Raw genomic sequence first — 113,672 nt, forward strand, 5'->3', positions numbered from 1 at the left:
AGACGGCCTTGCGTCAACCCATGCTGCGCCCGGACGTGGCCGTCTTGCAGAAGGAGCCCCGGTCCTTTAGGGCCGCGAGGACGTCAACGGCTTCGATTTTCGGTGTCGTCGGCGGCCGAAGAAGTGAAGAATCCGAAACGCGATCTGCCCATCGCCATTATTTCGTCGCTGGCGGTTTGCGCCGTGCGCTATGTGGCGGTGGCGGCGGTGGTGACGGGCATTGTTCCGGCTGCGCAATTCGCCAATATCTCGCATCCGGTTTCGTACGCGCTGCAGGTCGCGGGGCAAACGTGGGTGGCGGGTTTTATCGATCTGGGCGCGGTGCTCGGCATGCTGACCGTGATTCTGGTGATGAGCTACGGCCAGACCCGCATCATCTACGCGATGTCGCGCGATGGCTTGCTGCCGGCGCGTCTGTCGAAGGTTCATCCGAAATTCGGCACGCCGTTCTTTACGACGTGGCTCGTAGGCATTTTCTTCGGGCTGATCGGTGCGCTCGTGCCGCTGAACGTGTTGGCTGAGCTGATCAATATCGGCACGCTCGCCGCGTTTTCGATGGTGTCGATCGCCGTCCTGATCATGCGACGCACGCACCCCGATCTGCCGCGCGCGTTCCGTTGCCCGGGCGTGCCGGGCGTGCCGGTCGTGCCCGTGCTGGCTGTGGCGGCGTGCCTGTTCCTGATGCTGAATCTGCAGGCGGTGACGTGGATTGCGTTCGCGCTATGGCTGGCGATCGGGTTGGCGATCTATTTCAGTTATTCCCGCTGGCGTTCGAAATTGGGGCGAGGGGTGGAGTGATCCGCCGAGCTTGAACCAAGCTGTTTAGCGATACGCCGCCCATCGAGGCGGCGTTTTTACGACCGCCTTCCGCGATATAAAACTCCCGCATGGCGACACCCTGCCCCCACCTTTAGCCCAATAGCGACCGTCTGCATTTTGTGCTTTACTCATTGTCACAACAAATAAACACGAACCCAGCCAGACACTCACAGTCGTGAAGTCCGCAAGGTCAGTGAAACAAAAGCGGTGAGTGAGCTTCGGCTGTTCCATCCCGAAGGAGACAGAAGCATGGCACTCAGCATCAGTCTGACGGTCAACGGCAAAGCCGTCACCGCCACCGTCGAACCCCACATCCTGCTAGTCCAGTTTCTCCGCGAGGAACTCGGTCTTACGGGCACGCACGTAGGCTGCGATACCGCCCAGTGCGGCGCGTGCACGGTCCATCTGGACGGCCGCGCCATCAAGTCGTGCAACATCCTCGCCGTGCAGGCTGACGGGTCGTCGGTGACGACTATCGAAGGGATGGCGAAAGATGGCGAGCTCCATCCCATGCAAGCCGCCTTCAAGGAGTGCCACGGCCTGCAATGCGGATTCTGTACGCCCGGCATGGTAATGAGCGCGACTTCCCTCGCCGCTCAAAAGCCCGATCTGACCGAAGCCGATGTCCGCGAACAGCTCGACGGCAATCTCTGCCGATGTACGGGGTATCACAACATCGTGAAAGCCGTGGTGCAAGGCGCGCAAGCCATGAAGGCTGCGCCCTGAGCCACCGCCCGCGCTTCACTCACCTTTCCGATGACGATAAAGATTCGCGCCTGAACAGGAGTCCGCGATGAATGCCCCCGAGACACCCGATACCCACCGCATGATTGGCGCCGCTGTCAAACGCAAGGAAGACTATCGCTTCCTGACGGGCAACGGCCAGTACACCGACGACGTCGTCCTGCCGCGTCAAACCTACGCCGTCTTCCTGCGCTCGCCGTACGCGCACGCGAAGATTCGCAGCATCGATATCACCGCCGCGAAAGAAGCGCCTGGCGTCGTCGCGATTTTTACCGGCGCGGATATGGCCGGCGAAAACGTCGGCGGATTGCCGTGCGGCTGGCTGATTCATAACATCGATGGCAAGCCGATGAACGAGCCGCCGCATCCCGTGATCGCGCATACAAAAGTGCGGCACGTGGGCGATCAGGTGGCGCTGATCGTTGCGGAATCGGTGAAGGAAGCGAAGGACGCGATCGATCTGATCGAAGTGGACTACGACGTGCTGCCGGCTGTCGTCGATACCGCCACTGCCGCCGATCCAGGTCAGCCGCAAGTCCACGATGAAGCGCCGAACAACCTCTGCTACACCTGGGGCCACGGCGATAAAGCCGCCACCGACGCCGCCTTCGCCAAAGCCGCGCATGTGACGACGCTGGATATTGTGAATCAGCGCCTGGTGCCGAACGCGATCGAACCGCGCGCCGTGAATGCGAGCTATTCGAAGTCCGACGACAGCTACACCGTCTACGTCGCGAACCAGAATCCGCACGTCGAGCGTTTGTTGATGGCGGCGTTCGTGTTGTCGCTGCCTGAGTCGAAACTAAGGATCATTGCGCCGGACGTGGGCGGCGGTTTTGGTTCGAAGATTTATCTGTATGCGGAAGATGTGGCGCTGACGTGGGCATCGAAGAAAGTACGGCGTCCGATCAAGTGGACATGCGAGCGCTCGGAAGCTTTTCTCACCGATGCCCACGGCCGCGATCACGTCACGAAAGCCGAACTCGCGATGGACGCCGACGGCAACTTCCTCGGCCTGCGCGTGCATACGACGGCCAACATGGGCGCGTATTTATCGACCTTTGCGTCGGCCATTCCGACCATCTTGTACGCCACGCTGCTCGCTGGGCAGTACACCACGCCCGCGATCTACGCCGAGGTGAAAGCGGTGTTCACGAACACCGTTCCCGTCGATGCCTATCGCGGCGCGGGGCGTCCCGAAGCGACTTATGTGATCGAACGGATCGTGGAAACGGCGGCGCGCGAGATGAACATCGATCCGGCGGAATTGCGGCGGCGTAACTTCATCCGTTCTTGGCCGTACACCACACCGGTCGGTCTGACCTACGATTCCGGCGATTACTCAGGTTTGCTCGATCGCGCGATGCAACTCGCCGATGTCGAAGGATTCCCCGCGCGGCGCGAGGAATCGAAGAAGAACGGCAAGCTGCGCGGCCTCGGGTATTCCTGCTACATCGAAGCGTGCGGACTGGCGCCATCGAATCTGGCAGGTGCGTTGGGTGCGCGGGCGGGCTTGTTCGAAGCCGGCGAAATTCGCGTGCATCCCACGGGTTCCGTCACCGTGTTCACCGGCTCGCATAGTCACGGACAAGGGCACGAAACCACCTTCGCGCAAGTCGTGGCGGATCGGCTTGGGGTATCGATGGATAACATCGAGATCGTTCACGGCGACACCGGGCGGATTCCGTTCGGCATGGGTACGTATGGCTCGCGGTCTATCGCGGTCGGCGGCTCGGCGATCATGAAGGCGCTCGACAAGATCGAGGACAAGGCCAAGAAAATCGCGGCGCATTTGCTGGAAGCGTCGGCGGAAGATATCGAGTTCAAGGATGGCATTTTCCGCGTGGCGGGGACCGACAGGACGAAGGCGTTCGCGGAGGTATCGCTGGCGGCTTACGTGCCGCACAACTTCCCGCTCGACAAGCTCGAACCCGGCCTCAACGAAAACGCGTTCTACGATCCGAGCAACTTCACGTATCCATCGGGCGCGTATTTGTGCGAAGTGGAAGTCGATCAGGACACGGGCGAAACGCGCATCCAGAAGTTCACGGCCGTGGATGATTTCGGCAACATCGTCAATCCGATGATCGTCGAAGGTCAGGTGCATGGCGGGATTGGACAGGGCATCGGTCAGGCCATGCTCGAGCGCGCTGTGTACGACAACGAAAGCGGCCAGTTGATGTCCGGCTCGTTCATGGATTACGCGATGCCGCACGCCTCCGACCTGCCGAACTTCGATGTGGAGACGTCCAAGGGCACGCCATGCGTGCATAACCCGCTCGGGGTGAAGGGCTGCGGCGAGGCGGGCGCGATTGGCTCGCCGCCGGCGGTGATCAACGCGATCATCGATGCGCTTTCGCCGCTCGGCGTGACCGATCTGCAGATGCCTGCGACGCCGCATCGCGTGTGGGCTGCCATGCAGGCCGCCGCCGATGCCTCGGCTGCCCGTGGCGCTTCGACTCCCGCTTAAGAGGACTTCGACATGTACTCATTCGATTATCAACGGCCGGACAAATCCGATGCAGCGGTGGCGTTCCTCAAGCAGCACGACGACGCCAAATATCTATCGGGCGGGCAGAGTTTGCTGCCGACCATGCGTTTGCGTCTTGCGCAGCCGTCGGCGCTGGTGGATGTGACGCGTATCGGCTCGATGAAGGACATTACGGTTACGGGCGACAAGGTGACTATCGGCGGCGCGGTGTGTCATGCGCAGGTTGCCGCGAACCCCGAGGTGCAGCGTGCGATACCGGGGCTCGCGGATCTTGCCGGTCATATTGGCGACCGGCAGGTTCGGGAGCGCGGGACGATCGGCGGATCGCTTGCCAACGACGATCCGGCTGCGTGTTATCCGGCGGCGGTGTTGGCGTTGAACGCGACTATCGTGACGGACAGAAGGCGCATAACCGCCGATGACTTTTTCCTCGGCATGTACGAGACGGCTTTAGAGCCCGATGAACTGATTACATCGGTGGAGTTTCCGATCGCCGAGCGCGCGGGGTATGAGAAGTTTCGGAATCCTGCTTCGCACTTTGCGCTGGTGGGCGTGTTCGTTGCGAAGCATCCAGGCGGCGTGCGAGTGGCCATCACGGGTGCTGCGTCGAGCGTGTTTCGGGCTTCTGCGCTTGAGGCGGCGTTATCGAAGGATTTCTCGGCGGCGGCGGCGCGCAGCACCACAATTTCCGCCGATACACTCAACGAGGATATGCACGCGAGTGCCGCGTATCGGGCGCATTTGATTCCGATTCTTGCGGGTAGGGCTGTTGATCGGGCCCTTGGGTTCTAGTATCGGCTCGCAGCATCAAGGGTTTTTCGCTCGCGCCGATGGACGGGCTGGGGCTCTGCCGGCGCGAGCGAACAAACACTGACCACAGAGACCCAGGAGCCTCATGGACCCGGCATCAATCGACGAAACGCTCGTCGCCCTGAGCGGGCAGCAATACTTCGCCAGCCGCGAACTGGCGACGGGGCTTTTTCTCGCATTGAAAATGCAGCGCCCGTTGTTCCTGGAGGGTGAACCGGGCGTCGGCAAAACTGAGCTCGCAAAAGCCGCCGCTGGCGTCCTCGGCACGCAAATGCTGCGGCTGCAATGCTACGAAGGCCTCGATACAGCCAGCGCGCTCTACGAATGGGACTACCCGCGCCAGATCATGGCGCTACGTCTTGCCGAGGCAGCGGGCGAACAACCATCGAACGATTCGCTCTACAAAAGCGAATTCCTGCTCAAGCGCCCGTTGCTGCAAGCGCTTATGCCGGACCCGTTGAATCCGGCCACGCGGCGCGTTCTGCTAATCGATGAAATCGATCGCGCCGACGAACCGTTCGAAGCTTTCCTGCTGGAATTGCTGTCTGACTTCCAGGTATCGATTCCGGAGTACGGCACCGTGCGCGCTGAACGGCCGCCGCTGGTCGTGATGACATCGAACCGGACCCGCGAAGTTCACGATGCACTCAAGCGGCGCTGTTTATATCAATGGATCGGTTATCCGGCGCGCGATGTGGAACTGCAAATCGTCGCAGCGCGCGCGCCCGAAGCCAGCGTGGAACTGCAGGCAAGGGCGGTAGCGTTTGTGCATCGGCTGAGGACATTGGATTTGTTCAAGGCGCCGGGCGTAGCGGAGACCATCGATTGGTGTCGTGCGCTCGCTGCGCTTTCCGTCAGCGAGCTTGATCCGCAATCGGTGCAAGACACGCTGGGCGTGCTGCTGAAATACCAGGACGATCTCGCGCGTGTGGACGCTGCCGAAATTGCGCAGTGTCTGGCTGCTCCAGCCTGACCATCATGTCAACGCCAACGCTTGCTCACAACGTCGTGCACTTCGTGAGGCTGCTGCGCGGCGCGGGTCTGGCGATGTCGCCGGCGCACAGCGTGGATGCGCTCGAAGCGTTGCGCTGGATCGACATCACCCGTCGCGACGATGTCCGCGCTGCACTCGCTGCATTGCTCGTTCACGCTCCCGACGAGCGCGAACTCTTCCATCAGGCCTTCGATCTTTTCTGGCGCGATCCCGATTGGGAAGGGAAATTGCGCGCACTATTGCTGCCGAAAGTGACAAACGGCGTGCCGCCGCCGAAACGCAATAATCGCCTCGCCGATGCGCTCGCTGCGAGAGCGGCCGAATCGAAGCGCAGTAGCGAGCAGGAAAGCGTCGAGCATCTCCACGCGCGCATCACGTTCAGCGCCCAAGAGCGCTTGAGTCATCGCGATTTCGATACCCTTACGTCCGACGAATGGCGCACGCTGCGGCATCAAATCCGTTCACACAGAATGCCGCTTGCCACCGAGCCGACGCGTCGTTTAAAAACCGCATCGCACGGCACGCATGCCGATTTGCGCGCGAGCGCGCGCAGCGCCGTGCGCTCGGGCGGCGACTGGACCACGTGGAAATACAAAAAAGTCGTCGAACGCCGGCCGCCGCTGGTCCTGCTGCTCGACATTTCCGGGTCGATGAGCGCGTATTCCCGGGCTGTGCTTTACTTCTGCCATGCCTTGCTGCAATCGCGCGAACGCCTGCAAGTGTTTCTGTTCGGTACGCGCCTGACCAATGCCACGCGAGCACTACGCGAACGCGATCCTGACGTCGCGATCGCCGCGATATCGGATCAGGTAGTCGACTGGTCGGGCGGCACGCGGATCGGCGCGGCGCTGGCCGAATTCAACCGCCGCTGGGCGCGACGGGTGCTCAACGGTCGCGCGACCGTGTTATTCGTCACCGACGGGCTCGATCACGAAGCAATCGATGTCCTCGAAACCGAGATGCTGCGTTTGCGCCGCTTTGCACATCGGCTGGTCTGGCTCAATCCGTTGCTTCGATACGCCGATTTCACGCCGCGCGCCCGGGGCGTACGGGCGATCCTGCCGCATGTCGATGCAATGCTTGCGGCTCATAACCTCGACAGCCTGAACGCTGTCGGCCGGGAACTGGCGGCGGTGACGCGTCGTGAAGACCGGAAATCAGCCGGAGACACGTCATGGACCTGACTGAAACGCATCAGTTGCCTGTGCCGCAGGACGTCGCGTGGGAAGCGCTGAACGACACTGAAATACTGCGCGCGTGCATTCCCGGTTGCGAAAGCATAGAAGCCGATGGCGAGAACGCTTACGCGGTGGCAATGACGGCATCGGTGGGACCGGTGAAAGCGAAATTCAAAGGACGCATGAATCTGGTGGACATCGACGCGCCGCACACGTACACCATTGTGTTCGAAGGGCAGGGCGGAGCAGCCGGTTTCGGCAAAGGTCAGGCGAAGGTGAACCTGGAACCGGGCGACAATGCCGACTCGACCACGTTGTCCTACACGGCCAACGCGCAAGTGGGCGGCAAGCTCGCGCAGATCGGGTCGCGGCTGGTGGATGGGGCTGCGAGGAAGATTGCCGGCGAGTTTTTCAAGCGATTCAGTGCGCAGTTGACGAAGGGCGATGAACCCGAGGGTGAGTCCGAGGGTGAATCCGCGGGTGGCCCCGATCAAGCGGCTGCGGACGGTGAAGGTGAAGTGAAGAAGAGGAAAAGATCATGGACAGCGTGGATCTCGAAGTCCTGAGAAACAGCGCGCGATGGCTCGAACGGGGGCATCGCGTGTTGCTGGTGACGGTTGTCAAGACGTGGGGCTCATCGCCCCGGCCCGAAGGTGCGATGCTCGCCGTGCGCGATGACGGCGCGGTGATGGGATCGGTGTCTGGCGGATGCATTGAAGACGATTTGATCGAGCGGGTCCGGCAACGCGGCATCGAGCAGACGAAGCCTGAAAGCGTGAAGTATGGGATTTCGGCCGAAGAAGCGCATCGGTTCGGACTGCCGTGCGGCGGGACGATTCAACTGGTGCTGGAACCGTTGTCGATGGCGAGCGGTATCGCCCAATTGTGCGAGGCCGTTCTGGCGGGTCGGCTGGTGACGCGTACGCTCGACATGAACACTGGCGCGGTCAAGCTCGAGCCGGCGCTGGCGACGGATGGCGTTACCTTCGATGAAACCACGCTCTCGACTATTCACGGACCGCGGTATCGGATGCTCGTGATCGGGGCGGGGCAGTTGTCGCGGTATTTGTGCAGCATCGCGGTCGGCCTGGATTATCACGTGACCGTGTGCGATCCGCGCGAGGAGTACACGGACGAGTGGGACGTGCCGGGGACGAAAATCGTGCGCACGATGCCCGACGATACCGTGATGGAAATGAAACTCGATGAGCGCTGCGCGGTGATTGCGTTGACGCACGATCCGAAGCTCGACGATCTGGCGTTGATGGAAGCGTTGAAGACGCCCGCGTTTTACGTAGGAGCGCTGGGGTCGCGACGCAATAACGCGGCGCGCAGGGAACGGCTGAAGGAGTTCGATCTCTCCGACGCCGAGCTCGCGCGCTTGCATGGGCCGGTGGGGATTTATATCGGCAGTCGAACGCCGCCGGAGATTGCGGTATCGATTCTTGCTGAAGTGACGGCGGCCAAGAACGGGGTTTCGCTGCCGACTATCTTGCAGGTCGAAGGTGCAAAGGCGGCGCGGGAACTTGAAGGGTCCGGTGAGATTTGCGGGATATAGATGTATGCAGAGTCGCCACGCTTTAAACGATAAGCGCAACAAACTGGCTTAACGCGGTTGTCGCGCCAAAGCTAAATATCAAAAAACCCCGCATTTCGCGGGTTCCACGTTCAAACAGCAACGCAAGTCAGGATCGGCCGCCTCACATCAACCCCATCCAGGCCATTGCGACAATCGACGCCATCACAATGACCGCCCCTACGGTCTTGCGTTTATTCAACTCGGTCCACAACAACACGCCTGTCAACGACAGCAGAATAATGCTGCCGGCGAGCGTATCGATGAGCAGCACCCACCCCACGCTCAATCCCGTGCCTTTATGCAGATTGCTCATCGTCGCGAGAAAACTGTTCTCGGTGCGTTTCACCGATACAAACCCATTCCCCACCCAGTATTCCGCCGATACCGCCCCACTCGGCGATGCCACCGCCACCGTCCACAACTCCGGCTGCATGGTCTTCTGATCGCCCCAGCCCACCGCATGCGCGGGTTCACGTTTCCCTCGACCGATAACGCCGTCGAGCTTGAGTTCTTGCTTGAGCCATTTGCCGAGTTCCATCGGCGACTTGAGACTGTGTGCGGGCAAGGCCATTTGCATCTGCGACACCTGCGGTTCGCCGCTCGATATCTTCAACGGACCGGCGCGATGATTCAGCAGAAAACCCGTCGTACCGAATAGCAGCCCGAGCACAGCGCCCCACAAACCCACCCAACCATGCACCTTGCGCAGCCATTTTATGAACGTCGCGCGGCGCGAGCGCTGTTTGCGAACGATTTGTTCGGCATCGTCGATAACGCGGCCGCCGCGTGGCGCGTACGGCATCGTGGTCACGTTGGACGCGGGTTCAAAAGTTTCAGGCGCGTTCACGCATCTCTCCATAAGGGCGCAGCAAAAGGGGTGTACTGCAGAGGGTTTTCTCACCGATACGGCCAAAAAAGCGCATCGGCTGAGCAAATCATTTCAAATGATAATGGTTATCATTACATGATTGTCAGAATTCTTCAATAGCCGCGTCGGAGGCGGGCTATCGAGGAAATCGACTCAAACCGGCCAGAGTGGCCCTTCTTCCATCGCGCCGACCTGCTCGCGCAATTCGAGAATGCGGTCTTCCCAATACCGCTGCGTGTTGAACCACGGAAACGCGGCGGGAAACGCGGGATCGTTCCAGCGACGCGCCAGCCACGCCGCGTAGTGAATCAACCGCAGCGTACGCAGGGCTTCGACCAGATGCAGTTCACGCGGCTCGAAATCGCAGAAATCCTCGTAGCCGGCCAGCAGATCGCCCAGCGCGCGCGACGCCTCCGGACGATCACCCGGCAGCAGCAGCCACAGATCCTGGATGGCGGGCGCCATGCGGCTATCGTCGAAATCGACGAAATGCGGACCCGCATCCGTCCAGAGCACGTTGCTCGGATGACAATCGCCGTGCAGCCGGATGCTTTTCACATCGCCGGCGCGCTCATAGCATCGCTCGACGCCTTCCAGCGCCATTTTCACCACGGTTTCATACGCTTCGCGAACGTCCCGCGGCACAAACCCGTGCGTGAGCAAAAACTCGCGCGGTTCGTAGCCGAAGGTCTGGATATCGAGCGCGGGCCGTTCCACATACGGCTTGATCTGCCCGATCGCGTGGATCCGGCCGATAAACCGCCCGAGCCATTCCAGCGTCTCCGGCCGGTCGATATCCGGCGCGCGCCCGCCGCGCCGTTCGAAGATGGAGAAGCGAAAACCCTCGAAGTGATGGAGCGTCGCGCCATTCAGCACACGCGCCGGCACCGCCGGAATTTCACGCTCGTAAAGCGTGGAAACGAAAGCGTGCTCTTCGAGAATGGCGTCGTCGGACCAGCGCAACGGTCGGTAGAACTTCGCGACCATCGGCGGCCCGTCTTCCATGCCAACCTGATACACACGATTTTCGTAGCTGTTGAGCGCGAGCATGCCGCCGTCGGTGCGTTCGCCAAGCGGCATCAGGACGCTGTCGAGTGCATCGAGCACGCGCTCGGGCGTGAGATCGGCGAAAGGCGGAGCCGGGGGATTTGCGTTGTCGCCGGAGAAAGAGAGGCTGTCTGCGGGCGCACGCGATGCATCGGAATGGTTCGAGTTCATCCCTGCATTGTGACGCGCATCGCCGGGGGAAGCATCAGCGATGCGCGGTTACAGCAAACAGAGTCGTGAAATGTGCCCGATTCTCAATGCATTAGCGCGTTGGTCGGGCGAACGAGTTCGCCGGTATCAATCAGATCTTCGAGGAAGAACGGTTCCGTATTGAGCAGTTCCGACGTACCGGGCTCGTCGGCGTACCAGGCGACCATGGCCATGTCGCCGAGAATGCGCATGACAATGCCGCGTGCGCCCTGTGGCACAGCGATATGGACGGAGCGAACGATTGAACCGATTTGCATGATGACTCCCCGAAGTGTGCCGGCAGGACAGTGCGCGTGCCGGTCGGTTCTGGATAAAGCACAGGAGGTTGATCCCCTGTGCACGAGATCGAAGTGCCGCGCGTAAATTCCTCGAATGCCTGCAACTCGCAGCGTATCCAGATGATTTCGGCTGAAACGATGTTCTACTTTAGCGCATCAATTCGCCTCGGGTCGAAATCTTGCACCGTATTAAAAAAATGCAGGAGCGTGCGAAGAGGTCTCGAAAGTTGATTGAAAGCGCACGGCGCACCGTCCGGCGAAACCCTGATGATCACGGTATCGTTATGGTCTTCGCCACCGGAGATCCACTTGTGACTTCATCGCCGGCGCCGTCCCGGTCAGCGTCGTCCTCCTCGCTTTCCCCCGATTCCCTGCTGTACCTCGAACGCGGATCGCGCGCTTACTGGCACGCGGCGATTGCCCTGCTGTTTGCAGGCTACGCCACCTTCTCGCTGCTCTACTGTGTGCAGCCGCTCCTTCCGGAATTCACCAAGGCGTTCGGCGTGAGCCCCGCGCAAAGTGCGTTGTCCGTATCGGTGACGACGGCCTCGCTCGCCGTCGCGATTTTTATCGCCGGCTTTGTTTCGGAGGGGTGGAGCCGGCACCGGTTGATGACGTTGTCGCTGACGGCTTCCTCGTTGCTCACGATCATCGTGGCGTTTCTGCCGAGCTGGCATGCGCTGCTGTTCGTGCGTGCGCTAGAGGGGCTCGCGCTTGGCGGCGTGCCGGCGGTCGCCATGGCCTATCTCGCCGAGGAAGTACATCCCGACGGCCTCGGCCTCGCGATGGGACTCTACGTCGGAGGCACTGCCATTGGCGGAATGGCCGGACGCGTGATCAGCGGGATTCTCGCGGACGTGTTCTCGTGGCGGGTCGCTATCGGCGGAATCGGAGTGCTGGGGTTGCTCGCCACGCTGGCGTTTCGTGCGCTCCTGCCGCCCTCGCGACGCTTCGTGCCGCGCGCCGGGATGAGTTTTAGCCATCATCGGACCGCGCTTTCCGGGCACCTGAAAAATCGTGGCCTGCCGTTCCTGTTCCTGATGGGTTTCGTGCTCATGGGCAGCTTCGTCACGCTTTATAACTATGTCGGTTATCGGTTGATTGCGGCGCCGTTCAATCTGAGCCAGGCGGAGATCGGCGCGATTTTCGTGGTGTACCTGACGGGCGTGGTGGCGTCGCCCTGGTCCGGAAAAATGGCCGATGTGTTCGGCCGCGGCCGCGTGCTGATCGCAGCGCTCGTGCTGATGATCTTTGGCGTGGCGCTGACGTTGTCGATGTCGTTGCCCGTGGTGATTACGGGCATCGCGTGCATGACGTTTGGATTCTTCGCCGGCCATTCGGTCGCGAGCGGCTGGATTGGCCGGTTGGCCAAAGGCTCCAAAGGCCAGGCAGCCGCGCTTTATCTGCTGGCGTATTACATCGGCTCAAGCGTGCTCGGTTCGTGGGGCGGGCACTTCTGGACCATCGCCGGCTGGCCCGGCGTGAGCGGCTTCGTATTCGTCCTGCTGCTGATCGGTCTGGGCGGTGCAGAATACTTGCGCCGACGAGAGCGGCACGCAGATACTTAGATCGATTAGCTAAAATCCACGCGCGAACGCAACGAAAGTCTTTTGTAAAGACTAACCAATGAGGGTTTTTCTGTATCCGCTTAAAGCATGCGGGCGGAAAAGCCCGTCACATAAGGCGTTTCGTCTGTTGTTCACCAACGTTTGCGCAAAGCAGCACAAATAAAGCGTAATCCACGTCCTATACTCAAATCGACAGTGCGACGTCTCACGCAGTCAGGTGGACGCTGAGCACGGGCGATGGGAGACGTGTATGACCACCTACTTCACGATCGGCGACTTCATCCTGATCATCCCGATGGCGCTTGCAGGCATTCTCTTCCTGGGCGCCGTACCGTGCGCCACGCAATTCCGGAAAAACACCCTACGCGTATTCGGCGCGCTGCTCGGCGTACTGGTTGCATTTTTGCTGGTGGAAGGATTGCCGGCGCTGGTTTAGCAGTCCAATGGGCTGATTGGCGCGGCGGGCCTAATGGGCTCGACTTCCACGCCTGCTGGACAGGAACAGCGCGCGCGAAACGCGCTGTTCCTGCGTTCCCGGCCATCCTCGGGCATCTCCTACGCTCACGTTCGTTCCGAACGTCGAGCTCTTTGTATTACCGCTTCCAATTCCCTCTCGCTGGCGCATCCGCCAGATGGCAGCATGCGTAATTAGTCCCAATCGCTCCACCAGTCGATGCCAACCGATATTCAACGCAAAAAATCGACATCGAGGACTTAATGCCGCCGCTCACTGTTGCCGTTATTGCTTTTATCGCGCTCGTCGTTGTTTTCACGACGGTCTGGGCGTGGCAAGTTAAATCGAAGAACGCCGGCATGATCGATCCTGTCTGGGCGATGTCGCTCGGCGTGGTCGCGTTGCTGATTGCAGTGCTCGGACAAGGCGATCTGCACACGCGGGTCATTGTGGGAATCAGCGGGTTCGTCTGGGGTATGAGGCTTGGCGTGCATCTGTGGAAACGTAATGCCGGTCACGGCGAGGATCCGAGATATCACAAGTTCCGCGAGCAGTGGGCCGCCGATACCAACAAGAAAATGTTCTGGTTCTTCCAGTTGCAAGCCGTGATTTCGATGCTGCTGTCGCTCGCGTTTTTCGTGCCGGCCTATCGCACGACGCCGCCCGGCGCTGCGTGGGTCGCGTTGGCTGCGGTGATCTGGGTGATCTCGATTGCGGGCGAAGCGCTCGCCGATCATCAGCTACTTATGTTCAAGGTGGATCCATCGAATCGCGGCAAAGTGTGTCGCGCCGGCCTGTGGCGTTACTCGCGGCATCCGAACTACTTCTTCGAATGCGTGCATTGGGTCGCGTACATTCCGCTCGCGATCGGCGTTGGCGGGTGGATTGTCGCGATGCTGCTGCCGCCCGTCCTGATGGCGTGGCTGCTGATGAAAGTCTCGGGCGTACCGATGGTCGAAGCGGAATCGGCTAAAAAACGCCCGGGATATGCCGACTATATGCGTACGACCAGCGCATTGATTCCATGGCCGCCGCGTCATCCTTAAATAATAATAGCGAGGAGTTTTCACATGAGCGAGCTGCCATCGCAAGCGGTTATGTCACAACCACAAGAAAAAGAAGCCCCGCCGGACAGCTGGCTGATCGACTGGTGCGAGCGCGGCCGGATTCCGGACTCGCTCGTGCGCCTGGGGATGCGCCGGCTGATGAAACAGCGCCTGCGCGATGAAGGTGTCGACAATGGCGAAGCGCGTTCGAAGCGCTTCAACCGCCTCGTCGATGAACTGCGCGCAAGTCCGATCGCGATCGAAACGCAAGCCGCGAACACGCAGCACTACGAGGTGCCGGCGGCGTTTTTTCATGCGCATCTCGGCGAGCATCTGAAGTATTCGTGCTGCTTGTATCGGACGGGGGCGGAAACGCTCGATCAGGCCGAGCGCGCAATGCTAGAGGAGTACGCGGCCCGCGCGCAACTCACCGATGGCCAGCGCATCCTCGATCTCGGTTGCGGCTGGGGTTCGCTCTCGTTGTGGCTGGCGGAAACTTATCCGCGCTCGCGGATCGTGGCGTTATCGAATTCGCAGGGGCAGCGGGCGTTTATTGAAGCGCAGGCGGCCGAGCGCGGCATCGCGAACCTGAGCGTGGTGACGGGGAATATTGTCGATTATCAATTCGAGCCGGCGCTGCTCGGCGATGGTTTCGACCGTGTTTTATCGATAGAAATGTTCGAGCACATGAAGAACTACCGGTTGTTGCTGAACAAGATCTCGGGTTGGATGTGCGAGGACGCCAAGCTTTTTGTGCATGTGTTTGCGCATCGCACGCTGGCTTACCACTTCGAGGTGAAGGACGGTAGCGACTGGATGTCGAAGTACTTTTTCACGGGCGGGACGATGCTGTCGGAGGCGTTACTGCTGCATTTTCAGGACGATCTCAAGATCGACCGTCAGTGGTGGGTGAGCGGCGCGCATTATGAAAAGACGGCGAATCAATGGCTTGAGAATCTGGACGCGGCGCGCAGCGAGTTGATGCCGCTCATGGTCCTGACTTACGGTGCTGCCGATGCCTCCGTCTGGTTTCAGCGCTGGCGCATGTTTTATATGGCGGTGGCGGAGTTGTTCGGCTACGCCGGAGGCAATGAATGGGGCGTTGCGCATTACCGGTTTTCCAAGCGCTCCCGCTAACCCAATTAACTAAAGGGTATCGCTCGCGTCTTCGTCGAACCCGTTCACCTTGCCGCCATCAACGCCGGCCGCCGGGCAAACCATGGCCTCGCGGCCTCCAGTTGCGCCGCGAGCCGGAACAGCGTCGCGTCATCGTTCAAGCGTCCGGCGAACTGCACGCCAATCGGCATGCCGCGGGCATTCCAGTACAGCGGCACGGACATCGCCGGCTGGCCGGTGAAGTTGAAAAGCTCCGTGCAACCGGCCCAGTCGAACGCTTTCTTCGCCGATACCGACAACATTCGCCGCACCAGCGGTTCAACAGGAAGCGCAGTCAGCACGTGCATCTGCAAACGCTCGAATGGCGTCGGCTGCTTGGCGCCAATCTTGAACGGCGCGGCAGCAAGCGTGGGCGTCAACAACACGTCGTATCGCGTCATCAACGCGGCCATCTTCGCCGTAACCTGGCGCTGCATTTCAAGCGCCGCCGGTAGATCCCGCTCGCCGATCTTCCGGCCGACATGCGCCATCGCCCATGATGCGATCTCGAAATCGCCGCGCTTCGGCTTCTGACCGCTGATGCGATCGGCGTGCAACACAATCTCCTTGGCCAGCACCGACCACATCACGAGGAACGCATGAGCGATAGCGTCGAAATCGAGCCCAAACGACGCCGGCTCCACACGATGACCCAGCGATTCAGCGAGCTTGGCGGCATCGTCGAGAGCAGCTTTCACGTCCGCCGACAATTCCCCCGCAAGCTGCGGCTCCAGCATATAGCCGATGCGCAACGGCCCGCACGGCTCGCTGACGGCTCGGAAGAACGAGCCCGATTGTCCGGTCGATGTGAGGTCGAGCAGCAAGGCGCTATCGCGGACACTTCGCGACACCGCGTGATCCACCGATAAATCGCCGGGTGACGGCAGCGGTTGCGGCTGGACATCGTTGGATGGCTTGTAGCCGAACAAACCGCAACACGACGCCGGGATGCGGATCGAGCCGCCGCCGTCCGCCGCGTGTGCCAGCGGCACGACGCCGCCCGCAACGGCCGCGGCTGCGCCGCCGCTGGAACCACCCGTGGTGTAGTCGAGTCCCCATGGGTTGCGCGTCGGTCCGAACAACTCGGGTTCGGTGTACGGCATCTGGCCGATTTCAGGCGTGTTGGTCTTGCCGAAGATGTTGAGCCCGGCCTGCTTCGAGCGCGCGATGATCAGCGAATCTTCAGTGGGCGTGTAGTGCTGGAAGTGACGGCAGCCCATCGACATCCGCAAACCCGCAACCGGCGCGCCCAGATCCTTGATGAGGTAGGGAACGCCCGCGAACGGACCCTCGCCGAGGGTGCCGGAGCCATCGCGGCCGCCACGGCTCGCGCGATTGCGAGCCGCCTGATAGTCCTTCAGCACGATGGCGTTGAGCGCGGGATCGACAGCTTCGGCGCGCGTGATTGCCGTATCGATCAATTCCCGCGCGCTGACCTGGCCGCTGCGCACGAGCTCGGCGAGGCCGATCGCGTCGTAGTCGAGATACTCGGACTGCACGGTTCTCCCTTGTTTGATGCGGTTGTGTCCCGTCTTCTCAGGCGGCCAACCGCGCAGTCCGCGGGGTTGTGCGCTGGGTTACGAATGCTCGCCGAGGAACGTGAGCGTGCGGCCGTGCGCCAGTGCCGATGCCGCTTGATTGTACGATGCGCGATCCGTGCAATTGAAGCCGTGATCCGCGCCCGGGTATACGTGGACCTGTGCGTCCTTGCCCGCGAAGCGCTGCTTCACTGAATCGACTGCGTCGGACGGAATGTGGGCGTCGAGTGCGCCGTAGTGGAATTGCATCGGCACCTTGATCTTGTCGGCTTGGTCGAGCTCGTTCTGGATGCCGCCGCCGTAGTAGGCCACGGCGATATCGAACGCACCTTGCGCCGCCGACAAATACGCAAGCCGGCCGCCGAGGCAATAACCGATACCCGCGACCTTGCCCGTGACTTCCGGCAACGCGCGCAGCGCGGCGGCAGTCGCGGTGACATCGGCGACGGCCAGCGTCACGTCGAGCTTGCCGTAGATTTCCATCGCCTTCTCGCGGTCTGCACCGGCATAGCCGAGTTCCACGCGCGGCTGGACGCGCCAGAAAATGTCCGGCGCGAGCGCGACGTAACCATCGGCGGCGTACTGGTCTGCGACGGCGCGGATGTGCGAATTCACGCCGAATATTTCCTGGATGATGACGATGCCCGGACCTTTGCCTGCCTTGGGCAACGCGAGATAACCCTGGAAGGTGTCGCCGTTTGCTGGAATGTCGATCCAACGGGATGTCACGGTCATGATGAAGCTCCTGGCTGATGCCTGAATGATGGGGGCGAAAAAGCAGCGGGTTAGTGTGCCACCATTCGAACCGCCTTGCTGGCAAGGGCTCAGGCTGTAAAGTGGCTGTAGGAAACACCCCCGGCAGCGCGTCTCTTCATGGGCGTTTTCGCGACCCGCGTACGCGTATTCCATAAGGCCCGGAAGCGGCGGCTAGTTAATACTCCTTCCCTGGTCTTTAACCCGACTTCTTAACCCGCCCAATTGACTCCAAACAAGCGGACCGGATAATAACGGCATGGCCCGCTAAAACTAAAGCGACACCTCTAGAATGCCGCGAACGGCGCCATCGGCAGAAGTGCCAATCCGCTGAAGAACCGCATGAACAGGAGCTTTCCGCATTGCACCAGCACACTTTCAATAGCTTCTCAACACATCTCTTATTGGTAGTCGCACCACTATCCTAAAAAACTTCCCCAAATTAATTTGACAACCCTACACTTGCGCGCAGTACGGATGGCGGCTGCCAAAAACGGCCGGCTGAAGGACTAGCCAAGTGCATGACGATGCATCCGGCGTGGTCGTCCACGGGGCTGAGCGATCGTGATGAAGACGGAGCACAGGGCGACACCGTTGTTTTTGGGACCGAAACTGGAGACTTACATGAACACCAAGCTTCACAAACTGTTGCCTATCAGCGCTGCAGCGCTGCTGTTCGCCTCGATGGCAACAACCGCTACGGCCGACGAGACCGTCAAGATCGGTCACGTTGCACCGTTGACCGGCGGCATTGCCCACTTGGGCAAGGACAACGAAAACGGCGCGCGCCTCGCAGTTGAAGAAATCAATGCCAAGGGTCTGACGATCGGCGGCCAGAAGATCACGCTTCAACTCGACCCGCAAGATGACGCGGGCGACCCGCGTACGGCAACGCAAGTTGCTCAGAAACTGGTCGATGACAAAGTGGTCGGCGTGGTCGGTCACCTGAACTCCGGCACGAGTATCCCGGCTTCGAAGATCTATAGCGATGCCGGCATCGTCCAGATCTCGCCGTCGGCTACCAACCCGACCTACACGCAGCAAGGCTTCAAGACGACGTATCGCGTGGTGGCAACGGATGCTCAGCAAGGTCCGGCGCTCGCCAACTTCGCCGCCAAGACGATGAAGATGAAGAGCGTGGCGATCGTCGACGACTCCACGGCTTACGGCCAGGGTCTCGCGAATGAATTCGAAAAGACCGCCAAGGCGCTCGGCCTGAACGTGATGTCGCATGACGCGACGAACGACAAGGCTGTCGACTTCCGCGCCATTTTGACGAAGATCAAGGGTGAGAATCCTGACGCGGTGATGTACGGCGGCATGGACGCAACCGGCGGCCCGTTCGCCAAGCAAGCCAAGCAACTTGGCCTGCGCGCCAAGGTGCTGGCTGGCGACGGCGTATGTACCGAAAAGCTGGCTGATCTGGCAGGCGATGCAGCCGACAACGTAGTCTGCTCGGAAGCCGGCATGGCGCTCGAGAAGATGGAAGGCGGCCCGGCATTCGCAGCCAAGTTCCAGAAGCGTTTCGGCCAGCCGATCCAGATCTACGCTCCGTTCACGTATGACGCGGTGTACATCATTGTTGACGCAATGAAGCGCGCTGGCTCCACCGATCCGGCAAAGATCGTTGCTGCCATGCCGGGTACGGATTACAAGGGCGTGATCGGCGAAACGACCTTCGATTCGAAGGGCGACCTGAAGCACGGCGTGATCTCGCTGTACGACTACAAGGGCGGCAAGAAGACGCTGCTGGACGTGGTCAAGATGTAATTTCGCGGGCGGTCCGGTCTCGTGCTCGTGACCAGGACCGCCTTCGATGATTCTTTGAAAAAACGCGCTGATTTCGGTCAGCGCGTTTTTTTTGCGAGGGCGTTTCGCGAGGGTTTATCGATCCCCCTCTCTGCGCTCAGAGCTTCAACTGCTTCATGATGCGCGGTCCGACGAGCGCGATCAGCGCCGCACACGCTGCAACTATCGATAACCCGATCGGCAGCGTGCTCACCTGCGCCACACCGCCTATCAGCACCGGCCCGAACAGCAAGCCGAAGTATGCGAGCCCGGCGACGTGCGCCAGGCCTTCGGCCGCGCTTACGCCCTCTACGCGCGCGGCCGCAGCGAACAGCACCGGCATCATGTTCGCGAGGCCGAGTCCCATCAGCGTGAAACCCGCCAGCGTGACTACCGCATTTGGCAATAACAGCGCCGCAACCATGCCGATAAACGCCAGCGCCGCACTCGCGAAGATGAGCTGCGGCGCGCCAAAGCGAGCGCGCACCGCATCGCCGCCGAAACGCCCCGCCGCCATGCCGCCGGTGAACGCCGCGTAGGCCGCGCTCGACAACGCGGGCGTGGACAGTACGACGTCGCGCATATAAACCGTGGCCCAGTCGTACATGGCCCCTTCGGCGATCAACGCGATCAAGGCCATGCCGCCCAGCGCCCACAATGCCCTGGAGCGCCAGCGATTCGACGACGACCGTCCGCCATGGTGGTCGTCCGGGTGAGGGACATGCGGCAGCACGGCGGGCATCGACACCAGAACCACGATCAAACTCACCACTGCTGCCAGCACGAGATGCGCGAGCGGCGGCATGCCGTGCGCGAGCATTACGCCGCCGGCTGCCGCACCGGCCATCCCGCCGATACTGAACATGCCGTGCAGCGACGACATGATCGGCCGGTCGAGCGCTTCTTCTACGGCGCTGGCTTCGGCGTTCATCGCGACATCGAGCGTGGCCATGCTGAAGCCGAACAACGCCAGCACCACGAGCAGCAGCCAGTAGAACGGCGCGGCCAGGATCAGCGCCCCGCAAACCGACATGCCGATACCGCTCGCGAGGCACGCGCGGCGCGTGCCGACGCGCGCGATCCACGGGCCGTTAATGAGCATCGCGACGATCGAGCCGGCGGCGACCGCCAGCAGCGCAAAGGACAGCGAGCCCGGGCTCAGGTGAAATTTGTCGCGTACGGTGGGCACGTGAACGCCCCACGAGGCGTACAGCATGCCCGCGATGAAAAACACGGCCATGGTCGCGTAGCGCGCTCGCTCGCGTTTTGCCACGGGAAGCCGGCGATGCACGGCGTTTGGAGTGTCGTGCCCGACGGCACGGGCGCTGGAAACGGATTCGGACACGGGAATCGCTCTCTTTGCTTTCTTTGTTTTGACTGCCGGTCCTTTCACTGACCGGCGAAGCTTTCAATTCTATCGGGTTGCGGACATGCCTGGTTTGAGTGCTTTAAGATCGTAAAGGCTGCTGGTTTCCCTTACGTGTACGGTTCCAGATTCGCTTTTGAGTTCTCTCGTGAGGTTTGCTTTGAATATCCCCTCGCATGCTCCGCTGCATTTATTGCATCAAGTGCCGCACGGCACGCTTGCCACTCACTCGCGCGAGCCGCGCGGCTTCCCTTACCCGACCGCATTACCGTTCGCGCCGACTGCCCGTCACGTGCCTATGGTGCTCATTAGCCATCTGGCCGAACACACCCGTAATCTGCAAGTGGATGCGCGCGCTGGTTTTCTGATTACCCATTCGGCCGGCGATGCCATTCTCGAAGGCCAGCGCCTTACGATGCTCGGCTCGTTTTCTCCGGCGCCGCCTGAATCCGCCGATGAACTGGCGCGCCGTTATCTCCGATATCACCCGGATGCCGCACGTTATCTCGAACTGGGCGACTTCACGTTTTGGGTCATGTCGCTCGAACGCATGCGCTATATAGGCGGCTTTGGCGCAATGGGTTGGCTCGACGCCGCGGCGCTTGATCCACTTGAGCCGTTATCCGAGCAGAATGAGCTTCAACTGCTGGCATTATTTGCCGATTCTCCCGCGCGGCCGGCGGACCTCGAACTAATGGGTATCGACAAATATGGTTGCGATCTGCGGACTCCGGCAGCTCGCAATCGTTTCACCTTCGATAAACCGAAACAAACTCGCGCTGAACTGAATGCCGCGTTGATCGATTGTATTGAACGGCATAGGTGATTGTCTGAATTTGCGAACCCGCGACACGTGTCTTTATGTCGCGAAATTACGAGATGGTGTTACCGCGATGAAGCAAATTTTGGAGAAGCTCGCACGAAATGGAAGTTTTAAGGGACGTGTTTAGGTTTATTTTCATTTCATGAAAGATTTCCCGGCTTAATTTAATGATGTAAGTAAGATGAATGCGGAGTTTTGGCAACGTTCACCGAATCGCACCAATTGTTACGGACGCCCGTTCGACTGATTTGATTTAAATCGGCAGTGCAGAAACGTGCGCAAAATCCTAGTTGTGTTAATCTGCGATCCATTGAGAGGCTTTACCTTATAACCGGAACGAGCGACGACTCGTACACTGCAAACCACAAGGAAATCATCATGCCGTCTTACAAGGAACTTCTCGCGCAGCGCGAAAATCTCGAACGACAGATTGAAGAAGCGAAGTCGCGGGAATATGCTGAAGTTCTCAATGAAATCAAGCAGAAAATGGCCGACTACGGGATCACGCTTGCTGAATTGGCGGGTGGTCGCGGCGGTAAGAATTTGAAAAATGCATCGCGTCCGCGTGCAGGCGTTGCGCCGAAGTATCGTGATCCGGACAGCGGCAGCACATGGTCGGGCCGCGGCAAACCACCAAAGTGGATTGCTGGCCAGGAGCGTGACAACTTCCTGATCCAGAAGTGAGTTTTAGTCTGATTGAAAAAGCCGCACCATTTTAATGGTGCGGCTTTTTTTTGCCTGCGTACTGGCCCGACTCGCCCGGGATTGCTGAAAGCGGCCGGCTCTGCCGAGTTCAGACAGTATTCGAGGCACGACTGAGAACGCGTCGTGTTTAATGTAAATAGATGATTTTTATAGGGTTTATCGTTTTTAGGCGAGTGCGGTTCAGCGCGGCTTGCTAAAATTCGTCACTCAATGACTTCGAGTGATGACATGTCGCTATCAACAGCGCGCGCGGTGGAAAAGCAGGACGTAGCCCGCAAAACAACCTTTGCAAGTATTGCGCTTAATTCGGTGCTGATGGCGGCTCAGATCGTTGTCGGCGTGTTTGCGCATTCCCAGGCCTTGATTGCCGACGGCGTTCATTCACTGGCCGACCTGGTGTCGGACTTCATCGTGCTGTTGGCTAATCGGCATAGCAACGCCGCTCCGGACGACGACCACAATTACGGTCATAGCCGTTATGAAACAGTCGCTTCATTATTTCTCGGCGCGTTGTTAATTGCCGTCGGTGTCGGGATGTTATGGCGGGCGGGTGAACGTATTGCGAATCTTCAGGACATTCCGACAGTTCACGTGAGTGCATTGGTCGTCGCGGTGATCGTCCTGATTTCAAAGGAATTATTGTTTCGCTATATGCTCCGCGCTGCCGAACGCGTGAGATCGGCACTCCTGATCGCAAATGCGTGGCACGCTCGTTCGGATGCCGCGTCGTCACTTGTGGTCGCAATCGGCATTATTGGCAGTATGGCCGGCTGGCGTTTGCTGGATCCTATCGCGGCTGCAATTGTCGGTTTTATGGTGGCGCGCATGGGATGGACTTTCGGATGGGATGCGTTACAGGATTTGTCGGATCGCGCACTGGACCAAGCCGAAACAGAAAAATTGCGAATGTTGTTGGTCAGCACGCCGGGCGTTCGCGACGTGCATGAATTGCGCACGCGGAAAATGGGCGATCTCGCTATTGTCGACGCGCATATTCTCGTCGATCCCCGTATTTCAGTTTCAGAGGGCCATTACATCGCAGAATCGGCGCGAGCGAGCTTGTTGACAAATACCCGTGTCGTCGACGCATTGATTCACGTCGATCCGGAAAATGATGAAGTCAATCCACCTCCGGGCAGAATGCCTACACGTTCGGCTGTGAGTGATGCCGTCAGTGCTGTATTGGGCGCTCACGGTCTGACGTACGACAGTCTGAACCTGCATTATCTAAGCAGCGGCTTCGATATCGACCTGACGCTTCCCGCCGGTTTAAGCGACGAACAGCTGGGCAGCCTGGAGCGTGTCGATTTTGATGCGCTCAAGCGGAAACTCGGCGCGCGCGAAATTCGGCTTGCCCGAGCTGTGCGAAATCCGCCGGGTGTTGTGAATACTGAACATGCTGCCGCTTCTCGCACTCACTAAAGTGTCAAATTAAATTCAGGCAATTGAAGGCCGGTTCAAAGGGGCAATTGGGTATCGAATTTGATCTCGCGCAGCACCACGCTGGTCCGGACTTGTGCGACCGCCGGAATCTTGAAGATACGGTCGTGGAGAAAAGCGTCATACGACTTGATGTCCGGCGCGACAATTTTCAGGATGTAATCGGCCTCGCCCGTGGTGCTGTAGCACTCGGTGACTTCCGGGCACGTGGTGATCTCGCGTTCGAATTGTTCAACGCCGCCTTCTGTGTGACGCGTGAGATGAATATGAGCGAGCGCGCAAACATGCAAGCCGAGTTTTTCGCGATCGAGCAACGCGGTGTACCGCTGAATCACGCCCGATTGCTCCATATCCTTGATGCGCCGCCAGCACGGGGTGCTGGAGAGCCCGACTTGGTCGGATATCTCCTGAACTGAACGGCGGGCGTCCAGTTGCAGAAGTCGGAGGATTTTTTGTGAAAACGTGTCGAGAGTCAACTGCGCCTCCTTTCGGTCGCTACCAACTCCAATAGTAGAGGTGGCAGAAAGGAAGCGCAATGTCAAACGCCTGCCGTGAGCAATATTGCCTAACTCAATGCCCAGACTGCGCGTTTTGTCCTTCGGCGTCTTTGTCGTCCGGCGTTTCACCGGCCGCTTTTAACGATGCCAGCAGCGCCCGCTGAGTCCGCAATTCGGCCAGCATGTTGCAGAAAAGGGCACCTTGTTCGACGGCGTCATCGAGTGCGACGTGCGTGTGCGGAAGTTCGTCGAACCAGTGTTTCGGCAAACGCGGTTTGATGGCTTTCCGGTACGGCAGATCGGTCAGCGCGAATGCGAGTGTCTTGATGTCGAGCGCCGACCATGAGAACGGGCAACGCTCGGCGAAACGCATCATGTACCAGAACATGTACGTGAAGTCGAAACCTGCAGGATACGCAACGAACACGGGCTTGCCGGGCAACGCCTCCACCCATTCAACGTAAGCGCGCAATGCAGTGAGCGGTTGCTGCAAGTCCTTACGGCATGCGGCCCATGCTTCGGGCTGGGTCTTCCACCAGGCGGCCTGAATCGGGTGAGGCGCCGCGCCTTCCAGCGTTTCGAGATTGGCGGAGAACGTGCCGATCAGTTCCTTGTGCTCCGTGTAGGCCGCCGATGCAAAACTCAACATGGAGTGCGGCCCGGGAATGGGTCCATCAGCTTCGACGTCCGTGCTTACGTAGATTTCCGGAATAGCGGTGCTCATGCGCTCATCCGGTCGCCGACGAACGGGTTGGTGCGGCGTTCATGACCGAACGTGGACGCAGGACCGTGGCCCGGCACGAACGTAACGTCATCGCCCAGCGGCCAAAGTTTTTCCTGCACGGAGCGCACGAGGTCGGAATGGTTGCCGCGCGGAAAGTCCGTACGGCCAATCGACCCCGCAAACAGTACGTCGCCGACCAATGCCAGGCGGTTCGCCCGGTTGAAGAAGATCACATGGCCCGGCGTATGTCCGGGGCAGTGATAAACCTCCATGGTTTCGTCGCCGAACTGAACCGAATCGCCTTCTTGCAGCCACCGGTCAGGCGTGAAGACCTGCGCATCACCGAACCCGAAGCGTTTGCTTTGCTCCGGCAACTGTTCGATCCAGAACGCGTCTTCGGTGTGTGGTCCGTGTATCTCCACACCATAGTGGTCGGCAACCGCCCTCGCGCCGCCGCAATGATCGAGATGCCCGTGCGTGAGCAGCACTTTGTCGACGGATACCTCGAGTTGCTCGACCGCGCTGATGATCCGCTCGACTTCACCGCCCGGATCGACGACGACCGCGCGGCCCGTCGCGTCGCACACGACGATTGAACAATTTTGCTGAAACGGTGTCACGGGAATAAGAGTGACCTTCATGGATAGGCGACCGGACGCGTAAAAACGTCCATTGTAACGGGCGAAAACTGGCGCTGCGGCCGCTCGTCAAGCGTTAGCCGAACGGTCGAAATTTGCCTAAAAAGGAGGCGGAATCCGCAATTTTTACGCTTACAGAGAAAATGAGTAACATTTTGTGCATCAATGGTCGGTCCAAGTATGCCTTTGGGTATAATCGGGCCACGTGTGCATGGTTTGAACATGCCATCAATGGGCACTGAGAGACGCGAGTAGCGCGTTTTTACAATTGTCATCAAGTACGCAGTTCGGAGCAGCAGTGCTTCGAAATCGCAATCAAGCATCGGTTTTGGCCGATGTGCACGTCTTGTCCAGCCAGGTGCGATGCGCCTGCCAACGGCCTTAGCTGCCGTCATGCTGGATGGGGCCTACGCCGCCGTTCCTGCGCAATTGAGCGCGCAAGAACGTGTGATCCACGTTCGATGGCGGCATGTGGGGTCTGGTCAGGCTGCCGGGGACAGGTTGCGCCAGACGTGAAAACTAACCGGGCATTTGCGGCGAGGTACGCCGCACCCGAGCACTGGCTCGCCATTCGAATTTTCGAGCGGGGTGTACCTTTGCGCGGAAAAAGCCTTGAGCTGCCTACGCACGTCCGCGTTTTGTCGGACGGTTGAGGCGGCTCGAACCGTTGATTACACGTCTATGAATTTACGACTAACCCGACATCTCGGGAGTCTTTTGGTCTTTGCAATCCTCACGGGTTGCGCGATGCCGCCAAGCGGTGGCGATCAGGCGAGCGCGCTGAAAACCGGCGCGCAGTCAGCCAGCGCCGCGAACACGGGCCGCGGGGCGGGGCGCCTTGCTGCACCGCTCGCTTACGACTCCCGGCTGAATGCATTACCCTCGTCGGCCAGCAATTCCTCTGACACATCCTCGCTGGCGAACGCGGCGCCCATCACTGCCGGTCCGAATATCGGAGACTTCGAGCAGCAGGGCCGCGCCTCTTGGTACGGCCGCGGTTTCCATGGCCGAAAGACGGCCAGCGGCGAACGCTATAACATGCATGCGCTCACCGCAGCGCATCGCACGCTGCCGCTCGCTTCGTGGGTTCGTGTGACTAATCAGGCGAATAACAAATCGGTGGTCGTCAAGATCAACGACCGTGGCCCGTATGCGCGCGGCCGTGTGATTGATCTTTCCTATGCCGCCGCCGCCGTGCTCGGCATGCGTGGCGCGGGTGTCGGAAAGGTGAAGATCGAAGGCTTGACGCAGCAGGAAGCGCGAGCGGCACGAGAGCAAGAGCAATCGCTGGCATCGATCACGCCTGCCGACTGATCATCGTCAGCTTATTGCGTAGCAAAAAAACGGGCCGTTTCGACGGCCCGTTTTTTATTGCCGCACGTCATTCGCGCTCGTTCTCTCCGCGCGCCTTATCCATTGCCAGCGCCCTTGTGTACAGCGCATTGCGCGATGCGCCCGTCAACGTCGCCGCCAATCTCGCAGCGCTGCTCACCGATAACTCCTCCAGCAAGGTTGCGAGCAAGGCGTCATGAGCGTCGTCGGCGGCCTCTTGCTGCGGCGCGCCTTCCACCACGAGAACGAATTCGCCGCGTTGCCGGTTTGCATCGCCGGCGAGCCACGTTGGCCCTTCGGCCAGGGTGCAGCAATGGATGCTCTCATGTAACTTGGTCAACTCACGAGCAATCAGCAATCGCCGCTCGCCACCGAACGCGCGCTCAAGCGCCTGCACCGTTTCCACAATCCGATGCGGCGCTTCGTAGAAAACAAGCGCTGGCGTGTGCGTGAGCAGCGACTGCAACTGCGTGTCGCGCTGCTTCGGTTTGGTGGCAAGAAAGCCGATGAACGAAAACGTGTGAACCCATGCGCCAGCCACGCTGAGCGCGGTGGCGAGTGCGCTCGCGCCTGGCAGCGGGATGATGGGAAAGCCGGCTTCGCGCACTGCATCGACAAGCTTGGCGCCTGGGTCCGATATGCCCGGTGTGCCCGCATCCGAGACACAGGCAATGCGCTCGCCATTACGCAGATGTGCGATCACGTGCTCGGCGGCGCTGCGCTCATTGTGTTCATGCACGGCTATGGTCGGCTTCGAAATGCCATAGCGCGACAGCAGCTGGGACGTGTTGCGCGTGTCCTCGGCAGCCACCCGGTCGACGAGTCCGAGCACATGCAGCGCACGCACCGTGATGTCCGCGACATTGCCAATGGGCGTCGCGACTATATAGAGCGCGCCAGCCGGAAACTGCTGGCCAAGGGCCAATTCGGAGAGTGGAGTCATGAGGGCGGGTGGCATGCGGAGGACGTCATTGTGCCATGCGAAGAGAGACAACTTTTTGGGGAACGGAGTGTCGAAAACGATCGGAAACGCGTTCGAGCAACGCGCGCTGGAATATCTGCAGCGGCAGCGCCTGCGTTTTGTCGCGCGCAATTTCGTGTGTCGCGGCGGCGAAATCGATCTTGTGATGCGCGAGATCGGCAGCCAGCGTGCACTGGTATTCGTCGAGGTGCGCGCGCGGCGCAGTCGGCAGTTCGCGGCAGTTCGCGGCAGCTGCGGCAAGTATCGGCGCGCATAAGCAACGGCGGCTCGTTCTCGCGGCGCAGCACTATCTGATGACGTGGCGTGGTGCGCTGCCCGTGTGCCGCTTCGACGTGATCGCGTTCGATGCGGGCCGCATCGTATGGTTACGCGACGCTTTTCGCACGGATACGTCGTGAAAGCGCGCGCATCTTAAGTGACGCGGACAGCGAGTGCGGTAAACTGCGCGGAGCTTGGGCGCCGGGGAAGTATTGAAGTGGTGAAGCATCGGCTTGGCGACCTATCGAAGCAAACCGTCGAAGCAGCCTGTCAATAAACTACCGCGCATGGCGCGGCCGATAACCGAGAGTCGATGTCCGTCGAACGTATCCAGCAACATTTCCGCGAAAACGCGGCCGTCCATCGCGAAGCACTCGACACGCTTGCTTTTCCCGTCGCCGCAGCCATCGACGTGCTGTTCGGCGCACTCGCGAACGGCTCGCGAATTCTCACGTGCGGCAACGGCGGGTCGGCCGCCAACTCGCAGCGGCTCGCGTCTACGTTAGTAGGACATTTCGAGCGCGAGCGGCCGGGCTTGCCGGCCATTGCGCTGGATGCGAATGTCTTGACGATCACGGGCATCGGCAATAACTCGGCTTTCGAAGAGATCTATTCGAAGCAGATCCGCGCGCTGGGGCAAGCCGGGGACGTTTTGGTCGTCATCTCCACGTCGGGCAACTCGGTCAACCTGCTCGCGGCGATCCAGGCCGCGCATGAGCGCGAGATGTTCGTGATCGCGTTGACGGGCGCGGGCGGCGGCGTGATCAGCGAAGTGCTCGCCGACACCGATATTCATATCTGCGTGCCGTCCGAACGGCAGGCGCGAATCCAGGAAGTCCATCTGTTAACCATTCACTGCCTGTGCGACGGCATCGACGCGATGCTGCTGGGGGACGAATGATTCTTAAGGGGAACGAGTTGATGAACAAGACACGCGTCAGGTCGACGCTAGCCAGAGCCACGCTGCTGGTGAGCCTGTTGTCAGGCGTCGCGCTGACCCTGCAAGGTTGCCCGCTTGTGGTCATCGGCGCAATGGGCGGTGCAGTGGGCGGCGGCACGCTCGTCGCAACCGACCGGCGTACGCTCGGCGCGCAAACCGAAGACCGCGAGATCCAGGTGAAAGCCAAGTCGCGCGTCGGCGAAAGTCTGCCCGATCAGGCGCATGTCAGCGTGACTGTGTTCAACCGGCGCGTGCTGCTGACCGGCGAAGTGCCGTCGGACCAATGGAAGCAGAAGGCCGAAGATGTGGTGCGTAACATCAACAATGTGAACAGCATTGTGAACGAGCTCGCTATTCAAGGCGCGAGTTCGTTGTCGTCGCGTACTAACGATGCCTACCTCGAGAGCCGCGTGAAGGGTGCGATGGTCGGTGAGAAGGATATGCGAGCGAACTACTACAAGGTGGTGTGCGAGCGCGGCACGGTGTATTTGATGGGTCTGGTCACGCGTGAGGAAGGCACGTCCGGCGCGAATGTCGCGGCGCAGGTGCCGGGCGTCGAACAGGTGGTCAAGGTGTTCCAGTACATCAAGCCGGAAGAGGCTCAGGCACTGTCGGCGGCAGCCGCATCGGGCGCGAGCGCACCGGCGGCAGCATCGGCAAGTGAGGATGCGACGGTCGGTGCAGTGCCGGATTCGTCCGTGAGTTCGACGCCGCTGGGCGCGCAGACGCCCGCACCGGTCAAGAACTCCGATGTGCATCCGGGTAATCCTGCGCCCGCCGCGAAATGAAGCGGTGGTTTTCCATGACCGTGCTCGCGACGGCGATCACGGTCGCGACCGGTCAGGGTGCGCTCGCTGCTGACACTTCCGCCGATGCCATGAACATCGCGCGCAAGAATGCCTGCATGGGATGTCACGCGGTGGACCGCAAGCTGGTTGGACCGTCGTTCGAGCAGATCGCGGGGAAATACAAGGGCGACGTCCAGGCGCCCGCCCGGCTCGAAACGAAAGTGAGGAACGGCGGCAGCGGAGTCTGGGGCGTCTTGCCCATGCCGTCGCATCCCTCAATGGATGGAGCGGATATCAAGAAGGTCGTCGGCTGGATTCTTGCTGGCGCACCGCCGAAATAAGGTGTGCGGCTGGCGGCGCTTGACCCTTGTCAGAGGGTCTTGAGGCTGTGCTAGAATCGTGAGACGTTGGGGGGGTAGCTCAGCTGGGAGAGCGTCGCGTTCGCAATGCGAAGGTCGGGAGTTCGATCCTCCTCCTCTCCACCACGGTTAAGTTTTACGACGATCAACATGATGTTGGAAGCCCGCGCAGCGCAAGCTGCGGCGGGCTTTTTTGTCTTTCGGCCAATGAGGCATCGACATAGCGCGCGCTGTTCGCGATTCCCCAAAAAAAAACCGCTCAGAGCCGGAGGCGGTGAGCGGACAAGATCGGAGAGTTACAACGACATCATGCACATTCATGGATTGCGCACGAGATGAAGTATGCGGCGGTGGGCATCGGCGGCGAATACGAAAACTCTTAAAAGTTCAGCCTTTCGATCGATTCGCGTGTCTTGAATAAAAGTCTGAAACAGACACGTTGCTAAACAGCAGAAAGAATCGCTACGTAGTACCGAACAGGGCACTTCGCCTAAGCACTCGCACCTTTCTTCCGGTTCACGATCGCCGTCTCCGACAAATCGATCTCGCGCATCAGCTTGTTCAGGGTTTCATCGTTGATTGCCTGCCGCGTGCGCATCTTGAGCAGCTCCGAGCACTCCGCTCTCAATGCTGCCATTCTCAGCTTCATCTCGACCACCTCGCTCTCACGCGCAGCTCGACGTGGTTCCTCCTCTTCGCCGAGTCCTTCAAGACGCCGCCGATACAAGCTCATCACGCGCGCGGCCGTATCCGTGCAGCGTGCCGACGCCGCTTCGTCCATCTGCTCGCTGAGATTTTCCTGCGTTGAATCGATGGCGCGGATTGCAGCCTGCGCCGCATGCCGGCGCGCAATTCGTTCCTCGGCTGCGTGCGGGTCGCTACGGCGTTTCAGGCCGTTCAGCAGCATCGGCAAGCCGATCACCCCGATCAGCAACGACATCAGAATCGTCGCCGATGCAATGAAGACCGCGAGATCGCGTCCGGGTAGTTCCGAGCCATTCGGCAGCACTTCGGGCAACGACAGCACGCCCGCCAGCGTGATCGCGCCGCGCACGCCGCCGATGGTGGTCATCGCGACGGTGCGCACGCCCGGCACCGCGTTCGCCACGCCGTGTTTCGCGGCGCCGCGGCTCGCGACCCAGCGCAACACCCACACCCACGCGAAGCGCAGCGCGTACAGCGCGACCACTACGGCCGCCACGTAACCGAGCAGCAAGCCGACCTGCTGCAGACCGTCGTGATGCGCCTCGATCAACGCGCGTCCGATGATGTGTGGAAACTGCAGTCCGAGCAGGATGAACACCATCCCGTTGAACACGAATTCGATCATCGTCCACGTGCTGGTCATGCGGATTCGCGCCGCCGTGGGAATGCCTTCGCGCAGGCTCTGGAAGTTCATCATCATCCCGGCCGATACCGCCGCGAGAATGCCCGAGCAGCCGAACCGTTCGGCGATCAGGTACGCCGCAAATGGAATCAGCAGGGTGAGGATGACGCCGGCGGCAGGATCGTCGTCTTCGGATAGCTTCACGATCCGTCCTGGAATGGATGTCACCAGCCAGCTGATCGCCGCGCCGATCACGATCCCGCCCACGGCGATCAGCACGAAACTGATCGCCGCCGCGCGCAACGAAAACACGCCCGTGAGCGCCGCCGCGATGGCGAATTTCAGCGCAACCAGGCCGGACGCGTCGTTCATCAGCGCCTCGCCTTCCAGGATGTGCATCAGGTTCGCCGGAATGCGCCCCTTGCCCGCGATGCCGCTGAGCGCGACGGCGTCCGTCGGCGATAACACGGCGGCAAGTGCGAACGCGACCGGCAGCGTCATGGCGGGAATCATCGCGTGCAGGAACCAGCCGAGCGCGCCCACGGTCATGAATACGAGGCCCAGCGCGAGCATCAGAATCGCGCGGCGCTGCATGAAAAATTCGCGTTTCGGGATGCGCCAGCCATCGGCGAACAAAAGTGGCGGGATGAAGAGCATCATGAAAAGCTCAGGATCAAACGTGACATGCAGGCCGAATCCCGGCCACGCGAGACACGCGCCAATCGCGATCTGGATCAGCGGTAACGGCAGCGTGAAAGGCAACGCGGTGGGCAGCAGGCTGGTGGCGAGGCCGGACAGCGCGACCGCCAGCATGAGGATCAAGACAGTGAAAACGATTTCCATGGATTTGCGGATCCGGCAGGAGCGTGGTTAGTCGCGGTTAGTCGATACCGACGCCCCTTTTTTAACGAAGAAGGGCCAAAGTTTAGCTTGGACAGGCGTCGGGGGTTTTATCTGGCATTCGGGAGCGATCCACGATGCGCACTGTGTTGGTGCGCTCGCACGCCGAGCCGTGAACCTGGCGTCTCGTGGCGGTGCACATGTGGGCGGACCGTCAGGAAACGCGTGGACTCGCGTGAGCACGGAGCTTGCTTTATCGAAGGGGACGGGACGGGTAGATTCCGCTTGATGATAAATGAGGGCTTTATGAAATCAGGACTGAGGGCGCCGGTTGCGCGACGTCGAGCGCAATCGATTGCGGTTATGGAAAATGAACGGGTGCACGAACGAGGATCAAACGCGGGCATCCGGACGGGGAAGGCAAGATGGCAATAGCGAATCCTGACAAGGTGAAGCCGGTCTCGCCGCGGACATTCGAACTGAGCGTGACGTCGGGGTTCGACCGGTATTCGGTCGAACACGGCGGCTGGACGCTGTCGAGCGTGTTTCAGCCCGTGTTCAGCCTGTCGCATATGCGGGCGGTCGGTTACGAAGGTCTGCTGCGTGCGCACGATGCGCTCGATCGTGTTGTGTCGCCGCTCGATGTATTCGGCCAGGCCGCGCGCGTGGGCGAGGCGATGCAGGTCGACCGGCTGTCGCAGGCGCTGCATCTCGAGAATTTCAAGGTGCTCGGCGCGGAGAACGAATGGCTGTTTCTCAACGTACATCCGGGGGCGCTGACCGAGCCGTATCACATGGCCGCCTTACTGGCGAATCTCAAGCGTTTGCAGGTCGAGCCGCGTCGCGTGGTGCTGGAGGTGCTGGAGCAACGCGCTGATGACATCGAAAAGCTCGCGGATGCCGTGCAGCATTTTCGCGAACACGGCTTCCTGATCGCGCTCGATGATTTCGGCGCGGGGCACTCCAATATTGAACGGATCTGGCAGCTTGATCCCGATATCGTCAAGCTGGATCGTGTGATGTTGTCGCATGCCGCGCACTCGGCGCATTCGGTCCACGGGACGAGCCACTTGAAGCATCGGCGGAACATGGAGGCGATTTTGTCCGGCGTGGTGTCGTTGCTGCATGAGGCGGGCAAGCTGGTGTTGATCGAAGGCGTGGAGACGGAGCACGAGGCGCAGCTTGCGCTCGCAAGCGGTGCGGACTTCGTGCAGGGATTTTTCTTCGGCCGGCCGAATCCGGGTCTCGCCGATGCCTCCCAAGCGCACACGCTGATGAGCGAATTGACCGAGCGTTTCCGGTTGCAGACGGAGGCGAAGGAACGGCGCGTCGCGACACGTCTGCAGCCGTATGTGCGTGCTTTTGAGCGTGCAGCGGAACGGCTTGCAGCGGGGGAGGTGCTGGAAGAGGTGTGCTGGAATTTCCTGTCGCTGGATAACGCGGCGCGGTGTTTTCTCCTCGATGCCAACGGCCGGCAGGCAGGGCGCAACGTGGTGCTTCGAGCCGATCGCGCCGCGCATGAAGCGCGGTTGTTGCCGCTTATCGATGCGCAAGGGGCGAACTGGCTAAGGCGGCCGTATTTCCGGGCGGCGTTGGGCGACCCGGATAGGGTGCATGTGACGAAGCCGTATTTATCGATTAATGAAGCGTTGCCGTGCGTGACGTTATCGGTGGAGACGCGCATGGGTGGGCAACGGTGCGTGCTTTGTGGGGATATTGACTGGATTGCGGAGGAGGAAGAGTAGGGGGCGGTTTCCGTCGCATCACGAAAAAGCCCGCGAATCGCTTGCGGGCTTTTTCATTTTTTTGCGGGATAAGCGCATACGCGTTGGCTGTATATCTACCGATGCCGGGCAGCTCCGGACCGGGAGTAGGCCCGTTACTTCGCCACCACCACCGGAATTCCCCTCAACGCTCCGGCACCCTTCAACTCATCGAGCGAAGCCTTTACATACCGCCCCGTCTCCACCGCGATCCCCAATTTCGCTCCTAAATCCCGTTCACGGCGCTTGACCATCGATAGATTCGCCAGCTTCACGTGTCCATAACCGCGAATGCGTTCGTGCAGCAGCGCGAGCGTTTCGACGTCCTTCACGTTGTCCGGCGTCAGCACTTCAAGCGCGCGTCGAATGGTGATTTCGTAATCGCCGGGGAGTTGGCGTTCCATCTTCCGCTCAAGCGATTTGCCAAACGGATCGATGACCGTGCCGCGCAATCCACGAACCTTCGCCATTATCCCAAGCACCGGCCACAACCATTGCCCGAACGTCATCTTCCGCGGCTGACCACCATTCTTGGCCTTCGATAAAACCGGCGGCGCCATATTGAATTTCACTGTGAAATCCTGCCCAGCCGAACCTTCGAATTGCGCTTCCAGTGCAGCCCGGAATGCCGGATCGGTGTGAAGCCGCGCGACTTCGTATTCGTCCTTGACCGCCAGCAACCGATAAAACGTCGAAGCCACCGCGCGCGTCACTGCATCGTCGTTAAGCGCGGCTGCAGCCGAAACCAGCGACCGATATCGCGTCACATAACCCGCACCGCCATACGCCAACAACCGCGCTTCACGATCCGCGATCAACGCATCGAGCGGCATCGCGGCCATCTCGACTCGAGGCGTAACCTTGGCCTTCCGCAGCGCTTCCAAAGCATCAATATCCGCCGCGGCCAACCGGCCGATAGCAAACGCCAGCTTGTTCATCGGCACGGCGACGTTGTTCAACTCGATAGCCCGCATCAACGCCGCGTGCGACACGGGCACAAGCCCAAGTTGCCACGCATAACCCAGCATCAAGATATTCGCGCCGATGGTATCGCCGAGAAAACGTGTCGCCAGAGCCTGCGCATCGCACGCGTTCATACGCTCCGCGCCGGCCGCGTGTTGCATCTTGTCCAGCAGCTCTCCGGCGTGCAGATTCGCGTCGGGGTTCTGCACAAAAGTCGCGTTCGGAATTGCGTGCGTGTTCACGACAATGCGCGTGCGTCCATGCCGCACCGTTTGCAGCGCATGGGCGCTTGCACCGACGACCATGTCGCAAGCGAGCAGCACGTCGGCCTGCTGGGTATCGATACGCACCTGGTTCAGCAATGCGTCGGTGGCGGCGAAGCGCACGAACGACAGTACCGCGCCGCCCTTCTGCGCAAAGCCCATGAAGTCGAGCACGGACGCGCTCTTGCCTTCAAGATGCGCGGCCATGCTGATCAGCGCGCCGACCGTCACCACACCCGTGCCGCCGACGCCGGTAATCAAAATGTCGTACGGCGCGTTATCGAGTTCGAGCTTGGGTTCCTGCAACGCATCGACGCGGGCCGCGAGCGCGTCAGGATCGAATACGTTACCGGCCGCTTTCTTGAGCTTCGCGCCTTCCAGCGTGACGAAGCTCGGGCAAAAACCGTTCACGCACGAGTAGTCCTTGTTGCACGACGACTGGTCGATGCGGCGCTTGCGCCCGAGCTCGGTTTCCACCGGTTCCACCGATAAACAATTGCTCTGCACGCCGCAATCGCCACAGCCTTCGCACACGGCTTCGTTTATGAAGAGCCGCTTGTCAGGGTCAGGAAACTCGCCTTTCTTGCGGCGACGACGTTTTTCCGCTGCGCAGGTTTGATCGTAGATAAGTACGGTGACGCCTTTGATATCGCGCAACCGGCGTTGAACATCGTCGAGTTCGCTTCGATGATGAAACGTCGTGCCTTTCGGAAATTGATCGTGATGGCCGTCGTATTTCTCGGGTTCATCGCTGACCACAACCAGCGTGGCGATGCCTTCCGCTTCAACTTGCCGCGCGATTTGCGGCACGGAAATGCTGCCGTCGACGGGCTGTCCACCGGTCATCGCGACGGCGTCGTTGTACAAGATTTTGTACGTGATGTTGGCCTCCGCCGCAACCGCTTGGCGAATGGCCAGGATTCCTGAGTGAAAGTAGGTGCCATCGCCGAGATTCTGGAACACGTGTGGCGTTTTCGTGAACATGGAGTGCGAGGCCCAATCCACGCCTTCGCCTCCCATCTGGATCAAGCCCGTTGTATCGCGCTCCATCCACGACGCCATGAAATGGCAGCCGATCCCCGCCTGCGCAATCGATCCGTCGGGTACTTTCGTCGATGTATTGTGCGGGCAGCCCGAGCAAAAGTAAGGCGTGCGTTTGACGGCATCGGCGGCGTTCGACAGGATTTGCGGCGCGACGAGATCGACGACTTTATCGCGGCGATCAAGCGATGGTTTGTGCCGCGCGAGCCAGTCCGCGAACACCGGTAGCACGCGCGACGGACGCAGTTCGCCCAGCGCGCTTAGTAAGGCCGCGCCATCCTGCGCGTTTTTACCGACGACAATCGGGCGCGCGCCTTGAGTCCGGTTATACAAATGGTCCTTGATCTGCTGCTCGATCACCGGCCCTTTCTCTTCGATCACGAGCACTTCCGAAAGACCTTCCACGAAGGTATCGAGCCGCGTGGTTTCGAGCGGAAACGACAAGCCCACTTTATAGATGCGCACGCCGGCGGCATCGAGGTCATCGACGCTCAGATCCAGCCGGCGCAGCGTTTCCATCAGATCCAGATGCGCCTTGCCACACGTCACAATGCCGACGTTCGCATGGTGACTCGGCGCAATCCATTTATCGATGGAATGTGTTTTGGAAAAGTACCGCACGGCGTCGAGTTTCGCGGCAAGCCGCGCTTCAATCGTCAAGCTCGGCAGATCGGGCCAGCGATTATGCAAACCGCCTTCGGGCGCAACGAAACCTTCCGGCGCCGGCCACACGGTCTGCAGCGCATCGAGATCCACTGTCGAGCCTGATTCCACCGTCTCCGAGATCGCCTTATAACCCACCCACGCGCCCGAAAAACGCGACAACGCCCAGCCGTAAAGCCCGAACTCGAGCATATCGGCGATATTCGATGGATTCACCACGGGCATGTGCCAGGCGATCATCGCCTGATCGGACTGATGCGGCATGGACGACGACACGCAGCCGTGATCGTCGCCCGCCACGACCAGCACGCCGCCATGCGGCGACGAACCGTACGCGTTGCCGTGCTTGAGCGCGTCGCCGGCACGGTCGACGCCCGGGCCTTTGCCGTACCACATCGCAAAGACGCCATCGACGGTGCGCTCGGGATCCGATTCCACCCGCTGCGTGCCCAGCACGGCCGTACCGCCGAGCTCCTCGTTGATCGCGGGCAGGAAACGCACGTCGTGCGACGCGAGGAGCTTGTTCGCTTTCCACAATTGCTGATCGACCATACCAAGCGGCGAGCCCCGATAACCGCTCACGAAACCCGCTGTATTCAGCCCGGCGGCGCGATCCAGCTGGCGTTGCATAAGGACCAGCCGAACCAATGCCTGCGTGCCGGTGAGGAAGATGCGGCCATGCGCGGCGTTGAGGTTGTCGGTGAGTTGGTAATTTGCTAACGGGGGATGGTCTGTAAAAGGCACACGCGCGTTCATGCGGTCTCCGGCGTTTTGTCGCTGAATTGAGGGGATATCGCCATTCTTCCTCGACACAACCGGAAGGTTTTTGCGTTCTTCGCGATCGCACGCTCGTACCGGAAACAAAAGCGATCTTTATTGAGATGAACGAGTGGAAATCACCTGCTGAATGGCTAACGTGTGGTTAACCCGCAGCTAGAACCGCCTCGGAGCGGGTAATCTGAACGTCTCCTGATAACGCAGCGCCACGAAAAAGGACAATCCGCCCATGAAGCTCTACTACTGGCCGAAGACGCGCGCGTTTCGCGCGCTGTGGATGCTCGAGGAACTGCGCGTGCCGTATGAGTTTGCCTACGTGAACATTCGAGCGGGCGAACAAAACGCTCCGACGTTTTGCGCCGTGAACCCGATGTCGAAATTGCCCGCGCTCGATGACGACGGCGTGTGCGTCGCGGAATCGGGCGCGGTGCTGCTCTATCTCGCCGATAAATACCCGCAAGCCGGCCTTGGCGTTGCCTCGGACGATCCGTTGCGCGGCCGTTTCCTCCAATGGATGTTCTTCACGGGCGCCTGTCTCGAACCGGCTATGGCCGAACGGATGACGGGCGCACCGGGTAACAGCGTGAGCTTCGGCTGGGGCGATCTGGGCCGGGTGGAAAAGGCGATCGAATCGGCACTTATTGACGGCCCGTGGCTGCTGGGCGAACGCTTTACCGCCGCCGATATCCTCGTCTCGAGCACGCTGCAAATTGCCTATATGGCGAAGCTGATCGAGCCGGGCGGTGTGCTCTCGGATTATGTCGCGCGCGCCACCTCACGCGAGGCGCACGAACGCGCGGTATCGATCGATAAACAGGAGGCGCAGAAAGTGCCGTCAGCCGCCTCGCAGCAGCAGACGGGCTCCGGTTCGGTGAGTTCGAAGTCCTGACGTTCTTTGCTTCTTTTGCTCAGGGGAACGTCTTAGGCTTGGGAATGCCCGCACCGGCTTCTATGTCCGCAACCGCTTGCACATGCGCGGCGTCGACGGCGTCGGTGGGACTCGACAAACCGTTATCGCCGCCGACCGTTTTCCACGGCTGCACGGCTTTGTCGTGGTGGCGGATTTCGTATTCGGCGTCCCAGCGCGCCCCTTGCAGTTCGAGGGGCCGTACGTGGATGGAGTAGACGCCGTAGAGGAAGAGTTGTTCCGGCATGGTGGTTCTCCCGTTACTGCTGGTACTTCTCGTACTTCTCGTACTTCTCGTACTTCTGTTGCTCCTGCTACTCCCGTTCAAACGAAAACGGCGGCGCGGAATTCCCGCGTCGCCGTTTTTTATAGTTCGAGTTCGCCGAGGATCCGGTGCGCGAGCGCGCGGGCTTCTTCGAGCGCCTCTTCTTCGGATAGCGATGTGGCAGCGACGTCGTATAACTTTGGCTCTGAGTCCTCGCCGTCTTCGCCGTCGTCCCGCACCAGCGTGACGACGCCTCGAAACTGGCCGCGGTCTATGGCGTGGGCGCCGATCGTCGCGGTGTAGATGCCTTTCGTGTAGATCGTGTCTTCCATGATGCACCTCCGGCAAAGGTTGAAATGATCCTAGCACGCGTATTTATCGCGCGTATGACCGTCTCTTATTTAACCGGCGGGCACAGGCCTCGAGTCTTAAGCTCAGGCTTCAAGCTCAGGCCAGTAAATCTTCTACCTCTTCCAGCGAAGGCGAATGCGCACCCGACATCCGGCACGCCGCCGCGCCTGCCGCCAGCGCGAAACGCAGGTGCTCGGGCCAGCCGCCGGCGCGTGCCATCAAGCTGTACAGCAAACCGCCGATGGACGCATCGCCGGCGCCGACCGTATCGGCGACGTCGACTTTCGGCGGCCTCGCCTGCCAGCTTTCGTTTCCGGCGTGCAGCGTGGCTTCGGCCGAACCTCGCGTGACGAGCACGGTGGCCAGCGGGTTCATCGCGCGAATTTCGGCGATGGCGTCGGCTTCATTCGGTATTGAAGGGAAGAGCTTTTGCAGATCTTCGTCGGAGACTTTGATCAGGTCGGCGAGCGCTGCCATCTTGCGCAAGGTCGGCTCGTAACCGTGCTCCATCAGGTTCCGGTAGTTCGGGTCGAAGCTGATCTTCACGCCGTGTTCGCGCAGTTGCGCGGCGAGGCGGGCGAGCGTGTCGCCGAGCGGCTGGCGGACCAGGCTGATGCAGCCGAAGTGCGCCCATTTGACCGCGTCCATCCAGCCGGACGGCAGATGGGTGGGATCGAAGGCGAGATCCGCGCCGTTTTCACCCATGAAGTAATAAGTCGGCGGTTGCGTCTTGTGGACGATCGCCAGCAGCGGTGGCCGCTCGACGCGCTGCATGAAACGCATGTCGAGGCCCGCCGCGACGCTCGCGTCCCAGAGTTCATCGGAGAAATTGTCCGTGCCGAGCGAACCGGCGGATGCCGTCGGCAGCCCGAGACGCGCAACGGCGCGTGCGACGTTCCAGCCAGCGCCGCCTGGCCGCGACAGCCAGTCCGACGGCCCAGTGCGGATCAGGTCGGTGAGAATGTCGCCGGCCGAGACGAATTGCGGGAAGTTTGAATTGGAGGTCATCGTGCTCACCGTTTAGCTTGTCTCTTTCGCCGTCTCGCGGTTTTCTTGGGGCGCGTTTGCGGCGCCTATTGCGTTGAGCACTTCGTAGCACGCGCCCATCGTGTGGTAATCGGTCTTGCCGGCCGGACTTTTTTCGTCGCCGTACTTGCGGTTGTCGCAGGTCAGGATGCGGAACCACGCGCCATGTTCGTGATCGACGAAATGCTTCCAGCTGTAACGCCAGAGCTCGTCGTAGCAATCCCAGAATCGCTCCAGGCCGGTCCGCTTGCCGAGCAGCGCGGCGGTGGCGAAGCTCTCCGCCTGCACCCAGAAATATTTGTCGTGGTCGCAGATCGAGTCGTCGGGGCCGAAGCCGTAATACAGGCCGCCGTGCTGCTCGTCCCACGCGCGATTGAAACCTGCATCGAATAGCTCGATGGCGCGGGGCGCCAGCCACGGCAAGGCGCGATGCCGCTCCAGGATCAGCAGCAGCTTCGCCCATTCGGTCTGATGGCCGGGCTGGAAACCCCATGGACGAAAAATGTTGGAACTGTCGGATTCGTTGTAATGCCAGTCGATCGACCAATCGGCGTGGTAATGCTCCCAGACCAGGCCGTTGCTCAGCCGCGCCTGGCGCAACGTGATGTTGCCGGCGATTTTTTCCGCGCGATCCAGGTAAAGCACGTGGCCGGTCGCCTCGTACGCGGCGAGCAGCGCTTCGGTGGCGTGCATGTTGGCGTTCTGCCCCCGATACGACGACAACTGCCAGTCGGGCGTGGCTTCATCGGCGTACAGACCGGCGCCCGCGTCCCAGAAATGCTTGTCCATCAACTGGAAGGTTTCATCGATCAAGGGTTTGGCTTCATCGATACCCGCCATCGCCGCGTGCGCGCATGCGAGCAGAACGAACGCGTGGCCGTAGCAATGCCGCGTGCCGTCGAGCGTGCGTTTCGTGCCGTCGCGCCATTCGATTTCCCAGTCGTAGCCTTCATTCACCGCGTCCCAATGCGCGTTGCGCAGGAACGCAAACGCGTGCCGGGCGTTATCCTGATGCTGCTGGCCGCCGAAGTGGCGAAAGGCCATCGCGTGATTGAAGACGAAGCGCGTGCTGCTGACGAGATGGCGCGTGGTGCGGTCGTAGACCGTGCTGTCGTCCTTGAAAAAATGGAAAAAACCGCCCGAATCGTCGCGGGCGGTTCGCGCGTAGAACGCGAGGGTGTGACCAACGTGATCGAGGAGGAAGTCGCGGTTGCGAAAGTCCGGTTCTGCCGGACTCGCCACGTTCAGAGCGGTTGAGTTCATACCGGTGTCTGTGTCCGTGTTATGGCCGAGCTCGCGCGAGAAATCAGGCGCACGGGCACAAGCGTGTCGGTGGTGTTCGCGTTGTCCTGATTCTGGGCGGTTTCCAGCAGCAATTCCACGCCGCGCCGTCCGAGCGCTTCTTTGTCGACCGTGACCGTGGTGAGCGGAGGCGTGCTTTGCGCGGCGGCGGGAATGTCGTCGAAACCGACGAACGCGATGTCTTCCGGCACCCGCAAACCGTGCGCGAGACAGACGCGCATGGCAGCGAGGGCCGCAGCATCGTTATAGGCGAAAACGGCGTCCGGCATCGGTGCAGATTGCGCGCGCGCTTGGGCGATCAGGCGTTCCATGGCGTCGGCGGCGGCAAGGTCGGCGTCGATAGCCGGCTGCGTGGTGACTTCCAGCGTCGGATTGAAGAGCAATCCCGCTTCGAAATACGCCAGCCGATAACCCATTGCCCGCTGCGAGATGCTGTAGTGCGCCAGCGATCCGCCGATGAACGCAATCCGCTTGCGTCCGAGTGCAAACAGATGCTGCATGGCGAGCGCGGCGCCGCGGGCGTTATCGACGTTGACAGAACGGAATCCCGGCGCGCGCAAATCGATCAGTACGACCGGCCGGTTCATGGAGCGCAGATGAGCGAGCAGCTCCGGCTCGATAAACCCGGCTACCGCCACGGCGTCCGGCGCGTGAAGCCGCATTTGCTGGGCGAGATCGTGAGTCGGGCCGGCCGTCAGTACCGACGGCACCAGCCTCCGCTCGCGGCACGCTTCCTCGAAGCCGTGCAGCACGTGCGAAAAGAACGGGCTGACCGCGAAGTTATTGTGCTGGCGATGCAACAGGAAGGTGACGCGCCGGATGCGGGTGCGAAGCTGGGCCGCATCGTAGCCAAGTTCCCGCGCCGCTTCCACCACGCGTTCCCGCGTTGCCTCCGACAAGCCCGGCTGGTTTTTCAGCGCCCGCGATACCGTGCCAATTGACACACTGGCTGCGCGCGCGACATCACGAATGGTTGTGGCCATCGGGTTTTTCGTCTCCGCATTGCCTGGATTTTTGGTTATCGGCGCTGCCTGCGTTGCAGGCACGTTGCGTGTTTACTAGCGCTATAGGGTTCGCACGAATGCGGCGATTGTATAGTAAAACAGGGCAACGATTTCCGAGAAAAACCTAGAGAAAACCCGTAAACGGTCTATGCATAAGGCTTTCAATTGTCTTCATTGTTTAGTAAATGGATCGGGCCACTTCGACTAAACACGCAATGACATACATTAACGCGCTTCTCGCTGATGTACAGACGCTCCATTCGATGACCACGCGTCAAGCACCATGTCATCGTCCTGATACTGAGACAGCAGCGGTAGCGCGAGTTTTGCGCGAAGCTCACCGTGCACATGATCGCCGGAATGCGGCCACCCTGCGATCGGCCGCCGCCAATGGCAGGCGATCAGCGTTCCGCCCTTTGCGAGCGAAACCGTCAGTCTCGCGATCAACCCGGCCAGTTGCCGTTCATTCAGGTAATACGCTACCTCGCTGACGACGATCAGGTCGAACTCGCCGTCCGGCCAGTCGTCAGGCATGACACGTTGCTCGACTCGAACGTGCTGAAGATGCACGACCCGCTGGCGCGCAAGCTCGACCGCCGCCGGATTCAAATCCGCCGCGAGAAGCGTATCGCATCGAGGCGCGAGTTCCGCCGTCAACTCACCGTTCGCGCAACCGGGTTCATACGCGCGGCGGTAATGCTCGTCGGGAAGGGTGGCCAGCGTCAGCGCGCGCTTGCGTCGCTCGTACCAGCGCTCGCGAAGCAGCCACGGGTCATTGCTGCTTTGATAGAGACCAGCGAAATAGTCCTGCGCGTCCGATCCCGGCGTCATATGAGTACGACCTCGTACGGTCGCGTAAGACGTTCGAGCACGTGCTCAGGCAGGATCGCCGCGCGGCCCATCGAATTATCGGCTTCGATCTGGCTGCGGAACGCCTGCACCGCGTGAAGCTTGCGGGCAAGCGTGGCCGCGTCCAGCACGATGCGCCGGGCACGGCTCCAGGGCACGCGTGAATCCTCGGGCGTCGCCCAGTGCCAGGTCCACACGGGGACCTCGACGAACGGCAGGTCGAGCGCACCGGCCACGGCCGTCATGGCACGGCCAACCGACTCGTGATCGGGATGGCCGTCGAAACGCCAGGTTCCGAACGCAATGTCACCGGGTTCCAGATGCGCTTTTAGCGCTTCGGTCAGTTCCGACTCGAACGTTTCGCCACCGCCATCAGGGAGGTGCAGCCGGACCAGCGCGACGTGCCTCACGCGCAGACGTTGCAGCGCGTCGCGTGTTTCTTGCGGGCGGGTCGCGGCGAGACGCGCTGTTGGCCACTCCGGCGAATCGGGGTGGCTCGCGGTGCCGTCGGTCACAGCGATGATCAGCACCTTGCGGCCCAGATCGGACAATTGCGCCAGCAGACCGCCGGTGCCGAGGATCTCGTCATCCGGGTGCGGCGAGACAATAACGGCGCGTGCCCCGGGCGGCACGAGGGTCGCCGGATCGACTTCGGGCAAGCTCGACAGCCGCCCGGAGTGTTGCCAGGCAGCTTCCAGCGTGCCGAGCGCCTTGATAGCGCGGTCGTTTGGCGCGTGGGCGTGAATTGCTACAGGTTCCATGTGCCGCATTCCTCGTTGACGATTCGTTCAGCAAGCGCGGCTTCATCGCGTTCGGCGTGACTCTGCCGGATAAAGACGGGTAGATCGGCCATCAGGCTGGCGAAATGGCGGTCGCGGCAAAGCGGTCCGGCGCCGAGCGCACGGCCGGCTCGTGCGATGACATCAACCGCCGCCCGTTCCGCCGCGAGGCGGACGCGAAAGGCGTCCGGCATTGGGTCGGCGTGCGGCTCGCGGTCGATCCGGTCAGCGGCTTCGCGCAACAGGCTGGCTGCGCCGGAGAGCGCGGTGTCGATGGCGCCGAGATGCGCCAGCTTGTGCGGATCGGCACGACGCGCGGCATCCCGTTTGACGAATTCGCCGATCGCCGCCGCCGCGCCAAACCAGCACGCTGCAATACCGCCGCCCCCGTGCCAGAAGCCGGCGCGTTCCAGATAAGCACGTGGTGCGCCGATGAGCGTGGCTTTGGCGTGATGGAAATGGACGTCCACACTCGCGCTCGCCGACATGCCGACAGCCATCCAGCCTTCACGCGTAATGTGCACACCGGGCTGATGGAGATCGACAGCGGCGAGAACTGGCTCGTCCCGCTCATTCCAGGCTGTGACGAGCGCGTGGGTCACCGACGCCGCTCCCGAACACCACGCCTTCGTGCCGTGGAGGGCGATATCCGCGGGCGCGGCTTTCGCAATGAGGCGCGCCGTGGGCGGTTCCGCAGCCCAAACGCCCCAAGCCTGACCGCTTGCCGGGACATATCCCTCGCCTATTTCAGCCATGATCGCGAGGGCGTCCGTGTGGCCTTCGAACAGCTTGACCAGCGGCAGATCGCACGAAGCGAGCGCTGCGAGCACTCGCCAGCGCTCGAGGGTCGCGCCCTGACCGGGAAGCGGCAGACGATCGAATCCAGCGTCTATCAGGGCGTGGAGCGCGCGGGCGGTATCGGCGTCCGAGCCGCGTTCGATGCGGAGTTCACGCAAAAACGGATCCAGCGTGGACACACTCGCGATTCCGGCGGTCAGTCTTTGCATGGTGATTCCCAAGCGCGGGTGTGGATGAAGTCCGGCATGTGGCGTCCAGATGCTTGCTGCTTTCAACAGCGTGTGAACACAAGTGTGGCAAGTCACATGCCCGATCACCAGTCCGCCAAACGGTATAGGGGTGCTGACGGATTGCAACGGGTTTGCCGGCTCGCGGCATCAAGTCATAGGCCTTCTGGCCGAATCGACAGAACGTCCGGACAAGTTCCAAATAGCAAAAAAGCCGCACAGGGCGGCTTCATGCTTTGGTTCGCGGAGGCGCTCATGCAACGTGTTTTCACACCATTGCCAGTTTCGGCACGGGACCGGCGCTTATTGTCCGACTTGTACGCCGGCGCCTTCTGGCTGTGGGGCTTGCTCACCGGAGGTGTCGCGAGCGCCCCAGCGTTGCGCGAGCACCGCGCACGTCATCAACTGGATCTGGTGAAAAAGCATCAACGGCAGCACAACCGCGCCCACCGTATGCGAGGCAAAAATCACCTTCGCCATTGGAATGCCCGACGCGAGGCTTTTCTTCGATCCGCAAAAAATGATCGTGATCTGATCAGCGCGATTGAAGCCCAGCCGCTTGCTGGCAAACGCTGTCAACCCCAGCGCGAGCGCAAGCAGCACCACGTTCACCACGACCAGCCCGCCGAGCGTTTGCAGGGAAATCGTGTGCCAGATGCCTTCATTCACTGCTTCGCTGAACGCGACGTACACCACCAGCAGGATGGAACCTTGATCGACGAAACGCAGAATCCCACGATTCTTCTCGATCCATTTGCTGATCACCGGGCGCAGCAATTGCCCGGCAATAAACGGCACGAGCAGTTGCAACACAATATTGCCGACCGTGTGCCACGCCGAACCCGCGTGGCCGGTGCTGTCCGTCACTACAAGTCCGACCAGCGCGGGCGTAATGAAGATGCCGAGCAGGCTCGACGCCGAGGCGGCGCAGACCGCCGCCGGGACATTCCCTTTGGCGATGGAAGTGAACGCGATGGACGATTGCACGGTGGAGGGCAGCGTGCAAAGAAACAGGATGCCCATGTACAGCGCGGGCGTGACGAGAGGCGTGAGAACGGGTTTCAGCGCCAGGCCGAGCAATGGAAACAGCGCAAAGGTACTGAGCAGCACGACGATGTGCAGGCGCCAGTGCGTCATGCCTGACACGATCGCTTCACGCGAGAGCTTCGCGCCGTGCAGGAAAAACAACAGCCCGACCGCTATGTTCGTCAACCAGTTGAAGCCGACCGCTGCCGCGCCGCGGCACGGCAGCAGGCTGGCAAGGATCACCGTGCCTACGAGTGCGAGAGTGAAGTTGTCGGGGAGAAACTTGGGGCGGGTCATCGGCGTTTCGCATATTCGTGAAAGTGCATGACGACTTCCGGCGATCACATTGTGCGCCTGCAAAAAAAGGTGCACGGAAACGCGCGAAAAGCGTCGCAACCTGCTATTTGACCGGATAGCAATTCAAGATGCAAATTCATTTAAGTGATTTATTAATGCGTCTAATGCATGAATTGGCACGATTGTGGGCTCGGCAGGACTATCTGCAAACCATCGGCCAGTAACCGGAATCAAGGATATTTGATAAGAAGGAAGCGTCGCGCGCCATCCCGAAAAGAGCCCAAAAAACGTGAAGTAACATGGTGTTACAACCGTCAGGAAGACCTAACACTTTTTGGCTCGACTCCAGTCGTGCAGCACAATAAATTGAGTGGTAGACCGGTTGGCAGGGCGCGTTGTCGTTGTGAGGCGCGGACCTGATGTTCCGACAATGACCGGTCGGCGATGCTGACGGATCTCACCTTCCGCCTACACGCTCAAACTAGTCGGGCAATTCGCAGTATCGACATGTTGCTCACCCGATTTCGACTGATCGCTCGCTTGATCTTTGCCGCCGCTGCCGGTCTGGTTGCGGCGTCGACGTTGTGCGGCTCGCTGGCGTTCGCCGGCGGGAACAACGGTGCGATGTTCAACCGCAGCGCGGGCCAAGGGCAATGGCAGGCGGCGAACCGGCATGCAATGCGAGTCGATGACGTCGAGCGTGGCGCCCAGCCGTTCCGTTATCAACGTGTGGCGGCAGGCTCTGGCCTGACGCCGATCAGCGCGGAAGTGCGTGGCGGACCGCGCGCCGAGCAGGGCGCGCAGTTGCGCACCGGCGGATCGATCCGTGCCGATATCGCGCGTTATAACGAAGAGCGCAGCACCCCGCGTCCGTCGGGTCGCCAGGTCGACGATCCTCGCTCGCCCGCCAATTCCCCTTACCGGAATTAGTCGCGGGCGCAAGGAGTCACGGACTCACATACGCGAATCAAGCGTCCGTATTAAATGCGCGAAACGCGCAATCCCCGCCAATCTCCCAAAACACCGCGTAGCTGGCGCAATGACCGCTCGCGCGACTCGAACTCGCTTTCGAGTGCAAAACAAAAAACAATTCCTGCGTCTACGGAAAGCGTCGCAATGACGTAATCCCACCACAGTTTCAACGCGAGAATCTCGTCTTCCATTCCTCTCAAAATTAGCGGGCATTAACAATGCGTTCTGCCTGCGTTTCTTATCGCGTTCTTATTGTTGTCTGAATGCAGATTGCCCGGCTGCACCGTGGCATATAGCATCGCGGTCCATCGACTGGCAAGCTGGGCATCCGTTCAAGCGCTTTCCATATCGCGCGGCAGCACGCGCCATAAAAGTCCGATACGTGCAATGTATTCAAATCGCTATAGACGGCATAAGCAAAGTTATTTTTGTCCAGAAAAATGATCCGTAAAGATGGTCCCGCCCTAAGCCGTGCACACGCATAGCGGACATCGATAAGAACAGTCCGAAGGCGAAGCAATGCCACCGCCAAATACCCGTTTAACGTTAATACGACAGGAGAATCCATGAAGCCACCCGTGAACCGCGCGTTTAAAGCCGCGGCCAAGGCTACCGTTACTGCCGGCATGTTCGGCTTGCTTGCCGCCAGTTCCGCCCACGCGCAATCGAGCGTCCAGCTATACGGACAAGTCGACGAATGGGTGGGCGCCACGAAATTCCCGGGCAGCGCCACAGCCTGGAACGTGGGCGGCGGCGGTATGTCGACGTCTTACTGGGGCTTGAAAGGCAGCGAAGATCTCGGTGGCGGCTATAAGGCGATCTTCACGCTCGAAAGCTTCTTTCGTGCGCAGAACGGTAACTTCGGCCGCTTCCAGGGCGATACGTTTTTTGCGCGCAACTCGTATGTCGGTATCCAGTCGCCGTACGGTACGGTCACTGCTGGCCGCCTGACCACGCAGCTCTTTGTATCGACGATCCTGTTCAACCCGTTCATCGATTCGTACACCTTCTCGCCGATGGTGTATCACGTGTTCCTCGGCCAGAGCACGTTCCCGACGTACACGACGGACCAGGGCGTAGTCGGCGATTCGGGTTGGAACAATTCCGTCCAGTACACAACGCCCGATTTCAGCGGCTTGTCGGGTAGCGCGATGTACAGCTTTGGCAACCAGGCCGGCCAGAACGGCTCGAAGAAATACAGTGCGCAATTCCTGTATTTCCACGGCCCGTTTGCGGCAACCGGCGTTTATCAGTATGTGAATTTCAGCGCAACGCCGGGTGACTTGACGTCCTTCGTGGCGGGTTACAAGAGCCAAAGCGTGGCCCAGTTCGGCGCGTCGTACGACATGAAATACGTCAAGTTCTTCGCGCAGTACATGTACACGAAGAACGATATCGATCCGGGTACGTTCCACGTGAACACGGGGCAAGGCGGCGTGACGGTACCTCTGGGCGTGGGTTCGGTGATGGCGTCGTATGCGTATTCGCGCAGCAACGGCGGCCTCGACCAGACGCACAAGAGCTGGGCTGTCGGCTACGACTATCCGCTGTCGAAGCGCACGGACGTCTATGCTGCGTACCTGAACGACAAGTACACGAGCATGTCGAGCGGCAATACGTACGGTGTGGGCATTCGCACGAAGTTCTAAGCGCGGGCGGCGAGCGCTATGCGCTTGCTCCCGGCAATACAAAAACGCCGCCTGAATCAATCAGGCGGCGTTTTTGTTATCAAGTGCGGGAGCGTATCCAACGCGCTATCGCGCGATACCAATACCCAGCCGGGCTTTCGCGTCGTCGTATTCCTGCTTGAGCCGCGTTACCAGTTCCGCCACCGTCGGTACGTCGTCCATCAGGCCGACGCCTTGTCCCGCGCCCCAGATTTCCTTCCACGCTTTGGCCTTGATCGCGGCGTCGCCGAAATTCATCGCGCCTTTGTCCGATGCAGGCAGCGCGTCCGGATCAAGTCCGGCGTTGAGAATGCTCTGACGAATATAGTTGCCGTGCACGCCGGTAAAGAGGTTCGTATAGATGATGTCCGCGGCTTTCGAACCGACGATCGCGGTCTTGTACTCTTCCAGCGCATGCGCCTCGCGCGTGGCGATAAAGCGCGTGCCGATATACGCGAAATCCGCGCCCATGGCTTGCGCGGCGAGAATGGAGCCGCCATTCGCGATCGCACCGGACAGCGCGATCGGGCCGTCGAAGATGCGCCGCACTTCGCCCACGAGCGCGAACGGCGACGTCATGCCCGCGTGTCCGCCCGCACCGGCCGCGACCAGGATCAGGCCGTCGACCCCTGCTTCCAGCGCCTTTTCCGCGTGCCGCAAGTTGATCACGTCGTGCAGCACGATGCCGCCGTAGCTGTGCACGGCGTCGATCATCTCCTTGACCGGCGCCCGCAGGCTCGTGATGAAAATAGGCACACGATGCTCGACGCACACGCGCACATCCGCTTCAAGCCGCGCGTTCGAGTGATGCACGATCTGGTTCACCGCGACCGGACCGACCGGTGCGCCCGGATTAGCCGCCTTATGCGCCTCGATTCCCTCGCCGATTTGCGTGAGCCATTCGTCCAGCAGCTCGGCCGGCCGGGCGTTCAGCGCAGGAAACGAGCCGACGATGCCCGCCTTGCACTGCGCGAGCACGAGATCGGGATAGCTGACGATGAACATCGGCGAGGCGATGACCGGTAGCGCGAGGTGTTGCAGAGCGGCGGGAAGTGCCATGACTCGAGTCTCCTGATTGAGTGTGAAGCCGGCGATACCCGCGCGTCCATCTGATGTGGGACTTCGCGGCGATTTCGGTCGGACTTGCGAAGCTAAACGCATGCGCCCAAGGCATGCGAACGACCGTTCGATTATAGGCGAATCTTTCGATGCGCGATCGCCGGGCGCATTGGAAGAAGTCTTCAGCTTCTACGAAAGCGCCTACCGGCAGGCAGTTTAGTATCGTTGGGGACGCCTACAATGCTTTTCCAGCCATACGGACATTCACGCCATGTCGTTCGAAGACTACGAGCCGTTCACCGTCGACGCCGCGGGCGTCGAACTCTTCGGCATGAAGGGCGGCAACGGGCCGCCGCTTTTGCTGCTTCACGGTCACCCGCAGACGCACGAGATCTGGCATCGGCTGGCCGATGTTCTGGCTCAGCATTTCACCGTGATCGCGACCGATTTGCGCGGTTACGGCGCGTCGGCGAAACCAGTCAGCGACGCGCAGCACACACCTTATTCGAAACGCGCCATGGCCGCCGATCAGGTCGCGGTCATGCGGCACTTCGGCTTCGAGCGTTTCATGGTTTGCGCGCACGATCGCGGCGCGCGCGTGGCGCACCGGATGGCGCTGGATTTCCCGCAGGTCATCGACCGCCTGATGCTGCTCGACATAGCGCCGACGCTCGCCATGTACGACGCCACTGATCGCGCCTTTGCCACTGCCTATTTCCACTGGTTCTTCCTGATCCAGCCCGAGCCCTTGCCCGAATTGCTGATCGGCGCGCACCCGGATGCGTATATCGAGCGGGTGATGGGCAGTCGCCACGCGGGGCTCACGCCGTTCGCGCAGCATGCGTTGCAGGCATATCGCGATGCGCTGCGCCAGCCCGGCGCGGTGCATGCGATGTGCGAGGATTATCGGGCGTCGGCGACGATCGATCTCGAGCATGATCGCGCGGATATTGAGTGCGGCAACAGGATTGCGTGTCCGCTGCGGGTGTTGTGGGGGCAGGAAGGTGTGATCGAGCAGTGCTTCGAGCCGCTGGACGAATGGCGCCGTGTGGCACGCGATGTCAGTGGCCGTTCGTTGCCTTCGGGCCACTATATTCCGGAAGAAGTACCCGACGAATTGCTCGCGGAAATCCTCGCGTTTTTCGAGGCGAGCGAGGAGGCGTAAGGGTCCTGCACGCCCGCGTCATGGCCCGTTCAACTCGTTGTTATTAGTCTGTAGGGAAAGCACCGATGCATCTCAAAAACAGGCGCGCTACGATGCAAACGGCGCTGATCACGTCAACAAAATTCCGCCGCTTGGTCTACAAGCGGCTTTCTTTTGGCCGTTTCAAGTATCGCGCCTGAGCATTCAGGCGATCCGTTCAGGCAATCTTCACCGTCTCGCCTCGCACCTTCAGTGCGCCGCTTGCCGCCAGTTCGGCAAGATACTTGCGCACCAATCCCCGACGATCATCGGAGAGCATGTTGGCGGCCGCGCGCATCAACCGGGCTTCGTCGATCAGCAGCAACAGTTCGTCGATCTGCATCGAGCGCAATTCCATCAGCTTGAACACGATCAGCACCTTCAGCGCGTTCTTCGCGTTGCGTGCGGGATCGGCGCTCAGATAATCGATTCGCGACCAAGCGATATCCAACGCCTTCGAAACATCCGTGAACGGTGCGCCGTGGCCGGGAATCACCGCTCGCACGTCCAGCGTGGCGATCACATCCAACACCGCGCGCTGTTCCGCGAAACCGCTGTCACCTTCCAGTTCGGGAAAGATCACGCCGAAGCCGTTTTCCCACAGCGCATCGGCGCTGATCAGCACGCGTTCTTCGGCGCAGTACAGCATCAGCGAATGCGGGTCGTGGCCGGGCGCGCCGAGCACTGACCAGTCGAGGCCACCAAGCCGGAGCGTCGCGCCCGGCGCAATCGTGTCGGTGAAAGTGAAACGCTCGCAGCTTTGCCCGCTTCCGCGGAACGTGAGTCGGTCTTCGTCCCAGTCGCGCACGGCGTCCGCTTCGGTCTCTGGAATCAGCGTCTCGCACGCGAAGTTCGCCTGCAGCAACGCATTGCCGCCGCAATGGTCCGAATGCAGATGCGTGTTCACGATCAGATCAAGCGTGCGGTTGCCACCAATCGCATTGCGCACGAGCGCAAGGGTTTGCGGTGCGTGTGCCGCGTAGCCGGAGTCGACCAAAGCGGTGCGTGTGTCATCGATGAAAAGCACGTTATTCGACGACAGCCAGCCGCGTTCGAACACTCGCATGGACGCCCGGAACGTGATCATGCGTTTGGCTCATTCGGCATCGTGGCGGAGAAGCGCTCGCCAATACGCACCACGCGCGGCCCTTTTTTTCGCGCTTCCGCTTGCTTCAGTACCGCCGCTTTTCGCGTGTCATCGAAAGACGACCAGCCCGCAATTTCATCGATTGTGCGAAAACAACCGTCGCAAAGCCCCGTCGATGGATTCATCCTGCATACATCGATACACGGCGACGCTACGGCCTCAGTCATCACGCAGTCTCGCGCAACGCCACATCGGCGATCGGCGCGCCGGTCAGCGCGACCAGTTCCTGCGGCGTCAGATTGAACACCGCGTGCGGATGGCCGGCGGCGGCCCAGAGACTATCGAGTGCGAGCAAGTCTTCATCGATCAGCGTCAGCGGCGGCGTGGCATGACCAATCGGGCACACGCCGCCGATTGCATAGCCGGTTTTTTCACGGACAAACTTGGCATCGGCGCGGGCGAGTTCACCCACACGTTCAGCCACTTTCTTCTCATCCACACGATTTACACCGCTCGCAATCACGAGCACCGGCGCGTCGTCTTTCCTGCGGCGAAACAGAATGGATTTGGCGATTTGCGCGACCGAGCAGCCGAGGCCGGCCGCCGCTTCAGCCGATGTCTTGCCGGTTTCCGCCAGCATCACGATGGGCTTCGTGTGTCCGCGCTCCTGCAGCAGGAGCGCCACGCGGCGGGCGGAGTCGGGCAGGGCGTCGAGTGTTTCGTTCATCGTATTCATAGTGAAAGTAGTGAGCTGACCATCAAACGCATGACGCCGCGGCGTCGCGTTTCTTCGCGAGCAACGCACGTCCCACACGCGACGCGCTGGGCTTGCCGATCGTCCGCGAAATGAAGTCGCCGATCTCCACGAGCTGATCGAGATCGACGCCGGTTTTAATACCGAGGCCGTTCAGCAGGAAGATGACGTCCTCGGTCGCCACGTTGCCGGTCGCGCCTTTCGCGTACGGACAGCCGCCGAGTCCCGCGACGGAAGCATGGAAAATCTCGATGCCTTCCTGCAGCGACGCATAGATATTTGCGACCGCTTGACCATAGGTATCGTGGAAATGACCGGAGAGCCGTTCGCGCGGAAACACCTTCGATACCGCCGCCATCACGTCGCGCGTACGGCCAGCAGTGCCGACGCCGATGGTGTCGGCGATATCGATTTCATCGCAGCCGAGCGCCTTCATGCGCTGCACGACGTCGACCACGGCTTCGATCGGCACGTCGCCTTGGTACGGACAACCGAGCGCGCACGAAATGCTGCCGCGCAGGCGCAGCCCGGCCTCTTTCGCGGCCTTCGCAACCGGTTCGAAGCGCGCAATGCTCTCCGCGATGCTGCAATTGATATTCTTCTGCGAGAACGCTTCGCTGGCTGCACCGAAGATGACGATTTCATCGACTTTCGCGTCCAGCGCCGCTTCGAAGCCGCGCAGATTCGGCGTGAGCGCCGAGTAGATCGTGCCCGGACGCCGCTCGATGCCGACCATCACGGCCGCGCCGTCGGCCATTTGCGGCACCCATTTCGGCGATACGAACGAAGCCGATTCCACGTTCTGCAAACCCGCGTTCGCCAGCCGGTTCACCAGTTCGATCTTGACCTCGGTCGCGACGAATTCCTTCTCGTTCTGCAAGCCGTCGCGCGGGCCTACTTCGACGATTTTTACTTTGGCGGGAAGCATGCCTGTCTCCTTTGAGTACGTGTCTGTCTCGGTCAGCGTTAATAACCGCGTTTTACGTCGACTATGCCGGATATCGGCTCGCCGTGCGTGAGCGCCATGATCTTGTGCGCGATCTGCTCGATGCTTTCTTCGCGCAGCGTTTCGGCGGAAATATGCGGCGTGATCGTGATGCGCGGCGTGTGCCAGAACGGATGATTGTCCGGCAGCGGCTCGGTGTGGAAAACATCGAGTGTTGCGGCGGCGATCTGGCCGGTCTGCATGGCGTGGAGCAGATCGTCGTCCACAAGATGCCCGCCGCGCGCGAGATTGACGAGATACGCGCCCGGTGCGAGCCGTTCGAACGTGCGCCGGTTCAGGATGCCTTCGGTGTCCGGCGTATGCGGCAGAAGGTTGATGAGCACCCTCGTGCCGTCGAGGAAGGTCTCGAACTGCCCGGCGCCAGCGAAAGTCTGCACGCCGTCAATATCCCGTTTCGTACGGCTGAAACCGCGGACCGGCATGCCGAACCCCGCCAGCGTCTGCGCGACCCGCGCACCGAGAACGCCCATGCCCATCACGCCCACCGTGAAGTCCTTGAGCGCGTAAGGCGGGAGTTTTTGCCAGCGATGCTCGCGCTGAAGCGCGTCGTATTCATCCAGGCGGCGCAGGTAGCGCAGCACCGTGTGGGTCGCGTATTCGACCATCTGGTGCGCCATGCCGCTGTCTTCCAGGCGTACGAGCAGCGCATTCGGCGGCAGTGTGCCGGGTTGCTTGCGTTCGACGTCGAGGATCGCATCGACGCCCGCGCCGAGATTGAACACCGCTTTCAGATCCGGCCGGTTCGCGAATAACTCGGCCGGTGCGCGCCAGACGACCGCGTAGTCGGCGGGTGCGGTGTCTCCTGGTTGCCATTGGCGCACATCGGCTTCGGGAAGCGCGTGGGCCAGATCGTTGAGCCAGAGCAGGGTCTCGGCGTGGTGCTCGTAGAAAATGATCTTCATCGAAAGTTCGTGTTCACGGCGGATAAGCGCGCGGATGGGTCGGGAGTCAAGTTACGTTTGCGTACCAATCGCGTACCAATTGCGCGCGATGTCGGGGACATTTTACGGTTTCGCCGATGAACGCGCGTCCCGGTCAAAACTTGGGCGCCCCGCCACCGGCCGATAACCAAATGACGAAAACTTGGTTCGCGCGGACGCGCTGACGCAGCAGAATTGTTCCTCACCATGCTGGCTATGAGCCGGCAGCGAGGTTCACATGAGTTCATGCAGCACATCCGCCTGGCCGCCGCGGCTTGTTACCGTGCCGGGTTTGCACGGCAGCGAGGGCGCGCACTGGCAAACGTGGCTGGAGCGGCAATTGCCGAAATCACGACGTGTCGAGCAAGACGACTGGGACGCGCCGCAACTGGATACGTGGGCGCAAGCCGTCGCCGATACGGTGGCTCGCGTGCGCGGTCCCGTCATTCTCGCTGCGCATAGTTTCGGTTGCCTCGCGGCTGCGCACGCGATCGCGCAAGGGTTGACCGGCGACGCCGTTGCCGGCGTGCTGTTCGTCGCGCCGGCCAGTCCGGAGAAGTTCCGTTTCGCTGGCGCGTTCGAGCCGCGCCGGCTCGGTGTGCCGTCGGTGCTGATCGCGAGCACGACCGATCCGTGGATGCCCTTCGACCAGTCGCTGCGTCTTGCCAGCCAGCTTGGCAGCGCGCTAGTGAATCTCGGCGATGCCGGCCACATCAATACGGCGGCGGGTTTCGGCCCGTGGCCGCGCGCGAAATATTTCGTCGATACCCTGATTCATTGCGCGGCACCGTCGCACTTTGCGGAGCAACACGACGGGTTCGAGCGCTTCGAGGACTTCCAGCAACCGGCATATGGATGAGTTGTCCGAGGCATTGCAGCCCCGGCTTTTCGATAGAATCGCCGCTTCGCAGCGGTTTTCACTATTCGAAGAATCGGGGGATGCATGGCGGGTTTGAAGCATTGGGCAGCAATCGCGGCGCTGGGCCTGACTACGTTCGCTCACGCGGAGACGGCGTTGCTCAACGTCTCGTACGACGTCACGCGTGAGTTGTACAAGGACATCGATACCGCTTTTATCGCCGACTATAGGCAGAAGACCGGCCAGACGCTTTCGGTGCGGCAGTCGCATGGGGCGTCGAGTGCTCAGGCTTTGTCGGTGATGCAGGGCCTGCAGGCCGACGTGGTGACGATGAACCAGCCGAACGACATCGACTTGCTGGTCGAGCGCGGCGGCCTCGTGCCGGCCAACTGGCGCACGCTTTTGCCGAATAACGCGGTGCCGTACACGACCACCATGGTGTTTCTCGTGCGCCATGGCAACCCGAAGAACATCAAGGACTGGAGCGATCTCGCGCGTCCGGGCGTGCAGGTCGTGATCGCGAATCCGAAGACCTCGGGCAACGGGCGTTATGCCTATCTGGCGGCGTGGGGCTACAAGAAGCAGCAAGGCGCGACCGATGAACAGGCTCAAGCCTTCGAGAAAGCTATCTTCAAGAACGTGCCGGTGCTCGACACGGGCGGCCGGGGTGCTACGACGACGTTCACGCAACGGGGTATTGGCGATGTGCTGGTGACGTTTGAAAACGAAGTCGCGTTGATGGATACGGGCGCGGGCGGCAAGGATTTCGACGCGGTGTATCCGTCCGTGAGTTTGCTCGCGGAGCCGCCGGTCGCGGTGGTCGACAAGGTTGTCGATAAGCGCGGCACACGCAAGGAAGCGCAGGCGTATCTCGAGTATTTGTGGACGCCTGCGGCGCAGGAAATTATCGCGCAACATCATCTGCGGCCGCGTAATGCCGAGGTGCTGGCGAAACACGCGAGCGAATTCAAGCCGATCAAAACGTTCACCGTGGAGCAGATGTTGGGTAACTGGCAGAAAGCCCAGCAAACCCATTTCTCCGATGGCGGCACGTTCGATCAGGTGATTGTGGATAAGAATTGAGGGGTAAAGCGAAGGCTTCGCGACGCCGTCACAGCAACAAGTGTTGGCGCCCGATGTCCTTCACTTGTTTTCCGTCTACACCGGCTTGCTTGGCGAAAGTCGGCCACGCAGCAATCGCGTTGCGTACTTCCTTGATGACGGCTCGCGCAGTGCCCACCCCGAATCGTTCAGCCTCGGCAAGCAGGTCATCTTCAGTAAAGCCCTTGAATTTGCCGTTCACCGACATGAGGTGCTGATTCGTCCATTCGCCGTTCGGGTTATGCGCGAAGGTCACGTCATAGGCAGGAGTGAGTTCCCACGGTGCGTCTTGACGCAGTCGGAACGAGAAGTTTTTCGTATGGTCGTCGCAGTTGCGGCTCATCACGTTGAACACCATGCGGCGGAATGCTTCCTCCATCTCGGCATAGGGCAAATTCAATTGACGCATGGTGATGAAGAGCTGCGAGTACGCGTTGGTGCCCTTCTTCTTATAGTCGACGTGATCGAGCGCGCACAAGGTCTGCATGTGGTGCCGGACGTTGGTTCCTTCCCGGTCAAAGCGTCGTGTCATGAAGTGCGCCCGGCCGCTTTCTTCAAGTAGCCGGCACTCGGACATGGTCATGTTCGCGGCCCGCGCCATCAGGTGATAAGCGTACTCGATGCGTCCGTATCCCTGGGGTGTACCCAGTTCACTGTCCTCGCCCATGCCGTCGAACTTGAGAAGCCAGTGCTGAAAACCTTCCGGTGCCTCTAGTTGCCCCGAGCGAATCTCGTTGGTGACCGGGTTCCAGGCAATCACGGCTTTTGCGCGCGCACCACCAGCAGAGGTGCCGACGTCGATGATGCTTCGAAGCGCGGCACTTGCATGGTCGTCGTCTTCGATTGTCCCGGTGACAGCTTTGCGGGCCTCGCTGACGAGGTGGCTGAGCTGGATCGCCGTGGGCTTGTGCCGGGCCGGGCCGCGTGCCGGTTTAAAGGTGAGCGCGCCCATTGCGCGGTTACTCATGTAGGCCAGGCGGTCGATCGACGTAACGCCTGAGGCAGGAATACCGTGATCGGCCATATAGCGGTTGATCAGCGCATTGCCGAAGTCGTCGGGTAACGCGTCACTCAGAAGCGAGGGAAGGCGCTTATACGTTGCTTCCGGAAGGTCCGCGAATAGGTACAGGTCGAGGCTCAACGGCATGTGCAGCGGCGAGGGCTCGACGCCCCGGGCCACGAACTCAGGCGCGTAGGCAAACACGTAGTAACCGTACGCGGGGTCGAGGGCGACGGCGCCCATCAACTGGTCCCATAAGTACACTTCGACGCGCTCAACGTGCTTGTACGGAGCAGCCTTCTTTTTCGCTGGTTGATTCTTTGCCGTACTCACGTCGTTGCTCCTACTGGTCGGATTCGAATTACTTCGGGGGTTTGGCAGCGCGCTTGCGCGCGCGTTGACGCGGCGCCGCGTTGCGCACCATGGTCATGGGATTGACTGTCGCAACCGGCGCGATGGTGGTAAGCCAATCGTCCCGATCCAGAGCCCTAAGCACAGACACCAGCGATTTGAGCGAGGAGCCGCTGCCGTTCTCGAGACTTCTGAGCGAACGTGCGCTGATGCCCGCTCGCTCGGCCAAAGTTTTTTGGTCGATATTTCGACTCAGCCTGAGTTTCTTCAGACTTTCGCCGACTTGTGCTTCGAGTTCCGGTGACGTATGGCTTGTCTTCACGACGATGTTTACATTTGTAGGCAAGATTACGCCTCTTAAGCTAGATTACGAGGTTAAGAGGCAATTTATTACTGATTATAGTAGATGGTCGGAGAAATGACGTTAACGCTAAAGGGTAGTTTATTGCCCGTTAACGCACTTTATCGACTTAAAAGGTAAATTTCTGCCTCTTATGGATAATGTAGCTCGTAGAGCCGAAGAAAAATCCCCCGAGATCTAACGATTGCGGGGGATTCTTGGAATCAACTGCGGCTGACCTCTACCTTCATGGTGTAGGTCAGTGAATCAAGCGGCGAGCTTGCCGCTGCTAGGTTTCACTGAACCTGCGCATGCCCGCACTTCACCTCACAAGCCTCCGGCGCCTGCATCTGCTGCGACGCTTCCGCGCGCATTCCCAACCGCTCCAGCAATTTCCTATCGGCTTCAGCCTGCGGATTGCTCGTGGTCAGCAACTGGTCGCCGTAGAAAATCGAATTCGCGCCGGCGAGGAAACACAGCGCCTGCAACGCTTCATCCATCTGCTCGCGCCCAGCCGATAACCGCACCATCGCCTTTGGCATCGTGATCCGCGCAACCGCGATCGTACGCACGAATTCGAACGGATCGAGCGGTGCGGTGCCCGTCAGAGGCGTGCCTTCCACCTGCACGAGATTGTTGATAGGCACCGATTCCGGATACGGCTCCATATTCGCCAATTGCGTCATCAGCCCAGCGCGTTCACGTCGCGATTCGCCCATGCCCACGATCCCGCCGCAACACACATTGATCCCGGCATCGCGGACATGTTCGAGTGTATCCAGCCGATCCTGATACGTCCGCGTCGAGATGATCTGCCCGTAGAACTCCGGCGATGTATCGAGGTTATGGTTGTAGTAATCCAGCCCGGCATCGCGCAGACGTTCGGCCTGATGCGCTTCCAGCATGCCGAGCGTCACGCAGGTTTCCAGACCCATCGCCTTCACGCCGCGAATCATGTCGGCGATTGGTTCCAGATGCTGGTCCTTCGGATTGCGCCACGCCGCGCCCATGCAAAAACGCGTCGCGCCGTTCGCCTTGGCGATTTCGGCGGCCTTCAGGACTTCATCGACAGCCATCAGTTTGTCGGCCTTCAACCCCGTGTCGTGATGCGACGACTGCGGGCAATACGCGCAATCTTCGGGACACCCGCCGGTCTTGATCGACAGCAGCGTGGAGAGCTGAACCGTGTTGGCATCGAAGTGTTCGCGATGCACAGCCTGCGCGCGAAACAGCAAGTCGTTGAAGGGCAGGTCGTAGAGCGCGACGATATCCGCCACGCGCCAGCGAGCCAGCGTTTGCGGTGCGGAAGCTTGAGCGGTCTTGTCGGAGGATTGCAGTTGCGTCATGTGAGGATCCTTTTCGTTTTGCAGATAACGATGAATTACTGGCCCGCGCCGGCTGAACGAAGCGTGTTCAGCAGCAGGGATGTATCGATATAAGTCGTCGCCGTAAGCGCATCCGGCGGTGAGAGGCGAGGAATCGTGCCAAGCAGTGGCGCGTTGTATTGACTGTCGAGCCGCAGCCGGATTGCTTCAATGTTCTCAGCGGGAAACAGCATGGCCGGATCGATTTGATTAGCCACCCAGCCCACCAGATGCAGCCCTCGCGTTGCTATGGCCTCGGCGCTCAACAACGCATGGCTGATGCAGCCGAGTCGCATGCCGACCACCAGCACGACCGGCAGATTCAAGGCGAACGCGAGGTCGGCAGTATCGTGGACGTCGGTGAGCGGCACGCGGAATCCCCCCACGCCTTCCACCACGACCACGTCCGCTTGTTGCACGGCGAATCGATGCGCTTCCACAATGCGCGCAATGTCCAGCGACACGTTTTCGCGCGCCGCCGCGATATGCGGCGCGGCGGCTTCTTTAAGCATGAACGGCGTGCGTATTGATGGCGGCAGCGCAACATTCGCGGCGGCATCGAGTTGATCGGCGTCTTCGTTATGCCACTCGCCGTTGCGCTCGAACGCCCCCGCTGCGATGGGTTTCATCGCGGCGGCGCGCAGGCCGAGCGCGGCAAACCCATGCAGCAACGCAGCCGATACGAGCGTCTTGCCGATCTCGGTATCGGTGCCGGTGACGAAGAGTGAAAGTGGCGCGGTCATGGGCGGTTGCTCAAGGTTTGCAAGGCATCGTCGAGCTTGGCGAGGTCATCGTGGCTATGCGCGGCGGACAGCGAAATGCGCAGGCGCGATGTGCCCACGGGCACCGTCGGCGGCCGGATCGCGGGCACCCACATGTGGTATTCATCGAGCGCTGCGGCGAGCGTCAGCGTCTCTTCATTGCCGCCGATAATCAACGGTTGAACCGCCGTATGCGAGTCGACGGGCAACCATCGTGTGCGCTGCAAAATGGCGCGCGTACTGTCGATGAGCGTAGCCAGGTGCGCGCGTCTCAAGTCGCCTTCTTGACCGCCAATGATCTTCAAACTAGCCGATACCGCGTGCGCCACCGCCGGCGGCGATGCCGTCGTAAAGATGTACGGCCGCGCGCGCTGCACGAACCATTCGATCACCGTCTCATGCGCGATCACGAACGCGCCGGACACGCCTGCGGCTTTCCCAAGCGTGCCGACATAAACCAGATGCGCCGAGCGCAACTCAGCTTCAGCCAACGCGCCGCGTCCTTGCGGACCAAGCACGCCGAACCCATGCGCATCGTCGACAACGAGCCATGCGCCGTATCGCTCCGCGACTTCAAGCAGCCGCGCAAGCGGGGCGATATCGCCGTCCATGCTAAAGACGGAATCGGTGACGATGATCTTCGTCCCACCCTCATTCACCGATGCATCGAGCATGGCGTCGAGCGCTTCGACATCGGCGTGGGGATAGATGCGAATTTCAGCGCGCGACAAGCGCGCGCCATCGATCAGCGACGCATGGTTCAACGCGTCGCAGAACATCAGCGTGTCGCGCCCGCCGGAGGGTCCCGCAGCGCCCAATGTGGTCAGCGTCGCGAGATTCGCCATGTAGCCGGTGCTGAAATACAGCGCTCGCGCCTGGTCGACGAAACCGCCGGAGAACGCCGCGAGGTCGTCTTCGAGCTTCGCATGGGCGCGCGAATGGCCACCGAGCAGATGCGATCCGCCGCTGCCCGCGCCGTATTTTTGTGCGCCTTCCGCGAGTGCTTCGCGCAGGGTTTCATGCGCAGCCAGCCCGAGATAATCGTTACTTGCAAAGCCGATAATCTCGCGTCCATCCACCGTCATGTGAGCGGCGCACGCGCTGTCGGCGATACGTCGGCGACGACGCAAACCGTTGCGATCGATATCGGCGAGACCTTGTTTCAATGTGTCGAAAAGAGCGGGCGATGTCTTGCTCATGCGGCCTCCGCCAGCGTTGCTTCGAAGACAGTGCGTGTGCGTTCGGCGAGCAAGGCGAGTTCGTCGTCGCTGAGAATGTACGGTGGCATCAGATAGACGGTCGTGCCTATCGGCCGCAACAATAGCTCATGTTTCAAGGCCTTTTCGAAGAAACGCCGTGAGAACGTGCGCGCTTGAGATGGGTTTTCAATCACTGCATCGAAGGCGAAAATCGTGCCGCGTTCGCGCAGGTTTTTCACTTGGCGATGATCTTGAAGCGGACTCAACGCAGCGCGCAACACGGACGATTTACGTCGATTTTCTTCAAGCACGTTTGCGCTATCGAAGAGTTCGAGCGTCGCCAAAGCCGCGCGGCACGCAAGCGGATTGCCCGTGTACGAATGCGAGTGCAGGAACCCTCGCGTCATGTCGTCATCGTAGAAAGCGGCGTAGATTTCATCGCGTGTCAGCACGATGGACAACGGCAAATACCCGCCGCTGATCCCCTTCGACAAACACAGGAAATCCGGCCAGATCGCAGCCTGTTCGCACGCGAAGAACGTGCCGCTGCGGCCACAGCCGACGGCAATTTCATCGGCAATCAAATGCACGCCGTAGTCGTCGCACAGCGCTCGCAGGCCCTTTAAATACGAGGGATCGTGCATGGCCATGCCGGCGGCGCACTGCACGAGCGGCTCCACGATAACGGCGGCAAGCTGCGACGCCTTGGCGTCGAAGAGAGTCTTCATATCGGCCAGCGCGCGCTGTGCGACATCGCGCGCCGTCTCGCCTTCGCGAGCGCTGCGAGCATCCGGCGATGTCACCACGTGCGCGTGTCGAATCAGCGGATCGTAGGCGTCCTTGAACAACGCGACATCGGTTACGCCGAGCGCGCCTATCGTCTCGCCGTGATAGCTGTTGGCAAGGCACACGAACTCGCGCTTCTCCGCGCGGCCGCTGTTGCGCCAGAAGTGGAAGCTCATCTTCAACGCAATTTCAACTGCCGATGCGCCATCGGAGGCGAAGAACGCGTGGCCCAGCGTGTGCTGCGTGAGCGCGCTCAAGCGTTCGGCGAGCAGGATCGCGGGCTCGTGCGTGCACCCGGCGAGCATCGCGTGTTCGAGCGTGTCGAGCTGGTCTTTCAGCGCGGCATTGATGTGAGGATTGGCGTGGCCGAAGAGGTTGACCCACCACGAGCTGATGGCATCGAGATAACGCGCTCCATCGTGGTCATAGAGCCACGCGCCCTTGCCGCGCGCGATGGGCACGAGCGGCGTGCGCTCGTGATGTTTCATTTGCGTACACGGGTGCCATACGGCGCGTAGCGAGCGTGCAACCCATTCGTCGGTAGCAGGCTTTGGCTGGTTGTTCAGGTTCAAAACGACTCCAGGGGAGCGGCCCGTGATGCACTCAGGCGACGCTCCCGATCACATTCAGGCAAGCCACGACGGCTTGCTCTTTTCCAGAAAACTGCGGACACCTTCGCGTCCTTCGTCCGAGGCACGAATCCGTGCGATACGGTCGGCGGTGTCCGAGATCAGCGTTTCATCGATCGGTTTCTCCGCCAGATCGACCACGAGTTGCTTGCACTCGCGCACGGCGTTCGGGCTATTCGCGACGATCGCGGCCGCGACAGCATCGACGGCTGCATCCAGCGCATCCGCTGCAACCACCTGATGCACGAGGCCGATACGCAGCGCTTCGGCGGCATCGAAACGTTCGGCGGTGACGAAGTATCGATGCGATGCGCGTGCGCCTATCGCACGAATCACATACGGCGCGATGGTCGCGGGCATCAACCCGAGCTTCGCCTCCGATAAACAAAAGTGCGCGGATTCCGTGCTGATGGCGATGTCAGCGACGGCGACAAGGCCCATGCCGCCCGCGTACGCGTCACCCTGCACCCGCGCGATCACCGGCTTTTTGCATGCGTAGATGGTGTTGAGCATGGTGGCGAGGCCGAGTGCATCGGCGCGATTTTCCGCGTCCGAATAGGCTGCCATGCGCTTCATCCAGTTGAGGTCGGCGCCGGCGCAGAACGCGGGGCCGTTCGCGGCAAGCACGATGACGCGGATGGAGGCATCGTCGGCGAGCGCGCGGAATGCCGCGGTCAATTCGACGATGGTGGCTTCATCGAAGGCGTTGCGTACGTCGGGGCGATCGAGCGTGACGCGCGCCACGTGGGCATCGACGGAGACTTTCAGGCGCTGCAGATTCATTGCATCGGTCATGGGGTTTCGCGATGTGCGCGACTCGGTGTTTCGCTGAGCACCAATTATCTCTAAATTCGCTGCGAGATTCGATTTTGAGCACCTGGATCGAGGCGCGAGGACCGGAATGCATAAAGCCGATCAACCGTTACCGTGGCTAACTTCGCGCATAACGCTTGCTAATTGCACGCTAACGGAGGCTTCTTGGCGGCGAAATGCAAAACGCCGGCATTGGCGGGCCGGCGTTTTTTATCGAAGACCAGCAGGATCTATCGCGATGCAGTCTGCGTCTGGCTAACGTTGCGATCATTCCAGACCACCGCGTTATTGACGGCATACAGCCTGCAAGGATCGCTGCTCTGCTTCTGACAGCCCGATAACGCCACCGAGATCGGGTCGTCGCCCCCTTCCGCCCACGACCACGCACCCGAATCCGACACCGCAAACGCACGGCTCGAATACTGGTGCAGGAAGTTTTGGTAACCCTCGCGGCCCCTTTCGTCGAGGAAAGGCACCGCAGTCACCGCATCCACGCTGGCATAACCCGTCGGCGTGGGCGCTACCGGCACTGAAACCTGATATTGCCGATCCGTCGGCATGCCGATATCGGCCAGGAACGTCTTCACACGCGGCCACCAGATCGCCACGCCATCGCGATCCCCAACCAGCCGATGCGCATCGTTCTTATACGCGCCGAAGTTGATCATGTCGGCCTTCGCGCCGTGCGCGCTGTACGACGTGAACATTTCGTCGGGAAGGTTGCCCTGCCAGACGGAGTCGTTGCTGCCGTACATCCACAGCGACGGCAATTTCACATGCTCGCCGTATTCGCCGAATGCGCTCGTCAGGTTTTTCTGCCAGCCGGGACATTCGTCCTGACGCAGGCCGCCGGAGAAATTGATCAGGCCACGTACGCCCTTGGCCTCCTGCACGTCGCGAGCGCCGTACGCCATCGTGACAAGGCCACCGTGCGAAGCGCCCGCCACGACCACATGCCCGGTGTCGACGAACGGTTGTTTCTCCATGTAAGCCACCGTGGCCGCCACGTCGTGCGCCTGCGCAAAACCGTTGGCTTCGACGTTGCAACCGTTACCGGCGTACTCGCCGCCCGATTCCGCAAAGCCGCGGCGATTCGGCACGACGACCACATAACCGTGACGCACGAACTCGCGGGCAAACGCGAGCGGACGCGCGCGCGGCTGGTCATGCGCGTTGCCGGGGAGCTTGCCGTGATTGAAGACGATCATCGGGAACGGACCCGCGCCGTCAGGTTTGAAGATCGTGGTTTCGAGCGAGACGTCGCCAGAGGGGATTTCGATGACGGACTCGTTGAGGCTCGCCTCGACGACGGGAAGCGAGGGATCGACCACCGGCTGCACCGTGCCGAAGGCAGGCGCATCGAGCTTCGCGTACTGTTGAGCACCCGGGAACGGCTCTGCAAGCGCCGAGGCGCACACCGCCGCGAGCGCACACACCATTACACAACCTGACAACACTTGCCGAAATCCCATCCCCGAAACTCCACCCGCTTCTCGACCCGGCTGATTTGAAAAAAGCGCGAGCCAGCTTATCGTCACGATCCATCGATCCGCGCGTTCGTACCTTTGGGTCAGTATCGCTTGGCGGATCGTGAAGTCATGCCCCGATTAGGCACGACAATGGGCTTCAATACGCAACACCGGCGCTGGCAGATATTTAGCTTATGAAACAAAGGCTTAATATCATTCGCCAGCGACTGGCGAAAAGCTAGAGTACCCGGACAAAAAGAACTGGCGCAATTAGAAAGTACCCGTGAGGCACACTAATTTCTGGCGAAAGGAGACGTTAAGGAAATTATTGCCGTCGATACAGCGAGATGCGTCGCTGCAACGTTTCAATCGCGAAGATCACCGTCGATATAACGCCATCGGCCGGCGGCATCGCGTTCGAACCGGCTTGTCTCATGCAGCCGGACCGCGCGGCCGCCGCGCTTGTATCGTGCGACGAATTCGACCTCGGCGTGATCGGCGTCTACTGGCGTGTGACGTTTTATCTGCAAGCCGAGCCAGCGGGTGGCGAGATCGGCGGAGTTTTCCAGATCGCGAGGGCAGGTGCGCTCGGCCCAGGTCGCGCGCAAGTACGCCGTGTTACCGAGCACGTAGGCGGTGTAGCGCGAGCGCATCAGTTCCATGGCGTTGCTTGCTGCCGCAGTTCCTTCTATGAAACGCCCGCAACAATCCGCGTAGTCAGGCAGGCGCTTAACGTGAGCGTCGCCCGATCCCGGCGACGCCCCGCCGCACGGGCATGGCGCGACTTGCTTCATGCGTCCACGCCCGGCATTTCGATGTGGCGCGGCTGCGCTTTCACGCGCGCAAGCCACGCGCGAATGGCGGGATATCGCCCGAGGTCGAGGTTGGCTTCATCGGCGACATGGGTGTACGCGTACAACGCAATGTCCGCGATGGTGTATTGCTCATCGACGAAATACGTGCGCGTCGCGAGATGCGTTTCCATCACGTCGAGCGCGCGATACGAACCGGCGGTTTTCTCGGGCAGCCGGGGATCGTCGGGATGTTTAACGAACTGAAGAATGAAGCGCGCAACCGCGATGTTGGGCTCGTGGCTGTATTGCTCGAAGAACATCCATTGCAGGACGCGCGCCCGGGAAAGACGGTCCGTGGGCAGCAATGGCGTGCCTTCGGCGAGGTAATACAAGATCGCATCCGATTCGAACAGGCACGTGTGCTCATCGATCTGCAGTACCGGCACCTTGCCGTTCGGATTCAACTGACGAAACGCATCGGTGCGCGTGGCGCCGTTCATCATGTCGACTTCATGCCAGACGTACGGCCGGCTCAGTTGTTCGAGTGCAAGCCGCACCTTGTAGCAATTCCCCGACGACGCCACGCCATGTACTTGATACGCCACTTCATGTCCTCGCTTGATTGTTGAAACGTCCACTTGGAAAAACGCATCCGCTCACCACGCGAGCGGCGTGCCGTCGTATTGCACGAACGAGCCGTTGAATTTCTTGGGGTTCGCTACCGCCGCAGCAATCACCGCGCGCATGCCGGTAATGCTGTGCGCCGGATCGATTGCCGCCGACGACCCGCCCATTCCGGTGCGCACCCATCCCGGATGCAACGCGATGCAAGTCGAGCCGCGCGCTTCGAGCGACGTCGCCTTCAACGCCGCATTTACCGCGGCCTTGCTCGCGCGATACAGCCAACCCGCAGTCCCGTTCATCTCCGCGATACCGCCCATCTTGCTCGATAGCACCGCGAGCACGCCATGGGCGGCGTCGGTGAGCGGCAAGAGGATTGGCATCAGTTGCATCGGGCCGCGGACGTTGGTGTGCATGACCTGATCGAAATCCTCCGGCAGGATTGTTTCCACATGTTCCGTCCGCGGACCATAAACGCCCGACACGATAATCGCGATATCCAGCTTCTCGCCGTCGAGTTGCCAGCCGAGCGCGGCGATCTGCTCGGGTTGTGTCGTGTCGAGCGAGAAGGTTTTTGCGCCCATGGCGCCAAGCGCTTCCAGCGACGCTGCGTCGCGCGCGGTGGCGAGCACGCGCCAGCCATCGCGACAATACCCTCGCGCGAATTCGTGGCCGAGTCCGCGCGAGGCGCCCACGATCAATACGGTTTTCATATCGTTCTCCCGACCTCGACGTCTAAATCAGTTCGATACCCATCGCCGTCGCTTCCCCGCCGCCGATGCACAAGCTCGCCACGCCGCGCTTCAAGCCACGCTGGCGAAGTGCGCCGATCAGCGTAACGAGAATCCGCGCGCCCGATGCGCCAATCGGGTGGCCGAGCGCGCAGGCGCCGCCGTTGACGTTGACCTTGTCGTGGGGCAAGTCGTGTTCCCGCATGGCGGCCATTGCAACGACAGCGAACGCTTCGTTGATCTCGAACAGATCGACTTCGCTCGCGCGCCAGCCGTTTTTCTCGAACAGCTTGCGGATCGCGCCGACGGGCGCTGTCGTGAACAACGCCGGTTCCTGCGCGAACGTGCTGTGTCCGACCACGCGCGCCAACGGTGTCACGCCGAGCCGCTTTGCAGTGGATGCCCGCATCATCACGAGTGCGGCAGCGCCATCGGATATGGAAGATGCGTTCGCCGCCGTTACCGTGCCGTCTTTCGCAAACGCGGGCTTGAGCGTCGAAATCTTGTCGATGTTCGCCTTGAACGGCTGCTCGTCGTGATCGATAACGGTATCGCCCTTGCGTCCCGCCACCGTCACCGGCGCGATTTCCCAGTCGAACGAGCCGTCTTCATTGGCCCGTTTCGCGCGCGTCAGCGACTCCACGGCAAACGCGTCCTGCGCTTCCCGCGAGAACTTGTACGACCCCGCGCATTGCTCCGCGAACGCGCCCATCAGGCGGCCTTTTTCATACGCGTCTTCGAGGCCATCGAGGAACATGTGATCGAGCACCTGGCCGTGGCCCATGCGCATGCCGCCACGCGCTTTCGGCAACAGATACGGCGCATTGGTCATGCTTTCCATTCCGCCCGCGACAATCACGTCAGCCGAACCGGCCAGCAGCATGTCGTGAGCGAACATCGCGGCGCGCATACCGGAGCCGCACATCTTGTTGACCGTGGTGCTGCCGGTGGACAACGGCAGGCCCGCGCCGAGCGCGGCTTGTCGTGCAGGCGCCTGACCAAGTCCGGCAGGCAGCACGCAACCCATCACCGCTTCTTCGATCTGCCCGGGTTTAAGCTCTGCACGTTCGACGGCGGCGCGGATCGCGACCGCGCCGAGTTGCGGCGCCGTCACGCTGGCGAAATCGCCTTGAAAAGCGGCCATCGGTGTACGCGCAGCCGATACGATCACCACGGGATCATCTGCAAAATCAGTCATGTTTCAACTCCTTGATCACACCTTCCACGATAGCGGGAACATCGCCCAGACGCGCTGCATCGCCGGCGAGCACGTCGTTCTCCGAGGAATGGGCACCACCGCGCGCCAGCGCCGCGATGCATCGTTGGTAAGCAGGTTCGACTTGGTCGGCATCGCTGATCATCATGCCCATGTTGCGTACCCGGCCGTCGTGCACGCCGTAGGTCCAGCCATGCACGGTGATCTCCTGGCCACGCGCCCAGGCATCTTTCAGGATGGTCGTATGGCACACGTTCACCGTCTGTTCGATGGTGTTCAGTTCCACCAGCCGACGATTGCGCGCCACGCCCATCGGCCATTCATCGAGTAGCGCGGAGTGCTTGTCGCGCACGTCTTCCACGTGACGCAGCCAGTTATCGGCGAGGCCTACGCGCCGGCCCACGAGCGCCGCGCCCACGCCGGAACAGCCGTAGTGCCCGACCACCATGATGTGCTTCACCTTCAGCAAGTCGACGGCGAACTGGATCACGGACAGGCAGTTGAGGTCCGAGTGAACGACCACGTTCGCAATGTTCCTGTGCACAAACACCTCGCCCGGCGGCAAACCGATGATCTGGTTCGCCGGCACGCGCGAGTCGGAGCAGCCGATCCACAGATACTCAGGCGCTTGCTGATGCGCGAGGCGGGAGAAATATTCGGCGTCCTCCGCGAGCTTGCGCTCGACCCACGCGAGGTTGTTGTCGAACAGGTGCGAGAGCGGATTGTTGTCGGGGCTTTCAGGGTTGTCGATGTTGGGCATGGCATTCAGTGCGGATAGGTTTTATGCGGCGCGCGCTGCGAGTGCGCCGTCCAGAAAACGCTCGGGATAACGAACGCAAAAACGGATGCTGCGTTCGTACGGGAAGAAGTCGGCGAGCTCGCCGTTGAGGATCTGTTCCTTGTACTTTTGCCAGAGAGCGGGATCGAAGAAATCGGCGTGATGTTTCATGAACACGTCGCGCACGCGCGGGTCGCCGAGCAGGAAGGTGTTGTAGGTTTCGGGGAAGATGTCGTGTGGGCCGATGGCGTACCATGGCTCGCCCGACATCTCCTCCTCCTCGGTGCGCGCTTGCGGCACTTTGCGCACGTTGCAATCGGTCAGGTATTCGATCTCGTCGTAGTCGTAGAACACCACGCGGCCGTGGCGCGTGACGCCGAAATTTTTGTACAGCATGTCGCCGGGAAAGATATTCGCCTGGATCAGTTCCTTGATCGCATCGCCATATTCCTTGATGCCGTGCTCGATCTCCGGCAGCGTGCCGTTCTGCAGATACAGGTTCAGCGGCGTCATGCGGCGCTCGATGTACAGATGCCTGATCACGAGGTTATCGCCTTCGTATTCGATCATCGAAGGGACCTCTTTTGTCAGCTCTTTTAGTAGCGCATCGTCGAGACGGGACAGCGGCAACGCGACGCTCGAATACTCGAGCGTGTCGGCCATGCGCCCAAGACGATCATGGCGTTTGACTAGCTGATACTTGTCCTGGATCTTCTTGCGCGTGGTTTCCTTCGGCGGCGGGAAGTTGTCCTTGATGAGCTTGAACACGTACGGAAACGACGGCAGCGTGAACACCAGCATTACCATTCCCTTGATGCCGGGCGCGATGGCGAACTTATCGCTGGAATGTGAGAGGTGATGCAGCAAGTCGCGATAAAACAGGTTCTTGCCCTGCTTCTGTAATCCCACCGATGTATAAATCTCCGCCTTCGGTTTGCCCGGCATGATGGTGCGCAGGAACTGTACATACGCCGACGGCACTTCCATATCCACGAGGAAGTATGAATGCGAGAAGCTGAAGATGATCAGCACTTGTTCGCGCTGCAGTAGGACCGTATCGAGTGCAAGCAGGCAGGGTGACGCATGACGCACGGGCACGACGAAAGGTATTACCAGATCGGCGTTGATAATCCGGCCCACTATATACGCCGCCTTGTTGCGAAAGAACAGCGACGACAGCACGTGAATCTGGAAATTCGGCGCGGCCTTGAACTCGCCGAAGGCTTCAGTGATGGCTCGCATTACGCATTGAACATCGCGTGGCAGATCTTCGAACGGAGGTTCGAGCTGGAAGTTCGTCACGATCCGTTCGAGCGTCGCGGCGAGGCCATCCTTACCCGGGTAATACGCGCGATACGTCGGCTTGGCCGCGGGTTCGTCGTTCTCGATGTACTCCGTCGAAATAGCCGGCCGCACGAAAATGAAGTCGTTGTTGAAGTACGAGCGATGCAGGATCTTGCAGCACACGGAGTTGAAAAACGTCTCCGCGCACTCGGGTTGCCGATGCGCCGTCAGCAAGCCGATGTAATGCAGCTTGATCTGCTGCCAGATTTCATCGTCTATGTTCTCGGCATCGTACTCGTCCTCCAGACGCGTCACGCACTCCTCCACGCGATCGTCGTACGACGTGATGCGTTCCCGCGCAAGCCGCTGCAACGCGTGCCAGTCGCCAGCTTCGAAAAGCCCCTTCGCCGCGATGGCTGCATCGCGAAACACGCGATAGTGACGGTCGAAGCCTTCGAGCAGCGTTTCCGCGACATCGAAGCCAATCTGCGACGACAGCAACTTGGGAAAGTGATTCATATCGACCCTGCACTTCGTGTGGTGTCGTGTGAGGTTAGGGCTTCAGACCCGGCCGATATTGTATCGCCGGACGTTTTCGGTTCGTGGGCAGCGCCCGTTCTGCACGCCGCGAGCTTTGCGAACTCAAGTCACCTTCGCGCTTTTCTCCGTAGCCGCGGTCGTCTTGCGCGCGCGCTTTTCAGTGTTCGCTGAAAGCAGCGCACGGCCTTGCGCTTCATAGGCTGCGAGCTCGGCAAGCGTCGCGTTCAGGTCCTCCAGTTGCCGCTCCAGCACCGCGCGATGCGCCGCGATGGTGTCCAGGAACGCATGCAACTGGGCGACCGTACCTGTGGGCGAGTCGTAGAGATCAAGCAGCCTGCTCACCTCCAGCAACGTGAATCCGAGCCGCTTGCCGCGCAGCGTCAGCTTAAGCCGTGTGCGGTCGCGCGCCGAATACACGCGACGCATGCCGTTCGTGCCTTCGCGCGCTGGTGCGAGCAGCCCCTGGTTCTCGTAGAAGCGGATCGCGCGCGGCGTGATCTCGAATTCGCGTGCCAGTTCGGTGATGGTGTAGCGCGTGTCTGTCATTGAAATTACGAGGTTCTCAGCGCTTTTTTAAAGCCGACGTTAAAATGCAGGTTAACGTTAGCGTCAACTTGGCGGCAATGCAACAACTGACAACCCGGAGACCGTACCCGCATGAACCCGCTCGAACAGCAACTGGATTACGTTTTCGCCGACCGTCTTCCCGAGACCGGCCACACGATGGAAGTCGCGCCCGGCGTGTTTTGGGTGCGCATGCCGCTGCCGTTCGCGCTCGATCACATCAACCTGTGGGTCATGCGTGACGAGATCGACGGCGTGGCGGGCTGGACGATCGTGGATTGCGGTATTTCAGACGAAACGATCCGCGCGAACTGGGAGCATACATTCGACACCTTGCTCGATGGCTTGCCGGTGCTGCGCGTGATCGTCACGCATTGCCATCCGGATCACCTCGGCCTTGCCGACTGGATCTGCAATGGCGGCGAGAAGAAGCGGTGGGACCCGGTCCGCCTCTGGATGTCGCTTGGCGAGTACACGATGGGCCGCGTGATGTCCGCCGGCGACGGCTCCGACGCGGGCGGCGAACGCGCGGCGCGGCACTTTGCGCGGCATGGCCTGACGGACCCGGCATCGCTTGAGGCGTTACGCAAACGCGATACGTATTACCCGAAGCTCGTGCCGTCCATCCCGCCGTTTTATCGGCGTATGCGCGATGGCGATACGGTGAAGATCGGTGGCCGTGAGTGGGAAGTAGTGACGGGGTTCGGCCATTCTCCCGAACATTGCGCTTTCTTCTGCGCAGAGACAAAGGTGCTGATTTCCGGCGATATGGTGCTGCCGCGTATATCGACCAATGTCTCGGTGTTTGCTGTCGAACCGGAGGGCAATCCGCTCGCGCTGTTCCTCGGTTCGCTGGGCCGCTATGAATCCCTTCCCGCCGATACGCTCGTGCTCCCTTCGCACGGCAAGCCGTTTCGCGGTATGCATACGCGCATCGGGCAGCTTCGGGATCATCACGCGGCGCGGCTGCAGGAAGTGCGTGAAGCATGCGCGGTCAAACCGCAAAGCGCCGCCGATATCGTCCCGCTCATGTTCAAGCGTCCGCTCGATGTGCATCAGATGACGTTCGCGCTCGGTGAAGCGCTGGCCCATTTGCACATGCTCTGGCTGCAGGGCGAACTCGTGCGTCATATCAACGATGAAGACGGCGTGATCCGCTTCGCTCCGAAGTAAAAAAGCCGGGCGTTTGCGCGCCCGGCTTCCTTGGTGAACCAAAACAACGACTACTGCACCGCGACGCCCGCGAAGTTTTGCCGTCCGAACGGACTCACGCGATATCCGCTGACGTTACTCCGCGTGAGCGCTGCGGCCGTCGGATAAGCAAGCGGGATCCACAGCGCCTGCTCGTGAATAATCTGCTGGGCCTCGGTATACGCCTTGGTCCGCTTGCTTAAATCCGCGGTTGCCTTGCCTTCATCGATCATCCGGTCCAGCGTCGGGTCGCAGAAGCGCGCGAAGTTGATGCCTGAACGTACCGCGGCGCAACTGAAGAGCGGAGACAGATAGTTATCCGGATCGCCGTTGTCGCCCGCCCAGCCCATGAACAACATGTCGTGCTGACCCTGCTTCGCTTCCTTGATCAGCTCTCCCCATTCAATCACCTTCACCTGCGCTTTCACGCCGATCTTCGCCAGATCCGCTTGCAGCAACTCGGCGCCTACCTTCGGATTCGGGTTCAGCACGCTGCCGTTCGGACGCACCCAGATGGTGGTGTCGAAGCCATTCGGGAAGCCTGCATCGGCGAGCAGTTTCTTCGCGCGATCGACAGAATACGGATACGCCGTGATCTGCTTGTCATAGCTCCACGTGTTCGGCGGAAAGGGATTCACAGCGGGCGTGGCGGTGTTTTCGAAGACGGTCTTCAGGTACGTCGTACGATCGAAGGCAACGTTCAACGCCTGGCGCACCTTGGGGTTATCGAGCGGCTTTTTCTGCGTATTCAACGCGACGAACGCCGTCATGAACGCCGGTGTTTCAACCACTTTCAGCGACCCGTCTTTCTTCGCGTCGAGCACGTCCTGTGGTTTCGGCGACAACGCGATCTGGCATTCACCCGCCTTGATTTTCTGCGCGCGCACTGAAGCGTCGGGCGTGATGGCGTAGATCAGCCGTTCCACTTTAGGTTTGGGTCCCCAGTACGTCGGGTTGACGTCGTAACGGATCACAGCGTCCTTCGTGTAGCTCTTCAACACGAACGGGCCGGTACCGACTGGCTTCGCGTTCAGGTCGGTTTCCTTGCCGGCTTTGAGCAACTGGTCGGCGTATTCGGCCGAATAAATCGATGCAAAACCCATCGTCAGGATGGGAACGAAAGTCGCGTTCGGCGTGTTGAGCTCGAACTTGACGGTGTTGTCGTCGACCTTCGATACGGACTTGATCAGCTTGATCAGGCCCATGGACTGCGCGTGCGGAAAGCCGCTTGCGCCCGCGATCTTGTGCCACGGGTTGCTGTCGGAGAGCATGCGGTCGAATGAAAACACCACGTCGTCGGCGCTCAGTTTTCTCGATGGCGTGAAGTAGTCGGTGGTCTGGAACGCCACGTTCGGCCGCAGATGAAACGTGTAGGTCAGGCCGTCGGGGCTGACGTCCCACTTCTCCGCCAGCGCGGGCGTGACTTTCTTCGCGACTTCATCGTAGGAGACCAGCGTGTTGAAGATCACATCCGCCGATGCGTTGGTCGTCACGAGCGAATTGAACTGCACGACGTCGAAGCCATCCGGACTCGATTCGGTACACACAGTGAGCGGTTTCGCCATCGCGAGCACCGGCGTGATGGCCAGTACGGCGGCTGCGAGCATTCTGAAGCGCATGGGATCTCCCGTTACGAACGTGGTCGTCAGTGTTAGTCAGTCAGACGTTTCTTGTTGCGGCGAGTGGTGCAGCTTGTTGCAGCGGTCGCGGCTTATTGTACGGTGCACTTCGTCGGATGCGTCAGCGCAACGAAAGGACGTGTGTGGCCGTAGCTCATGGCCGTACTCATGGCCGTACTCATGGCCGTACTCATGGCCGTACTCATGGCCGTAGCTTACTGAACCGTTATTTCCGCTACAACGACCGATTCGGGATATCCATATGGCCCGCGGCGGGTTTTTTTGCGCGCGCCGGCGGGTGGTTGCCTAATCGGCGGACGCACGCTAAACTCGGGGCCGTCTTTGGGGAGTAGCCTTCCTTCCGCAATGGGAGGAGGACGCGTCAACATACTCGGCTTGTCAGCCGTGGCGCGTTCGACCGGTCGGGTTTGGCGAGACCATGGGTGCATCTTGTCGTTCACGGTCGGACGGCGCGGGATTGCATCCTGGTTCGCTGACGTCCGACCGTGAAATCATCGTGTCTCCAAAACAAAAACACCCCAGGCTTGCCCCAAGCCCCACTCTGCGTTCGTCGGTTTCGCTGCCGCTGTCCTGCTATTTTCATGACGTCACCTTCGTGCCGGCTTTATTGCGGGGTGCCGCATGACGATGCTCTTCCTGCAACTCGCGCTGATGCTCGTGGTGATCCTGGCGGCATCGGAGCTGTTCACCAACGCGCTCGAACATCTTGGCGAAAAGCTAGGTATCTCCGAAGGAGTCACGGGTTCGCTGTTCGCCGCTATCGGCACGGCGCTGCCGGAAACCACCGTGCCGATCATTGCACTGATGGGCGGCACGGCTAGCCGCGCGGTGAACGAGGAAATCGGCGTGGGCGCGATTCTCGGCGCACCGCTGATGCTCGCAACATTGTCTACGTGCCTGATGGCCGTCGCCGTGCTCAAGACGCGCGGCTTCAAAGGTATTGTCGCGCCGGAACACAGCGGCTTTACGCGCGATCTCAACTACTTCCTCTGTGCTTTCCTGATCGCGGCGGGCGCCATGTTCGTGCCACATCACGCATGGCAAGTGCGCGCGCTGTTCGCCGTGGGGCTGGTCGGCGTGTATGTCACGTATGTGGTGTCGACGTTCCGTGCGTCCGCCGGTCTTGTCGAAAAGGGCCATGGCACTGAAGCGCCTGAGAGGCTGCTGATCTCGCGCTTGGGATTGCCTACCTCGCTCGCGACGATCGTGTTGCAGATGCTTTTCGGCGTGGCACTGCTGGTTGGCGGTGCGAAGGGATTTATCGCCGGTGTGGAAGGGGTCTCGCAGGTGCTGGGGATATCGGCGCTGCTGCTCTCGCTGATCATTATTCCGATTGCGACCGAACTGCCCGAGAAGGTCAACAGCATCATCTGGGCGCGGCGCGGCAAGGATACGCTGGCATTCGGCAACATCACTGGCGCGATGGTTTTCCAAGGCACGCTGCTGCCCGGTATCGGCATCATGCTGACACCGTGGGAGCCGCGCGTGGAGGTGATGACAGGCGTTTTCATCACGCTCGCGGCGGCCGCGTGGCTGCGCTTCAATGCGAAAAAGAGCGGGATCGTGCTGTGGGCGTTGCTGGTGAACGGCGGGCTTTACGCGCTGTATCTGGTGCTGACGCTAGGACGTTAGGGCGGCCGAAAGCCTATAAGAAAACACTCCGGATTTGAACCGGCCCCGCACTGGTTCCCGGGGTGCTGCCGCGGCCATTGCGCGGATGGACCACGCGCTCACGCATTGTTGTTGCCGACTCTTCAGGGTCAGGCGGCGCACCGCCTCCTGCGTCAGTCAGAACTTGGCGGCCTGATGATACTTGTTGGCCGCCTGGATCTTGTTCATCGCCGAACTGTATTCGCTCTGCAATTCCGTCTGCGTGGTCTTTGCGTCGGCGGCAATGCCGGCATCGATTGCCTGGATCCTGTTGATCACTTCCATTGCAGTGTCGTCCTGTTCCGGCGTCAGCTGCATGAAAAGCGGCGTGCGCTCTTCAGTCAGGCGAGCGGCTTCCTGCCAGTCAGCCAAGGCCGCCGCGTGCTGGATCGCGAGCGTCAACTCGAGCAGGCGGTCGATCAGGCTGTTCTGTTCCATGTCGATTTATCCTCGCCCCATCAGCTGTTGTTGGCCGATGCCAGTGCGCCCGCGCTATTGGAGCCGCCGAACAATTGCGTCAGGTACTGCGAGTTGTTGTTCATCGTCGCCATCAGCGTATTGAGCGCCGTGAACTGCGCCTGGTACTGGCTCGTGAGCTGCGTGGTGTAGGTCGCAAGCGCGGCTTGCTGCGTCGTGATGCTCTTGAGGTCGGCGTTCACCGCACTTTGGGCGTTCGAAACCAAGCCACCCGCACTCAGGAACGAGTTCAGGCTGGTCGTCATCTGCGCGGCCACGCCGGTCGTCGAATTGAATAGAGCCACAACCCCCGATGGGTTGCTTTGGAGCGCAGCGGCGAGCTTGGTGCTATCCAACACCAGCGAGCCGGCTGGCTGCGTCGCAGAGGCTTGCCCCTGTAGCGAGATCCCGATCGCTCCCAGGGAGATCGTCGAACTGCCGTTCTTCACACCGGCGCCGATAATGCCCGCCAGCGTGTTCTGGATGGTGTTGAGCATCGGGTTGGCGGACAGCACGCCGCCTTGCTTACTCGCTGCCTGCGAATTGTCGTTGCCCACCTGGCCGTATGTGGTGACCAGGGTGTTATAGAGGGTAACGAAGCTGTTGATCGCGGTGGTGGCCGACGAGGTGTCCTGCGCCACGGTCACCGTCTGCGTGCCGCCTGTCGTGCTGATGGCCGCAGCGGTCAGGTTGAGCGTCATGCCCTGGATCGCAGTGGTCACCGCGTTGCTGGAGCTTGTCCCAGCCGTGCCGTCGACGGTGAACATGGCGTCTTGGGCCGACGAGGATTGCGTCCACGGATTCGTGGTCGACGACGACACGATGGTCGATTTGTCCGAGCTGGTGGCGCCGGCCGTGGACGTCACGCCGAGGCTGGACAGGCCAGCATCGCTCGCGACGTTGCTCACCGACACATTGATCGTGTTTGATGCGCCCGTGGCCGACGAGCGCAGCACCAGGTGCGCGCCATCCGTGCCCGTCACGACCGTGGCCGTGACGCCGGGGTTGCTTGCCGACGCGTTGATCGCGCTGGCGATACCGCTCACCGTGTTGTTCGCCGACGTGATGTCGAGGCTCATCGACTTGCCGCCGACGGAGATGCTCATCGTGCCGGTGCCGAGTGCTGTCGTCGAGCCGAACGCCGCCGACGAAAGCGTCTGAGCGCTGGCAATTTGCGTGACCGCGATGGAATAAGAGCCGGCCGCCGCGGCGCTGCCGGCGGTCGCGGTCAGTCCGGTGCCGTCCGCGGTCGCGGTGAATTTGTCGAGGGCGGTGCCGTTGGATAGCGACGCGATGCCGGCCTGCAACGCCGACAGCGCCGCCTGCAATGCGCCGATTGCCGATAATTTGGTGTTGTCGTTCGTTTGCTGCGCGCTCAGCGTGGCCGTCTGGCCAGCGACTTTTGCGTTGACAAGGCTTGTGACCAACGATGAGACATCCAGCGACGAATTGCCCGTAGAACCGCTGATGATGGACTGCGCTGCGGCCGCTTCGGCTGCCGCTGCTGCCGCCGTGGTTTGGGCCGCTGTAGCCGAGGCCGTGGTGGTGGCGCTGGAAATCGTCGACATGGGGATGCTCCGTACGTCGGTTTTGCTTTCGAGCCTGAATGATAAACGTTTGTAAAACGCCTAGGGGAGGCAAGCCTCCCCGGGAAACACATTCGGCAGACGCATGGTGCCATGCGCCTGCCGTTACTGCGCAAGACTATTACTGGAGCAGCTTCAGAACTTGCTGCGGGTTGGAGTTGGCTTGCGCCAGCACCGAGATACCCGCTTGTTGCAGAACTTGAGCCTTGCTCAGGTTAGCCGTTTCCTGCGCGAAGTTCGCGTCGGTGATTTGTGACTGAGCGCCCGACAAGTCGGTCGACTGCGCTTGCTGTGCCGAGGAGATCGACGTGAAACGGTTTTGAGCCGCACCCAGGGTTGCCTGGATGTTGTTCACCGTTGCAAGGGCGTTGTCGATTGCTTCCATCGCGGCGTTCGCGCCTGAGGTCGTGCTGACGTTCACTGCCGAGATTGCCGGCGGCGTGTTCAACGTGTTGGCCGTAGCGATACCAAAGTTACCCGCGACGGAGTTCACCGTGCCGAAACCGGTCGGAGCCGCTGCCTGGAGTGCGCCCGTCGTATTGAAGGCGATGGTCGAACCTGCACCTGCGGCACCCGGCGTGATCGTGAACAAGGCTGTAGAAGCTGCCGCGCTCAGCGCATTGCCGTTCTGGTCGGTGAACTTAAAGCCGCCGGCTCCATCGCCCAGAACATTGATCGACGTAATGGCTGCCGTGGTGCCGGCCGCGGCGGTCGCACCGTTACTCGCGAGGTTCACGCCGGTAATCGAACCCAGGCTCGCGTTGTTGGCCGCGTACGTGCCGGCGCCGGTTGCGCCGTTGGTCCCGCTGAGCGTAGCGAGCGCGGCCGCTGCCGTAGTTTGAGCCGTTGCCTGAACCGTTACGGCAAAAGCGCCTGCGCCAACCAGCGTCAGCGGCGACGGCAGCGTGGTCGAACCCGTCGTGCTCGCGCCGAACAGTGCCGTCGAAGCGGCGGTCGACAGCGCCTGATTGTTCTGGTCGGTAAAGGTGAAGCCGCCGTTGCCGTCTGCGAGCACATTGACCGTCGTGATGGCGGGGGTCGTCCCTGCCGCAGCAGCTGCGCCGGCGGAGGTCAGGCTAACGCCCGCGATCGAGGCGACCGTTGCACCCTTTTGCGGGATACCGCCGCCGAGCGAGGCTGCGGACAGGCTTTGCGTGAGGTTCAGGCCGATCGTTTGACCCACGTTCGCGCCGATCTGGAAGCTCACGTTACCTGCCGAGCCATCCAGCACGTTCTTGCCGTTGTAGGTCGTTTGCGACGCTACGCGGTTCACTTCAGCCACTTGCTGCGCAACTTCTTGTTGCAGTGCTGCCTGGTCGCTTGCCGACAACGAGCCGCTCGATGCCTGAACAGCCAGCGTACGAATGGTTTGCAAGCTCGTCGTGATCTGCGCCAGACCGCTCGATGCCGTCTGGATCATCGAAACGCCGTCGTTCGAGTTCGAAACGCCTTGGTTCAAACCGTTGATCTGCGTTTGCATACGATTCGAGATCGCGAGGCCAGCGGCATCGTCTGCTGCGCTGTTAATGCGCTTACCAGATGACAGGCGCGTGATGGCTTGCGACAGCGCGCTTCCCGACGTGTTCAGGTTTTGCTGGGCGACCAGCGAGTTGATATTGCTATTGATTCCGAGCATTTGGATTTCTCCTGAAAGAACTAAAAGGGCTGTTATGGCTACTTGCTGCACGGTCCTGTTGCCTGGCGGTTCCGAGCGTGGTAGCCGGCCGCCTACTTGGGTTAGCGGCTCATGAAAAAAAAACTTGAGGAATTAGGAAAGGATTTGTAGGGGGAATGCCGGCAGGGGGAATAGCGCTCGGCAAGCAGCCTGCGAGTAAGCAGATTCGCGGGTATTCTTTTTCGGGCAGCTATTACGTGTTCGCCTTTAACAGTCAGGAGCAACCATGCAGCACCGTACTATTGGTAATTCGGACCTCAAGGTCGCGCCGCTCGTTTTTGGCGGTAATGTGTTCGGCTGGACCGCCGACGAACGCACGTCGTTCTCCCTGCTCGACGCCTTTGTCGACCACGGCCTTAATTTCATCGATACCGCCGACGTCTATTCCCGCTGGGTCGACGGCCACCAGGGCGGTGAGTCGGAGACGATTATCGGCAAGTGGTTCAAGGAGAGCGGCAAGCGCGACAAGATCGTGCTGGCGACGAAAGTCGGCTTGCTCAGCACGCGGCTGGGGTTATCGGCGGCGAATATCGAAGCTGCCGTCAACGACTCGCTCAAGCGCTTGAAGACGGATTACATCGACGTTTATTTTTCTCATCGCGACGACGACAAAACGCCGCTCCTGGACACGCTCGGCGCGTATCAGAAGCTGATCGCGGCGGGAAAGGTGCGCGTGATCGGCGCGTCGAACTACTCCGGCGAGCGGTTGGAAGAAGCGCTGAAGGTATCGGCGAAGGAGGGCATTCCGGCTTATCAGATACTTCAGCCCGAATACAATCTTTATGATCGCACCGATTATGAGAGCGATCTGGAGCCGGTTGTTAAAGCGCACAAGGTATCGGTCGTGCCGTATTACAGCCTGGCGAGCGGATTCCTGAGCGGAAAATACCGCGCCAAAGCCGATATCGAGGGCCGTGCGCGCGGTGCAAAAGTCGCGGGTTATCTGAACGACCGGGGCTTGAAGATTGTCGATGCGCTCGTGAAAGTGGCAGAACGTCACGACACGCAACCGGCCGCCATCGCGCTCGCGTGGCTGATCGCACGCCCAGGCATAACGGCGCCGATCGCGAGTGCCACATCGGTCAAACAGCTCGAAAGCCTGGCTCATGCGACCCGCATTACCCTGGCACCCGAGGATGTCGCAATCCTGGACGAAGCCAGCAATCTGGCCTGAAATCGGCAAAAAGCACGTATCATCATGGGGTTGCAGCCCCGTAAACAGGTGTTGCGGGGTTGGCGACAGTGCGGCGATCTGATAACATCTCGCCCGAATCGAGATTTTTGCCCGATGGCGCCGCTAATTTTACGCGACGCCGGGCGGCCCGAAGTGCGTTGTTCCGGTTTTTACAGACTGCGCATGCCGTGATCGGCGGTGAAATCCCACCTCTCTCTTTTCCGGCCTCCGTGGCCGCTTTGCTCGTGTCCGCGCTGTTGAGTGGACGATCGGAGTGCCGGCGCGCGGCGTTGCCTTGGGCTAACGCTTCGCCGCGCAGTCAGAAAAACGTATTAGCGATTTAGGACTTCCATGACCACTATTGTTTTGAAAGAAAACGAGCCGTTCGACGTCGCGATCCGTCGCTTTCGCCGGACCATCGAAAAGAACGGCCTGATCGCCGAGCTTCGCGAACGCCAGTCGTACGAAAAGCCGACGACAGCACGCAAGCGCAAGAAGGCGGCAGCAGTTAGCCGCCTGCGCAAGCGTCTGCGCAGCCAGATGTTGCCCAAGAAGCTTCACTAAGTCTTGGTAGGTCGCAGCCTGCTTGATGGGCTGCACCAATGCAAAACGGCGATGCCACCCGCAAGGGTTGCATCGCCGTTTTGCTTGTCTGGCTTCTGTGTTTCGGCTTTTACTTCGGCTCGGGGCTCGGGGCTCGACGGGTGCGGGGCATCTATCGGGCGGTGTGGTCGGCTATGACCCTACTGCGCAGCGGGCCTTCTGCGGTCAGGTCGTCGGTCCGGGCGCGTTTCGTCTATGGCTGGACTGCGCGTTGCGAGCTTTCGTGCGAGCTGGCCGGCGCGTATCGCTATACAAACGCGTGCCGTTCCCCGACGCGTGCGAGAAGCTGCGGCCATTCCTCCACGCTGAAATCGTCGTGAACCTCCTCCAGTTCGATCAGCAATTCGACGATATCAGGATCGTAGGCATTAACCTCTGACGCATACAGCGCACGCAACAACGAGCCGTCCTTCGCGTGCCGGTAGTACGAAATGCCGATGCCCTCGATCTCCGGCCGATACAGCTCGTCAGCGATCAGGGATCCAATAGCGCATTTGCGGCCGTTGCCGCTGCGTAGCCGGCACGAGCCGTTTTCATCCTCGGATACCGCCCGTTGTGTGAGCAGATGCTTGCTCACGCGTTCGTAGATGTCTCTCGCTGTTAACATTGCATTGCTCGATGCTGTAACTATTGCGTTGCTCGCCTGGTGCTCGCCCGTGGTTCGCTCAACGTGAGCGTGGATGTGAACGCGGTTCGTTCGTGGGTCGCGGGTGACTCGACTGCATCAGCGGCGCCCCGAGGAATTCTGCGGAACCGCCTTCAGGCTGCCGATTTAAGGCGATCCGCCGACAAGTTGAACTGCCGCGCGATGGACGCAAAGCGTTCGCGCCATTCCCATTTGCCGAAAACGTCGTGCACGTTTTGCAGGCAACTGAGCAGCTCGACGGTTGTCGGATCGTAGACGTTGATGTTTGAGCGCAACAGGGCGCGCTTCAACGCCACGACGCCGACGTCCATGTAGGACGGCACGGTTTCCGGCCCCTTACCGACATACCGGATGGGCACGCCTTCCATGGCGGTCATGTAGTCGCGCGGTTTGATGAAGCTGCCGACTGGACAACCGCCGCAATAGCCGCGGTACGCACCGCCACCGTGCGGCAACAACGCTGCCCGGCCTTGGCCAAACAGGTGAAGAACGGCGCGGTCGAAGATTTCCTGGTGCGTTAAAAAGTTGAGATTTTTCATTTTGGTTCTCCCCTGCGCCGACAACAGCGGTGCTTCGTGGGTGTTCATCAAACAGCATTATCAGTATCGGACGCGGACTCGGTCGTCATAGCGCGGTTGACCACATAAATCGCGTCATTTCACCCGTCTGTCTGCTTCTGCCTCGACCGTTCTGACGACCCGAACACGTTTGGCAAATCGCACCCGGCGATAACCGTGTTTAGCGTCAGGCCCTTCGCCGGAAAACCCGCCTACATCATAGTTATAGCGGGTTCTTTCCGGTAAAAAGGTGGCGGTATGTGCGGTTGGCCGCAATTTTGACATGCTGTCCGACTTCTTGCACAGGGGCACAACCCGCGTAAAAGCTTTGTAGTAAAGGCTTCAGAGCGCGATTCACCCCGGATAAACGACTATCGTCAGGATTTTCCCTGATGGTGGTTTAAATCGCGAGAAATGTTGCGAAAACGCAATGTCAAGATCGGAAAGCCGTGGAGCAAATTGCCTAATTTGTTCGGCGTTTGACGGATTCGCGCTTGGGGACGGCGACGCTGTCGCGGAATCGGCAGAGACAGGCGGCCTCGTGGTCGTTGACCATGCCTGTCGCCTGCATGAAGGCATAGCAAATGGTTGTTCCGACGAACTTGCAGCCGTATTTCTTGAGAGCGCGGCTCATGGCGTCGGAAATCTCGTTGGAGGCGGGCGCTTGCGCATAAGTCGCGCGCGGGGTGTCGATAGGCGTATTGCCCACGAACGACCAGACGAAGTTCGCGAGCGAGCCATGTTCCGCCTGGATGCGCTGCACCGCGCGCGCGTTGGCGACGGCCGCAGAGATCTTCGCGCGATTGCGGATGATGCGAGTATCGAGCCGCAGCCGTGCTGCGTCGTCTTCGCTGAAAGCGGCCACCCGGCCGATGTCGAAGTTGTGGAACAGAGCCCGGTAACCCTCGCGCTTGTTCAAGATCGTCAACCAGGACAGCCCGGCTTGCGCGCCTTCCAGCACAAGCATTTCGAACAGATGGCGATCGTCATGGGAAGCAACACCCCATTCCTCGTCGTGGTAGCGGACGAGTGCTTCCGTGGTGGCCCAGCCGCAGCGGTGCGGCTCGGTGTAGTCCTCTGGGCGGCCTTTCTTCGTGTTGGTCATGTCGGATTCGGAGCGTGCTTGGTTGGTGTTCAATCAGCATAGGCTGAAGAGTTCGGGGAGAACAGTCGACCGATCGGCCAGGCGTTTCACGAGATCTGGCCCAATCGGCCGAGTGGCGGCGCGCCGGTCGTGCCGTTAAGCTTGCGGACATGACTACTTCAACCTACACACACAGGTACCTGATCGGCGTCGATGGCGGCGGCAGCGGTACACGCGTTGTCCTGGCCGATGCAACAAACGGCATCGAACTGGCGCGCGCCACAGGTGGACCATCGGGCCTTGCGCTCGGCGTCGAGCGTGCGTGGGACGCAATCGAAGTGGCGTGTTCGCGCGCGTTCGTAACAGCGGGCCTGCCGTTCGAGTGGAGTGCATGTGCGCTCGGCTGCGGCCTGGCTGGCGTGAATCACGCGGGGTGGCTGGCGCAGTTTCACGCAACCGCGCCCGATGGATGCGCGCTTGCTGTCGAAAGCGACGCCTTCACCACGTTGCTTGGCGCGCACGGCGGCGAGCCGGGCGTGATCGTGGCGTTGGGAACGGGCAGCATCGCCGCGTCGCTGGATGCAGACGGCCAGTTCAGGATTGCGGGCGGTTATGGTTTTCCGAGTGGCGACGAGGCGAGCGGAGCGTGGCTGGGCTTACGGGCCATCGTGCACCTGCAGCAAGTGCTCGACGGCCGCGCACCCGCCGACGACTGGTCCGCCGCGCTGCTCGCGCACACGGATGCGACTGATCGCGACAGTCTCGTTGTATGGGTGTGCGCGGCGAATCAAACGGGTTATGCAACCCTCGCGCCAACGATTTTCGAGCACAAAAACCATCCGTTTGCGGCGCGTCTACTCGAGCAGGCGGGGCGCGAGATCGCAAAAATGGTGTCGGCGCTTGACCCTGACCACGCGCTTCCGGTCGCGTTGTGTGGCGGACTGGCCGTACCGCTCGAGCCATTCGTGCCGCAAGAACTCCGCACCAGGTTGCGTCTGCCGCTAGCGGACTCCGCTACAGGCGCGTTGCAACTGGCTCGCCGCGCCGCGAGCGGAAAATCGGCCCGCGAGGGCTAAAATGCCAGGTTCCTAACGGCTTAAAGGAAACCGCTTCCCATGTATTCGATCATCGCCACCGATCTCGACGGCACCTTGCTTAACACCGACCATCAGGTCGACCCGTTCACCGTCGAAACGGTCCGCGAACTCGAAGCGCGCGGCGTGCGTTTCATCATCGCGACGGGGCGGCATTATCGCGATGTGGTCGGGATTCGCAAAGTGCTCGGCATCGATGCTTATCTGATCACATCGAACGGCGCCCGCATCCATGCGCCGGGCAACGAGCGCATCTATGCACGCGACATTGCGCCGGCTGCCGTGCGTCGTCTCGTCCAGCCGGACCTGGCGGGAAGCGAGCGTGTGATCGTGAACCTCTTTGCCGACGACGCCTGGCTCATCGACCGTCACGCGCCCGAATTGCTGGCTTTTCACCAGGATTCGGGTTTCGACTATGACGTGATGGATCTGCGTGAGCACGACGGCGAGAACATTGCGAAGGTGCTGTATATCGGCGAGCCGGACGATCTCGAGGTGACCGCCGCGAATCTCGAACGTGAATTCGGCGATTCCATCTACGTCACTTATTCGTTGCCCGATTGTCTGGAAGTCATGACGTCGGATGTATCGAAGGGGCGAGCGTTGCAATTCGTGCTGGACCGGCTCGATATCGACACCGCGCATTGCGTGGCTTTCGGCGACAACATGAACGACATTGATCTGCTCGAAACTGCAGGCCGGCCATTCATGATGAACAACGCAAATCCGGCGCTGATAAAACGCCTGCCGAATGTCCCGCGAACCGGCAACAATTTCGAGGCCGGCGTTGCTCATCAATTGCGCGCGCTATTTGGCATCACGGATGAACTCGCGGCACCGGCCCGCGCCGACGAATAACGCGAAGGACTAGCGGGCCGCAGCAATTTGCCTTAGCGGTTCCTTAGCCGTTTATCCGCGACGATCCCAGCCATTACGATGATCGTCGCCATGATTCCACTCGGCGCGGTTCCAGTGTCCTCGGTCCCGTCCGTCCCAGCGGTCGTCGCGATGACCCCAAGCCGGCGGCGGCGCCCGGTAATAGGGCGCGGGCTGGACATACACCGGTGCGGGTTGCACGTACTCAGGCACGCCGAGCGACAGTCCGATAGACAGATCCGTGTGAGCCTGTGCGACGCCAACTGCTCCCGCCGCGAGACCGGCGGCAACCAGCAAATGAGTGACGATGCGCTTCATGGTGTTCTCCTTTAGGGCGACGCGTGTCGCATGAGTCCAATCTACGCAATGGCTGTTTTACGAGTATCGACGAGTTGTTAGCAGATGAAAGTAATGCGAAAGTCGAAGGCAGGATTTGTCCGTGAAGTAAATACCCGCAAAGCCCAGCCAGCTATCGCTTCCCGGGTTGTCCCTAAGCTCGGGATAAGTAAATGAGCTTTTAAAACTTCTGTGGCCCGTAATCGCCCATTACATTTGTCGCGGATTATTCATATTGGTCCGCGGCATTGACCCTGCATATACGAGTCAAACAATAAAAAACGGGCGCCAAGCGCCCGTTTTTTATCGGTTTTCACCGCTTTTTAATGTCAGGCAGCAGAGAACGCCCGCTTTTTCGCGCCGGTCAGCAACGGATAGACCACGCCCGCGATGATTGCGCCAATGATCGGGGCGACCCAGAAGAGCCACAACTGTTCCACTGCCGCGCCGCCCACAAACAAGGCCGGACCCGTGGAACGCGCCGGGTTCACCGACGTATTCGTGACCGGAATCGAGATCAGGTGAATCAGCGTCAGGCACAGGCCAATGGCGATCGGTGCGAACCCGGCGGGTGCGCGGCTGTCGGTGGCGCCCAGGATGACGAACAGGAAGAAGAACGTCATGACGACTTCACACACCAGCGCCGCGATCATCGTGTAATGACCAGGCGAACGATCGCCGTAACCGTTGCTGGCAAAGCCGCTGGCAACGAGCTCGAAGTTCGGTGCGCCGCTGGCGATCACGTACAACACATACGCGCCGATCACGCCGCCGACCACCTGGGCGACAATGTACGGAACCAGATCACGGGCCGGGAACCGTCCGGCGACCGCCAAGCCGATGCTCACCGCCGGATTCAGGTGGCAACCCGAAATATGGCCGATGGCGTAGGCCATGGTGAGTACGGTCAGGCCGAACGCAAGCGATACGCCCGCAAAACCGATCCCGAGTTGAGGAAAACCCGCGGCTAGCACTGCGCTGCCGCAGCCGCCCAGCACGAGCCAGAACGTACCAAACATTTCTGCGCCGAGGCGCTGTCCTAATCGCATGATTCGAAGTCCTAAAAATATTTAGAAAACTGAAACAATTCCGACGCTTGTGATCATGAGTATTTGTTCGGACCACTGCGGCGGGTACGCAGTGTAATCCGAGTACGGTGACTAGTTGTCAACAATTGTTAAACCACCAAGAACTAAGTCATCTCTTATTAGGAATGCCCTATAGTTTCAAGACTCTTCTCATTCGCATTAGGATTTTTTGCAATTGGATGTTCAAACGTTGCATCTTTTAATCGATGCCGTTACGCTTCTCAATAATCGCGGGCTATTGGAAAGGATTGAAAAATGTCGCAATACACTGAGCTCAAGGCGCAAATCGCGAAGCTCCAGGAACAAGCGGAGGAAGCACGTCGCGCGGAACTGGAAGCAGTACTGGCGGATATCCGGCGCAAGATCGTGGAATATGGGCTGACGGCCCAGGATCTGGGACTGTCGGTCGTCCGGCGAGGCCGCCCGCCCAAGAAGGAGCCGCTGCCGCCGATCTATCAGGATCCCAAGTCAGGCAACACGTGGAGCGGCCGCGGCAAGCCACCCAAATGGATCGTGGGAAAAAATCGCGAGCGCTTCCTGATTAGTCAGGCGCATTCCTGAAGCGCCGGATGACTGCATCGAATATTGCCGATGAATAGAAGCAGAATATCCGCATGAATCGCAAAGAGCAAAAGCAAGGCACAAAAAAATCCGCCCTTTCAGGCGGATTTTTTTGTGCCTTGCAATAAACGTTGGATAACAACGCGACATCGTTTCCAATCGAGTCGACGCCACATTTTCCTGTGGCGCCCAGGTCTCCAGGCGACTGAAGAGTTAGTCGAAACTTAGCCGACCGCGACTCGGCGCAACACCGGACGCTTCGCCGCTTGCAGCAATGCGGTATAGCTATCGACGTAATTCTGCGCCATGGTCTGCGCGCTAAAGCGGCGTTCGAATTGCGCGCGAATCTCGGTACGCGAGAGTTCGCCGAGGCGCTGGAGTGCACCGACCGCGCCCTGCACGTCCTCGCAAATAAAGCCCGTCACGCCGTGGTCGATCACTTCCGGTACCGAGCCACGATTGAACGCGATCACCGGCGTACCGCACGCCATGGCTTCGATCATCACCAGGCCGAACGGTTCCGACCAGTCGATCGGGAACAGCAACGCTTTCGCGCCCGACAGGAACTCTGGCTTTTGCTGCTCGTTGATCTCGCCGACGAATTCAACACTGGCCTTCGACTCCGCCAGCAACGGCTCGATCGTGCTCTTGAAGTATTCCTGGTCGACCTTGTCCACCTTGGCGGCAATCTTCAGCGGCAGACCGCTTTGAGCAGCGATCTTGATGGCGAGATCGGCGCGCTTTTCGGGGCAGATACGACCGAGAAAGGCGAGGTATTCCGGCTTCTTGTGCGTTTGCGGCGTCAGCAGGTTTTCCGGCAATCCGTGATAAATCGTGTTGAGCCATGCGGCTTGCGGCAGCGGTACACGTTGCGAATCGGAGATCGAGATGACCGGTGCCGCAGGGAACGCATCGAATACAGGCTGTAGCTCGGGGAGGTCCAGCCGGCCATGCAGCGTGGTCACAAACGGCGTGTCCATCTGCGAGAAGGTCGAGAAGGGCATGTAGTCGAGGTGAAAGTGCAGCACATCGAACTCGTGTGCACGGCGTCGCACGGTTTCAAGCAGCAGGGCGTGCGGCGCGTTCCAGTCGCGGATGGACGGATCGAGGCGCAATGCGCGCGGCCAGGCGGCTTCCAGCGTCGCTTTGGTTTGCGAATCGCCGCTCGCGAACAGGGTCACATCGTGGCCGAGATCGACCAGCGCGTCGGTCAGGTACGAAACGACGCGCTCCGTGCCGCCGTAGAACTTCGGGGGAACTGCTTCGTGCAACGGTGCAATTTGTGCGATACGCATAACGTGACTCTCCTGTTCGTGAGGGCTTCGAAGCACAGTCTCCGATAGAAACCGGTGAAGCCTTGCGGACGGGCCAGCGCCTTATGCTGCTGCCGCCCCCTGAAAATCGGACCCGCGGTGAATCGGGTTATCCCTTACGACGCATTATCGAGATGACTCCCGGTATCGCCGAGTCATTTTTCAAACGCTTAACCTTGTTACAGGCCGAAACACCGGCCGTTACGAAGCTCAATGGATTGAGGAAGCCCTTATGCGGCAAGCGATTGCGCCTCCGTCATCAAATTGCGCGGTGCAGGATGCATTGCCGAGGACGGAAGAAGCAGCAAAGCACATGCCACTGCCGCGCCACGCCGGTCATGCCCCTGCTGCGTCGGCGTGAACCCCGGAGCGGGAAAATAAATGCGCTTCGGTTAAAGATTTTTGACGGCCTGCCGTTAATCAGGCGGTCAGCCATCCAGCTGGCAAAACGATTCGTCTGATCGCTCAGCCGGCTGATCCGTACTTACAACTTATTGCCGAACCGTAAGGCGGAACCGGCATCTTTGCCCGGTTTCTGGATGGCAGAGCGGTTTGGAGGCCAGGCAGCCGACCAAACCGGCTTACCAAGCCGACCACCTTACACGCTTGAACGCGCCGCCAATAAAGACGCTGCCGGTGCGTCGCCGTGCTCTGCCCATCTGCTATTTCCCTTCAAAGTTTTCCAGCCGCTTGCCGTAAACCACTTAACGGCGGTTTCGCCGATGCAACCATGAGGGTTCGACTGTGCTGATTTTCATCGGAACACTGGTGACGCTGTTGTCCGTTTTCGGCGGTTACGCGCTGGAAGGCGGGCACCTCGGCGCATTGCTCCAGCCCGTGGAAATCCTGATGATCGCGGGCGCTGGAGTGGGCGCGTTCATCCTCGGCAACGGCATGAAGACGATCAAGGCCACGCTGCGCGTGCTGCCCACGCTCTTCAAGGGCTCGAAGTACAACAAGGATGTGTACATGGAGTTGATGGCGCTGCTCTATGTCCTGCTCGCCAAAGCGCGCAAGGAAGGCACGCTGACGCTGGAGTCCGATATTGACGATCCGGCCAAAAGCCCGATCTTTGGCCAGTATCCGAAGATCCTGGCGGATCGCCATATCGTCGAATTCCTTACGGATTATTTGCGCCTGATGGTCGGTGGCAACATGAACGCGTTCGAGATCGAGAGCCTCATGGACGAGGAGATCGAGACCCATCACGCCGAAGGCGAAGGCCCGGCGCAGGCGCTGCACAAGGTAGGCGACGCGATGCCCGCGTTCGGTATTGTCGCGGCCGTGATGGGCGTGGTTCACACGATGGCGTCCGCCGATCAGCCGCCGGCGATTCTCGGCGAGATGATCGCGCAGGCGCTGGTCGGTACGTTTCTCGGCATCTTGCTGTCGTACGGGTTGATCGGCCCGCTCGCAAGCGTCGCGGAACAGCGTGTGGCCGAGTCGACGAAGATGTTCCAGTGCATCAAGGTGACGATCCTGGCGAGCCTGAACGGCTACGCACCGGCTATCGCGGTGGAGTTCGGCCGCAAAGTGCTCTTCTCCACCGAGCGTCCGTCGTTCTCCGAACTGGAAGAACACGTGCGCCGCGTGAAGGCGAAGTAACCGCCTTCAGCGACCGAGCGCCCGGAGCCCGCCATGCCGACCCAAAAAGATCGTCCGATTTTCATCAAGCGCGTCGTGTCGGGCAAAAAATCGCACCACGGCGGTGCGTGGAAGCTGGCGTATGCCGACTTCATGACCGCGATGATGGCGTTCTTCCTGTTGATGTGGCTGCTGAGCGCCGTGTCGCCGGTGCAGCGCCAGGGTATTGCCGAGTATTTCAACATGCCGCTCAAGAACGCGATCACGGGCGGACAGCGTAGCGGCATGGACTCCAGCATCATCAACGGCGGCGGGCGCGATATTTCGAGTCCCGCACCCGGCACGGTCCGCTTGAGCGACGGCACGCGCCGCATGGACCGGCTCGATGAACAGACGTTGAGAGCGGCGCAGGGGGAGCTCGAACGGCGCGACCAGGCGCGTCTGCACGACCTGCAGGTCAAGCTGATGGCCGCGATCGAAGCGAATCCGGTGTTGCGCCAGTTCAGGCAGCAGATCCGGATCGATTCGACGCAACAGGGTTTGCGCATCGAGATAGTCGATACCCAGAAGCGGCCGATGTTCGCGCTCTCCAGCAACAACGTGGAACCGTACATGCGCGACATCCTGCGCGAGATCGGCAAGGCGCTGAACGATGTGCCAAACCGGATCGTGGTGCAGGGACACACCGACGCCACGCAATACGCGGGCGGCGAAAAGGGTTACAGCAACTGGGAGTTGTCGGCGGACCGCGCGAACGCCTCGCGGCGCGAGCTGATCTCGGGCGGCATGGACGAAGCGAAGGTGTTGCGGGTGCTGGGTCTTGCATCGACGCAGAACCTGAACAAGAACGACGCCTTCGATCCCGAGAACCGGCGCATCAGCATTCTCGTGTTGAACCACAAGTCGGAAGAGTCCATGACGCGTGAGGACATGCCGGCGACCACGATCACCAGCAACGCAGGCGGTCCCGGCGGTCCGGGCAACGTCAAACCGAACTTAGGCTCGCTGGCGCCGGCAGTGCCGGCCAAGCCGGCACTGCCATGAGACACGCTCACGAGAGCACGACAGGAACATCGGACAGAGGGTGGCACACATCATGATCAAGAACATTCTGGCGATAGACGACTCCGCGGCCATGCGGCAAATCCTCTCGGCGACGCTCGCCGCGGCGGGGTATCGCGTAGTAGTCGCCGTGGATGGCGCGGAAGGTTACGAAGCGGCGCTCGCCCAGCAGTTCGATCTCATCGTGACAGACCAGAACATGCCGGCCATGAGCGGCCTCGAGTTGATCGGCAAATTACGCGGACATCGTCCGTATGCGAATACGCCGATCCTCGTGCTGACGACCGAATCGAGCGACCCGTTCAAGGCAGCCGCGCGCGTGGCGGGCGCGACAGGCTGGATCGAAAAACCGTTCGATCCCGACATGCTGACCGAACTGGTGGCCACGTTGTCGGAGGCGGAACACCCGCACTGAATTTTTTTGCACGAAGCACCAGGCACGACGAACACATTAGCTTTTACGACGCGCACAGCGACGACAGACAAGGCATCCGGTGGTGACCCAGGCATGACACTCGACATTACGCAGTTCTATCAAACATTCTTCGACGAAGCCGACGAGCTGCTCGCGGATATGGAGCAGTTGCTGCTCGCGCTGGATCTGGCGAATCCGGATCCCGAGGATCTCGGCGCGATCTTTCGCGCGGCGCATTCGATCAAGGGCGGCGCGGCCACGTTCGGCTTTTCGGCGCTGACCGAGACCACGCACATCCTCGAATCGCTGCTCGACCGGGCGCGTAACAACGAGCTGGTCTTGCGTCGCGACATGATCGATACGTTCCTTGAGACCAAGGACGTGCTGTCGGATCAGCTTGGTGCGTATCGCGCGAGTGCGGAGCCGGATGCGGTGGCCGCGAAAGCGATCTGCGCGAAGCTTGAATATCTGCGGGACCACGATCCTGCCGACGACGTCAGCGCCATCGCCGGGACAGCGGACATGGCCGAGCCTGCGCCCGAGCAGTCCGACGATGCCGCCGCACTCGCTGAGGATCTCGCGCAAGTCGCACTGGCGCTGGGGCCGAATGAACCGCCGCCGCATGTGATCGAGCAAGCGAGCGAGGCGGTGGAGGAAGACGGCGAGTGGACAGAATTCCCGGTCACGCCGAATACAAGCAACGTGGCCGATCAAGCCGCTGAACAAGATGGTCCGCACCTGAAAATTACGCTGCGGGGGGTAGGGGAGAAGGACCAGGCTCTGCTGACTGAGGAACTTGGAAACCTGGGAACGGTTGTCGGGGAAAGGAAGTCGGGCGCGGATTTGACGTTGTGGCTCGACTCCGATGTGTCCTCCGACGATATCGTCGCCGTGTGCTGTTTCGTGATCGATGAAGCGCAGATCGCGGTGAGCCGCGGCAATGCAGCGGACGCGGCGCCAGCCGGTGCGTCGCAAGCTGCTGCAGAGCTGGAAGAGTCGACCGAGGTGGCGGCCGTTGCACCCGCATCTGCGAAGACGGAACCGGTGGCAGCCCCTGTTGCCGCCGAGTCCCGCACGAATACAGGCACAAGCACCGCGGTGACAGAAGTGCCCGAAGCGCCGAAAGCCTCCGAAGGCGATAAGAAAACACGCACCGCTGCCGCACCCGCAGCCGCGGAAGGCAGTTCTATCCGCGTGGGTGTGGAGAAGGTGGATCAGCTGATCAACCTCGTCGGTGAACTGGTGATTACGCAGGCGATGCTCGCCGAAACCACGAGCACCTTCGACCCGGCATTGCACGACCGTTTGTTCAACGGCATGGCGCAACTCGAACGCAATGCGCGCGATCTGCAGGAAGCCGTGATGTCCATCCGCATGATGCCGATGGATTACGTGTTCAGCCGCTTCCCCCGCCTCGTGCGCGATCTGGCCGCGAAGCTCGGCAAGGAAGTCGAACTCGTCACGTTTGGACAGGCGACGGAGCTGGACAAGAGTTTGATCGAACGCATCATCGATCCGCTGACGCATCTGGTGCGCAACTCGCTCGATCACGGCATCGAAACCGTGGAAGCGCGGCGTACGGCGGGTAAAGCGGCGGTGGGACAACTGGTTCTGTCGGCGGCGCATCACGGCGGCAACATCGTGATTGAAGTCAGCGACGACGGCGCGGGCTTGCGCCGCGACAAGATTCTTGCGAAGGCGATGAAGCAAGGCATGCAGGTCAACGAACAAATGTCCGACGATGAAGTCTGGCAACTGATCTTCATGCCGGGCTTCTCGACTGCCGAGCAAGTCACGGACATCTCCGGCCGCGGCGTGGGCATGGACGTGGTGAAACGCAACATCCAGGCGATGGGCGGCCATGTCGAAATCCAGTCGCGCGAAGGCAAGGGCACGACCACGCGGATTGTGTTGCCACTGACGCTGGCAATTCTCGACGGCATGTCGGTGAAGGTGGGTAGCGAGATTTTCATCCTGCCGCTGAACTTCGTGATGGAGTCGCTGCAACCCGTTTCCGAAGATATCTACACGGTCGCCGGCGGCGAGCGCGTGGTGCGCGTACGTGGCGAATATCTGCCGCTGGTCGCGCTGCACCAGGTCTTTGAAGTGACCGATGCACGCACCGAACCCACGCAGGGAATCATCACGATCATCCAGTCGGAAGGGCGCCGGTTTGCGATGCTGATCGACGAACTGGTCGGCCAGCAGCAAGTGGTGGTGAAGAACCTGGAAACAAATTACCGCAAGGTGCACGGCATTTCCGCCGCGACCATCCTGGGCGACGGCAGCGTCGCACTGATCGTCGACGTAGCGGCACTGAACCGTGAAAACCGCTCGGCGCACGGCGCGCTGACGCACTAGTGCACTAACAAAACTTACCAACCAAATTCTGGGGGTTAACGTGGCAGCAGACATCCAATCCATCACTTCCGCGGCACAACGCCGTGACGTCCAACGTGTCAGCCAGGCCGAAGCAGCGGGGCAGGAATTCCTCGTCTTCACGCTGGGCGCGGAAGAGTACGGCATCGACATCTTGAAGGTGCAGGAAATTCGCGGCTACGACAACGTCACGCGCATCGCGAATGCACCGACGTTCATCAAGGGCGTGATCAACTTGCGCGGCATCATCGTGCCGATTGTCGATATGCGCATCAAGTTCAATCTCGGCCGCGTGGAGTACGACAACCAGACGGTCGTGATCATCCTGAACGTGGCGCATCGCGTGGTTGGCATGGTCGTGGACGGCGTCTCCGACGTGCTGACGCTGCAAGCCGACCAGGTCATGCCGGCACCGGAATTCGGCGCCACGCTCACGACCGAATATCTGACGGGCCTCGGTACCGTCGATGGTCGGATGCTGATCCTGATGGATATCGAAAAATTGATGACGAGCAAGGAGATGGAGTTGATCGACTCCGTCGCCGCGTAAGTCTTTATGTAGTTGGTTTATCTCCACGCTGGTCGGGAAGAAAGACATGCTTAAGAACTGGTCGATTCGTACCACGCTGACGCTCGTGGGCCTGCTGTTCGTGGGCTTTGCAGCAGTCGTGAGCGCGTTGTCGCTGAACGGCTTGCGCTCGGCGGGTAATTCGCTTTCCTTGCTGGCGGACAGCGACATGGTGTCGATGCGCGCGCTCAACGAGGCGTCGTCGAACCTGCTGCGTTCGCGCGTGGCGCTCGACCGCGTTCGCTCGCTGACTGAAGCGAACAAAGCCGATGAGGCGAAGAAGGCGCTCGATCGTGGGCAGTTCCTGCTCGACAAATCGAACGAGAGCTGGAAGCTTTTCGTGGCCACGCCGAAGCCGATGCTGCCGCAAGCCACGTTGGACGACCTCGTCGCGAAACACGACGGGCTGCTGCATGACGGTGTCGAGCCCGAATTCGCGGCGATGCGCGCCGGCGACATGGCCGCGTATCACGCCATTGCCGACACGAAGATCAGCCCGATGTTCATCGCCTTCGACGCAGTCACAGCCGTCACGGTCGGCCTTACGCAGAAGCACGCCGAACAGTTGCGCACGGACGCCGCGGCGAGCATCGCGCTGCTGATCAACGTGATCGTCGGCGTGATGGTGCTGGCGCTGCTTACGCTGATCGGTACGCGTGTCGCGCTGGGCGGCATGATCGTGCAGCCGATCAACGACGCCGTCGATCACTTCGAGCGCATCGCGAAAGGCGACCTGACCAAGTCCGCGCACACCGACAAAACCAACGAGATCGGCCGCTTGTTTGCGGGCATCGAACGGATGCGGGTGAACTTGACCACGATGGTCGGATCGGTGCATCGCGGCGCGGAATCCATCGATGTCGGCGCGCGGGAAATCGCGAGCGGCAACACGGATCTCTCGCAACGCACGGAAGAACAGGCGGCGTCGCTGCAGGAAACGGCATCGAGCATGGAGCAGCTCACCAGCACGGTGAAGCAGAACGCCGAGAACGCGCGCCAGGCCTCGCAACTGGCCGTCAACGCGTCGGATATCGCGTCGCGCGGCGGTGCAGTGGTGGAGCAGGTCGTGGACACCATGAGCGCGATTTCATCGAGTTCGAGCAAGGTGGTCGACATCATCGGCGTGATTGAAGGCATCGCTTTCCAGACCAATATTCTTGCGCTGAACGCGGCCGTGGAAGCGGCGCGCGCAGGCGAGGAAGGGCGTGGTTTCGCGGTCGTGGCAGGCGAAGTGCGCAGTCTCGCGCAGCGCAGCGCGGCGGCAGCGAAAGAGATCAAGTCGCTGATCGGCGATTCCACCGCGAAGGTGGAAAGCGGCTCCGTGCTCGTCGGGCGCGCCGGCAAGACGATGGACGAAATCGTGCAGGCCGTGCGTCGCGTGACGGACATCATGGGCGAGATCAGCGCTGCGTCCGACGAGCAGTCGCAGGGCATCGAACAGGTAAGCCGCGCTGTCGGCCAGATGGACGAAGTGACGCAGCAGAACGCGGCGCTGGTTGAACAAGCCGCGGCAGCAGCGGCGTCACTCGAGGAGCAGACACGCAAGCTGAAGGACGTGGTCGGTCACTGGCAAGTAAGCAGCGACGCACCGTCCAGCGAGCCGCGTACGCGGATCGAGCCGACGGTTGCTGTCCGCCCGCGCGAAACCCCGGCGATTAAAGTTGCAGCGCGGCCTAACGTCGCGGCCAATCGCGCCGTTAATAAGCTTATCGCCTCGCCGGCTTCGGCCGCTTCAGCCAGCGCAGCAGCTCCCGCAGCAGCAACACCTGCCGCGAAAGCGCCCGCCACGAAGCTCGCCGTTGCAGCGACCGGCGACTGGGAAACTTTTTAAGGCAGTGTCGGACGACCATGCAGGCCCATCACATCGCGCTCCTCGGAGAGCATTTCACTGAGGTGCGCGAACCAGGCGTCAAGCCGGGTGGTGTGGTTGTCGAACAAACGCGGTGCAGCGCCCGTACGGAATGCAGCCGATGCACGTTCCAGCAGAACAAAGGCTAGATGATGGTAACGCGCCCGCCCGTCGATACACCCCGCGACCGGATCCGAAACGGTTCGGAAGTGGAACGCGACTTCGAATTCACCAGTTCCGATTTCGGCCGCATTCGCGACCTGATTCATCGTCGCGCGGGGATTTCGCTGTCCGAGCATAAACGCGACATGGCGTACAGCCGTCTCGCGCGACGCCTGCGCGCCTGCAATATCGATACGTTTCGCCTTTACCTCGATCGTCTGGAAGCGCAGCCCGATAGCGACGAGTGGGAAGCGTTCACCAACGCGCTGACCACGAACCTGACCGCGTTCTTCCGCGAATCGCATCATTTTCCGATCCTTGCAACGTTCGCGAAGAGCCGACCGCAGCCGTTCTCGGTGTGGTGCTCGGCGGCGTCAACCGGGGAGGAGCCGTATTCCATCGCCATGACGCTGATTGAAACACTCGGCGATGCAACCGCGCGCCAGTGTTCGGTGATCGCGACGGATATCGACAGTCAGGTTTTGCAGAAGGCCGATGCGGGCGTTTATTCGCTCGATTCAGTCAAGACACTTGGGCCGGAACGCCTGAAGCGTTTCTTCCTGAAGGGCACGGGCGCGCACGCCGGCATGGTGAAGATCCGCCCTGAAGTGCGCGCGCTGGTGAAGTTCGATCAACTGAACCTGACCGAGGCGAAATACGCGCTGCCCGGCCAGTTCGACGTGATCTTCTGCCGCAACGTGATGATCTACTTCGACAAACCCACGCAGGCGCAAGTGCTCGCGCGCTTTGAGCCGCTGATGAAGTCGGGCGGTTTGCTGTTCGCCGGGCATTCGGAGAACTTCACTTACGTGACGCAGGCGTTCAAGCTGCGCGGCCAGACGGTGTACGGGTTGTCGCGTGACGCGGCAGCGGCCGCTGCCGCCGCGAAGAAAGCGGGCAAGACGCTCGCCGGGGAGCTGGCATGAGCGGCTTGCCGATCGCGTCGAATCTTTACTTCGACAATCATTTCCAGCGTCCGGGCGTGAAGCTGCTCCCGAACGAGTTCTATATGACCGGCGAGGACATGGTGCTCGTCACCGTGCTGGGTTCGTGCGTGGCGGCGTGCATTCACGACCGCACGGCAGGCATTGGCGGGATGAACCATTTCATGCTTCCCGACGATGGTTCCGACGCATCGCAATCCAGTTCGGATTCCATGCGATACGGCGCTTATGCCATGGAAGTGCTGATCAACGAGATGATCAAGCGCGGCGGCCGGCGCGAACGCTTTGAAGCGAAAGTCTTCGGCGGCGGCGCGGTGCTGGCGGGCATGACGACGATCAATATCGGCGATCGCAACTCGGAATTTGTCCGCCGATACCTGGCGCTGGAAAAGATTCGTATTGTTGCCGAGGACTTGCAGGGCATGTATCCGCGCAAGGTCGCGTTCATGCCGCGCACCGGCCAGGCGATGGTCAAGAAACTCATCACGCAGCAGGATCCGAGCGTGGTTGAACGTGAACAAGCGCTCGCGCGGCAAACGCCCGAAGCGCGCAGTGAACGGCTGGCAAAGGCGCGCGCGCGCGTCGAGCTGTTTAGCCAGCCGAAAGCCAAGATTACCGATAAACCCCGCATCGAATTATTCGGTGCCGCAGCCGGCCTGCAGCGAACCGTCCGCACGAAGACGGCGGAGGAAGCATGACGATGGCCCGGAGCACGGAACCGAAGATCAGTGTGCTGTGCGTCGACGACTCGGCGCTGGTGCGCAGCCTGATGACCGAGATCATCAACTCGCAGTCCGACATGTACGTGTGCGCGACCGCGCCCGATCCGCTGGTGGCGCGCGAACTCATCAAGCAGCACAACCCCGACGTCCTGACGCTCGATGTCGAAATGCCGCGCATGGACGGCCTCGATTTCCTCGAAAAGCTGATGCGGCTCCGGCCGATGCCGGTGGTGATGGTGTCGTCGCTGACCGAACGCGGCTCGGAAATCACGCTGCGCGCGCTGGAACTCGGCGCGGTGGATTTCGTGACGAAACCGCGCGTGGGGATTCGCGACGGCATGCTCGAATATTCCGAAAAACTCGCCGATAAAATCCGCGCGGCAGCGCGGGCAAGGGTGCGGCAGACGCCTCACGTCGTGCATGCTGCGCCAGGGACTGCAGCTGCAGCGTCGAAGCCCACGCCGAACCTGAACAATCCGTTGGTGAGTACGGAAAAGCTGATTATCGTCGGGGCCTCGACGGGCGGCACCGAAGCGATCCGCGAGCTCTTGTTGCCGCTGCCGCCCGATGCACCCGGCGTGATGATTGCGCAGCATATGCCGCCGGGCTTCACGAAGTCGTTCGCACAACGTCTCAACGGCTTGTGCCGGATCGCGGTGAAGGAGGCGGAGCACGGCGAGCGCGTGCTGCCGGGGCATGCGTACATCGCGCCCGGCGACGCCCATCTGGTGCTCGCGCGCAGCGGCGCGAACTACGTGGCGCATCTCTCCGATGCCCCGCCGGTCAACCGGCACCGGCCGTCGGTGGATGTGCTGTTCCGGTCAGCCGCGCAAAACGCCGGCAAGAACGTGCTTGGCGTAATTTTGACCGGCATGGGCCGCGACGGCGCGCAGGGTATGCTGGAAATGCAGCAAGCCGGCGCTTACACCTTCGCGCAGGACGAAGCGAGTTGCGTGGTGTTCGGCATGCCGCGCGAGGCCATCGCGACGGGCGGCGTGAGCGAAGTCGCACCGCTGTCGGAAATGACCCGGCGCGTGATGGCGCGCCTCAACTCCATGGGTGAGCGCACGCAGCGCGTTTAATCCTCGCCAAAAGAATTCGGATAGATACGCGGCGCAACGCGCCGCTTGAAGAAAACACAAGGAACACAAGGAGCAGTTATGGTGGACAAGAACATGAAGATTTTGGTCGTCGATGATTTTCCGACGATGCGGCGTATCGTGCGAAACCTGCTGAAAGAGCTGGGTTTCTCGAATGTCGATGAAGCCGAAGACGGTGCGGCCGGTCTTGCGCGCCTGCGTGGCGGCGGTTTCGATTTCGTCATTTCCGACTGGAACATGCCGAACCTCGACGGCCTGGAAATGCTCAAGCAAATCCGCGGCGACAGCGCGATTGCCCATTTGCCGGTGCTGATGGTGACGGCGGAATCGAAGAAGGAAAACATCATCGCCGCGGCCCAGGCTGGCGCGAGCGGTTATGTCGTCAAGCCGTTCACGGCTGCGACCCTCGACGAGAAGCTGCAGAAGATTTTCGAAAAGATGGTTAAAGCCGGGAGCTGACCGTGAACGAAATGACCAACCACGAGACGCTCATCGACGTCGAACATGAAGGCGATGCATCGAGCGACCGCATCCTGGCTCGCATTGGCCAGTTGACGCGCACGCTACGCGACTCCATGCGCGAACTCGGCCTCGACAAACAAGTGGAAGCCGCCGCCGAAATGGTGCCGGATGCGCGCGACCGCCTGAAATACGTCGCGACCATGACGGAACAGGCTGCCGAGCGCGCACTGAACGCCATCGAACTCGCCAAGCCGATCCAGGAAACCATGCAGCGCGACGCGCAGGCGCTCGATGCTCGCTGGGAGCAGTGGTACGGCGCGCCGCTTGAGCACGCGGACGTCAAGACCTTGCTGGCGGACACCCGCGGCTTCTTGCAGCAAGTCCCCGTGCAGACGGTCGCGACCAATACGCAATTGCTCGAAATCATGCTCGCGCAGGATTTCCAGGATCTGACCGGCCAGGTGATCAAGAAGATCACCGACGTCGTGTACGTGATCGAACAGCAATTGCTTACCGTGTTGCTGGAGAACATCGCACCGGAGCGGCGTGAGCAATTCGCGGCTCAGGCGGCGGCGCTGGCGGCGGCATCGAGCTCGTCGGACACCTTGCTCAATGGTCCGCAGATCAATCCGGAAGGCCGTACCGACGTGGTCCAGGACCAGACTCAAGTCGACGATCTGCTCGCCAGTCTGGGTTTCTGACCTCAACAACGGTTCGACGCGGGATTGCGGATATCTATCCGCAATCCCGCGTCGAACCGTTTCTAGTGGCGTCGGCCCCTCGCATCTATTTGTTTGCGCTCGAATATCCGCGTTGATCCCAACTGTCGTTTTCCTGAGTTCGACTCATTCGGCTGGCATACTGGTAATGCTTTGTGACAGCTGGTGTTGCAGGCAAAATAGCGCATCTTGAAATAATCGGAACGGAGAGACGAAGTGAACACTTCGATCATTTCATCGAGCTCATTGAGTTCGCGACGCGCAAGCGCGCTTGCCAGCCTGGCAGCAGGTCTGACTTTGGGGTTGTTTGCGGTCATGCCGGCGTATGCGGTGCTCGGCGGCGCGCCAATGACACCGCCCGACGGCGCGACCGTCAGCAACGCCGTGACGCATGCCGCGGCGTCTGCGGTTGCGTCCGCTTCGGCCAGTAGTTCTTACACCGTGCGCACCACGACGCTCGCCGTCGGGACGGTGGTGAACGAGTACGTCGGTTCGGACGGCGTGGTGTTTGGCATTGCGTGGCAAGGCCCGCGCATTCCCGACCTGCAGACCTTGCTCGGCAGCTATTTCCCGCAATACGTGCAGGGTATCCAGAACCAGCGTGCCAACGGCGGCGGCCGCGGTCCCGTCAGCGTAGCAGGCAGCGCGCTGGTGGTCCGTTCCGGCGGTCATATGGGCGCGTTCGCGGGCCAGGCTTACCTGCCGCAATCCTTACCCGCCGGCGTCAGCCCCGGCGACATCCAATAACGGACGGAGACCTCCACTATGCGTCCGACGATTTCCTCGTCCAATCCGAGCCGGCGTCCGGGCCTGTTCCGCTGGCTCGCCGTGCTGAGCTTATCCGTGTTCCTCGCTGCCTGCGGCGGCGGAGGCGGCGATTCCGGCAGCAGTGCTGTCAGCAGCAGTAGCAGTAGTGGTAGCAGCGGCAGCGGTTCCACCAGCACGCCCAACGCGCAGCCGATTGCGGCCACGGCGTCGAACACGGTATCTATTACCGTCGGCCCGGGTGCGCAGAATTTCGTCAATATTCCGAATGTGTCCGTCACCGTGTGCGCGCCCGGCACAACCACTTGCCAGACCATCGACAACATCCAGCTCGATACCGGCTCGTACGGCTTGCGCCTCGCGAGCGACGCGGCGGCGCAGATTCTCGGCAGCTTGTCGGTGAATACGTCCACGAGCGGCGGCCAACTGGCGGAATGCACGCAATTCGCCGATGGCTTCACGTGGGGCACGGTGCGTACCGCCGACGTGAAGATCGGTGGCGAAACCGCGAGTGCCATTCCGATCCAGATAGTGGGCGATATGGCTAACACCACAGTGCCGCTCAACGGCTGTATCAACGGCAGCAACGAGAGCACCTCGCGGCAACTTGGCGCGAACGGGATTCTTGGCGTGGGCGTGTCGGTGACCGATTGCGGCGCCTCGTGTACGGACGCGTTGACCAGCAACTACTATTCGTGCCCGAGTGGAACGAACTGCACGGCTATTGGCGTGCCGGTCGCCCAGCAAGTCGTGAATCCGGTCACCAAGTTTGCCGTGAACAACAATGGCGTGATCGTGCAATTGCCGCCAGTGGCGACTACGGCAGCGACGGCGACGGGCACGCTGGTGTTTGGTATCGGCACACAGAGCAACAATACGCTGAGCGGTGCGACGTCGTTTCGCTCGACGGGCTTTGGCAACCTGAGCGGCACCTACAAGGGCACGGCAGTGACGACGATCGTCGATTCGGGTTCGAACGGCCTGTTCTTCACCGACAGCTCGTTGCCCGCGTGCACGTCCACGTTCACGGATTTCTACTGTCCGGCCAGTCCGCAGGCGCTTTCGGCTACCGTTCGTGGGCTGGATGGCACGACGACCACGGTGAATTTCACGGTGAACAATGCGCAGACGCTGGCGTCCAGCGGCACGAACTACGCGCTTAACGGACTGGCGGGCAGCATTGGCTCGTTCCCGACGCTGTTCGACTTCGGCTTGCCGTTCTTCTTCGGACGGCATGTGTTTTTCGGCATCGCAACCAACGGAAATTCGCCGTACGTGGCGTTCTGATCGCGCTTAGTCCGGTTCGATAGCCTCGGAAACAAAAAGCCCGGCGAGTCATTGCGCCGGGCTTTGTCGTTCATGGAAGCGTCGACGCTTCCTCACGCACGTGTCACTCTCCCGCACGCGGTTTCCTCGGCGCTTTCTCCAGCAAGCGGTCGTACAGCCAGCGCGGCACCACGTGCAGCACTGCGCCGGCTACGCGCATCTGCCATGGAAACGTCGCAAACCTTTTTTTCCCGGCGATCGCGTCGGCGGTTTTGACGGCGAATTTATCGGCGTCCATCAGGAAGGGCATCGGATACGGATTGTGCTCGGTCATCGCGGTGCGGATATAACCCGGCGCGATCGTCACCACCGATACCCCCTTTGGCCGCATCTCCACCCGCAGTGCTTCGAGATACTTCAGCGCCGCCGATTTCGACGCGCTATACGCGCCCGATCCCGGCAGCCCGCGTATCCCCGCTACGCTCGCCACACCGACCAGCGTTCCGCGCCGTTCCTCGACCATCCGGGCGACGAACGGCTCGAAGGTGGCGATCATGCCGAAGTAGTTGATGTCCATCACGTCGCGGAAGGCATCGAGGTCGCCGTGACCGGTCAGCGCGCCGCGGCTGATACCGGCATTCGCGATCACCACGTCGGCACCGCCATGCTGAGCGCAGAACTGGGCCGCAGCGGCGCCTAGCGCGGCGGCGTCGCGGACATCGGCGGGATAGATCGCGACGGAATCACGGGGGAAGCGCGCGGCGAATGCCGCGAGCACGTCGCCACGACGGGCGACGAGGCCAAGCACCGCACCGCGCCGGAGATATTCCTCGGCGAGTGCGAGGCCAATGCCGCTGGACGCGCCGGTGATGAAAACTCTCAGCCGGGCCGGCGTGGAACCGTCGCGCGGCGTGTCCTTCATAGCGGCGCTCACGCCTTTACATCTTCTTCGCGCGAACCTGGCCTACCAGGAAGTCGAGGACCTGGATCGTGCCCGGCAGGCTGTTCGTGGTAGCCGGACCCGTTTCATACTTGCCCTGGACGGCCAAGGTTGGCACGCCGTCGATCTTGTAGTCCTGCATCATCTTGGTGTCGCGTTGCAGGTCACTTTGCGTCGAGAACGAGTTGTACGCGTCCAAGTACTTCTTCTTGTCGACACCTTGCGTGGCGAGGAAGGTAGCCTGCGCTTCCGGCGTCAGCAGATAGTTCTTCTTCACGTGGATCTCGTTGAACACGGCGGGCGTGAGTTTGTCCGCGAGGCCGAGTGCATCGAGTGCGTGATACATCTTCGAGTGCGGGATGAAGTCGTCGCGGAAGGCAACCGGCACGCGCCTGAACACCACGTCAGGACCTTGCTTCTTGACCCACGCTTCCAGATACGGGTCGAATTCGTTGCAGTGCGGGCAGCCGTACCACATGAATTCGATCACTTCGATCTTGCCCTTGGCGTCCACCGGTTGCGCGGCTTGCAGCACCGTGTAGTCGGTGCCCGCGACAGGCGCTGCCGGCGATGCATGCGCCGCGTTCATGGCGCTCAGGGTGCCGGCCGCGAGACCGAGGGAGAGAGCGAGGGCGCTGAAGAGTTTTTTCATAATGACCGAGAAAGTGATCGAGAAAGGGCGTGGAGAGGCAAAAGGGGAACACACGACACTTAAAAGAAGCTTAAGCCGGCCGGGCCGCTATCCGCCGCCAGTGGCCTGTTCGGCCTATTTTTAGGCCTATTGAACGCCCAACCGCGCTTGTCGGCCCGCGCCTGCCTCGTACGAAGAAGGCCGCGCGGCTCGCGGGTTTTACTACGCGTTCACTGCTTGGAAAAGCGGATGACCGCGGTATCCACGCCTGCATCGGAGAGTCGCTGACGCACGTTGTTCATGTCCTCGAACTTCGTGAACGGCCCGATCCGCACGCGGTAATACGTGACGTTGCCGGCATCGCGTTGCGTGACCTTCGACTCAAAGCCCTGGAAGCCGAGCCGAGCGCGCTGCTGCTCCGCATCGGCCTGGGTCTTGTACGCGCCAACCTGCAGGAAATAGCCTGTGTTTGCGTCGCCGGGTGCGGGCGGCGTGACCTTGGCAGTCGATGAAGCTTGTGCCTCGGCCGGCTTCTTCGCCGACGTCGCGCTCGACGAGCCGCCTGGCGCATTCGCGACCGGAGGCACCACGGCGGGTTTCGGCGCAACCGCTGTGCCGTTCGCGGACGGCGGCACTTCCAGGATCTGTGGCTCGTCCTGCACGCCCGACGACTGCGTCTGATCGTTCGTCTGCCCGGGCGCTGTGTTCGGCGGCGCGGGCTGCGCGGCTTGCGGCACAGCCTGGCCGGGCGTCTTGCCCTGCAGCGGACGGTTGGGATCGTACGGCTGGCCCGTGGCGGGCGCGGAGACGGCATCGGCTGGAGCGGGCGCCACCTTCGCGACGAACGGCGTGGGCGCGCGCGTGATGTACAACGCCACGATTACTGCAATTGCAAGGCCGACAATCAAGCCCAGCACGATACCGAGAAAAGTGCCCCCGGTTTGCTTCGACTGCTTCGACGTGCTGCGTGGTTTTGCCATCGTATGAATAACCTGCAAAAAGTCTTCTGATTAGCCGTCGATTATAACGGCGGCCCGAAGCGTGGCATGGCGTTGCATATGTCGCATTACGTGTCCGTCGCGCAAGCTTTGCACGCCGGGCACGTAGCAACGGATGCGCCCGAAGCAGGTATCACATCTTGACGGGAGCGGACACACCGATCAGCGCGAGGCCGTTTTCGAGCACTTGCCGGGTGGCGGCAAGCAACGCGATGCGCGCGTTGCGCACGCCCTCTTCCTCCACCAGCACGCGCTCCGCATTGTAGAACGAGTGGAATTCGCCCGCGAGGTCGCGCAGGTAGAACGCGACCGCGTGCGGCGCGAGTTCATCGGCGGCGTGGGAGAGCATGTCCGGATACTCGGCGAGCTTGTTTAGCAGCGCCATCGCACGTTCGCTCGAGAGCGGCGAGAGATCGACGTTGGGCAGGGTTTCGGCATCGCCGGCATATTTCGTCTTCCAGTCGCCGAGAATCGTGCAGATCCGCGCGTGCGCGTACTGCACGTAATACACCGGGTTCTCATCGCTTTGCTTGAGCGCCAGGTCGATATCGAAGACGAATTCCGTGTCGGCCTTGCGCGAGATCAGGAAGAACCGCACGGCATCGCGGCCGCGGCGAATGGTGTCTTCATCGATCTGGTCCGGCGCGACTTCCTCGCCCGGCGTCATGCCGCCCGACCATTCGATCAGGTCGCGCACCGTCACATAGCTGCCCGCACGCTTCGAGATTTTTACTTCCACGCCGTTGCGCATGACCGTGACCATCTTGTGCAGCACGTAGTCGGGATAACCCTTCGGAATGCCGATGCCAAGCCCCTGCAGCCCCGCTCGCACGCGCGCGATGGTGCCGTGGTGGTCCGAGCCCTGCACGTTGATGACCTTGGTGAAGCCGCGCTGCCACTTCGCTACGTGGTACGCCACGTCCGGCACGAAGTACGTGTACGTGCCGTCGGACTTGCGCATCACACGGTCCTTGTCGTCGCCGTCGTCTGTCGTGCGCAGCCATAGCGCGCCGTCCTGCTCGTAGGTCTTGCCCGCGGCGATCAGCGCATCGACCGTAGCCTGCACGCGGCCTTCCTGATACAGCGACGACTCCAGGTAGAACTGGTCGAACGTGACGCCGAACGCGGTCAGGTCCAGATCCTGTTCGTGGCGCAGATACGCGACGGCGAAGACGCGAATAGCGTCGATATCGTCGACATCGCCCTTCGCCGTCACCGGCGCGCCGTCCTTGGCTGCGACCGTCGCGCCGGCCAGATAGTCACGAGCGATATCCGCGATGTACTCGCCGTTGTACGCGTTCTCCGGCCATTCCTTGTCATCCGGCTTGAAACCGCGGGCGCGCAATTGCGTGGACATAGCGAGATTGCCGATTTGCACGCCGGCGTCGTTGTAGTAGAACTCGCGATGCACCGCGTTGCCTTGCGTGCCGAGCAGATTCGCCAATGCGTCGCCGAGCGTGGCCTGGCGGCCGTGGCCCACGTGCAGCGGCCCGGTCGGGTTCGCCGAGACGAATTCGATCAGCACGCGCTTGCCTTCATCGCGGCCGCTGTAGCCGTAGCGCGCGCCTTCTGCAATGGCTGCGGGCACCACGGCCTGTTTCGCCGATGCCGCCAGCCGCAAGTTGATGAAGCCAGGACCGGCGACTTCGGCGGCATCGACCAGACCTTGAGCTCCGGCCAAGCCGAGCACCGCATCGACAATCTGTTGCGCCAGTTGCCGCGGATTCGCGCGCAGCGGCTTGGCGAGCTGCATGGCGACGTTCGACGCAACGTCGCCATGCGCCGCAACCTTCGGGCGCTCCAGCACGATGGACGGTTCGACGAAGTTCGCTTCCGATGCGCCTTGCGACGCCTGTACGACCTGCTTGACCGCGTCGGCGAGCAGCGTTTCGAGTATATGTTTTTGTGCGGGCAGCATGCTGATTCTGAGATCCGGTAATTGAGCTGTTGGTCCGTTACTGCGTTGCTTCGTTCCTTGTTTCATTCCCCGCGCGAAGAACGCGACAAAAAACGTGCGATTGAGCACCAAACACCGAGGCGGCGCACGTTCGACAGTTTCAATCCATTACGCTCGTTCGGGAGCGGGAAAAAGACTTCGGACAGTCGGTCAGGACTGCGCATGCGCGCCCGGAGGCATAGCCGGAGCCGGTTACGGCCATAACGCAAAAACCGGGGTTTTGTAACCGGTGCAACATTTTGCTCGGGTAAATCGGGATTTTAGCAGGTGCTAATATGTCGAATCAGGGTCGAGTCGGGGAAAAGAGTCAGGACTTAAAACAATGCGCCGGCGTGTGGATGTAGTGGCCTGGGCTGTTGCCACGCTTCGCGCATCTCGCTCATTAGCCACAAAAGGCCAACATAAGGGAAAGGACCTTGCCATGCTGATCACTTTTAAAACCAGGGCTGCACCGGACGTGCAGATGCTTGATAACCTCGCTGATTACCTGCTTGGCATCATCGGCAAGCGGCTTGGGGAGCGCGGCGTCATCACGCATGAAGAACTGCCTGAATGCATCCAGAAGCTGGAGTCGGCGGTCGCAGTGGACAAGCAGGAACGCGCCGAACACGACGGCCACTTCCACGAAGGCGAACCCGGCCACGAACCGCACGAGATTCCCGTCGGTCTGGCACAGCGCGCATACCCGTTTCTGGACATGATGCGAATCGCGCATCAGGCGGAGGGCGACATCCTGTGGGGCGTCTGAGCTTCGGGCGACGTTGCGGGATTTGACCATTGGCGCTGACCATTTGAGTCAGTGCATTGAGTCAGCGTTTAAAAAAAACCCGCCTCGTCGCCGATGCGGGTTTTTTCATCTTAGGAATACGCGGTGCCTTATTGCGCGGCCGCGGACGCCGGCATGCTCGCACCTTTTTTCGCACGCGGCTTGCGGGGTTTCTTCTTGTGCTCGGTGACGGGCGGCGAGTAACTCGACGCGGTGCTTGAGCTCGCGCCCGTACCTGGCTTGGCGTTGTCCTGCGCGAAGGCAGCCGGACTTCCCGACGTGAACAGCACGGCCGCTGCAACGGCGAGGACAGGCGTCAGCTTGATCATTTTCGACTTTCTCCGTGACGATTGAAGGAATGCGTGACCGCCACCATGACGGCCTTTGCACTCCTCCGAGTGTAAGGAAAATCAAAATAACCGTAACTGACTTCGCCAATATTGCGTCTTTGTGATTCCCGGTATTTGCCTACAGTAAAGGTGCCAGCGCGCGTTCGGCGTCGTTCTTCGAAATCGCCATGCGTTGCGAGAAGCTTTCCACCTGATCGTCGCCGATCTTGCCGACCGAAAAGTACGTGCTTTCCGGATGCGCGATGTAAAAGCCCGACACGCTGGCCGCCGGCAACATGGCCAGCGACTCGGTGACCGTCATGCCGATTTCGTTGGCTTGCAGCACGTCGAACATGTCCTGCTTCACCAGGTGATCCGGGCAGGCCGGATAACCCGGCGCGGGGCGAATACCGCGATACTTTTCTTCGATCATCGCGGCGTTGTCGAGTGTTTCACCGGCGGCATAACCCCACAATTCACGACGCACCCGCGCGTGCAGCGCTTCCGCGAAGGCTTCCGCGAAACGATCGGCGAGCGCCTTCAGCATGATGGCGCTGTAGTCGTCGTTATCGGCTTCGAACTGCTTCTCTTTCTTCTCAACACCCAAGCCCGCCGTCACCGCGAACATGCCGATGTAATCGGCCACGCCGGAGTCCTTTGGCGCGATGAAATCCGCCAGCGAGCGGTTGGCGCGCTGCACGCCATCAACAATCGGACGCACGCTTTGCTGGCGCAAGTTGCGCCACGTCATGGCGACTTGCGTGCGGGTGTCGTCGGTATAGATCTCGATGTCGTCGTCGTTCACCGTGTTTGCCGGCAGCAGCATCACCACGCCGTTTGCCTGCAGCCAGCGGCCCTGGATGATGCGCGAGAGCATGGATTTGCCATCGGAGAAAACGCGCCGCGCCGATTCCCCTACGATCTCGTCATTGAGGATCGCCGGATAGGGACCGGCCAGATCCCAGGTCTGGAAGAACGGCGCCCAGTCGATGTAATTCGCCAGTTCCGCGAGATCGTAGTTCTTGAAAATGCGCCGTCCGATAAACGTCGGCTTCTTCGGCTCGTAGCTCGCCCAGTCGATTTTCGTCTTGTTGGCGCGCGCTTCGGCGTAGGTCACCATCGGCAGCGCCTTGCGGTTCGCGTGCTGGGTGCGGATGCGTTCGTAGTCCGTCTTGAGGTCGGCGAGATACTTTTTCGCGCCGTCGTCGGAGAGCAGGCTCGATGCCACCGAGACCGACCGCGATGCATCCGGCACATAAACCACAGGACCGTCATAATGCGGCGCGATTTTCACAGCGGTATGAACGCGCGAAGTCGTTGCGCCGCCGATCAGCAGCGGCGTTTGCTTGCCGCGGAAATAGTCGTCGCGCTGCATTTCCGATGCTACGTAGGCCATTTCTTCAAGGCTCGGCGTAATCAGCCCCGACAAGCCGATGATGTCCGCGCCTTCTTCCTTGGCCTTCGCCAGGATGGTCGCGCAGGGCACCATCACGCCCATGTTGACCACTTCGAAGTTGTTGCACTGGAGCACGACTGAGACGATGTTCTTGCCGATATCGTGCACGTCGCCCTTCACGGTCGCGATCACGATCTTGCCCTTCGGCCGGACGTCTTCGCCGGCATCGGCCATGCGCTTCTTTTCTTCCTCAATGTACGGAATCAAATGCGCCACGGCCTGCTTCATCACACGCGCCGACTTGACCACTTGCGGCAGGAACATTTTGCCCGCGCCGAACAGGTCGCCAACGATATTCATGCCGTCCATCAACGGCCCTTCGATCACGTTGATCGGCCGGCCGCCTTCGGCTTCAATGCGCGCGCGCACTTCCTCGGTATCTTCCACGATGAAGTTCGTGATGCCGTGCACCAGCGCGTGGGCGAGACGTTGATCGACGGGCTGGTTGCGCCATTCGAGGTTCTCTTCCTTCTTCGCGGCGCCGGTTTTGAATTTATCGGCGATTTCGAGCAGGCGATCCGTGCCGTCTTCGCGACGATTCAGCACCACATCTTCCACGCGTTCGCGCAGTTCGGGATCGAGATCCTGATACACGCCGAGCTGACCCGCGTTCACGATACCCATGTCCATGCCCGCCTGAATCGCGTGGTAGAGGAACACGGTATGGATGGCTTCGCGCACCGGGTCGTTGCCGCGAAACGAGAACGACACGTTCGACACACCGCCGCTGATCTTCGCGTAGGGCAGGTTTTCCTTGATCCAGCGTGTCGCGTTGATGAAGTCGACGGCGTAGTTGTTGTGCTCTTCGATGCCTGTCGCGATCGCGAAAATGTTCGGGTCGAAGATGATGTCTTCGGGCGGGAAGCCCACTTCATTCACGAGGAAATCGTACGAGCGCTTGCAGATTTGCGTCTTGCGCTCGAAGGTGTCGGCCTGGCCGTCTTCGTCGAAGGCCATCACGACCGCGGCCGCGCCGTATCGGCGAATCAGCGTAGCGTGATGGCGGAATGCCTCTTCGCCTTCTTTCAGCGAGATCGAGTTCACGACCGCCTTGCCCTGCACGCACTTCAGACCCGCTTCGATCACTTCCCACTTCGACGAGTCGATCATGATCGGCACGCGCGAGATATCCGGCTCGGAAGCGATCAGGTTCAGGAACCGGACCATGGCTGCCTTCGAATCGAGCATGGCCTCGTCCATGTTGATGTCGATGATCTGCGCGCCGTTCTCAACCTGCTGGCGTGCGACCGCCAGCGCTTCGTCGAACTGGTTGTTGAGGATCATGCGGGAGAACGCCTTCGATCCTGTCACGTTGGTCCGCTCGCCCACGTTGATGAAGAGCGAACCGTCGGTGACGTTGAACGGCTCGAGGCCGGAAAGGCGCATGGTGTGATCGGTCATGGTGTCCCTGGGCGTTGCAGCGTGATTGTCTTGTCGGGCGTCTTGCGCGTCGTGGGGGGCGTTTCAGGCAGCTTCACGATAATGCGACGGCCACTTGCGCGGCTTCACATCGGCGAGTGCCTTCGCGATCTCCGCGATATGTTCCGGCGTCGTCCCGCAGCACCCGCCCGCCAGATTCACCAGCCCTGCCTGTGCGAATTCCTTCAGCAAGCTCGATGTGACATCAGGCGTTTCATCGAAGCCTGTATCGCTCATCGGATTCGGCAAACCCGCGTTCGGATAACACGAGACATATGTGTCGCAAAGCTTCGACAACTCCGCGATATACGGCCTCATCAGCGCCGCGCCCAGCGCGCAGTTCAACCCGAACGTCAACGGCCGTGCATGGCGCAGCGAGTTCCAGAACGCTTCGACCGTTTGCCCCGAAAGGATGCGCCCGGAAGCATCGGTCACGGTGCCAGAAATCATGATGGGCAGCAGCTCGCCCGTGTCTTCGAACAACTGATCGAGCGCGAACAGCGCGGCCTTCGCGTTCAAGGTATCGAAGATGGTTTCGACCAGGAACAGATCGCAGCCTGCGTCCATCAGCGCCTTCGCCTGCTCGTAATACGCGGCGCGCAGTTCGTCGAAGGTCACGTTGCGAGCGGCCGGGTCGTTGACGTCGGGCGAGATGCTTGCGGTCTTCGGCGTCGGTCCGATCGCGCCCGCGACAAAGCGCGGCTTGTCCGGCGTCGAATACTTGTCGCAAGCCTCGCGCGCCAGTTTCGCCGACTGCATGTTCATTTCCGCCGCGAGCGATTCCATGCCGTAATCGGCCTGCGCCACGGTCGTCGCGCCAAACGTATTGGTCTCGACAATATCGGCGCCGGCAGCCAGGTACTTGTCGTGAATCTCGCGAATCACATGCGGCTGCGTGATCGACAACAACTCGTTGTTGCCCTTGATATCGCGGCCATAGTCGGCAAAACGTTCCCCGCGATACGCCGCTTCGTCGAGCTTGTAGCGCTGGATCATGGTGCCCATCGCGCCGTCGAGAATGAGAATGCGCTGTTGCAAAAGGGCAGGCAACACGGCGCCGCGCGTGTACGGGCGGCGCTCTGCGGCAGGCTTCGGGGCGTCAATTGCGGTGGACGGATTCATGATCGACATGGCTCCAAACAGGCTGAAATAGCCCAACAT

Annotated in this window: 106 protein-coding genes, 1 tRNA gene, 3 pseudogenes and 1 riboswitch; of the genes and pseudogenes, 50 read left to right on the forward strand and 60 right to left on the reverse strand. The window is 60.8% G+C overall.

What is annotated here, in order from left to right; all coding sequences use genetic code 11:
* Positions 1-99 precede the first annotated feature (99 nt).
* From M0D69_RS05330 to M0D69_RS05365, 8 genes and pseudogenes are all read left to right on the forward strand, one after another.
* Positions 100-798: pseudogene (locus M0D69_RS05330) on the forward strand (amino acid permease); the annotation flags it as partial.
* A gap of 270 nt (positions 799-1,068) precedes the next feature.
* Positions 1,069-1,545: a (2Fe-2S)-binding protein gene (locus M0D69_RS05335; RefSeq protein ID WP_301781037.1), complete on the forward strand. Its 477-nt coding sequence runs from the start codon at positions 1,069-1,071 to the stop codon at positions 1,543-1,545.
* Positions 1,546-1,612: 67 nt separating this feature from the next.
* The gene (locus M0D69_RS05340) at positions 1,613-4,033 is read left to right on the forward strand and encodes a xanthine dehydrogenase family protein molybdopterin-binding subunit (protein WP_301781038.1); all 2,421 of its coding nucleotides are present in this window, start codon (positions 1,613-1,615) and stop codon (positions 4,031-4,033) included.
* A gap of 12 nt (positions 4,034-4,045) precedes the next feature.
* Complete coding sequence (locus M0D69_RS05345; RefSeq protein ID WP_301781039.1) at positions 4,046-4,846, forward strand: xanthine dehydrogenase family protein subunit M; 801 nt, start codon at positions 4,046-4,048, stop codon at positions 4,844-4,846.
* 103 nt (positions 4,847-4,949) lie between these two features.
* Complete coding sequence (locus M0D69_RS05350) at positions 4,950-5,837, forward strand: MoxR family ATPase (RefSeq protein WP_301781040.1); 888 nt, start codon at positions 4,950-4,952, stop codon at positions 5,835-5,837.
* 5 nt (positions 5,838-5,842) lie between these two features.
* Positions 5,843-7,042, forward strand: coding sequence for a VWA domain-containing protein (locus M0D69_RS05355; RefSeq protein WP_301781041.1), 1,200 nt, complete (start codon positions 5,843-5,845; stop codon positions 7,040-7,042).
* Positions 7,033-7,602: a CoxG family protein gene (locus tag M0D69_RS05360; RefSeq protein WP_301781042.1), complete on the forward strand. Its 570-nt coding sequence runs from the start codon at positions 7,033-7,035 to the stop codon at positions 7,600-7,602. Before M0D69_RS05355 ends, M0D69_RS05360 begins: the two co-directional genes overlap by 10 nt.
* Positions 7,575-8,594: an XdhC family protein gene (locus M0D69_RS05365; protein WP_301781043.1), complete on the forward strand. Its 1,020-nt coding sequence runs from the start codon at positions 7,575-7,577 to the stop codon at positions 8,592-8,594. The genes M0D69_RS05360 and M0D69_RS05365 overlap by 28 nt, the downstream gene beginning before the upstream one ends.
* A gap of 142 nt (positions 8,595-8,736) precedes the next feature.
* Here M0D69_RS05365 and M0D69_RS05370 read toward each other — a convergent pair whose 3' ends face one another.
* The 3 genes from M0D69_RS05370 to M0D69_RS05380 all read right to left on the reverse strand — a co-directional run bounded on the left by M0D69_RS05370 (position 8,737) and on the right by M0D69_RS05380 (position 10,997).
* Complete coding sequence (locus M0D69_RS05370; protein ID WP_301781044.1) at positions 8,737-9,462, reverse strand: PepSY-associated TM helix domain-containing protein; 726 nt, start codon at positions 9,460-9,462, stop codon at positions 8,737-8,739.
* A 174-nt stretch (positions 9,463-9,636) separates the two neighbouring features.
* Positions 9,637-10,701, reverse strand: coding sequence for a serine/threonine protein kinase (locus M0D69_RS05375; RefSeq protein ID WP_301781045.1), 1,065 nt, complete (start codon positions 10,699-10,701; stop codon positions 9,637-9,639).
* A gap of 83 nt (positions 10,702-10,784) precedes the next feature.
* Positions 10,785-10,997 carry a hypothetical protein gene (locus M0D69_RS05380; RefSeq protein WP_047895387.1) on the reverse strand — a complete coding sequence of 71 codons (213 nt, stop codon included), beginning with the start codon at positions 10,995-10,997 and terminating at the stop codon, positions 10,785-10,787.
* Positions 10,998-11,302: 305 nt separating this feature from the next.
* Between M0D69_RS05380 and M0D69_RS05385 the strand changes: the two genes are divergently transcribed.
* The 4 genes from M0D69_RS05385 to M0D69_RS05400 all read left to right on the forward strand — a co-directional run bounded on the left by M0D69_RS05385 (position 11,303) and on the right by M0D69_RS05400 (position 15,223).
* Positions 11,303-12,586 (forward strand): MFS transporter, encoded by a 1,284-nt coding sequence (locus tag M0D69_RS05385; protein ID WP_301781046.1) that lies wholly within the window; start codon positions 11,303-11,305, stop codon positions 12,584-12,586.
* Positions 12,587-12,836: 250 nt separating this feature from the next.
* Positions 12,837-13,022 carry a hypothetical protein gene (locus M0D69_RS05390; protein WP_047895389.1) on the forward strand — a complete coding sequence of 62 codons (186 nt, stop codon included), beginning with the start codon at positions 12,837-12,839 and terminating at the stop codon, positions 13,020-13,022.
* 281 nt (positions 13,023-13,303) lie between these two features.
* Positions 13,304-14,086, forward strand: a complete 783-nt coding sequence (locus M0D69_RS05395; RefSeq protein ID WP_301781047.1) for a DUF1295 domain-containing protein — start codon at positions 13,304-13,306, stop codon at positions 14,084-14,086.
* A 24-nt stretch (positions 14,087-14,110) separates the two neighbouring features.
* Positions 14,111-15,223, forward strand: coding sequence for a cyclopropane-fatty-acyl-phospholipid synthase family protein (locus M0D69_RS05400; protein ID WP_301781048.1), 1,113 nt, complete (start codon positions 14,111-14,113; stop codon positions 15,221-15,223).
* Positions 15,224-15,267: 44 nt separating this feature from the next.
* Here M0D69_RS05400 and M0D69_RS05405 read toward each other — a convergent pair whose 3' ends face one another.
* On the reverse strand, positions 15,268-16,740 hold the full coding sequence (locus tag M0D69_RS05405; protein WP_301781049.1) for an amidase: 1,473 nt from the start codon (positions 16,738-16,740) through the stop codon (positions 15,268-15,270).
* Between the two features lie 78 nt (positions 16,741-16,818).
* Entirely contained in the window at positions 16,819-17,514 is a 696-nt protein-coding gene (locus M0D69_RS05410) for a dienelactone hydrolase family protein (protein ID WP_301781050.1), read from the reverse strand.
* A gap of 642 nt (positions 17,515-18,156) precedes the next feature.
* Between M0D69_RS05410 and M0D69_RS05415 the strand changes: the two genes are divergently transcribed.
* On the forward strand, positions 18,157-19,302 hold the full coding sequence (locus M0D69_RS05415; protein ID WP_301781051.1) for a branched-chain amino acid ABC transporter substrate-binding protein: 1,146 nt from the start codon (positions 18,157-18,159) through the stop codon (positions 19,300-19,302).
* Between the two features lie 136 nt (positions 19,303-19,438).
* On the opposite strand, the gene M0D69_RS05420 is transcribed toward M0D69_RS05415, so the two are convergent.
* Entirely contained in the window at positions 19,439-20,611 is a 1,173-nt protein-coding gene (locus M0D69_RS05420; protein ID WP_301781190.1) for an MFS transporter, read from the reverse strand.
* Between the two features lie 235 nt (positions 20,612-20,846).
* On the opposite strand from M0D69_RS05420, the gene M0D69_RS05425 reads away from it, so the two are divergent.
* The 3 genes from M0D69_RS05425 (at position 20,847) to M0D69_RS05435 (ending at position 23,636) form a co-directional block, all read left to right on the forward strand.
* Complete coding sequence (locus M0D69_RS05425; protein ID WP_301781191.1) at positions 20,847-21,512, forward strand: HugZ family protein; 666 nt, start codon at positions 20,847-20,849, stop codon at positions 21,510-21,512.
* A gap of 375 nt (positions 21,513-21,887) precedes the next feature.
* The gene (locus M0D69_RS05430; protein ID WP_047895405.1) at positions 21,888-22,193 is read left to right on the forward strand and encodes an H-NS family nucleoid-associated regulatory protein; all 306 of its coding nucleotides are present in this window, start codon (positions 21,888-21,890) and stop codon (positions 22,191-22,193) included.
* A 249-nt stretch (positions 22,194-22,442) separates the two neighbouring features.
* Complete coding sequence (locus M0D69_RS05435) at positions 22,443-23,636, forward strand: cation diffusion facilitator family transporter (protein WP_301781052.1); 1,194 nt, start codon at positions 22,443-22,445, stop codon at positions 23,634-23,636.
* Between the two features lie 35 nt (positions 23,637-23,671).
* On the opposite strand, the gene M0D69_RS05440 is transcribed toward M0D69_RS05435, so the two are convergent.
* From M0D69_RS05440 to M0D69_RS05450, 3 genes are all read right to left on the reverse strand, one after another.
* The gene (locus tag M0D69_RS05440) at positions 23,672-24,130 is read right to left on the reverse strand and encodes an Lrp/AsnC family transcriptional regulator (protein WP_031357026.1); all 459 of its coding nucleotides are present in this window, start codon (positions 24,128-24,130) and stop codon (positions 23,672-23,674) included.
* A 94-nt stretch (positions 24,131-24,224) separates the two neighbouring features.
* On the reverse strand, positions 24,225-24,875 hold the full coding sequence (locus M0D69_RS05445) for an exonuclease (protein WP_301781053.1): 651 nt from the start codon (positions 24,873-24,875) through the stop codon (positions 24,225-24,227).
* Positions 24,872-25,516, reverse strand: a complete 645-nt coding sequence (locus tag M0D69_RS05450) for an MBL fold metallo-hydrolase (protein WP_301781054.1) — start codon at positions 25,514-25,516, stop codon at positions 24,872-24,874. Before M0D69_RS05450 ends, M0D69_RS05445 begins: the two co-directional genes overlap by 4 nt.
* 678 nt (positions 25,517-26,194) lie before the next feature.
* Here M0D69_RS05450 and M0D69_RS05455 point away from each other — a divergent pair.
* Positions 26,195-26,827: a septal ring lytic transglycosylase RlpA family protein gene (locus M0D69_RS05455; RefSeq protein ID WP_301781055.1), complete on the forward strand. Its 633-nt coding sequence runs from the start codon at positions 26,195-26,197 to the stop codon at positions 26,825-26,827.
* Positions 26,828-26,894: 67 nt separating this feature from the next.
* Here the strand turns inward: M0D69_RS05455 and rsmI are convergent, their stop codons facing one another.
* A complete protein-coding gene (gene rsmI, locus M0D69_RS05460; protein WP_301781056.1) occupies positions 26,895-27,788 on the reverse strand; it encodes a 16S rRNA (cytidine(1402)-2'-O)-methyltransferase in 894 nt (297 codons plus the stop codon).
* A gap of 13 nt (positions 27,789-27,801) precedes the next feature.
* On the opposite strand from rsmI, the pseudogene M0D69_RS05465 reads away from it, so the two are divergent.
* The 5 genes and pseudogenes from M0D69_RS05465 to M0D69_RS05485 all read left to right on the forward strand — a co-directional run bounded on the left by M0D69_RS05465 (position 27,802) and on the right by M0D69_RS05485 (position 30,298).
* Positions 27,802-28,225: pseudogene (locus M0D69_RS05465) on the forward strand (YraN family protein).
* Between the two features lie 173 nt (positions 28,226-28,398).
* Positions 28,399-28,986 carry an SIS domain-containing protein gene (locus M0D69_RS05470; RefSeq protein ID WP_301781057.1) on the forward strand — a complete coding sequence of 196 codons (588 nt, stop codon included), beginning with the start codon at positions 28,399-28,401 and terminating at the stop codon, positions 28,984-28,986.
* A gap of 20 nt (positions 28,987-29,006) precedes the next feature.
* Complete coding sequence (locus M0D69_RS05475; protein ID WP_301781058.1) at positions 29,007-29,813, forward strand: BON domain-containing protein; 807 nt, start codon at positions 29,007-29,009, stop codon at positions 29,811-29,813.
* 14 nt (positions 29,814-29,827) lie between these two features.
* On the forward strand, positions 29,828-30,154 hold the full coding sequence (locus M0D69_RS05480) for a c-type cytochrome (protein WP_301781059.1): 327 nt from the start codon (positions 29,828-29,830) through the stop codon (positions 30,152-30,154).
* A gap of 68 nt (positions 30,155-30,222) precedes the next feature.
* Positions 30,223-30,298 (forward strand) — tRNA-Ala (locus tag M0D69_RS05485).
* Between the two features lie 364 nt (positions 30,299-30,662).
* Here the strand turns inward: M0D69_RS05485 and M0D69_RS05490 are convergent.
* Complete coding sequence (locus M0D69_RS05490) at positions 30,663-32,342, reverse strand: Na+/H+ antiporter (RefSeq protein WP_301781060.1); 1,680 nt, start codon at positions 32,340-32,342, stop codon at positions 30,663-30,665.
* Between the two features lie 422 nt (positions 32,343-32,764).
* Between M0D69_RS05490 and M0D69_RS05495 the strand changes: the two genes are divergently transcribed.
* Entirely contained in the window at positions 32,765-34,084 is a 1,320-nt protein-coding gene (locus M0D69_RS05495) for an EAL domain-containing protein (protein WP_301781061.1), read from the forward strand.
* Positions 34,085-34,218: 134 nt separating this feature from the next.
* Here M0D69_RS05495 and M0D69_RS05500 read toward each other — a convergent pair whose 3' ends face one another.
* Positions 34,219-37,788, reverse strand: coding sequence for an indolepyruvate ferredoxin oxidoreductase family protein (locus tag M0D69_RS05500; protein WP_301781062.1), 3,570 nt, complete (start codon positions 37,786-37,788; stop codon positions 34,219-34,221).
* A gap of 250 nt (positions 37,789-38,038) precedes the next feature.
* Between M0D69_RS05500 and M0D69_RS05505 the strand changes: the two genes are divergently transcribed.
* Positions 38,039-38,698 (forward strand): glutathione S-transferase family protein, encoded by a 660-nt coding sequence (locus M0D69_RS05505; RefSeq protein ID WP_301781063.1) that lies wholly within the window; start codon positions 38,039-38,041, stop codon positions 38,696-38,698.
* Between the two features lie 19 nt (positions 38,699-38,717).
* Here M0D69_RS05505 and M0D69_RS05510 read toward each other — a convergent pair whose 3' ends face one another.
* From M0D69_RS05510 to M0D69_RS05550, 9 genes are all read right to left on the reverse strand, one after another.
* A complete protein-coding gene (locus M0D69_RS05510; protein WP_301781064.1) occupies positions 38,718-38,963 on the reverse strand; it encodes a hypothetical protein in 246 nt (81 codons plus the stop codon).
* Positions 38,964-39,082: 119 nt separating this feature from the next.
* A complete protein-coding gene (locus M0D69_RS05515) occupies positions 39,083-39,313 on the reverse strand; it encodes a hypothetical protein (RefSeq protein WP_301781065.1) in 231 nt (76 codons plus the stop codon).
* A gap of 115 nt (positions 39,314-39,428) precedes the next feature.
* Positions 39,429-40,340 carry a carbohydrate kinase gene (locus M0D69_RS05520; protein ID WP_301781066.1) on the reverse strand — a complete coding sequence of 304 codons (912 nt, stop codon included), beginning with the start codon at positions 40,338-40,340 and terminating at the stop codon, positions 39,429-39,431.
* A gap of 12 nt (positions 40,341-40,352) precedes the next feature.
* The gene (locus M0D69_RS05525) at positions 40,353-41,621 is read right to left on the reverse strand and encodes an AGE family epimerase/isomerase (protein WP_301781067.1); all 1,269 of its coding nucleotides are present in this window, start codon (positions 41,619-41,621) and stop codon (positions 40,353-40,355) included.
* A complete protein-coding gene (locus M0D69_RS05530; protein ID WP_301781068.1) occupies positions 41,618-42,643 on the reverse strand; it encodes a LacI family DNA-binding transcriptional regulator in 1,026 nt (341 codons plus the stop codon). The genes M0D69_RS05525 and M0D69_RS05530 overlap by 4 nt, the downstream gene beginning before the upstream one ends.
* 246 nt (positions 42,644-42,889) lie before the next feature.
* Positions 42,890-43,495 (reverse strand): class I SAM-dependent methyltransferase, encoded by a 606-nt coding sequence (locus M0D69_RS05535; RefSeq protein WP_301781069.1) that lies wholly within the window; start codon positions 43,493-43,495, stop codon positions 42,890-42,892.
* Complete coding sequence (locus M0D69_RS05540; protein WP_301781070.1) at positions 43,492-44,274, reverse strand: PIG-L deacetylase family protein; 783 nt, start codon at positions 44,272-44,274, stop codon at positions 43,492-43,494. Before M0D69_RS05540 ends, M0D69_RS05535 begins: the two co-directional genes overlap by 4 nt.
* Positions 44,262-45,299: an acyl-CoA dehydrogenase gene (locus M0D69_RS05545; protein WP_301781071.1), complete on the reverse strand. Its 1,038-nt coding sequence runs from the start codon at positions 45,297-45,299 to the stop codon at positions 44,262-44,264. Before M0D69_RS05545 ends, M0D69_RS05540 begins: the two co-directional genes overlap by 13 nt.
* A gap of 321 nt (positions 45,300-45,620) precedes the next feature.
* A complete protein-coding gene (locus M0D69_RS05550) occupies positions 45,621-46,640 on the reverse strand; it encodes a bile acid:sodium symporter family protein (RefSeq protein ID WP_301781072.1) in 1,020 nt (339 codons plus the stop codon).
* Between the two features lie 507 nt (positions 46,641-47,147).
* Between M0D69_RS05550 and M0D69_RS05555 the strand changes: the two genes are divergently transcribed.
* A complete protein-coding gene (locus M0D69_RS05555; RefSeq protein ID WP_301781073.1) occupies positions 47,148-47,570 on the forward strand; it encodes a hypothetical protein in 423 nt (140 codons plus the stop codon).
* Positions 47,571-47,620: 50 nt separating this feature from the next.
* Here M0D69_RS05555 and M0D69_RS05560 read toward each other — a convergent pair whose 3' ends face one another.
* Complete coding sequence (locus M0D69_RS05560) at positions 47,621-47,803, reverse strand: hypothetical protein (protein ID WP_301781074.1); 183 nt, start codon at positions 47,801-47,803, stop codon at positions 47,621-47,623.
* 435 nt (positions 47,804-48,238) lie between these two features.
* Between M0D69_RS05560 and M0D69_RS05565 the strand changes: the two genes are divergently transcribed.
* Positions 48,239-49,261, forward strand: coding sequence for a porin (locus tag M0D69_RS05565; protein WP_301781192.1), 1,023 nt, complete (start codon positions 48,239-48,241; stop codon positions 49,259-49,261).
* 105 nt (positions 49,262-49,366) lie between these two features.
* Here the strand turns inward: M0D69_RS05565 and M0D69_RS05570 are convergent, their stop codons facing one another.
* Positions 49,367-50,338, reverse strand: a complete 972-nt coding sequence (locus M0D69_RS05570; protein WP_301781075.1) for a nitronate monooxygenase family protein — start codon at positions 50,336-50,338, stop codon at positions 49,367-49,369.
* Between the two features lie 271 nt (positions 50,339-50,609).
* Between M0D69_RS05570 and M0D69_RS05575 the strand changes: the two genes are divergently transcribed.
* A complete protein-coding gene (locus M0D69_RS05575; RefSeq protein ID WP_301781076.1) occupies positions 50,610-51,503 on the forward strand; it encodes an alpha/beta fold hydrolase in 894 nt (297 codons plus the stop codon).
* A gap of 196 nt (positions 51,504-51,699) precedes the next feature.
* Here M0D69_RS05575 and M0D69_RS05580 read toward each other — a convergent pair whose 3' ends face one another.
* From M0D69_RS05580 to M0D69_RS05600, 5 genes are read right to left on the reverse strand one after another with little or no spacing between them, the layout of a single operon-like run.
* Positions 51,700-52,608: an MBL fold metallo-hydrolase gene (locus M0D69_RS05580; protein WP_301781077.1), complete on the reverse strand. Its 909-nt coding sequence runs from the start codon at positions 52,606-52,608 to the stop codon at positions 51,700-51,702.
* The gene (locus tag M0D69_RS05585) at positions 52,605-52,835 is read right to left on the reverse strand and encodes a DUF1289 domain-containing protein (protein WP_301781078.1); all 231 of its coding nucleotides are present in this window, start codon (positions 52,833-52,835) and stop codon (positions 52,605-52,607) included. Before M0D69_RS05585 ends, M0D69_RS05580 begins: the two co-directional genes overlap by 4 nt.
* Positions 52,835-53,344 (reverse strand): YbaK/EbsC family protein, encoded by a 510-nt coding sequence (locus M0D69_RS05590; protein WP_301781079.1) that lies wholly within the window; start codon positions 53,342-53,344, stop codon positions 52,835-52,837. Before M0D69_RS05590 ends, M0D69_RS05585 begins: the two co-directional genes overlap by 1 nt.
* A 22-nt stretch (positions 53,345-53,366) precedes the next feature.
* Positions 53,367-54,290, reverse strand: coding sequence for a hydroxymethylglutaryl-CoA lyase (locus M0D69_RS05595; RefSeq protein ID WP_301781080.1), 924 nt, complete (start codon positions 54,288-54,290; stop codon positions 53,367-53,369).
* Between the two features lie 38 nt (positions 54,291-54,328).
* Positions 54,329-55,270, reverse strand: a complete 942-nt coding sequence (locus M0D69_RS05600) for a glyoxylate/hydroxypyruvate reductase A (RefSeq protein ID WP_301781081.1) — start codon at positions 55,268-55,270, stop codon at positions 54,329-54,331.
* 256 nt (positions 55,271-55,526) lie between these two features.
* Between M0D69_RS05600 and M0D69_RS05605 the strand changes: the two genes are divergently transcribed.
* Both M0D69_RS05605 and M0D69_RS05610 read left to right on the forward strand, forming a co-directional pair.
* Positions 55,527-56,147 (forward strand): alpha/beta hydrolase, encoded by a 621-nt coding sequence (locus M0D69_RS05605; protein WP_301781082.1) that lies wholly within the window; start codon positions 55,527-55,529, stop codon positions 56,145-56,147.
* A gap of 84 nt (positions 56,148-56,231) precedes the next feature.
* Entirely contained in the window at positions 56,232-57,230 is a 999-nt protein-coding gene (locus M0D69_RS05610) for a sulfate ABC transporter substrate-binding protein (protein WP_301781083.1), read from the forward strand.
* 28 nt (positions 57,231-57,258) lie between these two features.
* On the opposite strand, the gene M0D69_RS05615 is transcribed toward M0D69_RS05610, so the two are convergent.
* The 15 genes from M0D69_RS05615 to M0D69_RS05685 form a co-directional block, all read right to left on the reverse strand.
* Positions 57,259-58,581, reverse strand: a complete 1,323-nt coding sequence (locus tag M0D69_RS05615; RefSeq protein WP_301781084.1) for a type II toxin-antitoxin system HipA family toxin — start codon at positions 58,579-58,581, stop codon at positions 57,259-57,261.
* Positions 58,582-58,609: 28 nt separating this feature from the next.
* Positions 58,610-58,945 carry a helix-turn-helix domain-containing protein gene (locus M0D69_RS05620; protein ID WP_301781085.1) on the reverse strand — a complete coding sequence of 112 codons (336 nt, stop codon included), beginning with the start codon at positions 58,943-58,945 and terminating at the stop codon, positions 58,610-58,612.
* 290 nt (positions 58,946-59,235) lie between these two features.
* Positions 59,236-60,285, reverse strand: coding sequence for a biotin synthase BioB (gene bioB / locus M0D69_RS05625; protein ID WP_301781086.1), 1,050 nt, complete (start codon positions 60,283-60,285; stop codon positions 59,236-59,238).
* Positions 60,286-60,320: 35 nt separating this feature from the next.
* Positions 60,321-61,046 carry a dethiobiotin synthase gene (bioD, locus tag M0D69_RS05630; RefSeq protein WP_301781087.1) on the reverse strand — a complete coding sequence of 242 codons (726 nt, stop codon included), beginning with the start codon at positions 61,044-61,046 and terminating at the stop codon, positions 60,321-60,323.
* Positions 61,043-62,263: an 8-amino-7-oxononanoate synthase gene (bioF, locus tag M0D69_RS05635; protein WP_301781088.1), complete on the reverse strand. Its 1,221-nt coding sequence runs from the start codon at positions 62,261-62,263 to the stop codon at positions 61,043-61,045. Before bioF ends, bioD begins: the two co-directional genes overlap by 4 nt.
* On the reverse strand, positions 62,260-63,621 hold the full coding sequence (gene bioA, locus M0D69_RS05640) for an adenosylmethionine--8-amino-7-oxononanoate transaminase (protein WP_301781089.1): 1,362 nt from the start codon (positions 63,619-63,621) through the stop codon (positions 62,260-62,262). The genes bioF and bioA overlap by 4 nt, the downstream gene beginning before the upstream one ends.
* A 54-nt stretch (positions 63,622-63,675) precedes the next feature.
* Entirely contained in the window at positions 63,676-64,473 is a 798-nt protein-coding gene (locus tag M0D69_RS05645; protein WP_301781090.1) for an enoyl-CoA hydratase/isomerase family protein, read from the reverse strand.
* 248 nt (positions 64,474-64,721) lie between these two features.
* Positions 64,722-65,963, reverse strand: a complete 1,242-nt coding sequence (locus M0D69_RS05650) for a dienelactone hydrolase family protein (RefSeq protein WP_301781091.1) — start codon at positions 65,961-65,963, stop codon at positions 64,722-64,724.
* A 362-nt stretch (positions 65,964-66,325) separates the two neighbouring features.
* Positions 66,326-66,754 (reverse strand): YchJ family metal-binding protein, encoded by a 429-nt coding sequence (locus M0D69_RS05655; RefSeq protein ID WP_301781092.1) that lies wholly within the window; start codon positions 66,752-66,754, stop codon positions 66,326-66,328.
* Complete coding sequence (locus tag M0D69_RS05660) at positions 66,751-67,359, reverse strand: glutathione S-transferase family protein (RefSeq protein WP_301781093.1); 609 nt, start codon at positions 67,357-67,359, stop codon at positions 66,751-66,753. Before M0D69_RS05660 ends, M0D69_RS05655 begins: the two co-directional genes overlap by 4 nt.
* Positions 67,360-67,410: 51 nt before the next feature.
* Positions 67,411-68,088: an SDR family oxidoreductase gene (locus tag M0D69_RS05665; protein WP_301781094.1), complete on the reverse strand. Its 678-nt coding sequence runs from the start codon at positions 68,086-68,088 to the stop codon at positions 67,411-67,413.
* 22 nt (positions 68,089-68,110) lie between these two features.
* Positions 68,111-69,304 carry an acetyl-CoA C-acetyltransferase gene (locus tag M0D69_RS05670; protein WP_301781095.1) on the reverse strand — a complete coding sequence of 398 codons (1,194 nt, stop codon included), beginning with the start codon at positions 69,302-69,304 and terminating at the stop codon, positions 68,111-68,113.
* Positions 69,297-70,082, reverse strand: a complete 786-nt coding sequence (can, locus tag M0D69_RS05675) for a carbonate dehydratase (RefSeq protein ID WP_301781096.1) — start codon at positions 70,080-70,082, stop codon at positions 69,297-69,299. Before can ends, M0D69_RS05670 begins: the two co-directional genes overlap by 8 nt.
* A 21-nt stretch (positions 70,083-70,103) precedes the next feature.
* A complete protein-coding gene (gene aceK, locus M0D69_RS05680) occupies positions 70,104-71,903 on the reverse strand; it encodes a bifunctional isocitrate dehydrogenase kinase/phosphatase (protein WP_301781097.1) in 1,800 nt (599 codons plus the stop codon).
* A 123-nt stretch (positions 71,904-72,026) separates the two neighbouring features.
* Positions 72,027-72,470, reverse strand: a complete 444-nt coding sequence (locus M0D69_RS05685; protein WP_301781098.1) for a MerR family DNA-binding transcriptional regulator — start codon at positions 72,468-72,470, stop codon at positions 72,027-72,029.
* Positions 72,471-72,581: 111 nt separating this feature from the next.
* Between M0D69_RS05685 and M0D69_RS05690 the strand changes: the two genes are divergently transcribed.
* Positions 72,582-73,661, forward strand: a complete 1,080-nt coding sequence (locus M0D69_RS05690) for an MBL fold metallo-hydrolase (RefSeq protein ID WP_301781099.1) — start codon at positions 72,582-72,584, stop codon at positions 73,659-73,661.
* A gap of 50 nt (positions 73,662-73,711) precedes the next feature.
* Here M0D69_RS05690 and M0D69_RS05695 read toward each other — a convergent pair whose 3' ends face one another.
* Positions 73,712-75,298, reverse strand: coding sequence for an ABC transporter substrate-binding protein (locus M0D69_RS05695; RefSeq protein ID WP_301781100.1), 1,587 nt, complete (start codon positions 75,296-75,298; stop codon positions 73,712-73,714).
* A gap of 326 nt (positions 75,299-75,624) precedes the next feature.
* A riboswitch (yybP-ykoY riboswitch) is annotated at positions 75,625-75,801 on the forward strand.
* Between the two features lie 139 nt (positions 75,802-75,940).
* Here M0D69_RS05695 and M0D69_RS05700 point away from each other — a divergent pair.
* Entirely contained in the window at positions 75,941-76,951 is a 1,011-nt protein-coding gene (locus M0D69_RS05700) for a sodium:calcium antiporter (protein WP_301781101.1), read from the forward strand.
* A gap of 156 nt (positions 76,952-77,107) precedes the next feature.
* Here the strand turns inward: M0D69_RS05700 and fliT are convergent, their stop codons facing one another.
* The 3 genes from fliT to M0D69_RS05715 all read right to left on the reverse strand — a co-directional run bounded on the left by fliT (position 77,108) and on the right by M0D69_RS05715 (position 80,647).
* Positions 77,108-77,407, reverse strand: a complete 300-nt coding sequence (gene fliT / locus M0D69_RS05705; RefSeq protein WP_301781102.1) for a flagellar protein FliT — start codon at positions 77,405-77,407, stop codon at positions 77,108-77,110.
* Positions 77,408-77,427: 20 nt separating this feature from the next.
* Complete coding sequence (gene fliD / locus M0D69_RS05710) at positions 77,428-78,993, reverse strand: flagellar filament capping protein FliD (RefSeq protein WP_301781103.1); 1,566 nt, start codon at positions 78,991-78,993, stop codon at positions 77,428-77,430.
* 139 nt (positions 78,994-79,132) lie between these two features.
* A complete protein-coding gene (locus M0D69_RS05715; protein WP_301781104.1) occupies positions 79,133-80,647 on the reverse strand; it encodes a flagellin in 1,515 nt (504 codons plus the stop codon).
* 265 nt (positions 80,648-80,912) lie between these two features.
* Between M0D69_RS05715 and M0D69_RS05720 the strand changes: the two genes are divergently transcribed.
* Both M0D69_RS05720 and rpsU read left to right on the forward strand, forming a co-directional pair.
* Positions 80,913-81,860 carry an aldo/keto reductase gene (locus M0D69_RS05720; RefSeq protein WP_301781105.1) on the forward strand — a complete coding sequence of 316 codons (948 nt, stop codon included), beginning with the start codon at positions 80,913-80,915 and terminating at the stop codon, positions 81,858-81,860.
* A gap of 351 nt (positions 81,861-82,211) precedes the next feature.
* On the forward strand, positions 82,212-82,424 hold the full coding sequence (gene rpsU / locus M0D69_RS05725; protein ID WP_031357080.1) for a 30S ribosomal protein S21: 213 nt from the start codon (positions 82,212-82,214) through the stop codon (positions 82,422-82,424).
* A gap of 286 nt (positions 82,425-82,710) precedes the next feature.
* Here rpsU and M0D69_RS05730 read toward each other — a convergent pair whose 3' ends face one another.
* The 3 genes from M0D69_RS05730 to M0D69_RS05740 all read right to left on the reverse strand — a co-directional run bounded on the left by M0D69_RS05730 (position 82,711) and on the right by M0D69_RS05740 (position 84,771).
* A complete protein-coding gene (locus M0D69_RS05730) occupies positions 82,711-83,070 on the reverse strand; it encodes a hypothetical protein (protein ID WP_301781106.1) in 360 nt (119 codons plus the stop codon).
* A gap of 152 nt (positions 83,071-83,222) precedes the next feature.
* Entirely contained in the window at positions 83,223-83,648 is a 426-nt protein-coding gene (locus M0D69_RS05735; protein ID WP_301781107.1) for a hypothetical protein, read from the reverse strand.
* Positions 83,649-84,129: 481 nt separating this feature from the next.
* A complete protein-coding gene (locus M0D69_RS05740; protein ID WP_301781108.1) occupies positions 84,130-84,771 on the reverse strand; it encodes a DNA-3-methyladenine glycosylase I in 642 nt (213 codons plus the stop codon).
* 149 nt (positions 84,772-84,920) lie between these two features.
* Here M0D69_RS05740 and M0D69_RS05745 point away from each other — a divergent pair, with 149 nt between their 5' ends.
* Both M0D69_RS05745 and M0D69_RS05750 read left to right on the forward strand, forming a co-directional pair.
* Entirely contained in the window at positions 84,921-85,826 is a 906-nt protein-coding gene (locus M0D69_RS05745) for a BadF/BadG/BcrA/BcrD ATPase family protein (RefSeq protein ID WP_301781109.1), read from the forward strand.
* A gap of 39 nt (positions 85,827-85,865) precedes the next feature.
* Positions 85,866-86,702, forward strand: coding sequence for a Cof-type HAD-IIB family hydrolase (locus tag M0D69_RS05750; protein WP_301781110.1), 837 nt, complete (start codon positions 85,866-85,868; stop codon positions 86,700-86,702).
* A 51-nt stretch (positions 86,703-86,753) separates the two neighbouring features.
* On the opposite strand, the gene M0D69_RS05755 is transcribed toward M0D69_RS05750, so the two are convergent.
* A complete protein-coding gene (locus M0D69_RS05755; RefSeq protein WP_301781111.1) occupies positions 86,754-87,038 on the reverse strand; it encodes a hypothetical protein in 285 nt (94 codons plus the stop codon).
* A gap of 347 nt (positions 87,039-87,385) precedes the next feature.
* The gene (gene aqpZ, locus M0D69_RS05760; protein ID WP_301781112.1) at positions 87,386-88,105 is read right to left on the reverse strand and encodes an aquaporin Z; all 720 of its coding nucleotides are present in this window, start codon (positions 88,103-88,105) and stop codon (positions 87,386-87,388) included.
* Positions 88,106-88,399: 294 nt separating this feature from the next.
* Between aqpZ and M0D69_RS05765 the strand changes: the two genes are divergently transcribed.
* On the forward strand, positions 88,400-88,705 hold the full coding sequence (locus M0D69_RS05765; protein WP_047895489.1) for an H-NS family nucleoid-associated regulatory protein: 306 nt from the start codon (positions 88,400-88,402) through the stop codon (positions 88,703-88,705).
* Between the two features lie 224 nt (positions 88,706-88,929).
* On the opposite strand, the gene M0D69_RS05770 is transcribed toward M0D69_RS05765, so the two are convergent.
* Complete coding sequence (locus M0D69_RS05770; RefSeq protein ID WP_301781113.1) at positions 88,930-90,000, reverse strand: glycosyltransferase family 4 protein; 1,071 nt, start codon at positions 89,998-90,000, stop codon at positions 88,930-88,932.
* A 762-nt stretch (positions 90,001-90,762) separates the two neighbouring features.
* Here M0D69_RS05770 and motA point away from each other — a divergent pair.
* From motA to M0D69_RS05835, 13 genes are all read left to right on the forward strand, one after another.
* Positions 90,763-91,623 (forward strand): flagellar motor stator protein MotA, encoded by an 861-nt coding sequence (gene motA / locus M0D69_RS05775; RefSeq protein WP_301781114.1) that lies wholly within the window; start codon positions 90,763-90,765, stop codon positions 91,621-91,623.
* Positions 91,624-91,656: 33 nt separating this feature from the next.
* Positions 91,657-92,646: a flagellar motor protein MotB gene (motB, locus tag M0D69_RS05780; protein ID WP_301781115.1), complete on the forward strand. Its 990-nt coding sequence runs from the start codon at positions 91,657-91,659 to the stop codon at positions 92,644-92,646.
* Between the two features lie 52 nt (positions 92,647-92,698).
* Positions 92,699-93,079 carry a response regulator gene (locus M0D69_RS05785; RefSeq protein ID WP_301781116.1) on the forward strand — a complete coding sequence of 127 codons (381 nt, stop codon included), beginning with the start codon at positions 92,699-92,701 and terminating at the stop codon, positions 93,077-93,079.
* A 93-nt stretch (positions 93,080-93,172) separates the two neighbouring features.
* Positions 93,173-95,440, forward strand: a complete 2,268-nt coding sequence (gene cheA, locus M0D69_RS05790) for a chemotaxis protein CheA (RefSeq protein ID WP_301781117.1) — start codon at positions 93,173-93,175, stop codon at positions 95,438-95,440.
* A 40-nt stretch (positions 95,441-95,480) separates the two neighbouring features.
* A complete protein-coding gene (cheW, locus tag M0D69_RS05795; protein ID WP_301781118.1) occupies positions 95,481-96,008 on the forward strand; it encodes a chemotaxis protein CheW in 528 nt (175 codons plus the stop codon).
* A gap of 46 nt (positions 96,009-96,054) precedes the next feature.
* Positions 96,055-97,857, forward strand: coding sequence for a methyl-accepting chemotaxis protein (locus M0D69_RS05800; RefSeq protein ID WP_301781119.1), 1,803 nt, complete (start codon positions 96,055-96,057; stop codon positions 97,855-97,857).
* A gap of 167 nt (positions 97,858-98,024) precedes the next feature.
* Entirely contained in the window at positions 98,025-98,963 is a 939-nt protein-coding gene (locus M0D69_RS05805) for a CheR family methyltransferase (protein WP_301781120.1), read from the forward strand.
* Complete coding sequence (gene cheD / locus M0D69_RS05810; RefSeq protein ID WP_301781121.1) at positions 98,960-99,679, forward strand: chemoreceptor glutamine deamidase CheD; 720 nt, start codon at positions 98,960-98,962, stop codon at positions 99,677-99,679. Before M0D69_RS05805 ends, cheD begins: the two co-directional genes overlap by 4 nt.
* Before the next feature lie 2 nt (positions 99,680-99,681).
* The gene (locus M0D69_RS05815) at positions 99,682-100,785 is read left to right on the forward strand and encodes a chemotaxis response regulator protein-glutamate methylesterase (protein ID WP_301781193.1); all 1,104 of its coding nucleotides are present in this window, start codon (positions 99,682-99,684) and stop codon (positions 100,783-100,785) included.
* A gap of 81 nt (positions 100,786-100,866) precedes the next feature.
* Positions 100,867-101,262 carry a chemotaxis response regulator CheY gene (cheY, locus tag M0D69_RS05820; RefSeq protein ID WP_047895523.1) on the forward strand — a complete coding sequence of 132 codons (396 nt, stop codon included), beginning with the start codon at positions 100,867-100,869 and terminating at the stop codon, positions 101,260-101,262.
* An 11-nt stretch (positions 101,263-101,273) separates the two neighbouring features.
* Positions 101,274-101,966, forward strand: coding sequence for a protein phosphatase CheZ (gene cheZ / locus M0D69_RS05825; protein WP_301781194.1), 693 nt, complete (start codon positions 101,274-101,276; stop codon positions 101,964-101,966).
* A gap of 333 nt (positions 101,967-102,299) precedes the next feature.
* Entirely contained in the window at positions 102,300-102,731 is a 432-nt protein-coding gene (locus tag M0D69_RS05830) for a DUF2844 domain-containing protein (protein ID WP_301781195.1), read from the forward strand.
* A gap of 18 nt (positions 102,732-102,749) precedes the next feature.
* Positions 102,750-104,036 (forward strand): DUF3443 family protein, encoded by a 1,287-nt coding sequence (locus M0D69_RS05835; protein WP_301781122.1) that lies wholly within the window; start codon positions 102,750-102,752, stop codon positions 104,034-104,036.
* Positions 104,037-104,139: 103 nt separating this feature from the next.
* Here the strand turns inward: M0D69_RS05835 and M0D69_RS05840 are convergent, their stop codons facing one another.
* From M0D69_RS05840 to argS, 4 genes are all read right to left on the reverse strand, one after another.
* On the reverse strand, positions 104,140-104,937 hold the full coding sequence (locus M0D69_RS05840; protein WP_301781196.1) for an SDR family oxidoreductase: 798 nt from the start codon (positions 104,935-104,937) through the stop codon (positions 104,140-104,142).
* A 16-nt stretch (positions 104,938-104,953) separates the two neighbouring features.
* Complete coding sequence (locus M0D69_RS05845) at positions 104,954-105,607, reverse strand: thiol:disulfide interchange protein DsbA/DsbL (RefSeq protein ID WP_301781123.1); 654 nt, start codon at positions 105,605-105,607, stop codon at positions 104,954-104,956.
* A gap of 209 nt (positions 105,608-105,816) precedes the next feature.
* The gene (locus M0D69_RS05850) at positions 105,817-106,566 is read right to left on the reverse strand and encodes an SPOR domain-containing protein (RefSeq protein ID WP_301781124.1); all 750 of its coding nucleotides are present in this window, start codon (positions 106,564-106,566) and stop codon (positions 105,817-105,819) included.
* Positions 106,567-106,717: 151 nt separating this feature from the next.
* Complete coding sequence (gene argS / locus M0D69_RS05855; RefSeq protein ID WP_301781125.1) at positions 106,718-108,502, reverse strand: arginine--tRNA ligase; 1,785 nt, start codon at positions 108,500-108,502, stop codon at positions 106,718-106,720.
* A gap of 460 nt (positions 108,503-108,962) precedes the next feature.
* On the opposite strand from argS, the gene M0D69_RS05860 reads away from it, so the two are divergent.
* Positions 108,963-109,289 (forward strand): DUF1840 domain-containing protein, encoded by a 327-nt coding sequence (locus M0D69_RS05860; protein ID WP_301781126.1) that lies wholly within the window; start codon positions 108,963-108,965, stop codon positions 109,287-109,289.
* A gap of 128 nt (positions 109,290-109,417) precedes the next feature.
* Here the strand turns inward: M0D69_RS05860 and M0D69_RS05865 are convergent, their stop codons facing one another.
* From M0D69_RS05865 to M0D69_RS05875, 3 genes and pseudogenes are all read right to left on the reverse strand, one after another.
* A complete protein-coding gene (locus M0D69_RS05865; RefSeq protein WP_301781127.1) occupies positions 109,418-109,636 on the reverse strand; it encodes a hypothetical protein in 219 nt (72 codons plus the stop codon).
* A gap of 139 nt (positions 109,637-109,775) precedes the next feature.
* Positions 109,776-112,511, reverse strand: a pseudogene (metH, locus tag M0D69_RS05870) (methionine synthase); the annotation flags it as partial.
* 45 nt (positions 112,512-112,556) lie between these two features.
* Positions 112,557-113,633, reverse strand: coding sequence for a homocysteine S-methyltransferase family protein (locus tag M0D69_RS05875; RefSeq protein WP_301781128.1), 1,077 nt, complete (start codon positions 113,631-113,633; stop codon positions 112,557-112,559).
* Positions 113,634-113,672: the final 39 nt, after the last annotated feature.

Source organism: Caballeronia sp. SEWSISQ10-4 2 (assembly GCF_030464885.1).
Lineage (GTDB): Bacteria > Pseudomonadota > Gammaproteobacteria > Burkholderiales > Burkholderiaceae > Caballeronia.

What these genes read in the sequence shown, in the direction of transcription:
- M0D69_RS05335 (WP_301781037.1), top strand. Translation starts at nt 1,069, where the DNA reads ATGGCACTCAGCATCAGTCTGACGGTCAACGGCAAAGCCGTCACCGCC.
- M0D69_RS05340 (WP_301781038.1), top strand. Translation starts at nt 1,613, where the DNA reads ATGAATGCCCCCGAGACACCCGATACCCACCGCATGATTGGCGCCGCT.
- M0D69_RS05345 (WP_301781039.1), top strand. Translation starts at nt 4,046, where the DNA reads ATGTACTCATTCGATTATCAACGGCCGGACAAATCCGATGCAGCGGTG.
- M0D69_RS05350 (WP_301781040.1), top strand. Translation starts at nt 4,950, where the DNA reads ATGGACCCGGCATCAATCGACGAAACGCTCGTCGCCCTGAGCGGGCAG.
- M0D69_RS05355 (WP_301781041.1), top strand. Translation starts at nt 5,843, where the DNA reads ATGTCAACGCCAACGCTTGCTCACAACGTCGTGCACTTCGTGAGGCTG.
- M0D69_RS05360 (WP_301781042.1), top strand. Translation starts at nt 7,033, where the DNA reads ATGGACCTGACTGAAACGCATCAGTTGCCTGTGCCGCAGGACGTCGCG.
- M0D69_RS05365 (WP_301781043.1), top strand. Translation starts at nt 7,575, where the DNA reads ATGGACAGCGTGGATCTCGAAGTCCTGAGAAACAGCGCGCGATGGCTC.
- M0D69_RS05375 (WP_301781045.1), bottom strand. Translation starts at nt 10,701, where the DNA reads ATGAACTCGAACCATTCCGATGCATCGCGTGCGCCCGCAGACAGCCTC.
- M0D69_RS05380 (WP_047895387.1), bottom strand. Translation starts at nt 10,997, where the DNA reads ATGCAAATCGGTTCAATCGTTCGCTCCGTCCATATCGCTGTGCCACAG.
- M0D69_RS05385 (WP_301781046.1), top strand. Translation starts at nt 11,303, where the DNA reads ATGGTCTTCGCCACCGGAGATCCACTTGTGACTTCATCGCCGGCGCCG.
- M0D69_RS05390 (WP_047895389.1), top strand. Translation starts at nt 12,837, where the DNA reads ATGACCACCTACTTCACGATCGGCGACTTCATCCTGATCATCCCGATG.
- M0D69_RS05395 (WP_301781047.1), top strand. Translation starts at nt 13,304, where the DNA reads ATGCCGCCGCTCACTGTTGCCGTTATTGCTTTTATCGCGCTCGTCGTT.
- M0D69_RS05400 (WP_301781048.1), top strand. Translation starts at nt 14,111, where the DNA reads ATGAGCGAGCTGCCATCGCAAGCGGTTATGTCACAACCACAAGAAAAA.
- M0D69_RS05410 (WP_301781050.1), bottom strand. Translation starts at nt 17,514, where the DNA reads ATGACCGTGACATCCCGTTGGATCGACATTCCAGCAAACGGCGACACC.
- M0D69_RS05415 (WP_301781051.1), top strand. Translation starts at nt 18,157, where the DNA reads ATGAACACCAAGCTTCACAAACTGTTGCCTATCAGCGCTGCAGCGCTG.
- M0D69_RS05430 (WP_047895405.1), top strand. Translation starts at nt 21,888, where the DNA reads ATGCCGTCTTACAAGGAACTTCTCGCGCAGCGCGAAAATCTCGAACGA.
- M0D69_RS05435 (WP_301781052.1), top strand. Translation starts at nt 22,443, where the DNA reads ATGTCGCTATCAACAGCGCGCGCGGTGGAAAAGCAGGACGTAGCCCGC.
- M0D69_RS05445 (WP_301781053.1), bottom strand. Translation starts at nt 24,875, where the DNA reads ATGAGCACCGCTATTCCGGAAATCTACGTAAGCACGGACGTCGAAGCT.
- M0D69_RS05450 (WP_301781054.1), bottom strand. Translation starts at nt 25,516, where the DNA reads ATGAAGGTCACTCTTATTCCCGTGACACCGTTTCAGCAAAATTGTTCA.
- M0D69_RS05455 (WP_301781055.1), top strand. Translation starts at nt 26,195, where the DNA reads ATGAATTTACGACTAACCCGACATCTCGGGAGTCTTTTGGTCTTTGCA.
- rsmI (WP_301781056.1), bottom strand. Translation starts at nt 27,788, where the DNA reads ATGACTCCACTCTCCGAATTGGCCCTTGGCCAGCAGTTTCCGGCTGGC.
- M0D69_RS05470 (WP_301781057.1), top strand. Translation starts at nt 28,399, where the DNA reads ATGTCCGTCGAACGTATCCAGCAACATTTCCGCGAAAACGCGGCCGTC.
- M0D69_RS05475 (WP_301781058.1), top strand. Translation starts at nt 29,007, where the DNA reads ATGAACAAGACACGCGTCAGGTCGACGCTAGCCAGAGCCACGCTGCTG.
- M0D69_RS05480 (WP_301781059.1), top strand. Translation starts at nt 29,828, where the DNA reads ATGACCGTGCTCGCGACGGCGATCACGGTCGCGACCGGTCAGGGTGCG.
- M0D69_RS05490 (WP_301781060.1), bottom strand. Translation starts at nt 32,342, where the DNA reads ATGGAAATCGTTTTCACTGTCTTGATCCTCATGCTGGCGGTCGCGCTG.
- M0D69_RS05495 (WP_301781061.1), top strand. Translation starts at nt 32,765, where the DNA reads ATGGCAATAGCGAATCCTGACAAGGTGAAGCCGGTCTCGCCGCGGACA.
- M0D69_RS05500 (WP_301781062.1), bottom strand. Translation starts at nt 37,788, where the DNA reads ATGAACGCGCGTGTGCCTTTTACAGACCATCCCCCGTTAGCAAATTAC.
- M0D69_RS05505 (WP_301781063.1), top strand. Translation starts at nt 38,039, where the DNA reads ATGAAGCTCTACTACTGGCCGAAGACGCGCGCGTTTCGCGCGCTGTGG.
- M0D69_RS05510 (WP_301781064.1), bottom strand. Translation starts at nt 38,963, where the DNA reads ATGCCGGAACAACTCTTCCTCTACGGCGTCTACTCCATCCACGTACGG.
- M0D69_RS05515 (WP_301781065.1), bottom strand. Translation starts at nt 39,313, where the DNA reads ATGGAAGACACGATCTACACGAAAGGCATCTACACCGCGACGATCGGC.
- M0D69_RS05520 (WP_301781066.1), bottom strand. Translation starts at nt 40,340, where the DNA reads ATGACCTCCAATTCAAACTTCCCGCAATTCGTCTCGGCCGGCGACATT.
- M0D69_RS05525 (WP_301781067.1), bottom strand. Translation starts at nt 41,621, where the DNA reads ATGAACTCAACCGCTCTGAACGTGGCGAGTCCGGCAGAACCGGACTTT.
- M0D69_RS05530 (WP_301781068.1), bottom strand. Translation starts at nt 42,643, where the DNA reads ATGGCCACAACCATTCGTGATGTCGCGCGCGCAGCCAGTGTGTCAATT.
- M0D69_RS05535 (WP_301781069.1), bottom strand. Translation starts at nt 43,495, where the DNA reads ATGACGCCGGGATCGGACGCGCAGGACTATTTCGCTGGTCTCTATCAA.
- M0D69_RS05540 (WP_301781070.1), bottom strand. Translation starts at nt 44,274, where the DNA reads ATGGAACCTGTAGCAATTCACGCCCACGCGCCAAACGACCGCGCTATC.
- M0D69_RS05545 (WP_301781071.1), bottom strand. Translation starts at nt 45,299, where the DNA reads ATGCAAAGACTGACCGCCGGAATCGCGAGTGTGTCCACGCTGGATCCG.
- M0D69_RS05550 (WP_301781072.1), bottom strand. Translation starts at nt 46,640, where the DNA reads ATGACCCGCCCCAAGTTTCTCCCCGACAACTTCACTCTCGCACTCGTA.
- M0D69_RS05555 (WP_301781073.1), top strand. Translation starts at nt 47,148, where the DNA reads ATGTTGCTCACCCGATTTCGACTGATCGCTCGCTTGATCTTTGCCGCC.
- M0D69_RS05560 (WP_301781074.1), bottom strand. Translation starts at nt 47,803, where the DNA reads ATGGAAGACGAGATTCTCGCGTTGAAACTGTGGTGGGATTACGTCATT.
- M0D69_RS05565 (WP_301781192.1), top strand. Translation starts at nt 48,239, where the DNA reads ATGTTCGGCTTGCTTGCCGCCAGTTCCGCCCACGCGCAATCGAGCGTC.
- M0D69_RS05570 (WP_301781075.1), bottom strand. Translation starts at nt 50,338, where the DNA reads ATGGCACTTCCCGCCGCTCTGCAACACCTCGCGCTACCGGTCATCGCC.
- M0D69_RS05575 (WP_301781076.1), top strand. Translation starts at nt 50,610, where the DNA reads ATGTCGTTCGAAGACTACGAGCCGTTCACCGTCGACGCCGCGGGCGTC.
- M0D69_RS05580 (WP_301781077.1), bottom strand. Translation starts at nt 52,608, where the DNA reads ATGATCACGTTCCGGGCGTCCATGCGAGTGTTCGAACGCGGCTGGCTG.
- M0D69_RS05585 (WP_301781078.1), bottom strand. Translation starts at nt 52,835, where the DNA reads ATGACTGAGGCCGTAGCGTCGCCGTGTATCGATGTATGCAGGATGAAT.
- M0D69_RS05590 (WP_301781079.1), bottom strand. Translation starts at nt 53,344, where the DNA reads ATGAATACGATGAACGAAACACTCGACGCCCTGCCCGACTCCGCCCGC.
- M0D69_RS05595 (WP_301781080.1), bottom strand. Translation starts at nt 54,290, where the DNA reads ATGCTTCCCGCCAAAGTAAAAATCGTCGAAGTAGGCCCGCGCGACGGC.
- M0D69_RS05600 (WP_301781081.1), bottom strand. Translation starts at nt 55,270, where the DNA reads ATGAAGATCATTTTCTACGAGCACCACGCCGAGACCCTGCTCTGGCTC.
- M0D69_RS05605 (WP_301781082.1), top strand. Translation starts at nt 55,527, where the DNA reads ATGAGTTCATGCAGCACATCCGCCTGGCCGCCGCGGCTTGTTACCGTG.
- M0D69_RS05610 (WP_301781083.1), top strand. Translation starts at nt 56,232, where the DNA reads ATGGCGGGTTTGAAGCATTGGGCAGCAATCGCGGCGCTGGGCCTGACT.
- bioB (WP_301781086.1), bottom strand. Translation starts at nt 60,285, where the DNA reads ATGACGCAACTGCAATCCTCCGACAAGACCGCTCAAGCTTCCGCACCG.
- bioD (WP_301781087.1), bottom strand. Translation starts at nt 61,046, where the DNA reads ATGACCGCGCCACTTTCACTCTTCGTCACCGGCACCGATACCGAGATC.
- bioF (WP_301781088.1), bottom strand. Translation starts at nt 62,263, where the DNA reads ATGAGCAAGACATCGCCCGCTCTTTTCGACACATTGAAACAAGGTCTC.
- M0D69_RS05645 (WP_301781090.1), bottom strand. Translation starts at nt 64,473, where the DNA reads ATGACCGATGCAATGAATCTGCAGCGCCTGAAAGTCTCCGTCGATGCC.
- M0D69_RS05650 (WP_301781091.1), bottom strand. Translation starts at nt 65,963, where the DNA reads ATGGGATTTCGGCAAGTGTTGTCAGGTTGTGTAATGGTGTGTGCGCTC.
- M0D69_RS05655 (WP_301781092.1), bottom strand. Translation starts at nt 66,754, where the DNA reads ATGAAGCAAGTCGCGCCATGCCCGTGCGGCGGGGCGTCGCCGGGATCG.
- M0D69_RS05665 (WP_301781094.1), bottom strand. Translation starts at nt 68,088, where the DNA reads ATGAAAACCGTATTGATCGTGGGCGCCTCGCGCGGACTCGGCCACGAA.
- M0D69_RS05670 (WP_301781095.1), bottom strand. Translation starts at nt 69,304, where the DNA reads ATGACTGATTTTGCAGATGATCCCGTGGTGATCGTATCGGCTGCGCGT.
- can (WP_301781096.1), bottom strand. Translation starts at nt 70,082, where the DNA reads ATGCCCAACATCGACAACCCTGAAAGCCCCGACAACAATCCGCTCTCG.
- aceK (WP_301781097.1), bottom strand. Translation starts at nt 71,903, where the DNA reads ATGAATCACTTTCCCAAGTTGCTGTCGTCGCAGATTGGCTTCGATGTC.
- M0D69_RS05685 (WP_301781098.1), bottom strand. Translation starts at nt 72,470, where the DNA reads ATGACAGACACGCGCTACACCATCACCGAACTGGCACGCGAATTCGAG.
- M0D69_RS05690 (WP_301781099.1), top strand. Translation starts at nt 72,582, where the DNA reads ATGAACCCGCTCGAACAGCAACTGGATTACGTTTTCGCCGACCGTCTT.
- M0D69_RS05695 (WP_301781100.1), bottom strand. Translation starts at nt 75,298, where the DNA reads ATGCGCTTCAGAATGCTCGCAGCCGCCGTACTGGCCATCACGCCGGTG.
- M0D69_RS05700 (WP_301781101.1), top strand. Translation starts at nt 75,941, where the DNA reads ATGACGATGCTCTTCCTGCAACTCGCGCTGATGCTCGTGGTGATCCTG.
- fliT (WP_301781102.1), bottom strand. Translation starts at nt 77,407, where the DNA reads ATGGAACAGAACAGCCTGATCGACCGCCTGCTCGAGTTGACGCTCGCG.
- fliD (WP_301781103.1), bottom strand. Translation starts at nt 78,993, where the DNA reads ATGTCGACGATTTCCAGCGCCACCACCACGGCCTCGGCTACAGCGGCC.
- M0D69_RS05715 (WP_301781104.1), bottom strand. Translation starts at nt 80,647, where the DNA reads ATGCTCGGAATCAATAGCAATATCAACTCGCTGGTCGCCCAGCAAAAC.
- M0D69_RS05720 (WP_301781105.1), top strand. Translation starts at nt 80,913, where the DNA reads ATGCAGCACCGTACTATTGGTAATTCGGACCTCAAGGTCGCGCCGCTC.
- rpsU (WP_031357080.1), top strand. Translation starts at nt 82,212, where the DNA reads ATGACCACTATTGTTTTGAAAGAAAACGAGCCGTTCGACGTCGCGATC.
- M0D69_RS05730 (WP_301781106.1), bottom strand. Translation starts at nt 83,070, where the DNA reads ATGTTAACAGCGAGAGACATCTACGAACGCGTGAGCAAGCATCTGCTC.
- M0D69_RS05735 (WP_301781107.1), bottom strand. Translation starts at nt 83,648, where the DNA reads ATGAAAAATCTCAACTTTTTAACGCACCAGGAAATCTTCGACCGCGCC.
- M0D69_RS05740 (WP_301781108.1), bottom strand. Translation starts at nt 84,771, where the DNA reads ATGACCAACACGAAGAAAGGCCGCCCAGAGGACTACACCGAGCCGCAC.
- M0D69_RS05745 (WP_301781109.1), top strand. Translation starts at nt 84,921, where the DNA reads ATGACTACTTCAACCTACACACACAGGTACCTGATCGGCGTCGATGGC.
- M0D69_RS05750 (WP_301781110.1), top strand. Translation starts at nt 85,866, where the DNA reads ATGTATTCGATCATCGCCACCGATCTCGACGGCACCTTGCTTAACACC.
- M0D69_RS05755 (WP_301781111.1), bottom strand. Translation starts at nt 87,038, where the DNA reads ATGAAGCGCATCGTCACTCATTTGCTGGTTGCCGCCGGTCTCGCGGCG.
- aqpZ (WP_301781112.1), bottom strand. Translation starts at nt 88,105, where the DNA reads ATGCGATTAGGACAGCGCCTCGGCGCAGAAATGTTTGGTACGTTCTGG.
- M0D69_RS05765 (WP_047895489.1), top strand. Translation starts at nt 88,400, where the DNA reads ATGTCGCAATACACTGAGCTCAAGGCGCAAATCGCGAAGCTCCAGGAA.
- M0D69_RS05770 (WP_301781113.1), bottom strand. Translation starts at nt 90,000, where the DNA reads ATGCGTATCGCACAAATTGCACCGTTGCACGAAGCAGTTCCCCCGAAG.
- motB (WP_301781115.1), top strand. Translation starts at nt 91,657, where the DNA reads ATGCCGACCCAAAAAGATCGTCCGATTTTCATCAAGCGCGTCGTGTCG.
- M0D69_RS05785 (WP_301781116.1), top strand. Translation starts at nt 92,699, where the DNA reads ATGATCAAGAACATTCTGGCGATAGACGACTCCGCGGCCATGCGGCAA.
- cheA (WP_301781117.1), top strand. Translation starts at nt 93,173, where the DNA reads ATGACACTCGACATTACGCAGTTCTATCAAACATTCTTCGACGAAGCC.
- M0D69_RS05800 (WP_301781119.1), top strand. Translation starts at nt 96,055, where the DNA reads ATGCTTAAGAACTGGTCGATTCGTACCACGCTGACGCTCGTGGGCCTG.
- M0D69_RS05805 (WP_301781120.1), top strand. Translation starts at nt 98,025, where the DNA reads ATGATGGTAACGCGCCCGCCCGTCGATACACCCCGCGACCGGATCCGA.
- cheD (WP_301781121.1), top strand. Translation starts at nt 98,960, where the DNA reads ATGAGCGGCTTGCCGATCGCGTCGAATCTTTACTTCGACAATCATTTC.
- M0D69_RS05815 (WP_301781193.1), top strand. Translation starts at nt 99,682, where the DNA reads ATGGCCCGGAGCACGGAACCGAAGATCAGTGTGCTGTGCGTCGACGAC.
- cheZ (WP_301781194.1), top strand. Translation starts at nt 101,274, where the DNA reads ATGACCAACCACGAGACGCTCATCGACGTCGAACATGAAGGCGATGCA.
- M0D69_RS05830 (WP_301781195.1), top strand. Translation starts at nt 102,300, where the DNA reads ATGCCGGCGTATGCGGTGCTCGGCGGCGCGCCAATGACACCGCCCGAC.
- M0D69_RS05835 (WP_301781122.1), top strand. Translation starts at nt 102,750, where the DNA reads ATGCGTCCGACGATTTCCTCGTCCAATCCGAGCCGGCGTCCGGGCCTG.
- M0D69_RS05840 (WP_301781196.1), bottom strand. Translation starts at nt 104,937, where the DNA reads ATGAAGGACACGCCGCGCGACGGTTCCACGCCGGCCCGGCTGAGAGTT.
- M0D69_RS05845 (WP_301781123.1), bottom strand. Translation starts at nt 105,607, where the DNA reads ATGAAAAAACTCTTCAGCGCCCTCGCTCTCTCCCTCGGTCTCGCGGCC.
- M0D69_RS05850 (WP_301781124.1), bottom strand. Translation starts at nt 106,566, where the DNA reads ATGGCAAAACCACGCAGCACGTCGAAGCAGTCGAAGCAAACCGGGGGC.
- argS (WP_301781125.1), bottom strand. Translation starts at nt 108,502, where the DNA reads ATGCTGCCCGCACAAAAACATATACTCGAAACGCTGCTCGCCGACGCG.
- M0D69_RS05860 (WP_301781126.1), top strand. Translation starts at nt 108,963, where the DNA reads ATGCTGATCACTTTTAAAACCAGGGCTGCACCGGACGTGCAGATGCTT.
- M0D69_RS05865 (WP_301781127.1), bottom strand. Translation starts at nt 109,636, where the DNA reads ATGATCAAGCTGACGCCTGTCCTCGCCGTTGCAGCGGCCGTGCTGTTC.
- M0D69_RS05875 (WP_301781128.1), bottom strand. Translation starts at nt 113,633, where the DNA reads ATGAATCCGTCCACCGCAATTGACGCCCCGAAGCCTGCCGCAGAGCGC.